At 59.4% G+C, this 96,674-nt stretch carries 87 protein-coding genes, 2 tRNA genes, 1 pseudogene and 2 riboswitches; of the genes and pseudogenes, 61 read left to right on the top strand and 29 right to left on the bottom strand.

Going from position 1 to position 96,674, the window contains the following annotated elements; genetic code table 11:
• Together GPK94_RS04600 and GPK94_RS04595 are read left to right on the top strand one after the other, a co-directional pair.
• A partial coding sequence (locus tag GPK94_RS04600; RefSeq protein WP_215654755.1) for an electron transfer flavoprotein subunit alpha/FixB family protein occupies positions 1-402 on the top strand: 402 nt, incomplete at its 5' end.
• A 114-nt stretch (positions 403-516) separates the two neighbouring features.
• Positions 517-1,377 carry a DMT family transporter gene (locus GPK94_RS04595; RefSeq protein WP_346727988.1) on the top strand — a complete coding sequence of 287 codons (861 nt, stop codon included), beginning with the start codon at positions 517-519 and terminating at the stop codon, positions 1,375-1,377.
• A gap of 44 nt (positions 1,378-1,421) precedes the next feature.
• On the opposite strand, the gene GPK94_RS04590 is transcribed toward GPK94_RS04595, so the two are convergent.
• Both GPK94_RS04590 and ftsH read right to left on the bottom strand, forming a co-directional pair.
• Positions 1,422-1,748 carry a putative heavy metal-binding protein gene (locus GPK94_RS04590; RefSeq protein WP_101691012.1) on the bottom strand — a complete coding sequence of 109 codons (327 nt, stop codon included), beginning with the start codon at positions 1,746-1,748 and terminating at the stop codon, positions 1,422-1,424.
• A 115-nt stretch (positions 1,749-1,863) separates the two neighbouring features.
• On the bottom strand, positions 1,864-4,017 hold the full coding sequence (gene ftsH / locus GPK94_RS04585; protein ID WP_252192516.1) for an ATP-dependent zinc metalloprotease FtsH: 2,154 nt from the start codon (positions 4,015-4,017) through the stop codon (positions 1,864-1,866).
• Positions 4,018-4,266: 249 nt separating this feature from the next.
• Between ftsH and rlmB the strand changes: the two genes are divergently transcribed.
• From rlmB to GPK94_RS04535, 10 genes are all read left to right on the top strand, one after another.
• Positions 4,267-5,049 carry a 23S rRNA (guanosine(2251)-2'-O)-methyltransferase RlmB gene (gene rlmB, locus GPK94_RS04580; protein WP_101691013.1) on the top strand — a complete coding sequence of 261 codons (783 nt, stop codon included), beginning with the start codon at positions 4,267-4,269 and terminating at the stop codon, positions 5,047-5,049.
• A 51-nt stretch (positions 5,050-5,100) separates the two neighbouring features.
• The gene (locus GPK94_RS04575; protein ID WP_215654753.1) at positions 5,101-7,482 is read left to right on the top strand and encodes a hypothetical protein; all 2,382 of its coding nucleotides are present in this window, start codon (positions 5,101-5,103) and stop codon (positions 7,480-7,482) included.
• Between the two features lie 36 nt (positions 7,483-7,518).
• Complete coding sequence (locus tag GPK94_RS04570) at positions 7,519-7,818, top strand: DUF6506 family protein (protein ID WP_101691015.1); 300 nt, start codon at positions 7,519-7,521, stop codon at positions 7,816-7,818.
• 142 nt (positions 7,819-7,960) lie between these two features.
• Complete coding sequence (gene htpG / locus GPK94_RS04565; protein ID WP_101691016.1) at positions 7,961-9,886, top strand: molecular chaperone HtpG; 1,926 nt, start codon at positions 7,961-7,963, stop codon at positions 9,884-9,886.
• Between the two features lie 146 nt (positions 9,887-10,032).
• Entirely contained in the window at positions 10,033-10,248 is a 216-nt protein-coding gene (locus GPK94_RS04560) for a hypothetical protein (protein ID WP_101691017.1), read from the top strand.
• A 275-nt stretch (positions 10,249-10,523) separates the two neighbouring features.
• Entirely contained in the window at positions 10,524-10,772 is a 249-nt protein-coding gene (locus tag GPK94_RS04555; protein ID WP_101691018.1) for a hypothetical protein, read from the top strand.
• A 572-nt stretch (positions 10,773-11,344) separates the two neighbouring features.
• On the top strand, positions 11,345-12,739 hold the full coding sequence (gene selA / locus GPK94_RS04550; protein WP_215654751.1) for an L-seryl-tRNA(Sec) selenium transferase: 1,395 nt from the start codon (positions 11,345-11,347) through the stop codon (positions 12,737-12,739).
• A 15-nt stretch (positions 12,740-12,754) separates the two neighbouring features.
• On the top strand, positions 12,755-14,659 hold the full coding sequence (gene selB, locus GPK94_RS04545) for a selenocysteine-specific translation elongation factor (RefSeq protein WP_215654749.1): 1,905 nt from the start codon (positions 12,755-12,757) through the stop codon (positions 14,657-14,659).
• Positions 14,660-14,765: 106 nt separating this feature from the next.
• Positions 14,766-14,861: transfer RNA gene (locus GPK94_RS04540), tRNA-Sec, on the top strand.
• A 283-nt stretch (positions 14,862-15,144) separates the two neighbouring features.
• Positions 15,145-15,585, top strand: a complete 441-nt coding sequence (locus tag GPK94_RS04535; protein ID WP_215654747.1) for an Hsp20/alpha crystallin family protein — start codon at positions 15,145-15,147, stop codon at positions 15,583-15,585.
• Positions 15,586-15,674: 89 nt separating this feature from the next.
• Here GPK94_RS04535 and GPK94_RS04530 read toward each other — a convergent pair whose 3' ends face one another.
• Both GPK94_RS04530 and GPK94_RS04525 read right to left on the bottom strand, forming a co-directional pair.
• Positions 15,675-16,355 carry a peptidoglycan recognition family protein gene (locus GPK94_RS04530; RefSeq protein WP_215654745.1) on the bottom strand — a complete coding sequence of 227 codons (681 nt, stop codon included), beginning with the start codon at positions 16,353-16,355 and terminating at the stop codon, positions 15,675-15,677.
• A 127-nt stretch (positions 16,356-16,482) separates the two neighbouring features.
• Positions 16,483-17,382, bottom strand: a complete 900-nt coding sequence (locus tag GPK94_RS04525; RefSeq protein WP_215654743.1) for a DegV family protein — start codon at positions 17,380-17,382, stop codon at positions 16,483-16,485.
• A 102-nt stretch (positions 17,383-17,484) separates the two neighbouring features.
• Between GPK94_RS04525 and GPK94_RS04520 the strand changes: the two genes are divergently transcribed.
• The 6 genes from GPK94_RS04520 to GPK94_RS04495 all read left to right on the top strand — a co-directional run bounded on the left by GPK94_RS04520 (position 17,485) and on the right by GPK94_RS04495 (position 22,650).
• Positions 17,485-18,096, top strand: a complete 612-nt coding sequence (locus GPK94_RS04520) for a TetR/AcrR family transcriptional regulator (RefSeq protein ID WP_101691024.1) — start codon at positions 17,485-17,487, stop codon at positions 18,094-18,096.
• A gap of 152 nt (positions 18,097-18,248) precedes the next feature.
• Positions 18,249-18,989 (top strand): nitroreductase family protein, encoded by a 741-nt coding sequence (locus GPK94_RS04515; RefSeq protein WP_215654741.1) that lies wholly within the window; start codon positions 18,249-18,251, stop codon positions 18,987-18,989.
• Positions 18,986-19,495: a cob(I)yrinic acid a,c-diamide adenosyltransferase gene (locus GPK94_RS04510; protein WP_101691026.1), complete on the top strand. Its 510-nt coding sequence runs from the start codon at positions 18,986-18,988 to the stop codon at positions 19,493-19,495. The genes GPK94_RS04515 and GPK94_RS04510 overlap by 4 nt, the downstream gene beginning before the upstream one ends.
• Before the next feature lie 237 nt (positions 19,496-19,732).
• On the top strand, positions 19,733-20,305 hold the full coding sequence (locus tag GPK94_RS04505) for an inorganic diphosphatase (protein ID WP_215654739.1): 573 nt from the start codon (positions 19,733-19,735) through the stop codon (positions 20,303-20,305).
• Between the two features lie 144 nt (positions 20,306-20,449).
• Positions 20,450-21,616, top strand: a complete 1,167-nt coding sequence (glf, locus tag GPK94_RS04500; protein WP_101691028.1) for a UDP-galactopyranose mutase — start codon at positions 20,450-20,452, stop codon at positions 21,614-21,616.
• Between the two features lie 5 nt (positions 21,617-21,621).
• The gene (locus GPK94_RS04495; protein ID WP_101691029.1) at positions 21,622-22,650 is read left to right on the top strand and encodes a glycosyltransferase family 2 protein; all 1,029 of its coding nucleotides are present in this window, start codon (positions 21,622-21,624) and stop codon (positions 22,648-22,650) included.
• Between the two features lie 67 nt (positions 22,651-22,717).
• Here the strand turns inward: GPK94_RS04495 and GPK94_RS04490 are convergent, their stop codons facing one another.
• From GPK94_RS04490 to GPK94_RS04470, 5 genes are all read right to left on the bottom strand, one after another.
• The gene (locus GPK94_RS04490; RefSeq protein WP_215654737.1) at positions 22,718-23,536 is read right to left on the bottom strand and encodes a metallophosphoesterase; all 819 of its coding nucleotides are present in this window, start codon (positions 23,534-23,536) and stop codon (positions 22,718-22,720) included.
• Positions 23,533-24,981 (bottom strand): nicotinate phosphoribosyltransferase, encoded by a 1,449-nt coding sequence (locus GPK94_RS04485; protein WP_193538794.1) that lies wholly within the window; start codon positions 24,979-24,981, stop codon positions 23,533-23,535. Before GPK94_RS04485 ends, GPK94_RS04490 begins: the two co-directional genes overlap by 4 nt.
• A 66-nt stretch (positions 24,982-25,047) precedes the next feature.
• Entirely contained in the window at positions 25,048-25,575 is a 528-nt protein-coding gene (locus GPK94_RS04480; protein ID WP_215654735.1) for an isochorismatase family cysteine hydrolase, read from the bottom strand.
• Between the two features lie 13 nt (positions 25,576-25,588).
• Entirely contained in the window at positions 25,589-26,092 is a 504-nt protein-coding gene (locus tag GPK94_RS04475) for a GNAT family N-acetyltransferase (protein WP_215654733.1), read from the bottom strand.
• 5 nt (positions 26,093-26,097) lie between these two features.
• The gene (locus GPK94_RS04470; RefSeq protein WP_101691033.1) at positions 26,098-26,886 is read right to left on the bottom strand and encodes a TIGR04255 family protein; all 789 of its coding nucleotides are present in this window, start codon (positions 26,884-26,886) and stop codon (positions 26,098-26,100) included.
• Between the two features lie 236 nt (positions 26,887-27,122).
• Between GPK94_RS04470 and GPK94_RS04465 the strand changes: the two genes are divergently transcribed.
• From GPK94_RS04465 to GPK94_RS04415, 11 genes are all read left to right on the top strand, one after another.
• A complete protein-coding gene (locus GPK94_RS04465) occupies positions 27,123-27,908 on the top strand; it encodes a dipicolinate synthase subunit DpsA (protein ID WP_215654731.1) in 786 nt (261 codons plus the stop codon).
• Between the two features lie 132 nt (positions 27,909-28,040).
• Positions 28,041-29,543, top strand: a complete 1,503-nt coding sequence (locus GPK94_RS04460) for a recombinase family protein (RefSeq protein ID WP_215654729.1) — start codon at positions 28,041-28,043, stop codon at positions 29,541-29,543.
• Between the two features lie 223 nt (positions 29,544-29,766).
• A riboswitch (cyclic di-GMP riboswitch) is annotated at positions 29,767-29,856 on the top strand.
• Between the two features lie 265 nt (positions 29,857-30,121).
• On the top strand, positions 30,122-30,691 hold the full coding sequence (locus tag GPK94_RS04455) for a signal peptidase I (protein WP_193538800.1): 570 nt from the start codon (positions 30,122-30,124) through the stop codon (positions 30,689-30,691).
• A gap of 68 nt (positions 30,692-30,759) precedes the next feature.
• Complete coding sequence (locus GPK94_RS04450) at positions 30,760-31,350, top strand: SipW-dependent-type signal peptide-containing protein (protein ID WP_215654727.1); 591 nt, start codon at positions 30,760-30,762, stop codon at positions 31,348-31,350.
• A 61-nt stretch (positions 31,351-31,411) separates the two neighbouring features.
• Entirely contained in the window at positions 31,412-32,017 is a 606-nt protein-coding gene (locus GPK94_RS04445) for a TasA family protein (RefSeq protein ID WP_215654725.1), read from the top strand.
• 190 nt (positions 32,018-32,207) lie between these two features.
• Positions 32,208-32,783 (top strand): TasA family protein, encoded by a 576-nt coding sequence (locus GPK94_RS04440; RefSeq protein WP_215654723.1) that lies wholly within the window; start codon positions 32,208-32,210, stop codon positions 32,781-32,783.
• A 20-nt stretch (positions 32,784-32,803) separates the two neighbouring features.
• The gene (locus tag GPK94_RS04435) at positions 32,804-36,415 is read left to right on the top strand and encodes an InlB B-repeat-containing protein (RefSeq protein ID WP_215654721.1); all 3,612 of its coding nucleotides are present in this window, start codon (positions 32,804-32,806) and stop codon (positions 36,413-36,415) included.
• Positions 36,408-37,010, top strand: a complete 603-nt coding sequence (locus GPK94_RS04430; RefSeq protein ID WP_215654719.1) for a hypothetical protein — start codon at positions 36,408-36,410, stop codon at positions 37,008-37,010. Before GPK94_RS04435 ends, GPK94_RS04430 begins: the two co-directional genes overlap by 8 nt.
• 14 nt (positions 37,011-37,024) lie before the next feature.
• Positions 37,025-38,464 carry an S-layer homology domain-containing protein gene (locus GPK94_RS04425; protein ID WP_215654717.1) on the top strand — a complete coding sequence of 480 codons (1,440 nt, stop codon included), beginning with the start codon at positions 37,025-37,027 and terminating at the stop codon, positions 38,462-38,464.
• Between the two features lie 180 nt (positions 38,465-38,644).
• Positions 38,645-38,818, top strand: coding sequence for a hypothetical protein (locus GPK94_RS04420; RefSeq protein WP_328821083.1), 174 nt, complete (start codon positions 38,645-38,647; stop codon positions 38,816-38,818).
• Between the two features lie 90 nt (positions 38,819-38,908).
• A complete protein-coding gene (locus tag GPK94_RS04415; RefSeq protein ID WP_215654715.1) occupies positions 38,909-41,197 on the top strand; it encodes an FctA domain-containing protein in 2,289 nt (762 codons plus the stop codon).
• Positions 41,198-41,278: 81 nt separating this feature from the next.
• Here GPK94_RS04415 and carB read toward each other — a convergent pair whose 3' ends face one another.
• Both carB and carA read right to left on the bottom strand, forming a co-directional pair.
• Positions 41,279-44,455, bottom strand: coding sequence for a carbamoyl-phosphate synthase large subunit (gene carB, locus GPK94_RS04410; protein WP_215654713.1), 3,177 nt, complete (start codon positions 44,453-44,455; stop codon positions 41,279-41,281).
• Entirely contained in the window at positions 44,448-45,542 is a 1,095-nt protein-coding gene (gene carA / locus GPK94_RS04405) for a glutamine-hydrolyzing carbamoyl-phosphate synthase small subunit (RefSeq protein ID WP_193538816.1), read from the bottom strand. Before carA ends, carB begins: the two co-directional genes overlap by 8 nt.
• A 366-nt stretch (positions 45,543-45,908) precedes the next feature.
• Between carA and GPK94_RS04400 the strand changes: the two genes are divergently transcribed.
• Positions 45,909-46,778: an aldose 1-epimerase family protein gene (locus GPK94_RS04400; protein ID WP_215654706.1), complete on the top strand. Its 870-nt coding sequence runs from the start codon at positions 45,909-45,911 to the stop codon at positions 46,776-46,778.
• Positions 46,779-46,834: 56 nt separating this feature from the next.
• Here GPK94_RS04400 and dapD read toward each other — a convergent pair whose 3' ends face one another.
• From dapD to dapA, 3 genes are read right to left on the bottom strand one after another with little or no spacing between them, the layout of a single operon-like run.
• Entirely contained in the window at positions 46,835-47,530 is a 696-nt protein-coding gene (gene dapD / locus GPK94_RS04395) for a 2,3,4,5-tetrahydropyridine-2,6-dicarboxylate N-acetyltransferase (protein ID WP_215654703.1), read from the bottom strand.
• Positions 47,531-47,552: 22 nt separating this feature from the next.
• On the bottom strand, positions 47,553-48,281 hold the full coding sequence (gene dapB, locus GPK94_RS04390; RefSeq protein ID WP_215654701.1) for a 4-hydroxy-tetrahydrodipicolinate reductase: 729 nt from the start codon (positions 48,279-48,281) through the stop codon (positions 47,553-47,555).
• On the bottom strand, positions 48,278-49,168 hold the full coding sequence (gene dapA / locus GPK94_RS04385) for a 4-hydroxy-tetrahydrodipicolinate synthase (RefSeq protein WP_193538824.1): 891 nt from the start codon (positions 49,166-49,168) through the stop codon (positions 48,278-48,280). The genes dapB and dapA overlap by 4 nt, the downstream gene beginning before the upstream one ends.
• A gap of 135 nt (positions 49,169-49,303) precedes the next feature.
• Positions 49,304-49,473, bottom strand: a riboswitch (Lysine riboswitch).
• A 132-nt stretch (positions 49,474-49,605) separates the two neighbouring features.
• On the opposite strand from dapA, the gene GPK94_RS04380 reads away from it, so the two are divergent.
• The 13 genes and pseudogenes from GPK94_RS04380 to GPK94_RS04325 all read left to right on the top strand — a co-directional run bounded on the left by GPK94_RS04380 (position 49,606) and on the right by GPK94_RS04325 (position 63,307).
• On the top strand, positions 49,606-50,706 hold the full coding sequence (locus GPK94_RS04380; RefSeq protein WP_215654699.1) for an amidohydrolase: 1,101 nt from the start codon (positions 49,606-49,608) through the stop codon (positions 50,704-50,706).
• A 449-nt stretch (positions 50,707-51,155) separates the two neighbouring features.
• A complete protein-coding gene (locus tag GPK94_RS04375) occupies positions 51,156-52,031 on the top strand; it encodes a YitT family protein (protein ID WP_101691052.1) in 876 nt (291 codons plus the stop codon).
• 33 nt (positions 52,032-52,064) lie between these two features.
• Positions 52,065-52,211, top strand: a pseudogene (locus GPK94_RS15950) (dipicolinate synthase); the annotation flags it as partial.
• A 2-nt stretch (positions 52,212-52,213) separates the two neighbouring features.
• Entirely contained in the window at positions 52,214-52,792 is a 579-nt protein-coding gene (locus tag GPK94_RS04370) for a dipicolinate synthase subunit B (protein ID WP_101691053.1), read from the top strand.
• A 194-nt stretch (positions 52,793-52,986) separates the two neighbouring features.
• Entirely contained in the window at positions 52,987-53,913 is a 927-nt protein-coding gene (locus GPK94_RS04365) for a phosphatidylglycerol lysyltransferase domain-containing protein (RefSeq protein WP_215654697.1), read from the top strand.
• 271 nt (positions 53,914-54,184) lie between these two features.
• A complete protein-coding gene (locus GPK94_RS04360; RefSeq protein WP_101691055.1) occupies positions 54,185-55,141 on the top strand; it encodes an ABC transporter permease in 957 nt (318 codons plus the stop codon).
• 3 nt (positions 55,142-55,144) lie between these two features.
• A complete protein-coding gene (locus tag GPK94_RS04355) occupies positions 55,145-56,467 on the top strand; it encodes an ABC transporter permease (RefSeq protein ID WP_101691056.1) in 1,323 nt (440 codons plus the stop codon).
• A gap of 16 nt (positions 56,468-56,483) precedes the next feature.
• A complete protein-coding gene (locus tag GPK94_RS04350; RefSeq protein WP_235964343.1) occupies positions 56,484-57,563 on the top strand; it encodes an ABC transporter ATP-binding protein in 1,080 nt (359 codons plus the stop codon).
• Positions 57,556-58,590 (top strand): oligopeptide/dipeptide ABC transporter ATP-binding protein, encoded by a 1,035-nt coding sequence (locus GPK94_RS04345; protein ID WP_101691057.1) that lies wholly within the window; start codon positions 57,556-57,558, stop codon positions 58,588-58,590. The genes GPK94_RS04350 and GPK94_RS04345 overlap by 8 nt, the downstream gene beginning before the upstream one ends.
• A gap of 361 nt (positions 58,591-58,951) precedes the next feature.
• A complete protein-coding gene (locus GPK94_RS04340) occupies positions 58,952-60,670 on the top strand; it encodes a peptide ABC transporter substrate-binding protein (RefSeq protein WP_215654695.1) in 1,719 nt (572 codons plus the stop codon).
• Between the two features lie 281 nt (positions 60,671-60,951).
• Positions 60,952-61,800 carry a transporter substrate-binding domain-containing protein gene (locus GPK94_RS04335; RefSeq protein WP_235964344.1) on the top strand — a complete coding sequence of 283 codons (849 nt, stop codon included), beginning with the start codon at positions 60,952-60,954 and terminating at the stop codon, positions 61,798-61,800.
• Between the two features lie 102 nt (positions 61,801-61,902).
• The gene (locus GPK94_RS04330; RefSeq protein WP_101691059.1) at positions 61,903-62,598 is read left to right on the top strand and encodes an amino acid ABC transporter permease; all 696 of its coding nucleotides are present in this window, start codon (positions 61,903-61,905) and stop codon (positions 62,596-62,598) included.
• Complete coding sequence (locus tag GPK94_RS04325; protein WP_193538831.1) at positions 62,585-63,307, top strand: amino acid ABC transporter ATP-binding protein; 723 nt, start codon at positions 62,585-62,587, stop codon at positions 63,305-63,307. Before GPK94_RS04330 ends, GPK94_RS04325 begins: the two co-directional genes overlap by 14 nt.
• 59 nt (positions 63,308-63,366) lie before the next feature.
• Here the strand turns inward: GPK94_RS04325 and GPK94_RS04320 are convergent, their stop codons facing one another.
• Both GPK94_RS04320 and GPK94_RS04315 read right to left on the bottom strand, forming a co-directional pair.
• Positions 63,367-65,052 carry a DAK2 domain-containing protein gene (locus GPK94_RS04320; RefSeq protein ID WP_195279647.1) on the bottom strand — a complete coding sequence of 562 codons (1,686 nt, stop codon included), beginning with the start codon at positions 65,050-65,052 and terminating at the stop codon, positions 63,367-63,369.
• A gap of 34 nt (positions 65,053-65,086) precedes the next feature.
• Positions 65,087-65,437: an Asp23/Gls24 family envelope stress response protein gene (locus tag GPK94_RS04315; RefSeq protein WP_101691062.1), complete on the bottom strand. Its 351-nt coding sequence runs from the start codon at positions 65,435-65,437 to the stop codon at positions 65,087-65,089.
• Positions 65,438-65,617: 180 nt separating this feature from the next.
• Here GPK94_RS04315 and GPK94_RS04310 point away from each other — a divergent pair, with 180 nt between their 5' ends.
• Together GPK94_RS04310 and greA are read left to right on the top strand one after the other, a co-directional pair.
• Positions 65,618-65,806 (top strand): hypothetical protein, encoded by a 189-nt coding sequence (locus tag GPK94_RS04310; RefSeq protein ID WP_101691063.1) that lies wholly within the window; start codon positions 65,618-65,620, stop codon positions 65,804-65,806.
• 67 nt (positions 65,807-65,873) lie between these two features.
• Positions 65,874-66,377, top strand: coding sequence for a transcription elongation factor GreA (gene greA / locus GPK94_RS04305; protein ID WP_101691064.1), 504 nt, complete (start codon positions 65,874-65,876; stop codon positions 66,375-66,377).
• Between the two features lie 65 nt (positions 66,378-66,442).
• Here the strand turns inward: greA and GPK94_RS04300 are convergent, their stop codons facing one another.
• The 8 genes from GPK94_RS04300 to GPK94_RS04265 form a co-directional block, all read right to left on the bottom strand.
• Positions 66,443-66,880: a helix-turn-helix transcriptional regulator gene (locus GPK94_RS04300; RefSeq protein ID WP_215654693.1), complete on the bottom strand. Its 438-nt coding sequence runs from the start codon at positions 66,878-66,880 to the stop codon at positions 66,443-66,445.
• 64 nt (positions 66,881-66,944) lie between these two features.
• Positions 66,945-67,020: transfer RNA gene (locus tag GPK94_RS04295), tRNA-Gly, on the bottom strand.
• A 68-nt stretch (positions 67,021-67,088) separates the two neighbouring features.
• A complete protein-coding gene (locus tag GPK94_RS04290) occupies positions 67,089-68,168 on the bottom strand; it encodes a hypothetical protein (protein WP_215654690.1) in 1,080 nt (359 codons plus the stop codon).
• Between the two features lie 34 nt (positions 68,169-68,202).
• A complete protein-coding gene (locus tag GPK94_RS04285) occupies positions 68,203-68,793 on the bottom strand; it encodes a lactate utilization protein (RefSeq protein ID WP_215654688.1) in 591 nt (196 codons plus the stop codon).
• Between the two features lie 34 nt (positions 68,794-68,827).
• Positions 68,828-69,697, bottom strand: coding sequence for a YitT family protein (locus tag GPK94_RS04280; protein ID WP_101691068.1), 870 nt, complete (start codon positions 69,695-69,697; stop codon positions 68,828-68,830).
• Between the two features lie 30 nt (positions 69,698-69,727).
• Positions 69,728-71,971 carry a DNA topoisomerase (ATP-hydrolyzing) subunit A gene (locus GPK94_RS04275; protein ID WP_193538837.1) on the bottom strand — a complete coding sequence of 748 codons (2,244 nt, stop codon included), beginning with the start codon at positions 71,969-71,971 and terminating at the stop codon, positions 69,728-69,730.
• Positions 71,972-71,975: 4 nt separating this feature from the next.
• Entirely contained in the window at positions 71,976-73,202 is a 1,227-nt protein-coding gene (locus tag GPK94_RS04270) for a type I restriction enzyme HsdR N-terminal domain-containing protein (protein WP_215654686.1), read from the bottom strand.
• 51 nt (positions 73,203-73,253) lie between these two features.
• Positions 73,254-75,242, bottom strand: a complete 1,989-nt coding sequence (locus tag GPK94_RS04265) for a toprim domain-containing protein (RefSeq protein WP_101691070.1) — start codon at positions 75,240-75,242, stop codon at positions 73,254-73,256.
• A 415-nt stretch (positions 75,243-75,657) separates the two neighbouring features.
• On the opposite strand from GPK94_RS04265, the gene GPK94_RS04260 reads away from it, so the two are divergent.
• Entirely contained in the window at positions 75,658-75,984 is a 327-nt protein-coding gene (locus GPK94_RS04260) for a YaaL family protein (protein WP_215654684.1), read from the top strand.
• Positions 75,985-76,039: 55 nt separating this feature from the next.
• Positions 76,040-76,300, top strand: a complete 261-nt coding sequence (locus GPK94_RS04255) for a pro-sigmaK processing inhibitor BofA family protein (RefSeq protein WP_215654757.1) — start codon at positions 76,040-76,042, stop codon at positions 76,298-76,300.
• A gap of 65 nt (positions 76,301-76,365) precedes the next feature.
• Here GPK94_RS04255 and GPK94_RS04250 read toward each other — a convergent pair whose 3' ends face one another.
• Positions 76,366-78,978: a cation-translocating P-type ATPase gene (locus GPK94_RS04250; RefSeq protein ID WP_215654682.1), complete on the bottom strand. Its 2,613-nt coding sequence runs from the start codon at positions 78,976-78,978 to the stop codon at positions 76,366-76,368.
• 493 nt (positions 78,979-79,471) lie between these two features.
• Here GPK94_RS04250 and GPK94_RS04245 point away from each other — a divergent pair, with 493 nt between their 5' ends.
• The 13 genes from GPK94_RS04245 (at position 79,472) to GPK94_RS04185 (ending at position 92,898) form a co-directional block, all read left to right on the top strand.
• Positions 79,472-80,104, top strand: a complete 633-nt coding sequence (locus tag GPK94_RS04245; RefSeq protein WP_101691074.1) for an S-layer homology domain-containing protein — start codon at positions 79,472-79,474, stop codon at positions 80,102-80,104.
• 120 nt (positions 80,105-80,224) lie between these two features.
• Positions 80,225-80,698 (top strand): MarR family transcriptional regulator, encoded by a 474-nt coding sequence (locus tag GPK94_RS04240; RefSeq protein WP_101691100.1) that lies wholly within the window; start codon positions 80,225-80,227, stop codon positions 80,696-80,698.
• Positions 80,699-80,725: 27 nt separating this feature from the next.
• Entirely contained in the window at positions 80,726-81,814 is a 1,089-nt protein-coding gene (locus GPK94_RS04235; RefSeq protein ID WP_215654680.1) for a putative glycoside hydrolase, read from the top strand.
• A gap of 370 nt (positions 81,815-82,184) precedes the next feature.
• Positions 82,185-82,532, top strand: a complete 348-nt coding sequence (locus GPK94_RS04230) for a hypothetical protein (protein WP_235964346.1) — start codon at positions 82,185-82,187, stop codon at positions 82,530-82,532.
• A complete protein-coding gene (locus GPK94_RS04225) occupies positions 82,532-84,466 on the top strand; it encodes a V-type ATP synthase subunit I (protein ID WP_101691076.1) in 1,935 nt (644 codons plus the stop codon). The genes GPK94_RS04230 and GPK94_RS04225 overlap by 1 nt, the downstream gene beginning before the upstream one ends.
• Before the next feature lie 30 nt (positions 84,467-84,496).
• On the top strand, positions 84,497-85,015 hold the full coding sequence (locus tag GPK94_RS04220; RefSeq protein ID WP_346727989.1) for a V-type ATP synthase subunit K: 519 nt from the start codon (positions 84,497-84,499) through the stop codon (positions 85,013-85,015).
• 38 nt (positions 85,016-85,053) lie between these two features.
• A complete protein-coding gene (locus GPK94_RS04215; RefSeq protein WP_215654677.1) occupies positions 85,054-85,653 on the top strand; it encodes a V-type ATP synthase subunit E in 600 nt (199 codons plus the stop codon).
• Positions 85,654-85,686: 33 nt separating this feature from the next.
• The gene (locus GPK94_RS04210; protein WP_235964348.1) at positions 85,687-86,688 is read left to right on the top strand and encodes a V-type ATPase subunit; all 1,002 of its coding nucleotides are present in this window, start codon (positions 85,687-85,689) and stop codon (positions 86,686-86,688) included.
• Complete coding sequence (locus GPK94_RS04205; RefSeq protein ID WP_186964293.1) at positions 86,675-86,989, top strand: V-type ATP synthase subunit F; 315 nt, start codon at positions 86,675-86,677, stop codon at positions 86,987-86,989. The genes GPK94_RS04210 and GPK94_RS04205 overlap by 14 nt, the downstream gene beginning before the upstream one ends.
• A 77-nt stretch (positions 86,990-87,066) precedes the next feature.
• Complete coding sequence (locus GPK94_RS04200; RefSeq protein WP_101691079.1) at positions 87,067-88,842, top strand: V-type ATP synthase subunit A; 1,776 nt, start codon at positions 87,067-87,069, stop codon at positions 88,840-88,842.
• On the top strand, positions 88,839-90,221 hold the full coding sequence (locus GPK94_RS04195; RefSeq protein ID WP_101691080.1) for a V-type ATP synthase subunit B: 1,383 nt from the start codon (positions 88,839-88,841) through the stop codon (positions 90,219-90,221). Before GPK94_RS04200 ends, GPK94_RS04195 begins: the two co-directional genes overlap by 4 nt.
• Positions 90,222-90,224: 3 nt before the next feature.
• Positions 90,225-90,938 carry a V-type ATP synthase subunit D gene (locus GPK94_RS04190; RefSeq protein ID WP_101691081.1) on the top strand — a complete coding sequence of 238 codons (714 nt, stop codon included), beginning with the start codon at positions 90,225-90,227 and terminating at the stop codon, positions 90,936-90,938.
• Positions 90,939-91,068: 130 nt separating this feature from the next.
• The gene (locus GPK94_RS04185; RefSeq protein WP_215654675.1) at positions 91,069-92,898 is read left to right on the top strand and encodes an LTA synthase family protein; all 1,830 of its coding nucleotides are present in this window, start codon (positions 91,069-91,071) and stop codon (positions 92,896-92,898) included.
• 64 nt (positions 92,899-92,962) lie between these two features.
• Here the strand turns inward: GPK94_RS04185 and GPK94_RS04180 are convergent, their stop codons facing one another.
• Complete coding sequence (locus GPK94_RS04180; protein ID WP_195279657.1) at positions 92,963-93,343, bottom strand: hypothetical protein; 381 nt, start codon at positions 93,341-93,343, stop codon at positions 92,963-92,965.
• Between the two features lie 228 nt (positions 93,344-93,571).
• On the opposite strand from GPK94_RS04180, the gene spoVAC reads away from it, so the two are divergent.
• Positions 93,572-94,015, top strand: coding sequence for a stage V sporulation protein AC (gene spoVAC, locus GPK94_RS04175; protein ID WP_101691084.1), 444 nt, complete (start codon positions 93,572-93,574; stop codon positions 94,013-94,015).
• Between the two features lie 33 nt (positions 94,016-94,048).
• Here the strand turns inward: spoVAC and GPK94_RS04170 are convergent, their stop codons facing one another.
• The 3 genes from GPK94_RS04170 to metA all read right to left on the bottom strand — a co-directional run bounded on the left by GPK94_RS04170 (position 94,049) and on the right by metA (position 96,323).
• Positions 94,049-94,459 (bottom strand): NifB/NifX family molybdenum-iron cluster-binding protein, encoded by a 411-nt coding sequence (locus GPK94_RS04170; RefSeq protein WP_195279658.1) that lies wholly within the window; start codon positions 94,457-94,459, stop codon positions 94,049-94,051.
• A 74-nt stretch (positions 94,460-94,533) separates the two neighbouring features.
• A complete protein-coding gene (locus GPK94_RS04165) occupies positions 94,534-94,878 on the bottom strand; it encodes a DUF134 domain-containing protein (protein WP_195279659.1) in 345 nt (114 codons plus the stop codon).
• A gap of 530 nt (positions 94,879-95,408) precedes the next feature.
• Complete coding sequence (metA, locus tag GPK94_RS04160) at positions 95,409-96,323, bottom strand: homoserine O-succinyltransferase (protein ID WP_101691087.1); 915 nt, start codon at positions 96,321-96,323, stop codon at positions 95,409-95,411.
• Between the last annotated feature and the right edge of the window lie 351 nt (positions 96,324-96,674).

Raw genomic sequence — 96,674 nt, 5'->3', positions numbered from 1 at the left:
AAGAAGCTGGTGGACCTGATCGGCGCCGACGTGGTGGTGTCCGTGGGCCGCGGCATCAGCAAGGACGTGGAGAAGGGCATTGCCCTGGCCGAGGAGCTGGCTGAGGTTCTGGGCGGCGTGGTTGGCGCCTCCCGTGCCGTGGTGGACGCGGGCTGGATTTCTGCCGACCACCAGGTGGGCCAGACCGGCAAGACCGTGCATCCCAAGATCTATGTGGCTCTGGGCATCTCCGGCGCCATCCAGCACAAGGCCGGCATGCAGGACTCCGAGTGCATCATCGCGGTGAACAAGAACGAGACCGCCCCCATCTTCGAGGTGGCCTCCTACGGCATCACCGGTGACCTCTTCAAGGTCACCCCCATGCTCATCGAGTCCATCAAGGCCCTGAAGGCCTCCAAGTAATGGAATAATAAACCCGCCTCCGGACAGGTCCGGAGGCGGGTTTTTGATTGGATGCTTGCCTTTTTCGGTCGGAGTTGGTAGGATAGAGCGGACTGCAAAAAGGAGGCGATGCCGGTGGGACGGAGCCGGGCAAAAGGAATTTTATTGTTGGGTGTGCTGGGGACGGCCGTTTCGGCCATTTTGGTGCGGTATTCACAGGCCCCCTCGCTGGTGACCGCCACCTACCGCCTAGGCTGGACGGTACTTCTGCTTCTGCCTGCCGCCCTGCTCCGGGGGGGAGCAGAGTGGAAACGGGTTACCCGGCGGGACGTGGGGCTGTGCGCCCTGAGCGGTGTGTGCCTGGCCCTTCACTTTGCACTCTGGTTTGAGTCCCTGAAATGGACCAGCGTGGCCAGTTCCACTGCACTGGTGAGCACAGAGGTTATTTTTGTGGCCCTGGGCTTTGCGCTGCTCTTTGGCGGACGGATTTCCCGGCTGGGGTGGGGTGCCATTGCCCTTGCAGTGGCAGGCAGTACGGTGCTGGCCTTTGCAGGGGGCGGTGCTGGAGGAACGGTAGGGGGGAACGGACTGGCCCTGGCGGGAGCTGCGGCGGTGGCGGCATACACCCTGATTGGCAGATATCAGCGGGAGCACCTCTCCACCACGGTCTATACCGCCCTCACCTATACGGCCTGTCTGATCACCCTCTTGGTGCTGGACGGGGTCACCGGGACGGCGGTCTGGGGCTGGCCGCCCCGGGAGTGGCTCATTGGCCTGGGCCTGGCGGTGTTCTGCACGCTGATGGGACACAGCCTGTTCAGCTGGTGCCTGCGGGAGCTCTCTCCCGCCTATGTGTCGGCGGCCAAGCTCTGTGAGCCGGTTTTTGCCGCTGTACTGGCGGGAATCCTGTTCGGAGAGATTCCGGACCCGGCCGAATGGATCAGCGGAGGGATGGTCCTGGCAGGGGTACTGCTCTATACCTATACGGAACGATAAAGAAGGGCCGCGGGAACACACTGTGTTCCCGCGGCCTTTTTCCTTTATACTGGCTCGATGGTCACTGCGGTGCCGGAGGCAGAGACCATCATCATGTTGTTCCCGGAGCCGAGGATCTCGTAGTCGATGTCCACACCAACTACCGCGTTGGCGCCCATCTGAGCGGCCCGCTGGCTCATCTCATGGAGCGCCTCTTCCCGGGCCCGCTGGAGCTCCTCTTCATAGCCCTCACTGCGTCCGCCGAAGAAATTGCGCAGTCCCGCGCCGAAATCCTTAATAAAATCCACGCCGGAGACCACCTCGCCAAAGACGATGCCGTGATAGGCGCAGATGCGGTGTCCCTCGATCTGAGGGGTCGTGGTAATGATCATAGAGCTCCCTCCTACTATTTTGTTTTTCGAAAAAACAGGGGCGGCAGGAACCTGCCGCCCCTGATGGGAGCATATCATACCACAGAACACGCGTCAAGAGACACGGAAAGCGGGATCAGGACTCCCCGGCGGGAGAATCGTCCTCCGAAGAGGGGGCGGGCGCCTCATCCTCCGGGGTGGTGTCCTGGGGCGGCTGAGGCGGAAGGACCGGCTCGCTGGTCATATGAATGTTGCGGGCGGGGGGCTCAATGGAGCGGTCCTGGGGCTCGGGACGGGCGCCGTAGTTGTCGGCGGTGGCGGGGTCCCGGCCCTCCAGAATGGCCATCATCTCCTCGCCGGTGATGGTCTCCTTCTTGAGAAGGTAATCCACCACTTTGTCCATATCCTCCCGGTTCTCCTGGATGATATTGACTGCCTTTTCGTAGGCGCTGTGGAGGATGGACATGACGTCCTTATCAATGTCGGCGGCGGTGTCCTGGGCGCAGTCGATGCCGTAGCCGCCGTCCAGATACTGGTTGCGGCGGGAGGCCAGAGCCATCATGCCAAACTTGTCGCTCATACCGTAGAGGGCCACCATGTTGCGGGCCAGGCTGGTGGCCTGCTGGATGTCCTGGGCGGCACCGTTGGTCATGGTGTGGAGGACCACTTCCTCCGCGGCACGGCCGCCCATGTAAGTGGCGATCTCCGCAAGCAGTTCGTCCCGGGTCTGGAGGTTCTTATCTTCCTCAGGGAGGTGCAGGGTGTAGCCCAGCGCGCCCTGGGTATGGGGAACGATGGTGATCTTCTGCACCGGGGTGGTGTTCTTCTGCTTGAAGGAGACCATGGCATGCCCCACCTCGTGGTAGGCCACCAGCTTCTTCTCAAACTCAGAGAGGACGGAGTTTTTCTTCTCCGCACCGGCGATGACCAGCTCAAAGGCGGCCAGCAGGTCGTTCTGGTTGACCGCCCGGCGGCCCAGACGGACCGCCCGGAGGGCAGCCTCGTTGACCAGGTTAGCCAGGTCCGCGCCTACCGCGCCGGCAGTGGCCAGGGCGATCTTGTTCAGATCCACGTCCTCCGCCAGACGGATGTTGCGGGTGTGGACCTGAAGAGTGGCCAGACGTCCGGCCAGGTTGGGCCGGTCCACGGTGATGCGCCGGTCAAAGCGGCCGGGACGCAGAAGGGCCTGGTCCAGCACCTCGGGCCGGTTGGTGGCGGCCAGCAGAATGACGCCCTTGGTGGGGTCGAAGCCGTCCATCTCAGCCAGCAGCTGGTTGAGGGTCTGCTCCCGCTCGTCATTGCCGCCCATGCGGTTGTCGCGGGACTTACCAATGGTGTCGATCTCGTCGATAAAGACGATGCAGGGGGCCATCTTGTTGGCTTCCTTGAAGAGGTCACGGACACGGGAGGCACCTACGCCCACGAACATCTCCACGAAGTCAGAGCCGCTGATGGAGAAGAAGGGGACGTTGGCCTCACCGGCCACGGCCTTGGCCAGCAGTGTCTTACCGGTACCGGGAGGGCCCACCAGCAGGGCGCCCTTGGGCAGCTTGGCGCCGATCTCGGTGTATTTCTGGGGATTGTGCAGGAAGTCGATGATCTCCACCAGGGACTCCTTGGCCTCATCCTGACCGGCCACATCTTTGAAGGTGACGCCGGTCTTTTTCTCCACATAGACCTTGGCATTGGCCTTGCCGACGCCGCCCAGACCGCCGCCCATCTTGCCCGCCATGCTGCGGAACAGGAAGGAGAAGAGGGCCACCATGATGACCATGGGCAGCAGCCAGGAGACCAGGAAGCTCACCACAGGGGAGAGCTCCGGCTGGTAGGGGGTGCCGAAGCGGACATTGTGCTCCCGCAAAAGGGTGAGCAGGCTGGAGTCGTTGAGGGGAGCACAGTAATAGCTGCGGGCCTTGGAGAGCTGCTGCTCCACACTGGGGGCGCTCTCCTCACCGGCCAGGATGCTGGAAAAGAGCTGGCTGTCGTTTTGGGATGCCGCAGAGGGGAGTGCGGGGGTGGCATTCGGGTCCAGACCAACGGCAGCCACATCTTCCTTGAGGTAGATGGTAAACTTGTTGCTGGTCATGGAGACGGCGTAGACCTTGTCCTCCTCCACCAGATTCAAAAACTCGCTGTATTGAATCAGGGTGGAATTGGCCTGATTGGACATGGACAGGAAGTAGTTCACCAGAATGGTGACCACCAGGGCCCATAACAGAATGGACGCAATGCCCATTAGATTGCGCTTGTTATTGTTTGAGCCGGTGTTTCGTTGTTTATCGGGCTTCAAATGAGTGCCCTCCTTACATGAAGAATAGACCTGAATCAGAGAAATCGGTCCTGTTTTCTTTAGACTTATCTATTTATAACACAAAAGATTCGTTAATACAAGGAAGGGGGGTGTCGAAAGGTGTAAACATTCTGTGAAAGAAGCCCTTGGAGGCGGAAAGGGCAGCGAAGAGTTTGCAACTTTCCCTTTTTCCGGAGGGGGGAATGTGGTATACTGCTCTATGAATCAAATGAATGAGGAGACACATCCATGAAGGAGAACAAGACCGGAAAACGCCGGGAAGATACCCTGGAAGCGGGAGCGGACGGCATTATTGAAGGCCGCAACGCAGTCATTGAGGCGCTGCGCTCCGGAACCGCCATTGACAAAATCTATATTGCCCGGGGCGAGACTGACGCAGCCCTGGGGCACATTGCCTCGACCGCCCGCGGTAAGGGCGTGGTGGTGGTAGAGGCCGACCGCCGGAAGCTGGACAACATGAGCCGCACCCACTCCCACCAGGGGGTGATTGCCCTGGCCGCCGTGCGGGAGTATGCCAGCGTGGAGGATATTTTGAACGCCGCCCGCGAGAAGGGGGAGCCTCCCCTGATCGTGGTGTGTGACGAACTCTCAGACCCCCACAATCTGGGTGCGGTCATCCGCACCGCCGAGTGTGCCGGCGCCCACGGCGTCATCATTCCCAAGCGCCGCTCGGCCGGTCTGACCGCCATCGTGGCCAAGACCTCCGCCGGGGCGGTGAGCCATGTGCCGGTAGCCCGGGTGCCCAATCTGCCCGCCCTGCTCAAGGAGCTCAAGGACGAGGGAATCTGGGTCTTTGGCACGGCAGCCGACGGGGACCGCCTGCTCTATGAGGCTGACCTGAAGGGACCGGCTGCCATCGTCATCGGCAGCGAGGGGGACGGCATGGGACGGCTGGTGGCCGAGACCTGTGATTTCAAGGTGCGCATCCCCATGAAGGGGAAGCTCAACTCCCTCAACGCCAGCGCTGCCGCTGCCATCCTGCTCTACGAGGCGGTGCGCCAGCGGATGTAAGACCTCCCGCGCGGGGCGCGGAAGCTATTTCAACATAATCAGGAGAAGATCATGTCGAAGGATAACGACGACAAGTTCCATACCGAAGAACCTGAGCTGGAATTTTCTCTGGAGGACATTCTGGCGGAGTACGGACAGGAGTCACAGAAGGAACCGGATGCGCGGACCCCGATCCCCCTGGACCAGTACCGGGACCGGGAAGAGCCGGAGCCGGCCGACCCCACTCCGCCCCGCGGAGGGCGCGGGGGAAAGCGGGCCCGGGGCCATCTGCTGACCTTCCCGGGCCATTCCACCGCAGAGGAGAAGAAGCAGGACGCTGTGGAGGAGCCGGCCCCACCGCAGGAGCAGACACCTGAGCCGGACCCTCCAGAACCCAAGTCTTCAGAACCTAAGTCTCCGGAATCCAAGGCACCGAAACCAAAAGCTCCCTCCGGCGGCCGCCGCCTTGCGCAGAAGCCTGCGCCGGCGCAGAACGCGGAGAAGGCCGGAGATCCCGAGTCCGAGCCCGAGCCGCCCACCCCGGGAGGGGAGGAGCCGGCTCCGGCCCAGCCCCAGAAGAAGGAGAAAGTCGTTCCCTTCCCGGGTGGGGAGGAGAAGGGGCTGTTGGGCCGGTTCCGAAAGCTGAAGAAGCAGGCGGATGCCTACGCGGACCACATGTTTGAGGAAGAGGGGAGCGAGGAAGCTCCCGAGGTCCGCCGGGCAGAGCGGTACATCCCGGGTGTGGATGTGGAGGAACCGGAGGAGGAGCGCCCGCCCCGACGGAAGCGCCGTCCCCCGCCGCCCATCCCGGACACGCCGCCCCAGGAGCTGTTCCGGCGCTATAACCGGGGGATGGGGGTCCTCAAGCTGCGCATCGTCCTGCTCTTTTTGCTGTGTGTGCCCCTGCTCTATTTGTCGGTGGGGCAGGCGGTGAACGCTCCCATGCCCGGGACCCTGGAGGGGAACCACAACCTTCAGCTCTACGCCCAGGCCGCGCTGCTGGGCGCGGCCATGCTGTTGGGGATCGATGCGCTGGGGCGTGGACTGTACCATCTGCTCATCCTGCACGTAGAGCTGGACAGCGTGATGGCCCTGGCCTGTGCCGCCGCCCTGGCGGATGCCCTGACCATGCCGCTGATGGAGGGGAACCCCCAGCGCCAGCCCTATTGTGCCATTGCGGCCCTGGCCCTCGGCTTCAATCTGTACGGATATTACTGTAAGCGCAAGGGACTGAGGGTGGCCTGCCGCACAGCGGCCTCCGCCTCGGAGCCTTATCTGGTCACTCTGGATGAGAATAAGTGGAATGGGCGGGACGCCTATGCGAAATGGTCGGGGGAGCCGGTGGGCTTTGGTCGCCAGATCCAGGCTACCGACGGGGCCCAGCGCATCTACCATATTATGGCCCCCCTCATTCTCCTAGCCTGTCTGCTCTTTTCGGTGCTGGCCTCCATTGGCAGGCGGCGGCCGGAGGATATCCTCTGGTGTCTTTCGGCCACCCTGAGCGCAGGAGCGTCGTTCTCTTCGACGCTTTGCTACGGCATCCCGTGGCGCTCCCTCTCCCTGCGTCTGGCGAAAAGCGGAGCCGCTCTGGCCGGCTGGGACGGGATCACCGGGACCAGCGGAAGCGCAGGGATTCTGCTGACCGATCAGGATCTCTTCCCGCCCGGGACGGTCTCCCTCAACGGGATCAAGATCTTTGGGGATTTCCCGGTAGAGAAAGTGGTGGGTGTGACCGCCACGCTCATCCGGGATACCGGCTGTGGACTGGATAAGATCTTCCACGATCTGCTCCGCAGTCAGGGGGCCATCTACCGCCGCAGCCAGGATTTCTGCTGCTACGAGGGGGGCGGCGTATCCGCCCTCATCCGGAACGAAGTGGTGCTGGTGGGCTCGGCCTCCTTCATGCATCTGATGGAGGTGCCCCTGCCCCAGGGACTGAACGTGAAAAACGCGGTATTCTGCGCCATTGACGGGGAATTGGCCGGGCTGTTTGCCCTGAAATACACCCTGCACGGCACAGTGGAGCCCGCCATCAGCGCCCTGATCAGCAACCGGATCTCCCCGGTGCTGGCCACCCGGGACTTTAATATCATCCCCGCCATGCTCCGCCAGCGCTTCAAGCTGCCGGCGGACAAGATGGAGTTCCCGGCGGTGGAGCGGCGGGTAGAGCTCTCCTCCCAGCGGCAGAGCCACAGTGAGCTGCTCACCGCCGTGCTCTGCCGGGAGGGGGTGGGACCCTTTACCGAGGCCGCCGTGGGCGGGAAACGTCTGCGCCTGGCGGTGCGGATCTCCACGGCGCTGGCCTGTCTGGGGTCCTGCGTGGGCGTGCTGCTCGCCTTTTACCTCACCTTTATGGCGGCGTATGACTCGCTGACTCCCTTTAATCTGCTGGTCTTTTTGGGCATGTGGCTGGTGCCCACCATTCTCATTTCCAATTGGGTAAACCGCTATTAGAGCGGGAGCGGAAGACAGAAAAAGGAGACGGACGGCATGAAAAAGAAATACGCGATGATGATCATGAACGAGCTTCATAACCCGGAGACCGACCATGCCCGGCTGGACACCTCCGCCACCGAGACCCATATCCTCACGGTGCGCAATCCGGAGGAGGCGGTGGCCAAGGCGGTGGAACTGGCCGACGCGGGGTTCGGCACCATTGAGGTGTGCGGCGCCTTTGGAGAAGAGCTGGCCCGGAAGATGTACGACGCGGCAGGGCACCGGCTCACCGTCTGCTATGTGGTCTGTCCCCCGGATCAGCTGGAGGCCACGCTGAAATTCTGGTCGGAGTGACCGCCAGGAGAAATTGTAAACATTCTGGAAACCCCCTTGCAAAGTGGGGCGGGAAGGACTATCATAGGGTTAGCACTCTATAGGAAAGAGTGCTAACCCTATTTTGTTTACGATTTATGTTTTATATGGAGGCGTATATACCATGGAAAAGAAAGCCTTTCAGGCCGAATCACAGCGGCTGTTGGATCTGATGATCAACTCCATTTATACCCACAAGGAGATCTTCCTGCGGGAGCTCATCTCCAACGCCAGCGATGCGGTGGACAAGCTGGCCTACAAGGCCCTCACCGACGACCAGGTGGGTCTGAACCGCTCCGACTTCAAGATCACCCTGACTCCGGATCAGATCAAGCGGACCCTCACCATCTCGGACAACGGCATCGGCATGACCAAGGAGGAGCTGGAGCAGAATCTGGGCACCATTGCCAAGAGCGGCTCCCTCCAGTTCAAGCAGGACATGGCCGCCAAGGACGAGGGCAAGGGCAAGAGTGATGTGGACATCATCGGTCAGTTCGGCGTGGGCTTCTACTCCGCCTTTATGGTGGCCGATGAGGTGACGGTGACCTCCCGTGCCTACGGCAGCGAGGAGGCCTGGCGCTGGACCTCCGACGGCAAGGACGGCTACACCATGGAGCCCTGCGAGAAGGATACGGTGGGCACCGACATCGTACTCCACATCAAAGCCAACACGGAGGACGACCACTACGACGAATATCTGGAGCAGTACCGCCTCAGCGACCTGGTGAAGAAGTATTCGGACTATATCCACTACCCCATCGTCATGCTCATGCACAAATCACGCCAGAAGCCCCGTCCGGAGGACGCCGGTGAGGACTATAAGCCCGAGTGGGAGGACTATGACGAGTGGCAGACCCTCAACTCCATGGTCCCCCTGTGGCAGCGGCCCAAGAGCGAGGTCAAGGAGGAGGAGTACAACCAGTTCTATAAGGAGAAGTACGGCGACTGGGAGGATCCCCTGCGGGTGGTCCATGTCTCCGCCGAGGGCGCGGTGGAATATAAGGCCATGCTCTATATCCCGGCCCATGCTCCCTTTGATTTCTACTCCCGGGATTATCAGAAGGGCCTGCAGCTCTACTCCTCGGGCGTGCTCATCATGGATCAGTGCGCCGACCTGCTGCCCGACCACTTCCGCTTTGTCAAGGGCGTGGTGGACTCTCAGGACTTCTCCCTGAACATCTCCCGCGAGATGCTCCAGCATACCCGGCAGCTCAAGGTGATCGCGGGCAATCTGGAGAAGAAGATCAAGGCTGAGCTCCTCAAGCTCCAGAAGGACGAGCGGGAGAAGTACGAGCAGTTCTGGAAGGCCTTCGGCATGCAGATCAAGTACGGCATCCTGGCCGACTACGGCGCCCATAAGGAGCTGCTGAAGGACCTGCTCCTCTTCTGGTCCTCCAAGGAGGGCAAGATGGTCACCCTGGCCGAGTACCAGTCCCGCATGGCGGAGGATCAGAAGTTTATCTACTTCGCCGCCGGCGAGAGCGTGGAGAAGATCGCCCAGCTGCCCCAGACCGAGCGCATCCGGGACAAGGGCTATGAGATCCTCTACCTCACCGACGAGCCCGACGAGTTCGTCATGAACCTGCTGGGCGAGCTGGACGGCAAGGCCTTCAAGTCGGTCAGCGACAGCGATGCCCTCCCGGAGAGCGAGGAGGAGAAGGCCCAGGCCGAGAAGAAGGCGGAGGAAAACAAGGACGTACTGGACTTCGTGAAGGAGACCCTGGGCGACAAGATCAAGGAGGCCCGCATCTCCAAGATCCTCAAGACCGGCGCGGTGTGCATGACGGCCGACGGTCCGGTCACGCTGGAGATGGAGAAGTACTTCCGCCGGGTGGACCCGGACCACGCCGACAACATGAAGGCTCAGCGGGTGCTGGAGCTCAATCCCGATTCGGGGGCCTTTGCCGCCCTTCGGGAGGCCATGGAGAGCGACCAGGAGAAGGCCAAGGTCTATGCAGAGCTCCTCTACCATCAGGCCCTGCTCATTGCCGGTCTCCCCATTGAGGATACCACCCGTTACACCGAGCTGGTCTGCTCCCTGATGAAGTAAGAGAGCCTCTGGCGTAAATGCACAAAATCATGCCGCTGTAAGGACAACAAAACCGTTGGATGAAGAGAGCTCGTCTCTTTTCAAAGTATGTACTATGTAGTATAATAAAAGAAGAGCAACGGTATTACTGACAGGGGGCATGACCGATGGTTATAACCATGACTTTCTCCTCCCGGGAGGAGATCCAGCGACTTCGTGAACTGGCGCTTTCCGTATCTGAGGCGGTCACCATCCGTTCTCTTGACGGAGAAATCGCCCTGAATGCAAAATCTCCCATGGGGATCTACGCGCTGGATTTTTCCCAGCCGGTGGAGATCGTCACAGACTCTCAGTGGCTTCAGGAGCAGCTGGAGCACTGGTGATCGGACCGAGTGCAGCACAAAAATGGCATGTGAACTCCGCGCCGCATTGCGGCGCGGAGTTTTTATATCCTGACTAATTTCATTGGGAGAAGGAAAGAGCCGTGACTCTGTGGATTGCAATGGGGGATTTATAAATTAACTAGCAGAGTATAGAGACTGTAATATGAAAAAATGCTTGTATATGGCCTATAAAAGGGCTTCGTTTTTATATAAGTATGCCATTGCGTGCAAAAATACGCCGTGATATACTCGTAGGCGAAAAGGAGGTATGACGTATGGTCATCGAAAAGAAATTTAACTCCATTTCTGAGATCTCTGCGCTTCAGCGCATTGCCAGCATGGCGGATAAAGAAGTCTATCTCTCCAATCAGGAGGAGACCATCAAGGTGGATGCCCGGTCCTTCATCGGACTGTTTGCCCTGGATTTTTCCCAGCCCCTCAAGGTCATCACCGACTCTCTCTATGTGATCCGCATGATCGAGATGGATCTCAGAAAGCAATCCTGCGCGGCGGCAGTTCGCTAAGCGCAGTCTCTTTTTAAATAGAAGCCGATGGGATGTTTTGTCCCATCGGCTTTCGTTTTACCGGATCTTTGCTTGTTTTTTACCTCTGATTGCTGGCTTCTCTGCCGGAGAAGAGGTATTTTATCTCAGAATCACGCATAGGAAAGAGGGAAGTCCATGGAGGCATGGAAGCTGAAAACCTGGGACCTTGTGTCTGCGCTGCTGTTCCTGGTAGGGGCCCTTTTGTTTGGGGTGGGCTGTTTTCGCCTGGGGATACTCTGGATGGCGGCTGGAGGTATCGTGGTGCTTTCCAGTATTGTGCTCGCACTGTGTAAGCTGCGTTGTCCCTTTTGCCGTCGTTTTCTGGGCCTTCTCTCCGCCGGGAACATGTCATTTTGCCCCCACTGTGGAGCTCCGCTGGAGGAGAAGAGCCGCGATATATGACATGCCGCTGCGCCTGCGCCCTTGGGGAGTGGGTGCGGCATCTTTTTATCCCTGGTTGTCCTTGTCTCTCTACCTGGAATCATGTATAATAATGCTACTGAATTTCCGGACGTCTGTCCGCACATCTGTGACTGGAGGTTTTCCCCTCGATGAATCGACAGCTGTTGCAGCAGCTCCCCAAAATGGACGTGCTTCTGGCCCATCCGGCCATTGCGTCCGCCCAGGAGGAGCTGCCTTACTATGCACTGAAAGAGGCGGCCAGAACCGCCCTGGAGGAGCTGCGCCGCGGGATCCTGGATGGAACGGTGGAGGTCCTGCCCGACCTGGACACCCTGGCTGCCCAGACTACGGCCCGGGCCCGGGCGTCCTGCCGTCCCCACCTGCGCGCCGTCATCAACGGTACCGGCGTGGTGCTGCATACAAACCTGGGCCGCGCCCCTCTGGGCGAGGAGGCGGCCCGGGCGGTCTATGAGGCGGCCCGGGGGTATTCCAACCTGGAATATGATATCGATTCCGGGCGCCGCGGCAGCCGCTTTTCCCACATTGAGCCGCTTATTTGCTCTCTGACCGGGTCGGAGGCCGCCCTGGCGGTCAACAACAACGCCGCGGCGGTATTCCTCATGCTCTCGGCCTTGGCGGCTGGGAAAAAAGTGGCGATCTCCCGGGGGGAGCTGGTGGAGATCGGCGGTTCCTTCCGGGTGCCGGAGATCATGGCCCGCAGCGGGGCACAGCTGGTGGAGGTGGGTACCACCAACAAGACCCATCTCTCCGATTACCGCCGCGCCATTGAAGAGCAGGGGGCTGAGATCCTCCTGAAGGTCCACACCAGCAACTTCAAGCTCATTGGCTTTACCGAGGAGGTCTCCATTGCCGATCTGGTCACCCTGGGCCGGGAGAAGGGCGTGCCCGTCTTCCACGATCTGGGCAGCGGCGCCCTCTATGACGACCCTGCTCTGGGCGTCCCCGAGGGCCCCACGGTGGAGGAGAGCGTGCGCGCCGGTGCCGATGTGATCTGCTTCTCCGGCGACAAGCTGCTGGGCGGACCCCAGGCGGGCATCGCCATTGGCCGGGCCCCCTATATCCAGGCCATGAAGAAGGATCAGTTTGCCCGGGTGGTGCGCATCGACAAGCTGACGCTGGCGGCACTAGAGGCCACCCTGCGCACCTACCGGGATCATGCGCTGGCCGGCCGGAGCATTCCCACACTGGCCATGCTGGGGGCGCGGCCGGAGACCCTGGAGCCCAAGGCACGCGCCCGGGTGGAGGAGCTCTCTGCCCGCTTTGCGGGAAAATGTGTCTTCTCCGCCGCGCCGGATAACGGCGAGGTGGGGGGCGGAAGCCTGCCCGGCGTGCCCCTGCCTACCTGGGTGGTGGAGCTCTCGCCGGTCTCCCTCACGGTCTCCGCGCTGGAGGAGGCCCTTCGGGCCTGGGAGACTCCCATTGTGGGACGGGTAAGCCGCAATCAGTATCTGCTGGATGTCCGCACCCTGACCGACGCCGACTGGGCGGAGATCATCCGGGCTCTGGACACGATCTTGAACTAAAGGAGCGCCACGGCTATGAAGCATATCATCATCGGCACCGCCGGCCATGTGGACCACGGCAAGACCTGTCTGACCCGGGCCCTGACCGGCGTGGACACCGACCGGCTGAAAGAGGAACAGAAGCGGGGTATCACCATTGAGATCGGCTTTGCCCAGCTCACGCTGCCCAACGGCCAGACCGCCAGCATCATCGACGTGCCCGGACATGAGAAGTTCATCCGCAACATGCTGGTGGGCGCCGCGGGCATGGATGTGGTCCTGATGGTCATTGCGGCCGACGAGGGCTTTATGCCCCAGACCCGCGAGCACCTGGGCATCCTCTCCCTGCTGGGGGTGCAGAACGGCATCATCGTGGTCACCAAGGCCGACATGGTGGATGAGGAGTGGCTGGAGGCCATCGAGGAGGAGGCCCGGGAGACCGTCCAGGGCACCTTCCTCCAGGACGCCCCCATCCTGGCGGTGTCCTCCTACACCGGCCAGGGCATTGAGGAGCTGAAAGAGCTCATTGTCAAGCTGGTGGAGGGAGCGGAACAGCGCAACCAGGACCGGCCCTTCCGCCTGCCCGTGGACCGGGTGTTCTCGGTGGACGGCTTCGGCACGGTGGTCACCGGTACCCTGCTGGAGGGCTCCATGCAGCTGGGGGAGGAGGTCTGCATCTACCCCAGTGAGAAAAAGGCCCGCATTCGCGGCCTTCAGAACCACGACAAGGCAGAGGACCGGGCCAGCGCCGGCATGCGCGTGGCGGTCAACCTCTCGGGCATCGACAAGGCGGATATCAAGCGGGGCGACACCGTGGCCAAGCCTGGCTCCATGGTCCTCTCCCGCCAGATGGACGTGCAGCTCACCATGCTCAAGGACGCGCCCTATGCCATCAAAAACGACTCCCAGCTCCACTTCCACCACGGCAGCCGGGAGCTGGTGTGTAAGTGTGTGGTGCTGGGAAAGGATACCCTGGAGCCCGGCGAGACCGGCTTTGCCCAGCTCCGCTTCCAGGAAGATGTGGCGGTGAAGAATGGCGACCACTATGTGGTGCGCTTCTTCTCTCCCATGGTGACGGTGGGCGGCGGCGTGATCCTGAACGCCGATCCCGGCCGGCACAAGCGCAACGATCCCGCCGTGCTGGAGGGACTGGCTGCCCGCGCCTCGGGTTCCTCCGAGAAGCAGGTGATGGAGGCCCTCCGTCAGGCCGGGTCCGCCATGCCCAAGAAGCACGACCTGGCCAAGGCGGCCGGTCTCACCGAGGCCGAACTGAGCGAGTCCCTGGCCCAACTCATGGAAGAGGGCCGTGTGGTGGAGCTGGGTGGCCGCTATGTGGACCACGATACCATCGAGGCCCTGTGGGAAAAGGCAGTCAAGCTCCTGAGCGCCTATCACAAGGCCCAGCCGCTCCAGCCCGGCATGAACCGAGGAGAGTTCCGCGGAAAGCTCCTGCCCACCGCCTCTCCCACCGCCATCGATGCGCTCATCGACTACTATGCCGAGCACCGCGGCCTGCGGATCGAGGGTCCCACCATTGCCCTGCCTGACTTCCAGGTGGTGTGGAATTCCTTCTACACCGGACTGCGGGACCAGATCCTGGACCTGTACGGCAAGGCCGCCCTGGCTCCGGAGAATCTGGACGATGTGCTTGCCTCCTTTGGAAAGAAGCAGGACGGCGCCCGCCAGGTGGTCCAGCGCCTCTTCTACGACGGGGAGCTGGTGGCCCTCAACGCACAGATCGTGCTGCGGAAGGATTTTTATGAGAAGGCCCTTCAGGGACTCTATGACCTCTTTGCCCAGAAGCCGGAGCTGCTCCTGGCCGAGTTCCGGGATGCCCTGGGCATCTCCCGTAAGTATGCGCTGGCGCTGCTGGAGTTCTGGGACAGCGAGGGCGTGACCCGGAAAAATGGCGATGTACGGGTACTTTTGAAAAAAGTATAGGATATTTTTCGGGAAAATACGCTCAAATAGTTGACGAAAGCATTCGATACTGTTATAATAAGAGTTACTGTATATCGGTTTTATCAATAAAGCCGTGCAGTAACATGGGGATAGAAGGGTATCTGGTGAGCCCCGCGGTCTTCAAAACCGTAGAGGGCGGCGTTCCCGCCTTGGTGAGTTCGATTCTTACCTGTCCCCGCCAGAAGACCGCCCGCGCTCGAAAGAGCGCGGGCGGTTTTTTATCTGGCTCTTGGATAGAAATTGATTCCATATTGTACTTCTTTTCTGATAATAGAGTACAAGACGGCATAGAATGAGCTGGAAATATGTCTTTTCTTGCTATATATCATGAACGCTTTGTAAACATTAGCACTCTCATATTGACAGTGCTAAAACTTGGGACTATGATAGACATGTACCAAGGAGGGAGAGAAAAGATCTCCCCGGCGGGCACAGATATGAGCTGTGAAATGGAGGAATGACATATGTTGCCCAGTCTGTTTGGTGAAAATCTGTTTGATGATTTCTTTGGTGATTCGATCCACAAGAATTTCTTTGGCGGACATGATCCGCTCTACGGCAAGCACGCCAAGAACCTGATGAAGACCGATGTCCGGGAGCTGGATCACAGCTATGAGGTGGATATCGATCTGCCCGGTTTCCAAAAGGATGAGGTCAATCTGGAGCTGCGGGACGGTTATCTGACCGTCAGCGCGTCCAAGGGCCTCAACAAGGAGCAGAAGGATGAGGAGGGACGCTATATCCGCCAGGAGCGTTACAGCGGCGCCTGCTCCCGGAGCTTCTATGTGGGTGACGTGAAGCCGGAAGAGGTCCACGCCAAGTACGAGGACGGTATTTTGAAGCTGTCCGTTCCCAAGGTGGAAGAGCAGACGGTGGATAACCCCAACCGCATTGCCATTGAGTGACCAAATCAAAAAAATATCCACCGGACCAGCTGGTCCGGTGGATATTTTTTATGGTCGTGGTCGAGTAACGCCCCATTTTCGCAGGGGACTCAGTCCTGCATCTGGTCCAGATCGGCCTTGAACTGTTCCCACTGCTCCGGGTGCTCCACATAGTAGCGGGGACATTCCTTGCCCGTCACGTCATAGTGACGGATAACCTGATCGGTGCTCAGGTGAAATTCTTCCTGAAGCCAGTGGACCAGCTTCAGGAGGGACTGATAGGTGGCCTCTGTAAAGGCGCCTTCCTCATCCGGGTGGCAGCACTCGATGGAGATGGTGTCCTTGTTGCGCTGGCTGGTGCAGTAAGACCACTCATCCAGGGGGATGCACTGGATGATCTCGCCGTCCAGCCCGATCAGAAAGTGACTACTGGCATAAGTATTGGAATCCGGTTCCCCTTCGGCTGCGGGCTCCTGCTGGGCAAGTCCCGCAAAAAAGCTCCGGTTCTGCTCGGCCGTCGTGCCGGGATTGCCCACATAGTGGACGACGATACCAGTGACCTCCTCCAGCTTGGTGCCGGGACGGGAAAAGGGATTGACCTCCAAAAGCTCCTGGGTGACCCAGTCGGGCGGGGTGGGAGCGGAGGACAGAAACTGGGGCAGAGCCAGCTTGATCCCGAGCAGCACCAGCACGATCACACCCAGGATGGAGGGCAGAACGAACGGATTTCCCCTCCGCACCCGCTGTTTTTCCCGGGAAGCCAACCGTTTTCCGCCCCGCTGCTGTGCCATATCCACTCTCTCCTTCGCCGTTTGATGGATACCATTATAACAGTTTTTTCGGCAAAGGTCTTTACAATTTCATAAAAAAGCAGCGTGTGGGCGGGATCTGCTTCAGACCCCGCCCACACGCTAGAACTTATTCTTCATCCAAAAACTGAATACAGGCCCCCAACACGCCGGAGCCAATATAGACGCTGAGTGTGGCGTCCATCTCCCCCTGCCAGAAGTGCAGATGTTCCGGCAGAGCAGCGGCAATGGTCTGCCGCAGCTGCGCCATCTCCTCCGGTGCGCCGCCATTGGCCACCGCCAGATTATAGCGCCGGCCCTGTCCCTGTTCGGCCACCCGGGCGGAGAGAAGCTCCAAGAGCTTTCCCTGGACGGCCTTGCGTCCCCGGACCTTGGCTACACTGGAGAGCTGGCCGTCCGCGGCAAATCCCACCAGAGGCTTGATGTTGAGCATGGTCCCGGCCAGAGCGGTGATCTTTCCGATGCGCCCACCCTTCTGGAGATACTCCAGGGTGTCCACGGAAAAATAGGGGTAGGTGTTCCGGATCAGAGCGGGCACACGCTGTTCCACCAGCTTGTCCCAGGGCATCCCGGCCTGGATGTCCTCCCATACCTGGAGCAGTGTAATCCCAATTCCCAGGCTGCCGCTGAGGGAATCAAAGACGGCCACCTCCAGATCCTCCCGGGCGAGACCCTGGAGGCGCACCATATTGTAGGTGCCCGAGAGACCGGAGGAGAGGTGGATGGCGATGACCTTCTCATAGCCCAGCGCGGCAATGTGGTCCAGGGTATCCTTGACCGAGCCCCCGTCGGGAAGGGAGGTCTGAGGCAGTTCACCGGCGGCCTGGCGTGCATAGATATCGGAGGCAAAGATGTCCACGCCGTCGGAAAATTCCCCGTCCCGGCAGCGGATCTTCAGGGGAAGGACAAAGATAGGGGTTCCTGCCCGCTGCTCCGCGCTCAGATCGGCGCAGGAGTCGGTAAGCAGGGCGATCTTCTGAGGATTGCGGTCGAAACAGACGTCGTTCATTGACAAGTTCATCATCCTACTCTATAATACTCACATAACGTTGTTATGTGAGTATTATACGGTGCTTGCGGGCCGGTGTCAAGAAAAAAGGAGGGACCATCTATGGATTATAGCCAGCGGCGCCGGGAACAGGCCAAGCGGACAGAGCAGGCCATCCTGCGCGCGGCGGTGGAACTCCTGCGCCGCAATCAGTTTGACAAGGTCTCGGTACGGGATATCTGCCGGGAGGCGGGGATCACCACGGGGGCTTTTTACCACCATTTCAAGTCCAAGGAAGAGATGCTGCTGCGGGGCTTTGCTCCGCTGGATACCTATATGGAGGAACTGCTGGAGGAACACCGGGAGGAGCCTCCTGGGCGGAGATTGTGGTTTATTCTCTCGGGGTATGCCGCCTTTATGGAGAATATGGGCTGGGAGCTGGTGGGACGCTACTATCAGCAGCGGCTGAACCGGCCGGACGGCCGCTCCATTGACTCCAGCCGCTTTACCTTCCGGGCCATGCGGGAGTGCCTGGTGGAGGCGAAGCAGTCGGGCGAGCTCCCGGGAGGACTTGCCGCAGAGTGGGTGGCCGACTTTTTGTTCCGCCACTTTCGCGGTGTGGTCATCGACTGGATCCTGCACCAGGGAAGCTATCCATTATACCCCAAACTGGAGCAGGACTATCTCTTTTTTCAGGGGGTTTTCCAGGGAGAAGAAGAGAAAGGGAACAATTGACCGCCGAGAGCCGCAGGGTTTCCTGGGGCTCTTTTTTGTTGCGGTGGACTATACAAGGGACAGAAAGTTGGATAGAATAGAGGAAACTGGGGCCGTATCGGAGCGCGCAGTGTCTGCGTACCAGGAAGGCCTGAGAACAGGAGGGACACCCGATGAACGAGATTTTGGAGAGCCTGCACCGGCGCAAGTCGGTCCGGGTCTTTACGGATCAGCCGGTGGGGGAAGCGGAGAAGCGGGCCATTTTGGAGGCGGCGGTCCAGGCCCCGACCGCCGGAAACCAGCAGCTCTATACCATTCTGGATATCACCGACCAGAGCATCAAGGATACCCTGGCCGAGACCTGCGACCATCAGCCTTTCATCGCCAAGGCACCGGTGGTCCTCGTGTTCTGTGCCGACTGCCGCAAGTGGTTTGACACCTATGTGGAGGCCGGGTGCAGCCCGCGCCGCCCGGGACCGGGCGATCTGATGCTGGCGGTGGAAGATGCGGCCATCGCCGCACAGAACGCGGTGACGGCGGCGGAGAGCCTTGGACTGGGATCCTGCTATATCGGAGATATTATGGAGCAGTATGAGGCCCATCGGGAGCTGCTCCATCTGCCGCCCTGGGTCTTTCCCGCTGTGATGTTGGTCCTGGGTTATCCCACCCAGCAGCAGAAGGACCGGCCCAAGCCGGAGCGGGCGGCCATGGAGCATGTGGTGCACAGCAACACCTACCGCCGGATGGACGGGGAGGAGCTGCGCCGGATTTTTGACGGGCGGACCGGAGGAGAGGAATTTTGCAGCTGGATGCAGGCCTTTCACCGGCGCAAGTACGACTCGGGCTTTGCCCGGGAAATGAATCGGTCCGTGCAGGCCTACCTGCGGGATCTGGAAGAGGAGGAGCCGGTATGATCCATATTTATTGCGGAGACGGGAAGGGGAAAACCACCGCTGCCATGGGCCTGACGGTGCGTGCAGTGGGGCATGGCCGCCGGGTGGCGGTGGCCCAGTTCCTGAAGAGCGGCAAGAGCGGGGAGCGGGAGATCCTGGCCAACCTGCCGGGCGTGGAGCTGCTCCCCATTCCGGAGGAGATGAAATTTACCTTTCTCATGACGCCGGAGGAAAAGGCCGCCGAGGCGGTGCGCCAGAAGGACATCGCGGCGCAGGCCTTTGCCCGCAGCAGCAAAGTGGATCTGTTGGTGCTGGACGAGCTGTGTGCCGCCCTTTCCACCGGAATGCTGGAGCTGCCCTGGGTGCTGGAGCAGCTGGACGCCTGCCCGGAAGCGCTGGAGGTGGTCATCACCGGGCGCAATCCCCCGCCGGAGCTGGAGGAGCGGGCAGCCTATATCACTGAGATGAAAAAGCACAAGCACCCCTTTGACGCCGGACTTCCCGCCCGGGAGGGCGTGGAGTGGTGATTTTTCCGCCAAAAAGTAAACTGGGGCGATTGGACACATTACACGAGCCCTTCCCGGCGATGGAGCGCTTCTTTTGAACATGCACACAAAAAAGAGGCATATCCTGTAAAAAGGCAAAAAGTAAGCGCGATTTTTATACATTTTCTTTATTTGCGTTCTTGTATTTCCCGATCGGGACCGATATAATGTTACAGAACGGGCGCCAGTCGCCCACGCAGGATTAAGGAGTGAAACCATATGTCGAATATCTGGCATGATATCAGCCCCAGCCGCATCCAGCCCGACGATTTTGTGGCGGTGATCGAGATTCCCAAGGGCAGCAAAAAGAAGTACGAACTGGACAAGGAGACCGGTCTCATCATTCTGGACCGAGTCCTTCATACCTCCACCCACTATCCCGCCAACTACGGTTTTATTCCGCGTACCTACGGCGACGACGGAGACCCGCTGGACGTACTGGTCCTCTGCTCCGAGGAGATGGACCCCTTGACGCTGGTGCGGTGCTATCCCATCGGCTATATCTCCATGCTGGACGGAGGCAAGAACGACGAGAAGATCGTGGCCATCCCCTTTGCCGATCCCACCTACAATACCTTCCATGATCTGATGGACCTGCCCGGTCACATCTTTGACGAGATGGCCCACTTCTTCACGGTCTACAAGGCCCTGGAGGGCAAGGAGACGGTGGCCGGTGACGTCAACGACCGGGCCGCTGCCATTGAGGTCATCCGGCGGGCCATGGACCACTACTCGGACAGCTTCCTGGGCGGTGCCGCGCCCCGGGGAAGCCAGAGCAGCTCCAACCGCTGAGTGGCCCTGCGCGGGAGTAGCCCGTGCAGTTAAAAAAAATCTTAATCCTTTTTTCGTTCCCTTTGCCCTCCGCGTGTGATAAACTGGTCTGGTAGCGAATTAGGAAGGAAAAACGATCGAGATCGAGATGTGAGGTGCACACCGATGCAGAATACATACGACTGCCTGGTTATTGGCGCCGGCTTTGCAGGCGCGGTGGCGGCGCGGGAACTGGCCGAGCGGGCCGGAAAGCGGGTGCTGGTGCTGGAGCGGCGCGGCCATATCGGCGGCAACGCCTATGACCTGCCCGATGAGCACGGAGTGCTCATCCACCAGTACGGCCCCCATATCTTCCATACAGCCAACAAGCGGGTCTTTGACTATCTCTCCCGCTTTACCCAGTGGAGGGACTACCAGCACCGGGTGGTGGCCAATGTTCACGGGACCGAGATGCCCGTTCCCTTCAACCTGACCAGCCTGGAACTGGCTTTTGGCCGGGAAAAGGCCGCCGCACTGGAGGAGAAGCTCATCGCCGCCTATGGCGCGGAGAAGAAGGTCACCATTCTGGAGTTGCGCCGCAATGCCGACCCCGATGTAGCGGCCCTGGCCGACTATGTCTACGAAAACGTCTTTCTCCACTATACCATGAAGCAGTGGGACCAGTCCCCTGAGGAGATCGATCCCAACACCACGGCCCGGGTGCCGGTCTTCCTCTCCCGGGACGACCGGTATTTCCAGGACCCCTGGCAGGGGATGCCTCTGGAGGGCTACACCCCCCTCTTCGAGCGCCTGCTGGATCACCCCGGCATCACCGTGGAGCTGGGGGTGGATGCCCGGGAGCGCCTCACCCTGGGCGAGGACGGCGTGACCCTGGACGGCGTGCCCTTTACCGGCCCGGTCATCTATACCGGCGCGGTGGATGAGCTCTTTGCCTGCCGGTTTGGGCGGCTTCCCTATCGGACGCTGGAGTTCCGCTTTGAGAACTACCCGGTGGAGTTCTGGCAGTCCCACGGAACGGTGAACTATACCGTCAGTGAGGAGTGGACCCGCATCACAGAGTTCAAGTACCTCACCGGGCAGGTCAAACCGGAGTGTACCACCATTGCCAAGGAGATCTCCCACGCCTACACAGGCGCGCCCGAGGAGACTCCCTACTATGCCATCATCAACCCGGAGAACAATGCCCTCTATGCCCGCTATCAGGCGCTGGCGGAGCGGTATGGAAACCTCTATCTGCTGGGACGGCTGGCAGAGTATAAATATTACAATATGGACGCCATCGTGGCCCGGGCTCTGGAGCTGTGCGACACGCTGGCAGAGAAGGGAGCCTGAGCCCCATGGACAAGCTCATTACCTTTGCGGTACCCTGCTACAATTCCGCGGCCTATATGGATCACTGCGTGGAGACCCTTCTGGCCGGAGGGGATGACATTGAGATCATCCTGGTGGACGACGGCTCCACCAAGGACGATACCCCGGCCATCTGCGACCGGTATGCCCAGCAGTATCCCGGTATTGTCAAGGCCATCCACCAGCCCAACGGCGGCCACGGCGAGGGCGTGAACCAGGGTCTGCGCAACGCCTCCGGACTCTACTACAAAGTGGTGGACTCGGACGACTGGCTGGATACCGACGCACTGAAAAAGGTGCTGGATAAGCTGCGGGAGTTTGCCCGTCAGCCCGACCCGGTGGACCTCATGGTGTGCAACTATGTGTATGAGCACGTGGAGGACAACACCCAGAAGGTCATGCGTTATACCAATGTGTTTCCGGAAAATCGGGTCTTTACCTGGGCGGACATCGGCCGGTTCCGTCCGTCCCAGTATCTGCTGATGCACTCGGTCATCTACCGCACCGAGCTGCTGCGCTCCTGCGGGCTGGAGTTGCCCAAGCACACTTTCTATGTGGACAATATTTTTGTCTATCAGCCCCTGCCCTTTGTCCGGAGCATTTACTACATGGATCTGGACCTCTACCGGTATTTCATCGGCCGGTCCGACCAGTCGGTCAACGAAAAGGTCATGGTGACCCGTGTAGACCAGCAGCTGCGGGTGACCCGCCTGATGATCGATGCCCACGATCTGAAGAAGATACAGTCTACCCTGCCCAAGCTGGGCCGGTATATGTTCAACTACCTGGCCATGATGATGACCATTTCTTCCATTTTCCTCATCATCGACGGTTCCCCCGAGGCACTGGGCAAGCGTACCCAGCTCTGGGAGTACCTGCGCGGGGTGGACGGACGGCTCTATCATAAGATGAAGTACCGCGCGGTATCGGCGGTATCCAATATCCCGGGCTATCAGGGACGCAAACTCTCGGTAAAGCTCTACCGGCTGGCCCGGCGTATTTACAAGTTCAATTAACGAACAAAGATAACAGCGTCCCCGAACTGCATGTGCAGTCCGGGGACGCTGTTTTTACATACGGAAATCAAGCGGGAGTAAGCTGGAGGATCACCAGCTCCGGGCGGTTCCAGATGCGGGGAATGCGGGTGGATTCCCGGGCCAATCCCCGGCTGACGACCTGTACTTCGCCCCCGTCCCGCTGGTACATACCGCCGGCATAGGCGGGAAAGAATCCCTGGTTTGGGGCCAGAAGCCCATTCAGAAGAAAGGGAATGCGCCACTGTCCTCCGTGAGCGTGGCCGTTTAGAATGAGATCGCAGTCCAAAGCGGCATAATCGGCATAGCGCTCCGGGCGGTGAGCGAGCAGGATGGCCGTGTGGGAGGTGCGGGGGCGGATTTTCAGCTCAGTGAGCTGTCTGGAATAGGCGCTGCCCACGGTTGGATCGTCCAGACCCAGAAGATCGACCGGCTGACCATTCAGTTCCAGAGTGATTTGGGTGCCCCGGAGCACGGGGATGCCCAGCTCCGCAATGCGGGCGCAGAATGCCTCGGCCTGACCGGAGCGGAATTCGTGGTTTCCCGTGACATAGACACAGGGCCAGCGCCGGACAGCCTCCTCCAGGAACTGAAAGGCGGGCTCGGTGGGGAGCTCATCGTCCACAATATCCCCGCCCAAAAGAAGAGCATCGGGTTCCTCTGCCACCAGCGCATCCAAGAGGACGCGCTGGTCCTCTCCATAGCGGCAGCTGTGCAGGTCGGTCACCAGTGCCAGACGCACGGGGGCCTCCAGCGAGGCCAGAGGGACATCATACCGGCGAATGGCAAGGCGTACATCCAGGGCGGAGCACAGAACAGCGGCGGTCACCAGTCCGAGGGCCAGACAACGGCGCTTCCGGCGGGTCATTCCCGTCCCTGCTCCTTCAGGAGAGCCTGCTTGATGTCCCAGAGCTTCTGGGAGAGATCCACATAGTAGTTGTGGGGATTTTCAAAGCGCTTGACCTCATCCCAGAGAAGGTCGATCTGGGCGGCGCAGTAGGCCCGCATCTCCGTAATGGTGGGAGACTGGTAGACCAGCTTTCCGTTCCGGAAAATGGGGACCAGGAGCTCCTTGGCCTCAAAGTCGGTGAAGGTCTTGCGCTTCCAGGTGGCGTCCGGGTCAAAGAGCTCCAGCGGGCGGCTGTCATCCACCGTCTCGTCATAGAGGGTGATGAGATCGGCTAGGGCCTTGCCCGAGTAGCGGGAGACCAGGCGGTAGACCTTTTTGAAGTGGGGGTTGGTGATCTTGGCCGGATTTTCGCTGATTTTGATCTTGGGGATAATGTGACCCTCTCCGTCCTCCACGGCGGCCAGCTTGTAGACGCCGCCAAAGACCGGCTCGGACTTGGAGGTAATAAGCCGCTCGCCCACGCCGAAGGAGTCGATCTTGGCGCCCTGAAGGAGGAGATCCCGGATGATATACTCGTCCAGAGAGTTGGAGGCCACGATCTTACACTCGGTCAGTCCGGCCTCGTCCAGCATCTGCCGGGCCTTGCAGGAGAGGTAGGTGAGGTCGCCCGAGTCCAGACGGATGGCGCAGTTGGTGATCCCCTTGGGGAGAAGTACCTCCTTAAAGGCACGGATGGCATTGGGCACGCCGGACTTGAGGACGTTATAGGTGTCCACCAACAGCGTGGCGGAGTGGGGATAGAGCTCGCAGTAGGTCTTAAAGGCAGTGTATTCGTCGGGGAACATCTGCACCCAGGAGTGGGCCATGGTCCCGCCGGCGGGAGAGCCATAGAGCTCGTCGGCCAGGGTACAGGCGGTGCCGGCGCATCCGGCGATATAGGAGGCACGGGCGCCCAGCAGCGCGCCGTCGGTGCCCTGGGCCCGGCGGGAGCCGAACTCCGACACAGGGCGGCCCTGGGCAGAGCGTACGATCCGGTTGGATTTCGTGGCAATGAGGGACTGGTGGTTCAGATTGAGCAGCAGGTAGGTCTCGATAAACTGTGCCTCAATGGCGGGGGCGCGGACGGTGAGGATGGGCTCCCGGGGGAAGATGGGCGTCCCCTCGGGCACAGCCCAGATGTCGCCGGTGAAGCGGAAGTTGCGCAGATATTCCAGAAACTCTTCGCAGAAGACGCCCTTTTTCCGGAGATAGGCGATATCCTCCTCATCAAAGCACAAGTTTTCGATATAGTCGATGATCTGCTCCAGACCGGCGGCAATGGCAAAACCGCCTCCGTCCGGGACATTGCGGAAAAAGACGTCGAAATAGCAGATCTGGTCGGCCATGCCGCTCTGGAAATAGCCGTTGCCCATGGTGAGTTCATAGAAATCACAGAGCATGGTGTAGTTCATATGGCTTTTCATGAAAAGACCCTCTTTATATGGGATGGCCGCCCCGGAACAATGGACCGGGGCGGCGGGAGTACGGGTTCAGCGGTTGGTCACGGTGACCTGGAGCCCCTCCAACACATCCAGCGCCTTTTCGTGGAGCGCGGGATCGAAGGAGGCGGTGAGCCGGGCATCCACCAGGATCTCGGCCTCGGGCAGGGCGGCCTTGACCATCACCGCGTTGGAGAGAACGCAGATGTGGGAGACCAGCCCGCACAGCTCTACCTGGGCATAGCTGCGGCCTTTGAGCCACTCAGCCAGCTCCAGGGAGGGGAAGGTGGGCTTGCGGAAGACGCAGTCCCCATCCCCACGGGCGGCGGCGGTGGAGCCGTAGAGCTCCCATCCTGCCTCTCCAAAGAGACAGTGGGGGACGGGCAGTTTGCGGCCCTCCTGGGTCTGGGCGTAGTTGGTGCCATGGGTATCCAGCGTAAAGACCACGTCGTTGCCTGCGGCACGATAGTCCGCAATGCGCTGGGCAATGGACGCGTCCAATGCCTCGGCGCCGGCAAAGCCCAGAGCGCCGTCCACGAAGTCCTTTTGATAATCCACTACGATCAGTAATTTTTTCATGTGTTATCACACTTTACAGGAGTTTTTCAAAGCAGGGATAGGGAAGAGGCCGTCCGTGCAGATGGATCTCGCCCCGCCGGACAAAGCCCTGCTTGGTAAAGAGGGCCTGCATCCGGTGATTGAGAGAGTAGGTGTCCACATGGAGGGCGGACACATGGTTCTGCCGGGCCAGGTCCTGCGCAAAGGAGAGCAGCGCGGTGGCCACACCCTGGCGTTGGGTGGCCGGGTCCACCGCCAGGCGGTGGACCGAATAGACCTCCCCCCGGTACTGCCAAGGAATGGAGGCATACTCCGGAGTCTCGCTGCGGTTGAGGCAGGCCACGCCCAGAATGGCGCCCGTCTCGGTACAGGCCACATAGAGCTCCCCACGGTCAATATCCCCCGCATAGAGGGCGCGAGTGGGATAGTCCGCGCCCCACTGGGGATTGCCAATGGCATTCATATGGGCCACGGCCCGCTCGACCAGGGCCCAGACGGCATCCAGATCGGCGGGAGCGGCACAGCGGATGATGGGCATGGAGCTTAGAGCGCCATGGGGCCCATGGCCTCGTGCAGTTCGTCGGTGATGGCGCCGTGGAAGAGGCCTCCGGCGAAGCCGTGGAGGGTCTCCAGACGCTCGGGGAGCTGCTCGGGGGTGAGCTTGCCCACCGTGGAGAGATCCTGGTCCAGAATGAAGCGGGGCTTGGGGTCCTGCTTCCCGCCGTTGAGCAGGCCGGGACCGGCGTGGAGCTTCAGGCGGCTGTCGGTGCCCAGACGGGTCTCAATGTCCAGAGAGCACTTGTTGACTTCCTTCTCGTCCACATCGGGCTCGCCCAGGATGCCGATATAGGGGCTCTGGAGCAGATCGTCCCACAGAAGATCGGTCAGGCCCAGGCGCTCCTTGGAGATGGCGTTGACGTAGCGCAGGCCCACCCGCTCAAAATAGTCGGCGTGGTAGATCTGCAGGAAGGCGGCCACGGCCTTGTCCAGCTTCAGGGCAAAATCCTCCCAGCGGGTGTAGCGCAGGGTGGACAGAGCGATAAAGTTGCTGGTCAGATTCAGCTTCCAGAATCCGTCCTGGGTGATGAAATTATAGTTGGTGATGGGGGGCTGCTGCTCCACCTTGGCGTCGGGGGTGCCCAGACCGGTGATCTTGGGGGCGGGACGCTCCTGCCGGGCCACAAACTGCGGGAATTCGTGCCGGATGGCCTCCTGGAACTCCGCGGGCTCCTGAGAGCCGATGGAGAGGATGGTGGGGAAGCGGAGCTGGCAGATCACCTCAATGAGGGGGCTGCGCTGGTAGAGGCAGCGCTCGTACTTGGCAAATAGCATAGGGTCGTGTTCCTCCTGTATTTTGTTCGGGTCTGTTCAGGGACAGGGGCCCGTTCATGGGTATATTCTCTACTATTATAATGCGTAACAGTAAAAGTAACAAGAGAGAATGGTGGATATTTCTGTTTTTTACACAATCCATACCGAAACGGTGACCGGGAAAAAGAGGGCGCGCACCCTTTTCCAGCGGCGGAATAGGATAAGACAGCAACGGAACATGGAGGAGGAGTTGTGCCATGAAACATGAGTGGAATATCTGGGTGGTGGGCGGAGACCAGCGGCAGGCGCAGCTGGCCGTCCAGCTGGCCAGAGACGGACATACGGTTCATACCTATGCCCTGGAGCGGGCGGGGGAACTGGGGGAGGGCGTGGAGCCGGAACGGGATCTGCGGGGGGCCGTGCGGGCGGACTGCGTGATCCTTCCCCTGCCTGTGATCGGAGAGGGGACGCTGCTCAACACCCCGCTGTCAGAGGGGAGCCTTCCCCTGGCCGAAGTGCTGGACCGCCTGCGCCCGGGCCAGATCGTCTGCGCCGGGCTGGTCACGCCGCCGGTAGCCGCGCTGGCCGATGCCCGGGGACTGACCCTGCACGACTATTTTGCCCGGGAAGAGCTTGCCATAGCCAACGCGGTGCCCACGGCCGAGGGGGCGATCCAGATCGCCATGGAGGAGCTGCCCATCACCCTCCACGGCGCCCGGGTGCTCGTAGTGGGTTACGGGCGGCTGGGAAGAGCGCTGGCCCCTCGGCTGGCGGCGCTGGGCGCCCGGGTGAGCGTGGCCGCCCGGAAGTGGTCCGATCTGGCCTGGATCGAGGCGGAGGGCTACGGGGTGGAACACAGCGGGCAGCTGCGGGGCTGGCTGTGCGGCTATGATCTGATCCTCAATACCGTGCCGGCCCGGCTCCTGGAGGAGGAGACCCTGCGGGATCTGAAACCGGGCTGCCTGGTACTGGACCTGGCCTCCAAGCCAGGGGGGGCGGGTGTGGCATTGGGAAGGCATAGGACGACCCTACCTTATATATAATGGAAGCATGACCGTAGAGGAGGGGTGGAACATGAAGCCGGAATGCCATGTGCGTGAGACCTATGCCCAAGAAGGACCCGACCTGATGCAATGTTTGGAGGAGCTGCTGCGCGCCGGGAAGGAGGAGCCGCCGTGTCCCTTCCAAAGGTAGGGCTGTACCTCCGCCTCTCCCGGGAGGACGAGGGGGAGAGCGACCAGTCCATGAGCATCGCCAACCAAAAGACCTTTTTGCTCCAGTATGTCCGGCAGCAGGGCTGGCCGGTGACGGAAATCTATGCGGATGACGGATACACCGGTACCAATTTTGACCGCCCCGCGTTCCAGCGCCTGCTGGAGGACATCCGGAAGAAGCGCATCGACCTGGTGGTCACCAAGGACCTGTCCCGGCTGGGGCGGGATCAGATCGGAACGGTCTACTACTATCAGTGCTTTTTCCCGGCCCATGGGGTGCGCTATGTGGCGGTGAGCGAGGGGTTCGATACCGCCGCCGGACATACCTCCATCGCGCTGCCCTTTCTGGCGGCGGCCAATGACTTCTATACCGCCGATATCTCCCGAAAGGTTCGTGCCGCTCTGGATGCACGGCGGCGGAGCGGGGCTTTTATCGGGGCATCCCCTCCTCTGGGGTACCGGAAGGACCCGGAACAGCGAGGAAAGCTCCTGGTGGATGGGGAGCGGCGCTGGATCGTGGAGGAGGTTTTTCGCCGCTATCTGGAGAGCGGCTCGGTCCGGGGAACCGCCCGGGCGCTGAGTGCCGCCCAGGTGCCCACCCCTGCCCAATGCCGGGGAGAGGGCTCCCGGGGCGTGTGGAGCGATACCATGGTGCGGCGCATCCTGACCAATCCCACCTATGCCGGGCACCTCACCCAGAACCGCAGCGAAAAGGCCAGTTACAAGATCACACGGCGGATCGCCCATCCGCCGGAGGCATGGACGGTGGTGCCCCACACCCATGAGGCCATCATTCCACAGACCCAGTTCGACCGGGTGCAGGAGCTGCTGCGCCGGCGTAGCTACCGTCCGCCTGTGGGGGAGGCCCATCTCCTCACCGGACTGGCCTTCTGCGCCGCCTGCGGCTCCCCCATGGGCTATGTGCGGGAGGGAGCGCGGAGTTACATGGTCTGTCAGGGCTACCGGCGGGGGAGCAAGCGGTGTACCTCCCACCGGGTGCGGGAGGACGCGGTGCTCTCCGCCCTGGGGGAGTTGCTGCGCACCCTGGTCCGGGCGATCGACCCGGGAGAATTGGCGGCGCGTACCCTGCCCCGGACGGGAGACGAAACGGTCCGCCGCCGCGGGGAGCTGGAGCGGGCCCTCCAGGCCTGCCGCCGCCGGACAGTCCATCTCTACCGGGATCAGGAGGAGGGGGTGATCACCCGGACGGAATTTCAGGAGCTCCTCCTGGAAAACCGGCGGCGGCGGGAGGAGCTGGAAGCCCGGTTGAGCGCGCTCCCCCCGGCTCCACGAAACGACCCGGCCTGGTGGACCGAGCGGGTGCGGGAGACCCTGACCTTTGCACCGCTGACCCGCCCGGCCGTGCTCTCCCTGGTGGATCGGGTGCTGGTGGAGGAGGGAAAACAGGTGGAGATTCGGTTCCGCTTTCGGATGCCGGCAGCAGAAACTGTGCAGAATGGATAAAGAGACGGTCGAAAAATAGGGGGATGGGAGGAATACTAAACAACCAGCATACTTGCATCTGCGATTTATTTGTGCTACAATGTTACCGTTACAGAAGTTCTTAATATATCTTTAAGGCTTTCGGGAAAAATTTTTAAAATGTAACCGATTTGTGACCGAAGGGTGCTATACTCTGTAACAGAAGCGATCTCCCGCCGGAGAGCATGCTCCGGCAAGCTTACAAGTTGGAAAAGAGCAAACCATGTGAAAGCATGGGACGCAAAGCTAGAAAGCTAACACGGCCATGTGCCGCTACGCTCGTTCGGCTGCCCAGACAAAGACGTTCGGTCTGCCGATGCGTTGAGCTCTTTTCCTGGAATGGATCCTGTTCGCGCCGCAGACAGTTCGTCTGCGGCGCTGTTTTTTCACCTCTAAAACAGCGGAAACAGAACGATTTAAAAGAAATAAAAAATGTACATCCAAACCTTGAAATGTAACCGTTCTGTGACCGCAGGGTGCTATACTCGGATTCAGAAAGTGAGCTTCCGGGCGGGAAGGTCCCCCGGTCTCCCAGTCTGAGAAAGCGAGGTGAGGGCGCAGTGCCCAAAGCAGTTAAAGTCCTCTGGAACACCCTGACCACCATCCTGGCGGTGATCGTGGTGGGCGTGGCCGTCCTTCTGGTGGGCGTACGTCTGGTGGGGTTGACCCCCTACGTAGTGCTCAGCGGAAGTATGGAGCCGACCTATCCCACCGGTTCCCTGATCTATGTGAAGGATGTGGAGCCACAGGATGTAAAGGTGGGCGACCCCATCACCTTTGTCTTGAATGAGGATCTGACCGTTGCCACCCACCGGGTGATTGAAGTCAATGAGACCGACGGTTGGTTCCGCACGCAGGGGGATGCCAATGACAGTCCCGACGGAAGCCCGGTTCTTTTCGAGAACCTGATCGGAGTACCCCAGTTCTGTATCCCAAAGCTGGGCTTCCTCACCGATTTCCTCACCCACGCCCCGGGCATGTATGTGGGATGGAGTGTGATCGCCGTGTTGCTGATCCTGCTCTTCACACCGGAGATTCTGAAATGGGCCGAGGATTCGGACAAGAAGGCCGCCGCCAAGAAAGCGGGTAAGGCCGATGACGCAGGGGGAACGCCGAAAGGCAGTAAATAGATTCGACCCGGTACTCGCAAAGATCCAGACCAACCAATGTTCTTTAAGAAGAGAAAGGAGCAAACACAATGAACGTGAAGAAAGTTGCTGCTACTACCGCAGCCCTGTCCCTGACCGCAGCTGTCGCCGTGGGCGGCACCCTGGCTTGGCTGACTGCCAAGACAGATACTATCGAGAATACCTTTACCATCGGCAACGTAGGCATCAAGCTGCAGGAAAAACAGGGTGAGGAGTGGAAGACTGCGGGTGAGGGCTTTACTGGTCAGCAGTATACCGTCACGCCCGGTATCAATATTACCAAAGAAGCCAAAGTAACGGTGAATGATGGAAGCGAAAAGAGCATTGTCTATCTGAAGGTAGTGAAGGGTAGCGACTTTGATACATACTTTGACGCTACTGTAGATACCAATAATTGGACTCCGCTGGCGGGACATGAGAACTACTATTGGAAGGTTGCAGAGGAGAATGCCGAACTGGGGATTCTTGCTAATAACACGGTAGACCCCGATGAGGATGCACTGGTAAATGGTGTTAAGCTCGACAAGGCGACTCTCTCCTTCCAGGCTGCCGCTATTCAGTATGACGGTCTGACCGGTGAGGGTGACGCTGCTAAGGCGGACGATGGCTTCAACAAGCTGCCTACTGAGTTTAAAAGCTAATTTATTAGAACAATTTTAGCTATTGCTACATGGTGACAAACTTAGAAAGGAAGCATGACGTATGAACATGAAGAAGAAACTGGTTGCCGGCGGCCTCGTGGCCTGCATGGGCGCGACTCTCATCGGCGGCGCCACCCTGGCTTACTTTACTGACAAAGATGAGGCCGACAACGTTTTTACTGTGGGTAATGTGGGCATCGACCTGACCGAGCCCAACTGGGATGCCACTGGCGCGAACGACGCAAAGGAGGCTTATCCTGGCGAGCCTCTGGCCAAGGATCCTACGGTCACCAACACGGGTGCCAACCCCTGCGTTGTGCGCATTAAGGTTGAGTGGGACGAGAAGATTGATCCGATGGAGTACCGCACGGACTATGTCACTGGTAAGCTGGGTGACAACTGGGTTGACGGCGGAGACGGCTACTTCTACTATACAAAAGCGCTGAATAAGGGCGATAAGACCGACGCTCTGTTTGACCAGATCGTGGTTCCCACAACGCTGACCAATGGTGATGCTGCGACAGAATACAACGTGAAGGTGACCGCTTATGCGGCACAGGCGCAGGGCATTTTCACCAGCTATAAAGACATGGAAGACGGTATCAGCGCGGAAGAGCTGCCCACCGTGCAGGCGTTCTTCAATACTGCTTTTGCTCCCGCGCCCTAACCTTTAGTACATCCGTACCGAATCGAATTGAATATGGGCGGCGGGGCATTTCCCCGCCCCGCCGCCCTAAGGACGTTCCCAGCACTGCCTGTTGGGATTCCCTACCAGAACGGGAGTGCCGCTTCCCCAGGCACTCCTATTCGTCCCTAAAGCGTATTTGAATTTGTGAAGAGGAAAGGCGGGAGATGACATGAAAAAACGACTCGCAGCGGGCGGCGTTGCGCTGTCCCTGCTGGCCATCCTGGGCATCGGAACCGCGGCGTATTTCGTGACCGATGGCAGGGCCGAAAACAAGATCACCATGGGCACGGTCGATCTGACCCTGACCGAAACCGTGAACGGTGTTGTGGTGGGCGAGAGCACCAGCCAGCTGGACGGCATTCTCCCCAGCCAGACCGTAGATCAGGTGGCAGAGATTAAGAATACCGGCAATCAGGACTACTGGCTCCGGGTGCGGGCGGATGTGAGCGTCACCGCAGCGGATCAGGCCGCCGATTTGGATAACCGCGTAATCTCCTTCAACTGGGACAAGGAGAAGTGGGTAGAACAGGACGGCTGGTACTACTACCCCACCGCCGTGGCGGTCAATGAGACGGTGACCCCCTTCACAGAGGTCACCTTCGCCGCTGAGGCCGGAAACGAGTATCAGGGTTGCATCATCGATATCGATGTGGAGGCCCAGGCCGTTCAGGTCAAGAACAATGAGATTCCCGAAAACGGCTCTGTCCTGGACGTCCAGGGCTGGCCTGAGACGGTCACTCCGTAAGGAAAGAGGTGTGATGCAGTATGTATAACTGGAAGAAACGCCTGTTGGCGGCTGTGCTGGCCGGTTGTATGACCGTCGGTCTGATGGCCCCCGCACTGGCGACCGTGGGTGGGGAGGATACCCTTACCACGGCGGGCGAGGTGGACCCCGGTTTCAGCGTGGACCCGGTGTACCCTGTGGAGCCCACCGATCCTGTGGAGCCCGTGGAGCCCACTCCTCCCGTGGAGACCGAGATCCCCGATGGGGAGATTCCTGGCGGAGTGTTGCCGCCGGAGGAAGTAGGGGCTTTGACAGCGTCGGAGACTTATGACGGAGTTACCGTAGATGTTTCTGCGCCTGCGGGTGCGTTCCCGGAAGGGACGACCGTCACCATCACTCCGATCAAGGAAGAGCTTGATTTTGGTGAAAAAGCCTGGAATTTCGTGGAGAAACTCTTTGGCTTTATGGAAGAGAACTACGACAACGAAGAGCTGGAGCCCATGGACGTGGTGCGCTACGTGATGGATGAGACAGTAGCCACCTTTGAAGAGGATGAACCTCTGGTTGCCTTTGATATCAGCTTCTATGATGTGGATGGTGTAAAGGTGCAGCCCGAGGGCGACACGGTCAGTGTTTCCTTCACGGTGGACCAGAGTTCCAGCCTGCTGGACGGCAGCGAGACCCAGCTTCAGGTTTATCACCTGGACGAGAGCGGTGAGGAGCCTGTGGCGGAGCCCGTGGGTGAAGCCGTTACCGTGGAGGCTGGTCAGGATGCCGAGCTCTCCGTAGAGGCTGATCAGTTCTCCATTTATGTGGTGGGCCCTTCTGCCCCTGCTACCACGACCTATACTTTCTATGTAAATAATCGGGAGTATGCCAAACAGATCGTCAAGACGGGAGAAACCCTTCTGGAGCCCGAAGCGCCCGTGTCGGAGGACGAGGGTAAGGTTTTTGCCGGTTGGTATACGCAAGATGGAAAAGAGTTTACTGGATTTGGTGAGGTAGGCACGATTGAGGAGTCCAGCACGGTAAACCTGTATGCTCGCTTTGATACAGCCTACTATGTATTCTATATGGACGGCACCGACGTCGATTCTCGAGTAATCTATACAGAAAAGGTGGCCGGTGATAGAGTACTGCAATTGAACCCGGACTTTCCTGCAATAGAGACGGAAGCTGGTACGGCCAACACTGGTTGGAGTAAAGAGCCGGACGGAGATGTGGTCAGTGAGTTGTACATTAACGATCAGGATCATACCCTGTATCCGGTGATCAAGTCCGGCTATTGGCTGCGCTTTGATTCTCAGGGCGGCACCAGTGTGGATTCTCAGTTTGTGATTTCTGGCGAAACTACTGCTGAGCCTATTGCTCCTACCCGCTATGGCTACCAGTTTGACGGCTGGTATACTGCGCCTGAGGACGGCGAAAAGTATACATTTGCTCAGCCTCTGACGGAGGACACTACCCTGTATGCCCACTGGATTTCGACCGAGGTCACATATACGGTCATCCACTGGTGGGAGAACGCCAACGACGACGAATACTCCTACCATGAATCCGAGACGTTGCGGGGCAAGGTGGGTGAGATGACCAACGCCCAAGCCAAGAACTACCAGATCCGGGATAAGAATCCGGCAGGAGGTACTGTCACGGGCTATCCCTTCACAGCACAGACAATCGAACAGCAGACGATTGCTGGAAACGGCTCTACTATCGTGAACGTATATTATGAGCGGGAAGAATATACGATTAAGTTCATGGAGTATAAAAGGAGCGGTTGGTGGGGAGGTAGTTGGGAGGAGATTGAGGACTTCCAAATCACCGCTAAATATGGTGCGAAGATCTCCGACCAGTGGCCCAGCCATGAGGGTGGCAGCCGTTGGGCTTTGACGAAAGGCGGCAATAAATATCAGAACAATATTGATGTCATGCCGCTTAACGGATACACTTATTATAAGCCTGATAGCTCCGGTAAACTGCGTGAGGTCGAGTACTATGTAGAGGCCTTGCCTGGTGAGACCGGCTATGATCCTGCGCCCCTGGGAGGCGGCAAATACAAGCTGCACCATGTTGACCGCAGCCTGGGAGACCTGGACAGTACGGTCGGTGAGGAAGACCGGTATCCGATCACTGGTTTTACCCTGAATACCCAGTACAGTACGGGTCTGAAACAAAATTACGCAAATTCCAGCTTCTACTATGATCGCAACAGTTACAAGGTCAACTACTACAACGGGAATGGTGTGGCGTACAGCCAGTCCTATCTGTATGAGGCGGATATCTCCAGTGCTGACGAATACATTCCAGACCGTCCTGCCGGGATCCCTGCCGACTATACGTTCGCGGGCTGGTTCAAGGACCCCGCAGGGACTGAGAAGTTCGTGTTCGACGGCAAGACCATGCCGGCGGAGGACATCATCGTCTATGCCAAGTGGGCATCGGTAACCTATACCGTGGACTTTGACCTCAACGGCGCCACCGGCAACATCGACAGCCAGACTCTCCAGCCTGGCGAAAAGGTGAAAAAGCCTGCCGATCCTATTCGGGATGGTTACCAGTTCGGCGGCTGGCTCACTCAGGATGGTGAACCCTACGACTTTGAGCAGGGTGTCACCCGTGACATGACCTTGGTTGCCCAGTGGATCAGTGAAGGATTCTATATGGTAACCTATACCAGCGGCGAGGGCGAAGGTACGCCGCCCAGCGACCCGACCAAGTATGCCGGTGGAGCCCACGCCCAAGTGGCGGCGCCCACAACACTGACTCCCCCAGAGAAAAAGGTGTTCTTGGGCTGGAAGGTTAAAGCTGGAGAGGAAGATACAGGTTTAATTGTACAGCCCGGCGATTGGATCGAAGTTACAGCCAATATGGTTTTGGTGGCCCAGTGGGGCGAGAAGCCTGTGAAGACCTCCGTGACCTATATACTCAATGGTGGCACGTATGACGACATAGAAATAGTAGATGACAAGATTGTGGTCCCTGTGGACAACAACGGTCAACATACTGTTCTAGAGACACCTAAAAAGCCTGGCTATGAGTTTACGGGATGGTTGATTCAGGGTACGAATACGATTGTGCAGCCTGGTGCGACCATCCAAGTTGATAACGAGAAGCCGGAGAATAACGTCCTGATTGCTCAGTGGGAAGCCAACAGCATCAACATTACCATTGAAAAAGTGGTGGACGAAACGCCGGTACAGAGCTTTATCTTCAAAATCACCGGTGCGAACAACTTTGAAATGGCTGTCGTGATGAATCCTGAGGACTTCGAGGGTGCGCTCAGCCATACGGTGACGATCTGTGATCTTCCCGCCGGTAATTATACCGTCACGGAGGACACCAAGTGGTCCTGGAAGTACACCGCAAATGTGACTTCTCAGGGCATAAGCGAAACAGGGACTGTCACCTTTACCAACACCCGCAACGACGAGAACTGGCTGGGCGGCAGCGACAGCGCGGAGAACCACTTTGATCCGGTTAGCAGCGGTTCTTCCGATCAGACCATCGGCACTTTGGACGCCCTGGTGCCTCCTCTGCCCACCGGCGAGAAGAAGCAGGGGGACGGGGACGACCAGAAGAAGAGCGAGCCTGAGTTTGACGGAGACCCGGAACTGGATGACGGAACACAGGAGGGAGGCGTGAACCATGTTTAATCGCAAGCACAACGAGGGGAAGCGCGCCTTCCGCAAATGGAAATGGCTGCCCGTAGCCTGTGCGCTGGCGCTGGCCCTCACCGTTACGGTGGGGGGCACGCTGGCCTGGCTGGTAGCTAACACTGACTCGGTGACCAATACCTTTAAAATGGGCCAGGTCACACCGGAAGTCACAGAGGATTTCGATGGAACGGTCAAGGAAAATGTCCGCGTTCAGAATAAGGGCGATGTGCCCGCCTACATCCGTGTGGCCCTGGTCGCCACTTGGGAAAAGAAAGCGGAAGATGGGACAACGGACGTGAAGCCCGCCAGTCTGAGTGATCTGAACATTACGTTGGGCGATATGGAGAATGATTGGCTGGAAGGCTCCGACGGATACTACTATCATCGTGCTCCTGTCAACGGAGGGGACTTCACCAGCTATTTGATCACAAAGGCCGAGGTAGATGGGACTAATGAACCTGCCGGTTACCATATGAATCTCCAGGTCATTGCCGACTCCATCCAGGCCGCGCCCGTTGAAGCAGTAAAGACCACGTGGGGTGTTACGCTGGACAACGCTGGAAACATTAACGGCCTGACGAATGCAGGTTAAGGAGGTGACCAACCATGAAAAAAAATAAACTCCGCGCTCTGTTGGCGGAAGGCGTGGCCGTGGCTATGCTGTGCGGCGTCATGGCGGTCACCGCCCTGGCCGACACTGGCGTACCTACCGTGACCTATAACCACGCAAACAAGCAGTTTGAGTTCCGCAATGTGAGCACAAACAACGAGACTGTGGAAGAGGGCTATCCTAACCTGTTCCAGGAGCTTACCAATCTGATGCCCGGCGATGAAAAGAGCCAGGAGATCAAGGTGAATGCCTCTGGGTTGGGTTCTGGCTCCGTGGTAATTTGGCTGAAAGCTGAGCCCAGCAAGGACCCCGAGGCTCAGGCTGACTATGCCAAGCTGCTGACGGCTATGGATGAGCAGGGTGTAACCCTGAGCATCACAGAAAAAGACGGCAAGCCCATCAATGACGTCAATGGCGATCCTGTGACCGAGCTGAGCGCAAAGCTGAGCGAGGGCGTGCGCCTGGGGCGCTTCTATGGGAGCGACGATGAGCGCAACCTGGTCGTTAAGCTGAGCATCCCGGTCACGGTGGGCAATGAGTTCCAGGGTCTGGCTGCTGGAATCGACTGGGTCTTTACTGCGCAGTATGAGCCCGGCGGTGATGGCGGCGACGGTGGCGGCGGCGGAACTGATATCCCCGAGCCCAGCACCCCGTTGGGAGACCTGCCTGAGCTGGAGAAGGGCGACCACTTCGCCTACATTGTGGGCCGCGACGACGGAAAGGTCCATCCCGAGGATGAGATCAACCGCGCTGAGGTGGCTACGATCTTCTTCCGCCTGCTGAAGGAGGACTCCCGCAACCAGTACTGGATGACTACCAACCCGTACAGCGATGTGCCGGCGGATGCCTGGTTCAACAAGGCGGTCTCCACGCTGACCAATGCCAAGATCATCTACGGCCGCTCCGGCGGGATCTTTGATCCCAACGCCCCCATTACCCGCGCTGAGTTCGCGGCGATGGCGGTCCGCTTCTTCGGCAGCGGCTATGATGGCCCGGATATGTTCAGCGATATCTCCGGCCACTGGGCTCAGGATGCCATCAACAAGGCGGCCAACGAGGGCATCATCAGCGGTTATACCGACGGTACCTTCCGTCCGGACAACAACATCACCCGCGCGGAGGCAATCTCCATCATCAACCGGGTGTTGGACCGCCGGCCCCATGCCGACCACCTGCTGGATGGTATGACCACCTGGCCCGACAACATGGATACTTCTGCCTGGTACTACACTGCCATCCAGGAGGCCACCAACTCCCACAACTATGATCCCTCGGAAGAGCGGGACGAGAACGACAACCAGTTTGAGATCTGGACCGAACTCCTCCCCGTCCGTGACTGGGCCACGCTGGAGCGCGCCTGGACTGATTCCAACGCCTCCGTCAACCCTGGCGACGTCATGTATGTCTCTTCCAGTGAGAGCTATGTGGTAAAGTAATTTCATCCAGAGCAAGGAAACAGGCCCCGCCGTAACCGGCGGGGCCTGTTTTTTGTGTGTGTTGAAAAATTTCAAAAATGTACTGCGCTATATCAAAATGTAACCGAGATGTAACCACGGTAGGATATACTCATAATCAAAGAGCGTAACCGCCTGAATGTCAGATGGGAGGCGACACACGTGAGAGAGACCTTCGTGGTCCAAGTGATCAGTGCTCAGAATGCCACTTGGCAGGGTGTCGTCACTTGGGCTGAGGGCAAACGGAAACAACCCTTTCGAAGCGCGCTGGAATTACTGAAACTCATTGACAGTTCTCTGGAAGAAGAAGCTGCTGATGAGGCTCAGGAGGAATGAGCGCAGATCCAAGACCAATCGTGAGAAAGGCGTTCTCACAAAGAGGGGAAGCAAGGTGCTCCCAATCATATGAAAAAGGAGAGAGCGATCATGTTGGCAAAGAGACAGAGTCTAAAGCGCATCTTAGCGTCTGTTCTGTCCGTCATTATGCTGCTGGGCCTGATGCCTACGGCGGCGCTGGCGGCCGGAGAAGGCACCGTTGATCTGGCTGGAGGTGCTGTGGAGAGCAAGTCCCCCTACGATTTGGGGAATACACCCGGGATCGATGGGCAGAAGGATGATATTTACGTAAAGGAATATCATCTCATGACCCGTGAGTCCTTCCAGAATTACTGCTGGGAGCAGGCGGGGAATGAGGTCCCTGCTGGGGATTGGGTTACCGCGCTGGTCCTGAATGGCATGCGAATTGTGGCTAAGGATGGTGCGGAGACTGCCAGACAGGCTGATATCACGGGCGGAGACGGCTATAATGTCTATGGCAATGTGGAGTGGAGCGGACTGACCCGCTACATCCAGCCGGACGAGGTTGCGGAGATCGTGCTCTATGGTACCTATGTCGATAACTACATGAAAGAGGGCTGGCTCTTCGACTATCCCTGGTTTGACATTAAGAGCTTTGAGTACCATATCCCGGCGGATCAGTTTGTGTTCGATGCGTACGATGACAACTGGAACTGCCAGGAGTTCTGTGAGGTGTGGTTTAAGGATGAGGCTCCCGAGCCTCCCGAGCAGAAGGTTTTCTCCGCGGAAGTAAGCTTTACCTATGGTTACGAGGGTGAAGAGGCCAAGGCTGTTCCCGCTGACAAGATGCCTGAAATTCCCCTGAACGACAAGGGCGTTTATTTGATTTCCCTCCTGGAGGATAAGCTGGAGGGTTGGACACAGGATGGCGAGAAGTATACCAAGGATTTTGGTGCGGCAATCCCTGATACAATCACCGTAGATGACGTCACCTACACCCTGACGACTCAGGACAAGACCATCGCCATCAGCGAGCAGGGCGAGCACAAGACCTTCCACTATACCAAGTCTGTTCCCACCCAGGCAAGCGTGGATCTGGAGATCCAGAAGGCAGTCAAGGCCAGCCAGCAGGGCAGCGGTGCCCCGGCGGAGACCTTCCGTTTCTTCCTGGTGGATACCACGAATGGTATCAATCGGCCTGTGGAGACAAAATCCATGGTGACCACCGGTGTGGGCAGCTATACCGAGCACATCAATCTGACCTATACGGCTGCCGGCGAGTATACCTATGAGCTGTGCGAGCTGCCTGACGGGGCCAAGGACTGGACCTATGATGTGAACGCGATCTATCGCTTCCAGGTCGTAGTGACGGAGCAGAACGGCAAGCTGACGGCTGAGCTGAAGGATCAGAGCGGCAATGCGATCGATGGTAAGTTTGCCTTTACCAATACCTACAACGGCTTCTATCAGCCCGCCGGAGAGCGGCTTGTGGTTCTTCAGGGCGGTGTCCGCCAGGCGGACGGCAGCCTGAAGCAGCTGTATCTGGAGAGCTATCACGTCTCGGTCAATGAGCCCTACGACATGACCGATGAGCTGGCTGCTCTGGAAAAGGAGCACTGCGCTGGATACACGCAGAAGGAAGTGTTTGGCAACCTGAAGGGTGAGGCCGGAAATTCCGATGTCAAGATCCTGGTGGAGTACACCAAGAACGAGACCCCGGAGACCGAGGGCACACTGACCATCCAGGTGGTGAACGAGAACGCCACACCGAATAGCTTCACTATCGTTGTGACCGGTCCCGATGATTTCCGCAAGGAGATCTCCAGCAGTGAGATGACCGGCCTGCAGACGATCCTTTCCAACCTGAAGCCCGGCACCTACACCGTGGTGGAGAGCGGCGCCGGTCTGAGCGAGTATGATCTCGTTGTCACCTATATGGTGGGGGATCAGAATGGCAACACCGTAGATGTGACTGCCGGCAGCAGCCAGACCATGGTGATCACGAATACATATGTCCGTGACGATGGCGGCGATGGTGGTGACGGTGGCGACGGCGGAAATACCGGCAATGGTGGTGACGGTGGCAACACGCCCACCCCCACTCCGACTCCCACTCCGGAGGAAGAGATCCCCGACGAGAACACGCCTCTGGGCCCCGGCCCTGAGGAGCCCGGCACCGGTACCGGTACCGAGTCTGGCACTGGCACCGAGCAGCCCGGCACCGGCGACGGCGAGGGCGAAGCGGTCGTGGATATCGACGACGGGGAGACTCCTCTCGGAAACCTGCCCCAGACCGGTATGGTCGCCACGCCTGTGAATCCGGCTGTGACGGCTGGCCTGGTGGCCCTGGCCTTCTCCATGGTAGGCGCTGGCCTGCATCTCTCCTTCTCCCGGAAGAAGGGTGAGGAAGAGGACTGAGCCTCTGAGTAAGACCACAACAAAATAAGATCCAAAGCCCCCGCGGACATCGTCCGCGGGGGCTTTCCAATTCCTATAGAATTAGGCGATGGGGGCTACGCCCAAGGTCATCTCTTCCAGTACTTCCAATACCATGCGCACCGTGTCCAGAGAGGTAAAGATGGTGGCGCCATTTTCCACCGCACAACGGCGGATGAGGGCGCCGTCCTGGTAATGCTCCCCGGAAAGGATTGCGCGGGTATTGACTACACAGTTGATCCGTCCGCTGCGCAGATCCTGGAGGATCTGGTCATCGCCCTCGCAGATCTTACCGTAGACTCGGGTGCGCAGACCGCGCTGCCGCAGGTATTGGGCGGTGGCCTGGGTGGCACAGAGACTGTACCCCAGACGATAGAAGCGCTCGGCCAGAGGGAATGCTTCGGCCTTGTCCTCGTCCGCCACGGTGAAGAGAATGGTGCCGTGGTCGGCTACCCGCACCCCTGAGGCCTGGAGCGCCTTGTACATGGCGCGGGTCAGACTGGGATCGTACCCAATGGCCTCACCAGTGGACTTCATCTCGGGGGAGAGATAGGCATCCAGTCCGCTGAGTTTGGAGAAGGAGAAGGCGGGGGCCTTCACATACCAGCAGGCGGGACGGACAGGGGGGCGGTCGGCATAGCCCTGTTCTTTGAGCGAGATGCCCAGCATGACCCGGGTGGCGATGTCGGCTAGCGGCAGGCCGGTAGCCTTGGAGAGGAAGGGGACCGTGCGGGAGGAGCGAGGGTTGACCTCGATGATGTAGACCCGGTCCTCTTTGTCCACAATAAACTGGATGTTGTAGAGGCCCTTGATGCCGATGCCGGGGCCCAGCTGGCGGGTATAGGCCTCGATCTGCTCCAGTGCCTTCTGAGAAACCGAGAAGGTGGGGAACACGCTGATCGAATCTCCCGAGTGAATACCCGTCCGCTCCACCAGTTCCATGACACCGGGGAGGAAGACGTCGGTGCCGTCGCAGATGGCGTCTACCTCCAGCTCCTTGCCGGTGATATACTGGTCTACCAGCACGGGCTGGTCCTCGTTGACGGCGACCGCGGTGCGCAGGTAAGTGCGCAGGTCCTCCGGTTTGGAGACAATCTGCATGGCCCGGCCGCCCAGCACATAGCTGGGACGCACCAGGACGGGATAACCGATCTCGGCGGCGGCCTGCTCCCCGGCCTCCACACTGGTGACTGCCACCCCCTTGGGCTGAGGAATGCCAAGGGAGGAGAGTACCCGCTCAAAGGCGTCCCGGTTTTCGGCCCGCTCGATGGCTTCACAGTCGGTGCCGATGAGGGGCACCCCGCGCCGGGCCAGAGGCTCGGCCAGGTTGACGGCAGTCTGTCCGCCCAGACAGGCCACGACGCCCAGAGGCTGTTCCAGCTCCACCACATTCATCACATCCTCTGGTGTGAGGGGCTCAAAGTAGAGCTTGTCGCTGGTGGTATAGTCGGTGGAGACTGTCTCCGGGTTGTTGTTCAGAAGAATGGCCTCATAGCCGTGGGCGCGGATGGTCTGGACTGCGTGGACAGTGGAGTAGTCAAACTCCACGCCCTGGCCGATCCGGATGGGACCGGAGCCCAGGACCAGGATCTTGGGCCGGTCACTGACCCGGGACTCGTTCTCCGCCTCATAGGTGGAGTAGAAGTAGGGAATGTAGCTGTCGAACTCGCTGGCACAGCTGTCGATCATCTTGTAGACCGGCAGGATGCCGTGCTCCTTCCGCAGGGCGCGGAGGGTGTCCTCTTCCATCCCCCAGGTCCGGGCGATCCAGGTATCGGAGAATCCGGCGCGCTTGGCCCGGAGGAGGACGTCGGGGTCGCGGGGAGCGGCAGAAAGCGCCTGCTCCAGGGCTACGATGTTCCCCAGCTTATCCAGGAAAAAGGGGTCGATCTGGGTCCGGGCTGCAATGAGCCCGGGGTCCATGCCCAGGCGCAGCAGCTGAGCCACGGCATAGATCCGGTCGTCGGTGCCCAGGGTGATATAGGAGAGAAGCTCCTCCCCGGTCATGGGGTCAAACTTGGGCAGGTGGAGGTGGCAGGCGCCGATCTCCAGAGAGCGTACCGCTTTGAGCAGGCTCTCCTCCACGGTGCGGCCCACGCTCATGACCTCGCCGGTGGCTTTCATCTGGGTGCCCAGGCGGTTGGAGGCGTCGGTAAACTTGTCAAAGGGGAAGCGGGGCATCTTGGTCACCACATAGTCCAGGGCGGGTTCAAAGCAGGCGGGCGTATTGGCCAGCTGGATCTCGTCCAGGTGCAGGCCCACGGCGATCTTGGCCGAGACCCGGGCGATGGGATAGCCGCTGGCCTTGGAGGCCAGGGCCGAGGAGCGGGAGACCCGGGGATTGACTTCAATGACATAGTAGCGGAAGGACTGGGGATCCAGGGCAAACTGGACATTGCATCCGCCCTCGATGCGCAGGGCGCGGATGAGCCGCAGGGCGCTGTCCCGCAGGAGATGATATTCCTTATTGGTCAGAGTTTGGCTGGGCGCCACCACGATGGAGTCGCCGGTGTGGATGCCCACGGGGTCCAGATTCTCCATGTTGCAGATGGTGATGGCGGTATCGTTGGCATCCCGGATGACCTCGTATTCGATCTCTTTATAGCCCTTGATGCTTTTTTCCACCAGAACCTGTCCCACGGGGGAGAGCGCCAGGGCGTTGACCAGCAGGTCAGCACACTGCTGGGGATCGTCAGCAAAACCGCCGCCGGTGCCGCCCAGGGTGAAGGCGGGGCGCAGGACCACCGGATAGCCAATGGAATCCGCCGCGGCAAGTCCCTCCTCCACACTGTGGACGGTCTCGGAGGGGAGGACGGGCTCTCCCAGAGACTGGCACAGGGCCTTGAATTCCTCCCGGTCCTCCGCCCGGCGGATGCTCTCCCGGCTGGTGCCCAGCAGCTCCACGCCGCACTCCTCCAGCACGCCCAGGTCGGACAGCTCCATGGCCAGGTTGAGGCCGGTCTGCCCGCCGATGCCGGGGACCAGGGCGTCGGGGCGCTCCCGCCGGAGGATCCGGGCCACATATTCCGCGGTGAGAGGCTCCATATAGACCTTATCGGCCATGGCCGGGTCCGTCATAATGGTGGCCGGGTTGGAGTTGACCAGCAGGACCTCATACCCCTCCTCCCGCAGGGCCAGGCAGGCCTGTGTGCCCGCATAGTCAAATTCGGCGGCCTGGCCGATGACGATGGGGCCGGAGCCGATGACCATGATCTTGTGAATGTCGGTACGCTTAGGCATGGGTCTTGTCCTCCTTCATGAGCTCGATAAACTGGTCAAACAGGTAGCCGCTGTCCTGGGGACCGGGGGCACTCTCCGGGTGGTACTGAACGCTGAAGATTCGTTCTTCGGGGCAGGCCACGCCCTCCACCGTGCCGTCCAACAGGTTGGTGTGGGTGGGGATGAGACCGGTGCCCGCCAGCGAGTCGGCATCCACCGCATAGCTGTGATTCTGGCTGGTGATCTCGATCTTGCCGTCGGAGAGTCGGAGGACGGGGTGATTACCGCCGCGGTGGCCAAATTTGAGCTTATAGGTACGTCCGCCGAAGGCCAGGGAGATGAGCTGATGTCCCAGACAAATGCCAAAAATGGGCCAGCGCCCCCGGATGGCGCGGATGAGCTCGATCACGGGCCCCACATCCTCCGGGTCACCCGGGCCGTTGGAGAAGAAGACCCCATCGGGCTGGTAGAGGGCAATCTCCTCCGCGGTGGTGTTCCAGGGCACTACGGTCACGTTGCAGCCCCGGCGGTTCAGGCTGCGGATGATATTGAGCTTGATGCCGCAGTCCACCGCCACCACATGAAAGCGGTGGTCGGCGGTGCGGGCATACCAGCGCTTTTTACAGCTCACTCGGGAGACGGCGTCCCGGGGCACCGGAGTGGCGCGCAGGCGGGCCAGGGCGGCCTCCCGGGGGACGTCGGCCCCGGTGAGAATGGCCCGTCGGCTGCCGTGGGCGCGGATGGAGCGGGTGAGCTGCCGGGTATCCACGCCCCAGAGCCCGGGAATGCCGTTCTCCTCCAAAATCTCCGAGAGGGTCTTGGTGTAGCGGAAATTGCTGGGGCGGTCGTTGTATTCCCGGACCACCAGTGCGCCGATGGTGGGAAAACGGGTCTCAAAATCCTCGTCGGTGATACCGTAATTTCCGATCAGGGGATAGGTCATCACCACCATCTGGTCGGTATAGGAGGGGTCGGATACGATCTCCTGATATCCCACCATGGAGGTGTTGAAGACCAGCTCGCACACCCGGTCGGCGGGATAGCCGAATCCGTGGCCGTAATACTCGCTGCCGTCCTCCAGGACCAGCTTTCGTTCCAGTGTTTGCATGGGTGTCATCCTTTCTCTCAGAGGCGTGGGCAAAAAAAGGACGGTGGGCAAATAAGCCACACCGTCCAATGCCTATAAGACATCATTTTCCAGGAGGAAGAAAGACTGGGGGAAGAACGCCTTGACCAGATTCATGGTGTTCTTGCTGCTGCCCATACTTTGCTCACCTCCGGGAATTTGCATTGTGCGATATTGTACGGAAAAGAAAGTATACTGTCAAGTATAAAGTTTATTCTTTATAGGAGTGAACAAGAAAAGGGCGGGAAACGCCCCGCAGGATGGTTGCGGCAGGGCAGCACAGAGGGTATAATAAAATGCAAAAAGGCCGCGCTGCTCGGCCTTCTGGAGCAAGGAGGACAGATTGTCATGGAATATGAACTGAGCCGCGACGGCATGACCATCCGGGTGGCGGAGATGGGGGCCGAGATCCAGTCGTTCACGGCCTGCGGCAGAGAGTGGATGTGGAGCGGGGACCCATCCGTGTGGGGTCGGCATGCCCCGACCTGTTTCCCCTGGTGCGGGCGGCTGAAGGACGGCTATTTTGAGCAGGACGGCGTGCGCTATGAGAACGGCCCTCACGGCTTTGCTCGGGAGTATCCCCATACCCTGGTCGGGCAGGATGGGGCGTCCCTTACCTTCCGGCTGGACTGGAATGAGGAGACCTGGAAGCGCTATCCCTGGAAATTCCGGCTGGAGACGGAGTACCGGCTGGGGGAGGGGGTCCTCTCCTCCACCTATCGGGTCTATAACCTGGATGAGCGGGAGATGCCCTTTCAGGCGGGGTTCCACTATGCCCTCGCCCTCCCGCTGACACCGGAAGGACAGACCGAGGACCACGAGCTGCGCTTTGCCGGCGCGGAGGAGCCCGAGGAGATCCTGACGCTGGAGGGAGGACTGGTCAGCGGACGCCGTCCCCGTTTTACCGGAATGGACCATGTGAAGCTGGACGACCACCTGTTTGATCAGGACTCCATCTGCCTGTCCGGGCTGCGCACCCCTTGGATCGAGCTGGCCAGCCGGACTGGGGAGACGGCCATTCGGCTGGGTATGGAGGGCTTCCCTTACGTGCTCTTCTGGTCCAAGCCCGGCCCGATGCGCTTTGTGTGCATTGAGCCCTGGCATGGTCTGCCGGACGATGCACAGGGGGATCACAATCTCTTCCACCGCCCCGGCATTCGGGTGCTGGGACCGGGGGAGTCCTTTACCTGTACACAGACCCTGACACCGCGGGGATAAAACAAAAGGCCGCCGGGATGGAATTCCATCCCGGCGGCCTTTTGTATCCAGTTGGCTTAGAGGGTGCGCAGAGCATCCTGCAGGGCGGTTTTTTGAGAGGTGCCCGCATCCTTGTGCTCCTTGATGATACGGGCGGGCACACCGGCCACCACGGCTCCGGCGGGAACGTCCTCGATGACCACGCTGCCCGCGGCCACGACAGCTCCCTGCCCCACGTGTACCCCCTCAATGAGGACGGCGTTGGCCCCGATGAGGACATCGTCCTCCACAATGACGGGTACTGCACTGGCGGGCTCCACCACGCCGGCCAGCACCGCGCCGGCTCCCACATGGCAGTTGCGGCCCACCGTGGCCCGGCCACCCAGCACCGCGCCCATGTCGATCATGGTGCCGGAGCCCACCACGGCGCCGATATTGAGGATGGCGCCCATCATGATGACCGCATTGTCGCCGATCTCCACCTGGTCCCGGATGATGGCACCCGGCTCAATGCGGGCATTGATGCCCTTCAGATCCAGCAGGGGAATGGCGGAATTGCGGCAGCTGTTCTCCACCACCAGATCGTCGATGCGATCGGCATTGGCGGCGAGGATGGTGCCCAGCTCCTTCCAGTCCCCGAAGATGACCTTGTCCCCGACGCCGAACACCTGGGCCGAGCCGTAGTCGATGGGGGCTTTTTCCCGGAGGGTGACCTTGACGGGGGTCTTCTTCTCCGCCTGTGCAATATAGCGAATAATTTCCTGTGCGTCCATGTATGATCCTTCTTTCTCAGGGTTAATGGGGAGTGGGGAAGAGCAGGTCCTCCAGAGCGTAGAAGCCGGGCTCTCTGCTGACAAGGAGCCGTGCGGCCCGGAGGGCCCCGGCGGCAAAAATAGAGCGGTTGTCGGCCCGATGGCTCAGATGGAGCTCCTCCTGGGGGCCGAAAAAGGAGACCGTATGGGCGCCCGCCACCGTGCCGCCCCGGAGGGCGTGGACCCCGATCTCCCGGGGAGAACGGCGGGCGGAGCGCCCCTCCCGGCCGTAGACTGGGGAGTAGGTATGGCCGGGATCCACCGCCTCCAGCAGAAGTTTGGCGGTGCCGCTGGGGGCGTCAGCCTTCTGATTGTGGTGGGTCTCCACGATTTCGATGTCAAAAGCGTCTCCCAGCACCTCCGCGGCCTGGGCGGCCAGGCGGCGAAGGACCGCGATGCCGATGGAGAAGTTGGCGCTGTGCAGTACGGGCGCGTAGTTGCCCAGCTGGCAGAGCAGGTCCATCTGCTGGGGAAGATAGCCGGTGGTGCCGCTGACCAGGGGCGTGCCGGTACGGCGGACATACCCGGCCACCGCACACAGACTGTCCGGCGCGGAAAAATCCACGATGACGTCGGCCGGGGGAGCCGTGCGCTCCAGATCACTCAGGTTGGTGCGGTGGAAGGCGGCCAGAATGGTGAGATCCTCCTCCTGTTCCACCAGGGTGCGGAGCATGGTACCCATCCGGCCGGTGCCGACCAGAAGGAGGTTCATGCCAGAACACCTGCCTTTTCCATGGCCTCCCGCAGAGCGGCGCGGGGACCCTCCGACATGGTGGTCAGAGGCAGCCGGTAGCCGCCCACCTCCATGCCCATGAGGTTGAGGGCCTCCTTCACCGGGACGGGATTGACCTCCAGGAACAGGCCGTTGATGACATCCAGATAGCGCAGCTGGGTCTCCAGGGCGGCAGCGCGGTCCCCGCGGAGGTAGTTCCACACCATATCGTGGATCTCCCGGGGCAGGATGTTGGCAGCCACCGAGATCACGCCGCTGGAACCCAGCGCCATCATGGGCAGGACGATGTCGTCGTTGCCGGAATACATGAGAAAATCATCCGAGAGATAGCGGGCGATCTTGGTGGCATAGCTCAGGCTGCCCGAGGCCTCCTTGATGCCCACGATGTTGGGGTGGACCGACAGGCGGCGCACCACGTTTTCCGAGATGGAACAGCCGGTCCGTCCGGGCACATTGTAGAGAATACAGGGGATGTGGACCGCGTCGGCCACCGTCTTGAAGTGGAGGTACATGCCCTCCTCGTTGGTCTTGTTGTAGTAGGGGGTGATGAGGAGCAGACCGTCCACCCCCAGGCGCTCAAAGCTCAGGCTCTTTTCCACCATGGTCTCGGTGCAGTTGGAGCCGCTGCCCGCGATGACCGGGACACGGCCGGCCACCCGCTCGACGGTGTAGGCGCAGACCGCGTCGTCCTCCTCGTGGGTCATGGTGGAGGACTCGCCAGTGGTGCCCAGAATGAGAATGGCATCGGTCTGGTTGGCCAGATGGAAGTCGATCAGCTCCCCCAGCTTTTCAAAATTGACCGATCCATCGGGGTGGAAGGGGGTGATCAGGGCAACGATGGAACCTTGGATGTGTCTGGCGTTCATGTGAAAGACTCCTTTCTCGAATGGCGGACAGATGCCGCGATGCGGACAGAGGAGCGGACACAAAACAAAAAACGCCAGTAGGGCTATGCCTTACTGACGGCCCAGGCTCTCCGGTGCATTTGGGGAGAAACCTGCAGTAAGGATAGCACTCCCGCGGGTCATCCCCGCAGACAGTGCCGCAGATCTTCTCCACGGCCCCACCCGGCCGCCGTGCCCGGCGTCCGAATTCGGCAGGTTCGCCTCCGCCCGGGATCGCTGTCTGCCGACTCCCCCGGGGTATTCTCACCTGCGCCTCTATCCTGAGTTTGGCCTATTTTAGCACGGCGCTGCTTTAGTGTCAAGAAGTTTTTTCTGCGAATTTCACTTGCACCCGGCGTCCTGGGACCGTATAATAGCGGACAAAGAAACCGCGTCTGCGGGGAAATGAGGGATGTAACATGCTCCAACTGCTCCAAACTGTCCGCCGGGATCTCCATCGCATTCCGGAGCTGGATGACCAGCTACCCCAGACCACGGCCTATCTGCGCCGCGCGCTGGAGGATCTGCCCTGCACGCTCTTTTCCCCGGACGGACGGGCTCTGTGCGCTTGGTTTGACGGGGGGAAGGAGCGGGCTGTGGCCTTCCGGGCGGACATGGACGCCCTGCCCATTTTGGAAAAGACAGGGGCGCCCTATGCCTCCTGTCACCCGGGGCAGATGCACGCCTGCGGCCATGACGGCCATATGGCCATGCTGATCGGCCTGGCCCACACGGTGGCGGAGCGCCTTTCCACACTGCCCCGCAATGTGCTCCTGATCTTCCAGCCCGCCGAGGAGACCACCGGCGGGGCCCGTTCCATCTGCGAGAGCGGCGTGCTGGAGCGCTATGGGGTGGAGCGGATCTACGGCTTCCACCTCTGGCCGAATCTGCCGGCGGGGACGCTGGGCAGCCGTCCGGGACCCCTGATGGCACGGGCCAGCGAGGTGACGGTACGGATGACCGGCCGCAGTGCCCACATTGCCCGCTGGCAGGAGGGGGCTGACGCCCTGATGGCGGGGGCCCGCTTCCTGTGTGAGGCGGAGGCGTGTACCGGGAAGCTGAACCGGGAGCAGGGCGTATGCCTCCTCAAATTCGGGCGGATGGAGAGCGGGAGCGTCCGCAATGCCATCAGCGCCGAGAGTACGCTGCTGGGCAGTCTCCGAGTGGACTCGGACGAGGTGTTTCAGAGCGCCAAGGAGGAATTGCGTGCGCTGACCCGGACGGTGGGGGAGCAGTACGGCGTGGAGGCGGAGATCCGGTTCTCCGAGGGATATCCCCCAGTGTGCAACGATCCGGAGCTCTATGCCGCCAGTGCGGCCGCCCTGCCGGAACTGCACCTTCTGGAGGAGCCCCTCCTGATCGCGGAAGATTTTTCCTTTTACCAGCGCTGTGTGCCGGGCGTCTTTTTCCTGTTGGGGACGGGAACCGGGATCCCGCTCCATGCCGATACCTTCGATTTTGATGAGCAGGTACTGGAGGCAGGGGTTCGGTTCCAGCAACGCCTGCTGGAGTTAGCCTAGGGAAAACTGTGAGCGGAGAAAGAACATGTCTTTTTAAGACGAACAATAGGGAAACCGGGCCATACCAGAGGATGCGGCACAGGAAGGCCATGTGTCCGAGCGAGGACCGCCCTACCGGGCGGGAGGAAAGAGAGCCTGTTATACCTTTATATAATAAGATATGCGGATTTTGAACAATAGAAGCAGAGAAACGGATGGAAGGATGAGAGAGGCACTGCACTGCCCGCCTGGGTTACCCCGGGCGGGCAGATGAGGGGAGCGACCTGCGCGAGGGACCTCGCTGTGTGCGTGAAACCCGGACTGCACGCGAGCAGAAAACAGACTTGCCAGAGGGGAAAAAGTGTGGTATAAAAGAAGAGTATTAGGCGAAAGCCTCGATCCACGTTTGTCAGGGAAAATCCGACAGACGTGGTTTTCTTTTTTTACAGGAAAAGAAAGGATGGGTCTCTATGAAGCGAAATCTGGGCCTGGATCTTTTGCTGGTGGTACTGGGAAATGCCCTGTACGCCTTCGGCGTGGCGGCCTTCCTGCTGCCCGGCGGACTGATCACCGGGGGGACCACCGGAATCGCGCTGTTTGTGCGGCACTGCTTTCCGATCTCGATCTCCGCGTTCGTGCTGGGCTTCAATGTGGTGATGCTGCTGCTGGGGCTGGCGGTGCTGGGGCGGAAGTTTGCAGCCACCACGGTGCTGAGCAGCCTGCTCTACCCCGTGCTTTTGGAGCTGTGGGAGCGCGTGCTGCCGGCACAGGCCATCACGCAGGACGTGATCCTGTGCACTGCCTTCGGTGGAATGTGCATCGGCGCGGGCCTGGGGATCGTCATTCGCACCGGAGCGTCCACGGGTGGTATGGACATCCCGCCCCTGGTGCTCAACCGACTCTTTCATCTTCCGGTGGCGCCCATGCTCTATGGATTTGATATGGTCATCCTGCTGCTCCAGGCGCTGTTCAGCGACTGGGAACAGATTTTGTACGGGATTTTGCTGGTCTTCATCTATACGGCGGTGCTGAACAAGGTGCTGGTCTTGGGCCAGCAGAAGGTGGAGGTCAAAGTGGTCAGCGAAAAGGTGGAGGAGATCCGCCGGGCTGTCCTCTCCCAGGTGGACCGGGGCGGGACCCTTCTCCAGAGCCGCACGGGCTATATGCTGCGGGAGACCGAGATGCTCCTCTCCGTAGTCTCCCCCATGGAGCTGGGGAAGGTGGAGCGTCTGATCCATGACATCGACCCGGAGGCATTCCTGATCGTCAGCCGGGTCAGTGAGGTGAGCGGCCGGGGCTTTACCCGGGCCAAACGCTATCTCGCTTCGGCCGAGACGGGCAAGTAACTAGAATAAAAAATACCCCTTCCCATTCACACACCCGCCGGGGTGGACTTTGAGGCGGCCCGCCGTCTGGGCGTCAAGGCAGTATGGGCCCTGTCCCTGCCGGGAAAAGTGGCGCCGGTGACGGCGGCCAGAGCCATCAAGAGTACCATCTATAATATCCTCAACGAATTGGGAGTGTGAATATGGAAGAGATCCATGTGGGATTTGCCTTTACCGGCTCTTTTTGTACTTACGCCAAGGCCATGGAGACCCTGGAGCGGGTGGCGGAGCGCTATGGCAGCGTGACGCCCATTGTCTCCGAACGGGGGGCGGGAACCGACTCCCGCTTTGGCAACGCCGCTGATTTTGTGGCCGAGATGGAGCGCATCTGCGGCAAACGGGTGGTGGACTCGGTGGTCAAGGCCGAGCCCATCGGGCCCAAAAAGCTGCTGGATGTGTTGGTGATCTGTCCCTGTACCGGGAATACACTGGCGAAACTGGCCGCCGGGATCACCGATTCCTCGGTCACTATGGCAGCCAAGGCCCACCTGCGCAACGGGCGGCCCCTGGTACTGGCGGTGGCTACCAATGACGGTCTGGCCGGGGCAGCCCGCAATATCGGTACGCTGCTGGACAAGAAGCACGTCTATTTTGTCCCCTTCGGCCAGGATGATCCGGAGCACAAGCCAACCTCTCTGGTGGCGGATTTTGACCGGGTACCTGAGACCATTGACGCCGCCCTCTGCGAGAGACAGATCCAGCCAATTTTGCTGCGGGAATGAATTCCGAAACCGGAAAAGGAGCGCTTCTCTGCCCGAATTTGGGGTGGAGCGGAGCGCTCCTTTTTCTTGCCATTTTCATAGAGGCGTGGTAGGATAAAAGAGCTCGCGGCCCCCCAATACTTTGCAGGGGGAGGAGAAGTACCCGCGATGGATGCGGGAATGGATATCAAGAGCAAAAGGAGTCGTTTTCATCTATGATCGCATTTCATACACCGGAACTGGCAGACAAGTCCTGGGTGGACAAGCTGCTGCTGGGGGCGGATTCCAGAGGATGTGAATACAGTTTTACCAATCTCTATACCTGGCGCCACGCGTTCCACTATGCCATCGCCCCGGTGGAGGGATTTCTGGCGGCCCGTCTGTGCGGAAGGCTGGGGTGCAGCTATCTCTACCCCGCAGGGGAGGGGGAGGTAGAGCGGGTGCTGCATGCACTGGCCCAAGACGCCGATGAGCGGGGGGAACCCTTCCGCCTGGTCTGCCTGTCCAAGGAACAGGCGGAAGGACTGGAGGCCCGTTTCCCCGGATGCTTTCAGATCGAAGCGGACCGGGACAGCTTTGATTACCTCTATGAGATCGATCGGCTGACGGAGCTCCCCGGCAAACAGCTGCATGCCAAACGAAACCACATCAATGCTTTTATCCGTGCCTTTCCGCACTGGACCTATGAGGAGATGACTCCGGCCGTCCTGCCGGAGTGCCTGGAGATGGACAAGGAGTGGTACCGGCGCAGCCGGGAGCGGGAAGGAGCAGCGGAGGCCGGGGATCTGGGCAATGAGGGGCTGGCCCTCCGGGATGCCATTGCCCACTTTGAAGAGCTGGGACTGGAAGGCGGCGTGATCCGGGTTTACGGAGAAGTGGTTGCCTTTACCATGGGGGACCGGCTGGGAAAGGACTGCTATGACGTCCACTTTGAGAAGGCCTATAACGAGCTGCGGGGCGGCTACACGCTGATCAACCGGGAATTTGCCCGCTGGGTCCGAAACCGCTATCCCGATGTGCGTTATCTCAACCGGGAGGATGACATGGGTGTCCCCGGGCTGCGGAAGGCCAAGGAGTCCTATTATCCTGACTGCATGGTGGAAAAATACAGCGCTACGTTGAAAAAAGATACAAAATTTTGATAAACTAGCGCGATAAAGCGGCGGGCTGTTACTACAAAAAAGTACGAGGGGCCTAACAAATGTCTCTTGACTGAGGACATAATTTAAGATAAAATATAAAAACTGCGTAAAAGTAGGGCGCAGAGGGCCTCAGAAGGGTTAGAATGGAACGAAAACTGAAATAATTTTTCAAGCATCCGGGCGCTTGAAAAGTGGTTTCAGATTCACTCATTCACCGGAAAGAAAGGCCCTCTGAAACAGAGTGGAGAAAGAAAGTTTAGGAAGTGAAGAAATGGCAAAGTACATATTGAAGCGAGTCGTTATGGCAATCATTACGGTCCTCATCGTGTCCTGTGTCACCTTCCTGCTGATGATGTCGGTGCCTGGCAGCCCGTTTGCCTCGGAAAAAGCGCTGACGCCGCAGCAGCAGGCCACACTGGATGCAAAGTACGGCTTTGACAAGCCGCTGCCCATTCAGATGGTGAATTACCTGAAAAATGCGCTGCACGGCGATCTGGGCGAGTCCCTGAAGATGCAGAAGGGACGCCCGGTAGCCGAGATCATTGCGGATATGTTCCCCATCTCCGCCAAGATCGGCGTGATCGCCCTGGCCTGGGCTGTGGTGGTCGGTATCCTGCTGGGCTGTTTGGCCGCCTATTACCGAGGGAAGTGGGTGGACAGCCTGCTGCGCGTGGTCTGTACCTTAGGTATCTCCATGCCGGGATTTGTCGTGGCCTCGTTCCTGCTGATCCTATTTTGTTCCCCGGTGGGACCGGAGCTGCTGAAGAGTTTTGAACTGACCGCCATCTTTAACCCGGATCTGGGCGCCAAGGCCTATTTCATGCCCTGCTTCGCACTGGGCCTCTATCCCATGTGCTACACCGCCCGGCTGACCCGGTCTTCCATGCTGGACGCCATCAATCAGGAGTATATCAAGACTGCCCGGGCCAAGGGCCTGAAGGGCGGCAAGATCATCTTCAAGCACGCCCTGCGCAACGCCCTCATCCCCGTCATCACCTACCTGGGCCCCCTGGTTGCCTTCACCCTGTGCGGCGGCTTCGTGGTGGAGAGCGTGTTCTCCATCCCCGGCCTGGGCCGCTATCTGGTGCAGTCCATCACCAACCGCGACTACTTTGTGATTATGGGCACGACCATCTTCCTGGCGACCTTTGTGGTCCTCATGAACCTGGTGGTGGATATCATCTACAAGCTGGTCGATCCCCGCATCGATCTGACGAAAGGAGAGTAACCAATGGCGAATCGAAAGAAAAAACCGGTCATCGGCTCTCTCCAGCCCGATGTGGACTCCATGCTGGATTGGAATACCCTGACCAACGATGATTTTGCGCCTGCCTCCAGTGAGGAGAAGGCCGACTTTATTCAGCAGCGCAAGAGCGTGTCCTACTGGTCGGACGCCTGGCGCCGCCTGCGCAAGAACGTGGTGGCCATGGTGGCTCTGGGCGTCATCGTGCTGCTGATCCTCTTTGCCTTTGTGGGCCCCATGCTGGTGCCCTATGGGTATGAGCAGCGCAACCTGGGCGCCGAGAACCTCTATCCTCACCACTACACCCTGGAGGAACAGGAGCAGTACCGCCAGGCTACCAGCACCCTGGACCCCCAGGAGGCGGTGGAGCAGGCCCGTGCCGAGGCTGAGGCCAAGGGCGAGAAGCTCACCAGCCGCGAGGAGGCTCTGATCCGCGCCAAGGCCAAGACCGGCGGAGAGTATGCCGGTATGTCCGAGGAGGAGGTCTATGCCGCCCTGGGCATTCACAGCCATCCCTTTGGATACTCCAATGAGGAGCTCGAGCGCATCGCCAACGGCGAGAAGGTGTTCCCCCATGTGTTCGGTACCGATAAGCTGGGCCGTGATATCATGGTGCGCACCATGTACGGCACCCGGGTGTCCATGACCATCGGTCTGGCCGCCGCCTTTATCGTGCTCATCATCGGCTCTCTGTACGGCTCCATCTCCGGCTACTTCGGCGGCAAGGTGGACGTGGTCATGCAGCGCATCGTCGACGTTATCTACTCCGTACCTGAGGTGCTGGTCATCCTGCTGATCTCCACCAGTATGAGCCCCCATATCACCCAGTTTATCTCGGACCATCAGGGCAACGCTCTGGCGGAGTTCATGCGCACCATCGGTCCCAACCTGATCGCCATGTTCATTGCCTTCGGTCTTCTGTACTGGGTCAGCCTGAGCCGCATCATCCGCGGTCAGATCCTCCAGCTCAAGCAGCAGGAGTATGTCACCGCGGCCCGGGCGCTGGGCGCCTCCGGCGGACGCATTATCCGGCGCCACCTGCTGCCCAACTGCATCGGCCAGATCGTGGTGACCACCTGCCTGCAGATCCCCTCCGCCATCTTCCTGGAGTCCTTCATGTCCTACCTGGGCGTGGGCGTGTCCGCCCCGCTGACCAGCCTGGGCTCCATGTGCCGGGACGCTCTGAGCGGCTTTACTACCTATACCTACCGCCTGATCATTCCGGCTGTCATCATCAGCGTGATGATCCTGGCCTTCAACCTGTTTGGCGACGGCCTGCGCGACGCGCTGGATCCGCGCCTGAAGAAGTAAGAGAGGAGGAGCGAGCATGGATCGGAACAAAGAGAACGAGGAGCGCCGGGACGGGCAGCTCCACACCGAAGCACCGGCCAGCGGCGAGAAGCTGCTGGAAGTGAAGGACCTGCGGGTCTCCTTCTTTACCCCCGCCGGCGAAGTCAAGGCCGTGGGCGGGATCAGCTATGAGCTCAACTACGGCGAGGTTATGGGCATCGTGGGCGAGTCTGGCTCCGGCAAGAGCCAGGAGGCCTACTCCATCATCGGCCTGCTCCAGTCCCCCGGCAAAGTGGTGGGCGGCTCCATCCATTTTGAGGGCCGGGACGTCCTTGCCTTCAACAAGGATCAGATGACCCAGTTCCGGGGCAGCGAAGTGGCGATGATCTTCCAGAACCCCATGACCTGCCTCAACCCGGTCTACACCGTGGGCAACCAGCTGGTGGAGGCCCTCAAGGCCCACGACAAGAAGATCTCCAAGGCCGACGCGGAAAAGCGCGCCATGGAGATGCTGGAGCTGGTGGGCATCAACAACGTGGAAAAGCGGATGAAGCAGTATCCCCATGAGTTTTCCGGCGGCATGCGCCAGCGCGTGATGATCGCCATGGGCCTGATCTGCCATCCCAAGCTGCTCATTGCCGATGAGCCCACCACCGCTCTGGACGTGACCATTCAGGCCCAGATCCTGGAGCTCATGAAGGACCTGCAGAAGAAGACCCAGATGGGTATTATCTTCATCACCCATAACCTGGGCGTGGTGGCGGAGATCTGCGACAAGGTCTCGGTCATGTACGCCGGAAAGATCGTGGAGCAGGGCAAGGTAGACGATATTTTCTACCGCACCGGTCACCCCTATACCATGGGACTGCTGCGCTCGATGCCCCGTGTGGACGCGGAGAGCCACGAGCGCCTGATCCCCATTGAGGGTACCCCTGTGGATATGCTCAACCCGCCCGAGGGCTGTCCCTTTGCGCCCCGCTGCGAGCACTGCATGAAGATCTGCCTGCAGAAGATGCCCCCCTATGTGGAACTGGGTGAGGGCCACCGCGCCGCCTGCTGGCTGCGGGTGCAGGATGAGCTGAAGAAGCAGAGAGAGGAGGGCGCGCAGAATGGCTGAGGATAAAATTCTGCTGGAAGTCCAGAACCTGAAGAAATACTTCCCCGTCAAGGGAACCAAGGGCCCCGGCGTGCAGGCGGTGGAAAATGTGTCCCTCTTCATCCGGAAGGGTGAGACCCTGGGCCTGGTGGGCGAGTCCGGCTGTGGTAAGACCACGCTGGGCCGCACCATTTTGCAGCTCCATGAGCCCACCTCCGGCAAGATCGTCTATGACGGAGAGACCATTTTTGAGGGCGCCGATCCCTGGCAGAAGGACGCCCAGGGCCACGCCACCCGGGTTAAGGTGGCCAAGCCCAAGATGGTGAATATGCTGCCCTACCGCCGGAAGATGCAGATCATCTTCCAGGATCCTTCTGCCTCTCTGGACCCCCGTATGACGGTGGGAGAGATCATCGGCGAGGCGCTGGATATCCATAAGCTCTACGCCAGCAAGGCCGAGCGCACTGATCGCATCAAGGAACTGCTGGGCATGGTCGGACTGAACACCGAACACGCCAACCGCTATCCCCATGAGTTCTCCGGCGGCCAGCAGCAGCGCGTGGGTATCGCCCGTGCCCTGGCAGTGAAGCCCGAGTTCATCGTCTGTGACGAGCCCATCTCCGCACTGGACGTGTCCATCCAGTCTCAGGTGGTCAACATGCTGGAGGATATGCAGAACGAGATGGGGCTGACCTATCTCTTCATTGCCCACGATCTCTCCGTGGTGCGCCACATCTCCAGCCGCATCGGCGTAATGTATCTGGGTTCCTTGGTGGAGCTGGCGGAGAGCTATGAGCTCAACAAGCACCCCCTCCACCCCTATACCAAGACCCTGCTCTCCGCTGTGCCGGTTCCCGACCCCGAGGTCAGCCGCCAGCGCCAGCGCATCGTCCTGGAGGGTGACATTCCCTCTCCCATGAATCCCCCGACGGGCTGCCGGTTCCATACCCGCTGCCCCTATGCTACCAAGGAGTGCAGCGAGGCCGCCCCGGTTTTCCGGGAGGTGGAGCCCGGTCACTGGGCCGCCTGCCATCTGCTGAACAAGTAATTTTCCTGTCCGCGTAGATTGGACGTATCTGCCGTGGGAAAACGGGGATAAGCACTGTTGGATATGTGACTATTTTGCAGAGAATTTTGTTGCATCCAATGGAGTGTCATTGTATTTAAATGCAGAATCCGCGCGGAAAGGCGAAGAAAACCCGAGTTTTCTTCGCCTTTCCTTCCTATTACGGGTTAACAATTTTGAAACATTTTACTTTACAAGAGTAATGCACCGTGGTATAATCAGCCTCGGATTCCACCGAAACGCTTTTGTGGAAGAACATCTGTCCGGCTGAACAGGACAGAAGATGACCGTGTATCACGCTGGAAAGGCGAGAGGATACAAAAAAACTTTGGAGGTTTTCGCAATGAAGAAGACGAAACTTCTGGCTCTGGGCCTGTCGGTCGCCATGACCGCCTCCCTGCTGGCCGGATGCGGCGGCACTGAGACGGCTCCCACCGGGACCACTGCTCCTGAGAACAGCGGCGCTCCCGCTGCCGAAGGCGTCAGCATGAGCGTCTGTGTGGCCAGTGAGCCCGAGACCATGGACCCTGCTCTGAACCGTACCGTGGACGGCGGCATCATGGCCCATCACCTGTTTGAGAACCTGTACAAGTGGGTGGACAGCGCCGAGGGCAACAACCCCGACGGCGGCGCCACCGCCGTTCTGGACCTGGGCATGGCCGCGGAGGAGCCCGAGGTGGTCGAGAATGCCGACGGCACCTACACCTGGACCTTCAAGCTGCGTGAGGACGCCAAGTGGTCCGACGGTCAGGCTGTGACCGCCAACGACTTCGTGTATGCCTGGCAGCGCCTGGTCAACCCCGAGCTGGCTGCTCCCTACAACTACATCATCGACATGGTGGTCAACGCTATGGAGATCCGCAACGGTGAGAAGGATCCCTCCGAGCTGGGCGTCTCTGCTCCCGACGAGCACACCTTCGTGGTCAACCTGACCTACAACTGCCCCTACTTCAAGGAGATCTGCGCCTTCCCCTGCACCATGCCTCTGCGTCAGGACGTGGTAGAGGGCAACGCCAACTGGACTCAGGATCCCGCTACCTACATCTCCAACGGCCCCATGAAGCTGGAGTCTTGGTCTCACAACGCTGAGATCGTCATGGTTCCCAACGAGAACTACTATGACGCTGCCAGCGTGACCGTGAGCAAGCTGACCTTCAAGCTGATGGACGACACCCGCGCCATGCTGACTGCCTTCAACAATGGCGAGCTGGACTTCGTCAACAACGTCCCCGTGGACGAGACCGCTACCCTGCTGGCCAACGGCTCCCTGATCGCCGGTGACTACCTGGGCACCTACTACATCGACTTCAACAACTCCAAGGCTCCCTTTGACGATCCCCGCGTGCGTCAGGCCTTCAACCTGGCCATTGACCGCAACTACATCGTGGAGAACGTGAGCCAGGTGGGCGAGATCCCCGCTGACGGCTGGGTGCCCTACGGCGTGTATGACGCTGCTGGCCCCGACGGCGATGACTTCCGCACCACCGGCGGCACCTACTGGAGCGTTGCCCCCGAGGACTACGAGGCCAACTGCGAGAAGGCCCGCCAGCTGCTGGCTGAGGCCGGCTATCCCGACGGCGCCGGCTTCCCCGCTGTCACCTACCTCTACAACACCGATGACAAGCACAGCGCTATCGCTGAGGCCCTCCAGTCCATGTGGAAGGATGTCCTCAACGTGGACGTGACCCTGAACAACCAGGACTGGAACGTGTTCCTGTCCACCCGCAGCGAGGGTAACTACAACATCTGCCGTGACGGCTGGATCAGCGACTACAACGATCCCGTGTCCTTCCTGGATATGTTCATGACCGGCAACGGCAACAACAACGCTCACTACTCCAACCCCGAGTATGACAAGATCATGACCACCGTGCTGAGCGACTCCGATGCCGAGGGCCGTATGGAGCTCATGCATCAGGCTGAGGATATGCTGATGGAGCAGGATTGCGCTATCGCTCCCCTGTACTTCTACACCCAGCCCTACATGATCAACAGCAATCTCAACGGCATGTACTACACCCCCCTGGGCTTCTTTATGTTCACCCATGTGACCTCCAAGTAAGACCTGAGGGCTGTATAAAACCTGCATAAGAATGAAAACGGCGAGGCCAGTGGCTTCGCCGTTTTCTGCTAGAAAATGTCATACATATCCAGAATACGGTCCGATTGTCGACACCATGCACAAGAGCAAGGGCGGGAAGACGGCAGACTTGGTCATATTCATAAATATGCAAAAAAGACTTGCATTTTCATGAATATGGTGTATAATCATAGCATATCAATCCAACACCGGCCGGCACGGGAAAGACTGGCCGCGAGTTGCTCATGAAGGAGAAGATGAATATGAAAAAGTTCTTTGCTCTTGGTATGGCCGCGGCGCTCTCTCTGAGCCTGCTGGCCGGTTGCGGCAGCACTTCCAGCGCCCCCAGCGCCGATCCTGGCGCCGCCAGCCCTGCGCCCACCGAGGAGACCGGAAACACCTGGACCTCTGTGGAGGATCTGAAGGGTAAGAAGATCGCCGTGCAGGAGGGCACCACCGGCAACGATATCGCCAAGGAGATCGAGGGTGCCGAGGTCAGTGCCTTCAAGGCTGCCACCGCCTGCGCGATGGAGCTCATCAACGGCCGGGTGGACTGCATTATCATCGACACCAATCCTGCTCAGTCTCTGGTGAACGCCAACCCCGACAAGCTGCAGCTGCTGGACTTCCCCGCCTCGGAGGAGAGCGAGACCTATGCCATCGCCACCCAGAAGAATGAGGAGGGTGCGGCTCTGGCTGAGGAGTTCAACGCCGCTATGGAGACTCTGAAGGAGAATGGTACCTTTGACGCCCTGGTGGCCAAGTACATCTCCAAGGAGGAGGACGCCACCCTGCCTGAGCTCGCCCCTGTGGAGAATCCCAAGGGCACTCTGGTGATGGGCACCAACTGTGAGTTTGAGCCCTTTGAGTACCTGACCAGCGACGGCCAGCCCACTGGCTTTGATGTGGATTATGTGAAGTACCTGTGCGCCGAGATGGGCTATGAGGTGACCGTGGAGAACATGGACTTTGATGCCCTGATCCCCGCTCTCCAGTCCGGTCGGATCGACTTCATCGCCGCCGGCCTCACCAAGAATCCCGAGCGTGAGGAAAACGCCAACTTCACCAACGGCTACTATGAGGCGGTCCAGTCCATCGTGGTGGCCAAGTAAGAACACAGTCTGAATCAGGGAAGCCTGCGCCGCTCGGATTGGCGCAGGCTCTCCTGCGCTTTTGAATCTTTCCAAAACAGAGAAAAAGGAGGCGGTATCCCCATGGATATCCTGAATTGGTTTGCGGATTTCGGGGACAAGCTCTACCAGGCATTCCTCTTTGAGGACCGCTGGAAGCTCTACCTGGACGGCATGGGCGTCACACTGGGCATCACACTGGGCGCGATTCTCATCAGTACGGTGCTGGGCATGGTGCTGTGTCTTATGAAGCTCTCCAAGCACGCGGTGCTGCGGGGGCCTGCCAAGGCCTACATCGACATCATCCGGGGGATCCCCGTGGTGGTGCAGCTGCTCATCATGTACAATGTCATCCTGCTGGATGTGACGGACAACAAGATGGTGGTGGCCATCATTGCCTTTGGTCTGAACTCCTCGGCCTATATGGCGGAGATCTACCGCTCGGGCATCAACGCCGTGGAGAAGGGACAGATGGAGGCCGGGCGCTCCCTGGGGCTGACCCAGGCGCAGACCATGTGGCACATCATCTTCCCCCAGGCCCTCAAGAACTGCCTGCCCACCTATACCAGCGAATTCATTGTCCTGGTGAAGGAGACCGCCGTGGTGGGCTATATCGCCCTGGTGGACCTGACCAAGGTGTACTCCTCGGTACAGAGCATGACCTATGACGCCTTCGGCCCGCTGTTTATCATTGCGGTGGCCTACTTCTGCATCACCAAGGTCCTTGCCGTCATTTTCGCTGCTATGGAAAGGAGGCTGTGCGCCAGTGATCGACGTTAAGAATCTGTCCAAGTCTTTTGGACACATCCACGTGCTCAAGAACATCAATGAGCACATCTATCCCGGCGAAAAGGTGGTCATTATCGGGCCCTCCGGCTCGGGTAAATCCACCTTCCTGCGCTGCCTCAACCTGCTGGAGACGCCCACTGAGGGCACCATCTCCTTTGAGGGGACGGTCATCAACGATCCCAAGACCGACATCAACGCCATCCGCCGGCAGATGGGCATGGTCTTCCAGCATTTTAATCTCTTCCCCAATATGACCATCCGGAAAAATATTACCCTGGCACCGGTCCAGACCAAGCGCATGGGGCAGGAAGAGGCCGATGAGACCGCCCTCAAGCTCCTGGAGCGGGTAGGACTGAAGGACAAGGCGGAAGCCTATCCCAACCAGCTCTCCGGCGGTCAGAAGCAGCGTATCGCCATCGTGCGGGCGCTGGCCATGAAACCCAAGGTGATGCTCTTTGACGAGCCCACCTCCGCCCTGGACCCCGAGATGGTGGGTGAGGTGCTGGACGTCATGAAGGAGCTGGCCAACGAGGGCATGACCATGGTGGTGGTCACCCATGAGATGGGCTTTGCCCGCGAGGTGGCCTCCCGGGTGCTCTTCATGGATGGCGGCAACATCCTGGAGCAGAACACGCCGCAGGAGTTCTTTGCCAACCCCAAGGAAGCCCGCACCATCGAATTTCTCTCTAAGGTACTGTAAGGAAAAGGCCCCGGACATCCTGATGGATGTCCGGGGCCTTTGTCATGTTCTGTATGGAGTTATTCCGCAGAGATCATATAGTAGTAGACGGGCTGACCGCCGGAGAGCAGGTTGACCTCGGCGTTGGGACAGGCCGACTGGAAGATGGAGAGCGCACGCTGGGCATCCTCCTCGGTCACATCAGAGCCATAGAAGATGCTGATGAATTCCGCGTTCTGCTGGGGCTCCGCCTGGGCCAGACGCTCCAGCAAGGCGTCCAGATCCCGGTCGGTGCCGAAGAGCTGATGCTCTGCCAGGGCCAGATAGTCGCCCTGCTTGATGGCAAAGCCGTCAAAATCCGAATCCCGGGCGGCATAGGTGATCTCGCTGGTAGCCACGCGGCCAAAGGCCTCGGTCATGGCGGCGATGTTCTCCTCTTCGCCGGCGTCCGGGTCCATGGAGAGCAGGGCAGAGATGCCCTGGGGCACTGTCTTAGTGGGGAGGACCACCACCTTTTTGTCCTCGGCCAGGGGGATACACTGCTGGGCAGCCATGATGATGTTGCCGTTGTTGGGCAGAACAAAGACGATCTCAGCAGGGGTCTTGTCGATCTCGCGCATGATGTCATCGGTGGAGGGGTTCATGGTCTGACCCCCCGAGATGATGCCGTCCGCGCCCAGATCGGCAAAGACGGCGGCCAGTCCCTCGCCGGCGCACACGGCCACCACGCCATACTTCTTCTCAGGGGCGGCTTTGGCGGGGGCGGAAGCGCAACCCTGCTCCAGCTCGGCCTCCACCGCGTCCAGATCGTCGGTGCTCTGGACATGCTTGCCGGCGGCCAGATCCTCGGCCTGGGTGCGCATGTTCTCAATCTTGGCCAGCTCCAGCACGCCGTATTTCTGGGCCTCGTTCAGGGCGTCGCCAGGGGTATTGGTATGGACATGGACCTTGAAGGCATCATCGTCCTCACCGATGACCAGACTGTCACCGATGCTGTTGAGGTAGGCCTGATAGGGGGTCAGATCCACATGGCGGTTGGTCTTACGGACGATAAAGACGGTATCAAAGGCAAAGGTGATCTCCTCTTCGCTGAGCGCGGCGAAATCGGCCTTCTCTTTGACGGTGCCCTCGTCCTCGGTCTCAGGCATGGGGAGGCCCCGCAGCTCATCCAGCATACCCTGGAGGATGACCAGGAAGCCCTTGCCGCCGGCATCCACGACGCCGGCCTTTTTCAGGACGGGGTTCTGGTTGATGGTGTCGTCCAGAGCCACATGACCTTCCCGAATGGCGGCCTCCAGCACCACCTCGGGGGTGGCATCCTCCCGGGCGGTAGCGGCCGCCTGGGCAGCGGAGAGACGGGATACCGTGAGGATGGTGCCCTCGGCGGGCTTCATGACCGCCTTATAGGCGGCGGCCACGCCGAAGTCCAGCGCAATGGCCAGATCCCGGCCGTCGATGGTCTCCTTTTCCTTGACAGCCTTGGCAAAGCCGCGGAAGAGCAGGGAGAGAATGACGCCTGAGTTGCCGCGGGCGCCCCGCAGCAGGGCGGAGGCGTTGGTGGAGGCCACCTCACCCACAGTGCCGGCCGGCTTCTTTTTCAGCTCGGTGGCCGCCGTGCCGATGGTCAGGCTCATATTGGTGCCGGTGTCTCCATCGGGCACCGGGAAGACGTTGAGTTCATTGATGTGCTGCTTCTGGCTGTTGATAGCGGCGGCAGCATGAATGAGCATACGGGCCAGCAGCGCCCCGTCGATGGTATCTCTCATGTCGGTGTTCCTTCCTTTCGATGCATAAGGCCGATCAGCCGATGACCATGGAGTCGATGCAGACATCCACGCTCTTGACTTCCACGCCGGTGGTGCGGCTGACGATATAGCGGACCTCACTCATGATGGAGCGGCTGACCGCCATGAGGTTGACCCCGTTGTCCACAATGATGTGCAGTTCAATGGAGACAGTGGAGTCGTCGTTGTATGTGACTTTTACGCCCTTGGACATGGACTCCCGGCGCAAAAGGTGCACCAGACCGTCGGTCTTGGAGCGGATGGCCATGCCCTTCACGCCGTAGCAATTGGTGGCGGCCGCACCGGTGATGTTGGTGAATACCTCACTGCTGATGCGGATCTCGCCCTTTTCGGTCTGCAGCTTCATAAAGGACCTTCCTTTCTATCCGAGCCTAAAACGCGTATGCGCCTGATTTCGGTTCATTGGTTTCTCTATTATATTCTATTTCCGACCAAACTACAAGGGAAAAAGTTTCAGATAATGATTGTAATTTGCCCGAAAAGCGTGTAAACTAGAGCTATCATTTGAGTAAGGAGGGGACGGGATATGAAAATCGCCCGTTTTGTGCTGAAAATTGTGGCTCTCTCTCTGACGGTCGCGGCCAGTGTCTGCTGCATCATTGCATATTGGGATAAGATCGCCGCCTTTTTTGCTGGAATCGGTGAGAAGCTGGAGGCAAAGAAGCCCTGCTGCTGCCACTCTGAGTTTGATGATTACGCCGACTGGGATGACTGAGATCATGCAGTCTGAGGCCGCCCGCAGGGGCGGCCTTTTTCCATAAAATGCGAACAGGAGATCGATCATGCACAACGAGCTGACGAAAAAGGACATACAGATGATGCGGGAAGAGCTGGATTATCGCCGCATCGAACTCCGCCCCAAGCTGTTGGAGGCGGTGAAGGAGGCCCGGGCCTTCGGCGACCTGAGTGAGAATTTTGAATATAAGGCGGCCAAACAGGAGAAAAACCGGAACGAGAGCCGCATCCGCTTTCTGGAGAATATGATCCGCACAGCGGTGGTCATCACAGATCGGGCGGGGGAGGACGCCGTGGGTCTCTACGACAAGGTAACCGTCTATGTGGAGGAGGATGATGAGACGGAATCCTACCAGATCGTTACCACCATGCGGCAGGATGCGCTTCACGGACTGATCAGCAAGGAGTCCCCGGTGGGCCGGGCCATCCTGGGCAAAAAGGTAGGGGAGCGGGTCCACATCCAGGTCAGTGACGACTATGGCTATGACGTCGTCATCCGCTCCATTGAAAAGGCGGGGGACGACGGCTCCATCCCGCTCAACGGGTTTTAAACAAGAGGGGCGTGTGCCGCAGAAGGGATTCTGCGGCACACGCCCTGTTTGATCTCGGGGACAGCTTATTTTTGCAGGGCCTTGCGGATGAGGTCCTGCCCCTCGGGGGAGCGAAGGGTATCCAATACGATCTTCCGCAGCAGCTCCTGCACCGGCTTGCTGGCCAGCACGGCATCCAGCATGGCGCCCTGGGGCTCCTCCTGCTTGGGACGCTTGGGCTTGGGGGGCGGGGTGGGGGTGAAGCCGGGCTCGTCATCGTTCAGGCTGACGCCGGACATCCAGTCCTCCTGGCGGGTGCGGTCACCGCTCTCCCCCCGGAGATAGAAGAGGGAGACGCCGAAATGGGCAGCCAGCTTCTCCTGCTGTTCTTTGGAGGGAGTCTGACGGCCGGTCTCAAACTTTTCAATGGAGCCCTTGGGGAAGCCCAGGGCGGCCGCCAGCGCGGGGCGGCTCAGATTGGCCTCGGTGCGGAGGGACTCGATGCGCTGTGCCATGGTTACCATCGTAAAAAACCTCCTTGATGGATGGGAGATAAAGAAAAATCCCTCTCCAGATGGAGAGGGATTTTGGAGCAGGTGACGAGGCTCGAACTCGCTACCTCCACCTTGGCAAGGTGGCGCTCTACCAGATGAGCTACACCTGCAAGCGACAAATGATATTATAGCCGCAGGGAGGGAAAAAGTCAAGCCTTTTTTTGCGTTTTTATGCCGATCAGAGACAGGGGGGAATTTCGTTCCGGTCCCAGGTATATCCCAGTGCCTCCAATGCGGCATCCGAGAGAAGCAGTACCTCCTCACCGGAGGCGTCCACATGGGCATACTGACCGGGAGAGAGCGTCAATACATTCCAGAAGTGTGGGGCGCCGTCCTTCACACCCTGTACCACCCGGCTCTCCAGTCCGGTCCGGTCGCACAGCAGCTGGAAGGCCAGGGCCATCCCCTCACTGTCAGCCTGGTGCTCCACAAGAGCGTCATAGGCAGTGGAGGCGGTGCCCGCCGGGGCATCCGTCACTTGCTGGCGAAGCAGAGCGTGGACGGCGCGGCCGCCCTGTGCGCCCGAGAGCTCTCCCAGCGTGTCAGCCAGCAGATCAGCCTGCCGGAGGAGGCTTTGGCTCTTCTGGCGCAGTTCCTCCACCGGGGCGGGATAGGTGAGGAGGATCTCCACAATGCGCTCTTGCCCACTCTCCTGCGGATAGAGGGTCACGGTATACTCGGGCATTCCAAAGGCCACCGCCGGGGCGTCATAGTAGGCCTGCTGGATCAGATGGGAGATATGGGCCTCATCCTCTGTAAAGTAGGCCACCTGGAGGACCACCTCGGGGGAGAAAAGAGAGAGCTGCTCCAAAAGGACCTGGCGGATGGCGCTGCTGCCCGTCACGTTTTTGATGCTCTGGATCTGCTCCAGTGTGCGGCGGTAAGTAATGTGGATGGTGGATTCATAGTACTTGACCACCCGCGTGCAGTCGTGCTCGATGTAGTCCACCGCATAGGCGCCCAGGGGCGCGTCCTTGGCCACCTCCAGGCAGGCGTTGTTGAGATCGGTCTCAACATCGCGGGGGTAGTTGGTCAGACGGATGACCCCGGTCTCCATGCCCTGATTGACAAAATAGAGCACGTCGTTGACCAGATCCTGATAGGTCTCGGCCTGGAGGACGTTGGAGTCGTCCGCGGTGACCGGATGTTCCGCATGGGGGGAGACCACCAGATAGCTGCGCTCCAACATGGAGGAACAGCCGCTCAGAGGGACCAGGCCCGCCAGAAGCAGGATAGAGAGGACAAGACGGTTTTTCACAGCGGGACTCCTTTCTCCCGGCCGGGGAAATGGATCAATAGCCCAGAGATTCGCCCACCAAAATCACTTCGGCGTAGGAAATGGCATTGGGCTTGCGCCAGAGCACGGTGAGGGCCTTACAGATACGCTGGGGGCTGTTGCAGTCATAGCAGCGGTCGCCCTTCGCGGCGCAGGGAGTCTGGACGCCCAGCCGCTGGGCATTCTTGGGGGAGGCGATATTCCGGGCCCGCCACAGGGCCTGTTCAAAGCTGCTCTCCACTTTATTGATGCCCACGATGAGATAGAGCTCTTTGTGGCCGTAGATGGTGGAGGCCACCCGGTTGCCGGTACCGTCGATGTTGATGAGTTCTCCGGTCTCGGCTACGCCGTTGACCGAGGAGAGATAGACCTCCGCTCCGGCGGCCTGCTCATGGGTGCTCCCCGTCCAGTGGGAGTAGAAGGTATTATGGGTGGGCAGACGGTCCACCAGGCCCATGTCCTTGATGGTCATGGAGCCGCCCATGCCGATGGTGCGGCCGTCCAGCTTGGCGTCCAGATAGTCGGCCGCCTCCTTGGCAGTGTCGAAATAGACGGCGTGGAAGCCGTTCTTCTCCAGGTTTTCACAGAGTTTCTTGATGTCAGCCATAGGTGAGCTCCTCCTTTGTCAGTCGATACGGATGTTACAGGGAATCGTGCTTGTACTCCCGGAAACCGTCTCCCAGCACCTCGTGGGCGTTGCAGACGATGAGGAAGGCGGACGGGTCGATCTCCTTGACCATGCGCCGGAGGGGAACGATCTGCTTTTGCTTGAAGGCGCACAGCAGAACTTTTTTGGGCTCCCCCGACCAGCCGCCCTCCGCATGGAGGAAGGTCACCCCTCGGTCCATCTCCCGGAAGATGGCCTTGGAGATCTCGTCGGGCTTGCTGGAGATGATATAGGCCACCTTGGCGCTGTCCAGACCGTAGAGCACCATATCCATCACAGCAGTGGAGATATAGAGGGAGACCACGCCGTACAGGGCGCTGGACAAGTTGCGGAAGGCCAGGGCCACCGCGGCGATGACCACCAGGTCCACCCCCATGAGGAGCTTACCCATGGGGAGCCAGGAGATCCGGAGCTTGAGCAGGCGGGCAAAGAGATCGGTACCCCCCGTTGTGGCACCCTGGAGCAGAATGATTGCCAGAGAGAGGCCGATCAGAATGCCGCCGAAGATGGTAGCCAGCATGGGGTCCATGGGGGAGAAGGGGACGGCCGCATTGAGCAGGTCCACAAAGATGGAAGAGATAAACATGGCGTAGAGAGAGGAGAGCAGCAGATGCCCGCCCAGCAGACGCCAGCCGAAAAAGAAGAGAGGGACGTTGAGCAGGATCACCAGTACGCCGATGGGCGCCCAGGGGAGGGCGGCGTTGATGATCTGGGCAAGGCCGGTGATGCCGCCGAAACCGATCTCGTTGGGGGCGTAGCACCAGTCAAAGCCCAGAGCATAGGCCGCCGAGGCCACAGTGATCCAGAGATAGGAGAAAAAAAGCTGACGGGCTTTCTGCTTCATGGGAATTACCTCGTTTCCGTGTCAGACATATCAGAGGATGGAGAGCTGTTCCTCCCCCCGGTCCTCCTCCTTGAGAAGGGCGCCGGCGGCAGGAAGGGCCCGGGGACGGTAGCGGCTCACCTGAACCACGGTGGTCTCCTCCAGCGGGAGGACCTTTTCTACCTTATATTTGGGCTTGAGGGTCATGACCGCCACACCCTGGGTGGAGCGGGTGGACTTGGGGGCCAGAACCGAGGTGTGGAAGATCAGGCAGCGGCCCTCACTGGAAAAGACGGCCAGCTCCCGGTCCTCGGAAAGCAGCAGCGCGGCGGCCAGGGGAGATTTGTCGGAGTAGGCTCCGGTCAGGCGCTTGCGGCGGGTCTGGGTCTTGTAGGAGGCGAGCTCTACCCGTGCCACCTTGCCGTTCTGGAAGAAGAAGAGCAGGTGTCCGGCGTAGTCGCTGGTGATGCAGGCCCACACCACGCTCTCCCCGGCGTCCATGCCCAGGCGGGTGGGCAGATACTCGCCCAGGACGCTGGCCTTGGTGTCTGCAAAGTCGGAGAGACGGGTCTTGTAGCACTGCTGCCGGTCGGTAAAGACCAACAGCTCGTCCCGATTGTTCCCCTCCCACTGGAGGAAGGGACCGTCTCCCTCCTTGTACTTCTGCTCCCCGCTCATGCGCAGGGACTGAGGGGTGATCTTCTTGAAGTATCCCTCCAGAGAGAGGAAGGCATGCACCGGATAGTCGGGGATCTCCTCCTCCGGGTCGGGGCGGGTCTCATTGGAGTAGTCGTAGAGGATCTCAGTGCGGCGGGGAAGGGCGTATTTCTTCTTCACCGCCTGGAGCTCCCCGATGATAACCTTTTTGATACGAGCGGGATTATCCACCAGATCCTTCAGGTCGGCGATCTCTTCGGCCAGAGAGCTGGTCTCCTGGGTGCGCTTGAGAATATACTCCTTGTTGATGTTGCGCAGCCGGATGTCGGCCACATACTCGGCCTGGACGGCGTCGATCCCGAAGCCGATCATCAGGTTGGGGATGACCTCGGAGTCCTCCTCGGTCTCCCGGATGATGCGGATGGCCCGGTCAATGTCCAGCAGGATCTTCTGGAGGCCCTCCAGCAGGTGGAGCTTTTCCTCCTTCTTTTTCATGACAAAGTAGGTCCGGCGGCGCACACCCTCCATCCGCCAGGCGGTCCACTCCTCCAGGATCTCGCCCACGCCCATGACCCGGGGCATTCCGCTGATGAGGATGTTAAAGTTGCAGGAATAGGCATCCTGCAGGGGGGTGGAGCGGAAGAGCCGGGCCATGAGCTTGTCCGGGTCAGCCCCGCGCTTGAGGTCGATGGTGAGCTTGAGGCCGTTCAGGTCGGTCTCGTCCCGCATGTCGGCGATCTCCTTGACCTTGCCCGACTTGATGAGCTCGGCCACCTTGTCCATGATGGCCTCCACCGTGGTGGAGTAGGGGATCTCAAAGATCTCGATGAGGTGCTCGGACTTGAGATAGCGCCACCGGGCCCGCACCTGGACCGAGCCGCGGCCGGTCTGGTAGATCTGGCGCAGGGTGTTCTCGTCATAGAGCAGCTCACCGCCGGTGGGGAAATCGGGAGCCTTGAGCAGGGGAAGCAGGTCGCAGCCAGGCTTTTTGAGCCAGGCGATGGTGGCGTCGCACACCTCCCCCAGGTTGAAGCCGCACAGGTTGGAGGCCATGCCCACGGCAATGCCCTGGTTGGCGCTCACCAGTACGTTGGGAAAGGTGGTGGGCAGCAGCGCGGGCTCCTGCATGGAGCCGTCGTAGTTGTCCACAAAGTCCACGGTGTCCTGGTCGATGTCCCGGAAGAGCTCGGCACAGATGGGGTCCAGGCGCACCTCGGTGTACCGGCTGGCCGCCCAGGCCATGTCCCGGGAGTAGACCTTGCCGAAGTTGCCCTTGGAGTCCACCAGAGGGTGGAGGAGGGCACCATAGCCCCGGGAGAGGCGCACCATGGTGTCATAGATGGCCGCATCGCCGTGGGGGTTGAGCTTCATGGTCTGGCCCACCACATTGGCGCTCTTAGTGCGGCTCCCACCCAGCAATTTCATCTGGTACATGGTGTAGAGGAGCTTCCGGTGAGAGGGCTTGAAGCCGTCGATCTCCGGGATGGCCCGGGAGACGATGACACTCATGGCGTAGGGCATGTAGTTGAGCTCCAGCGTCTCGGTGATGGGCTGCTCCAGCACCTCGGGCCGCAGGCCCATGACGTTGGGATTGTTGACTTTTTTGGCCCCGGTGTCCGGAGCTTTCTTTTTGGGCATGGTATCAGTCCTTAATTTTTTGCATCATATATTGCTGCTTTTTGATATACCGCAGTTCGTCTCTTAAAAGAGCATATTGTATCAAACGGCCAAGCAAATCCTGTATATCAGAATCTGACATAGTGAACAGATGATCATTCTTCAATGTCCCTAAGGCAACCTTGCCGTCTGCTCCTTTTAGGTAGGGAGCATGGGTAAATACGTAGTCAAGCACTTCTTGCTGCTTTACACTGCCGATATTTGAAACGGCCATTCGTCCACCGTGCCAAATGCGCACCTCATTTCGCTGCTGCAAAGCATAAGTATCAAGAGTGAGTTCCAAAGACATGTGGTGCTTTTCTTTGTCGTCAATGGAAACTACCAGACTGGAAGCGCCTTTACGAGTTCCCCAATGGGGATCATTAGTTGATTTTATTAAGCTAAAAATAGAAAAGCCAATTAATTTTGTGTTGCCATTGACATCAACCATCAACGTACGGTATGGGCCGCTAAAAGTGCCACCACCAGCATCTCCGAAAGCAGTATATCGGATACCCTGATCAGCAATCAATCGAAAATCAGCATTAGGAAATCCTGTACAGCGAGTAGATGGGTCCAAAAGACACTCAGCCAAATTGATAATAAAGGGTACCAGTGATCTGGGGGTATCCTGGCCTACATAATATTGGTTTTTTTGAGCATTATTATATGCTTGATCGCTACAAAGCTGATCAAATGGTGTGCGCTGATATTTTACAGGAAGATAGTCTTCAGACTTCAAGCCAATTTTTGTACACAGGGTATGATAAGAGGGTAATTGTGATACTTCTTGATATCGCTGTAGGGAATCATCCCAATAGTCCAGTTGAAAGACATGACCATTTGTTACAGCTGCAAAAGGAGCACCAAGTAATTCAGCATAATAATCAACCTGCTCATAAGTTTCAATGGTAATATGGATCTGCGGAGCTTTACATTCCACAACTAAAAGAGGGAGATTATCATAACCATTTACCAAGATATCAATACGCCCACGCTTTCCTGGAACAAAGTGGCAAACAGGAACTTCGACAGAAATGGCATCGGTAGGAATTTCCATTTTTTGAGTTAAAAAGTAAAGAATTTTTTGTCTGACGGTTTCTTCTGGTGTTTTTTTACGTAGACGCTTAGAGACTGGATCAAAATAACAAAGGACGCCATCATTTGACCAAGTTTTTGGGTCTTTAGTAACGTTTAAGTTAATTTGAAACATAGCAATCCCTCAATTTATCTATATATCTCGAAGATTCTGACTGTGGAATGATTACGAGATATCCGCCAGTTCCAGATACTTGTACCCGTTGTCCGCAATGTGGTCCTTCCGGCCCTGGAGGTTGTCCCCCAGCAGCAGGTCAAAGACGGCGGCGGTGCGCTCCACGTCCTCGGGCATGACCTTGATGAGGCGGCGGGTCTCCGGATTCATGGTGGTGAGCCACATCATGTCCGGCTCGTTCTCGCCCAGACCCTTGGAGCGCTGGATGGAGTATTTCTTGCCCGCCAGCACGCCGTTTACGATCTCATTCTTCTCCGCGTCGGAATAGGCAAACCAGGTCTTTTCCTTACAGGTGATCTCATAGAGGGGGGACTCGGCAATGTAGACATAGCCCCGCTGGATGAGGGTGGGCACCAGGCGGTAGAGCATGGTGAGGATGAGGGTGCGGATCTGGAAGCCGTCCACGTCGGCATCGGTACAGATGACTACCTTATTCCAGCGGAGGTTCATCAGGTCAAAGGCCGCCATGTCCTTGGCGTGCTTGTCCTGCACCTCGCAGCCGCAGCCCAGGACCTTGAGGAGATCCATGATGATCTCGCTCTTGAAGATCTTGGCGTAGTCGGCTTTCAGACAGTTGAGGATCTTGCCCCGGACCGGCATGATGCCCTGGAACTCGGCATCCCGGGAGAGCTTGACCGCGCCCAGAGCCGAGTCGCCCTCCACGATGTACAGCTCCCGCCGCTCCGTGTCCCTGGTACGGCAGTCCACAAATTTCTGCACCCGGTTGGCGATATCCACGCTGCCCGAGAGCTTTTTTTTGATGTTGAGCCGGGCCTTCTCCGCACTCTCCCGGGAGCGCTTGTTCACCAGCACTTGCTCGGCGATCTTCTCCGCGTCGAAGGGGTTCTCGATGAAATAGACCTCCAGCTGGGCCTTGAGGAACTCGGCCATGGCATCCTGCACGAACTTGTTGTTGATGGCCTTTTTCGTCTGGTTCTCGTAGGAGGTCTGGGTGGAGAAGTTGTTGGAGACCAGGACCAGGCAGTCCTCGATGTCCACCCAGGTGATCTTGCTCTCATTTTTCTGATACTTGTTCTGCTGGCGGAGATAGGCGTCCACGCCGGAGACAAAGGCGGATTTGACCGCCTTCTCCGGGGAGCCGCCGTGCTCCAGCCAGGAGGAGTTGTGGTAGTGCTCGATGACCTGCACCGTGTTGGAAAAACAGAAGGAGACCGAGAGCTTTACCTTATATTCCGGCTTGTCTGCCCGGTCCCGGCCCTTGCGCTCGGTCTGCCAGAAGACGGGCTGGGTCAGGGGAGAGGGACCCGAGAGCTCGTTGACATAGTCCACGATGCCGTTTTCATACTTGAATTCCGTGGTCTCAAACTTGGAGCCCACCTGATTGCGGAAGCGGAAGGTGACCCCGGCGTTGACCACCGCCTGCCGCTTCATCACGTCCAGATAGTACTCCACCGGAATATTGATGTCGGTAAAGACCTCCAGGTCAGGCTTCCAGTGGAAGCGGGAGCCGGTCTTTCGGCCGGAGTAGGGCTCCTTTTTCAGGCCGCCGATATTCTCGCCCTTTTCAAAGTGAAGGGAGTATTCAAAGCCGTCCCGGTGGATGACGGCGTCAAAGTATTCACTGGCATACTGGGTGGCGCAGGAGCCCAGACCATTGAGACCCAGGGAGTACTCGTAATTGTCCCCGTCCCCGTTGCCGTACTTGCCGCCGGCATACAGCTCACAGAACACCAGTTCCCAATTGAATTTTTGTTCCCGCTCATTCCAGTCCACCGGACAGCCCCGGCCAAAGTCCTCTACCTCAATGGACTGGTCGGCGTAGCGGGTGACCGTGATGACGGAACCGTGGCCCTCACGGGCCTCGTCGATGGCGTTGGACAGGATCTCAAAGACGGCATGCTCACAGCCGTCCAATCCGTCCGAGCCGAAAATAACACCGGGACGCTTGCGGACCCGGTCGGCACCCTTGAGGGCGGATATGGATTCATTGCCATATGTGTTCACACTGGTCTTTGCCATGGAGTTCTCCTTACCGTGTCAGAATTGGATGCGATACATTTTACATTCTATCTTACCCTATTTTCAGGGGAAGTGTCAAGAAAAGGGCAGGACGCAACGAGGGCCGCCGCACCGAATGCACTCGGCACGGCGGCCCTCCACGGCAGCCTCACCCCTCCGGAGCTGTTCCGGAAGCGGATGGAGCCGTTCGGCCGGACAGGCCGCCGCTCCTTTCGCCTTTCGCCAGAGGGTACGCGTACCCGGCACCGGCTTAAAAGGAGATGCGTCTGGAAGGCGTTGTCCCTTCTCCGCCTGTCCGAGTGTAGTATGACCGCGGACGCGGAGACCATGCGCGGGAAAAACTGGTATAGAACGGTCTCTTTCGGACAAACTGGACATACAGTGGACCAAGAAGTGCACATGGAAAGGAGCGCCTATGCAACGCAAGAGCAACCGGAAAAGACAGGGGCAGAGACAGGAAGAGCGGCAGGTCCTGCTGGATGCCCTGGAGCGGACCCGGGTCCTTCTGACCCAGGCCCATGGTGATTTTAATGCCGCGTCCGACCCGGATCTCACCGAGTCCTATATCTATGAGATCAAAGCCCTCCAGGCCAGATACGGCTATCTGCTGCGGCAGATCAAGGAGCTGAGCGGGGAGGAGCTGACGCAGCCCCTGGCCCGTCCGCCGGAGACGAAAAAACGCGACTCCTCCGGCGGGACCCTCCGCCAGGGACCCTGGCGGCCCATTTCAGCCTACCAATGAGAGAACGGCCAGGGCTCTGGCAGAGAACGAATGGGAGGAATGCGCGGTGGAATGGATGGTAGAAAATCTGCCTCTGGTCACGCTGGGGCTGATCTTATTTGTGGTGGCTCTCACGCTGCACAAGACCGTGGGGCGATGTGTGCGCCTGCTGGGGCGTACCGGCGTGGGGCTTGCCTTTCTGGCCCTGTGGAGCCAGGTGGGAGGGATACTGGGGCTCTCCCTGGGGGTGAATCTCTTCAATGCTCTGGTGTTGGGCCTCCTGGGAATCCCGGGCTTTGGGCTGCTTTTAATGATGAACTGGGCCCTGGGGGCGTAAAAGAGAACTGGGCGGTGGAGCTGTCAAAATGGCTCCACCGCCCAATATTTGTTTTATAGAACCGCTCAGCGGCCCCGGATCAGCTTGAAGATCTGGATGATCAGCGTGGGGAGGAAGGCAAGGCCCAGGATCTCCAGCAGATGGGTCATATCCAGCGCAGTGGCCTGGAAGAGGGTATTGAGGCCGGGGATAAAGAGCACGGCCAGCAGCAGCAGCACGCCGCCGCCGAAGGCGGCCAGGGAGAAGGGGTTGGAGCGGAAGCCCAGGCGGAAGATGGACTCCTCGCCCCGGCAGTTAAAGCCGTGGAACAGACGGGCCAGGGTCAGGGTAGCAAAGGCCATGGTGGAGGCAGCAGCCGGTCCGCCATAGGAGAGGCCCAGATAGAACGCGGCCATGACGGGGACAGCGATGAGCAGGCCCTGTCCGAAGATGCGCTGGAGCAGACCGCGGTCCAAAATGGGCTCCTTGGGGTCCCGGGGCTTATGCCGCAGCAGGCCCTTCCGGGCGGGCTCCATGCCGATGGCAATGGCGGGCAGGGAGTCGGTCAGCAGGTTGATGAAGAGCAGATGGACTGGCGCGAAGGGGACGGACAGGCCCATCACCGAGGCGTAGACCACGCAGAGGATGGCCGACATATTGCCCGAGAGCAGGAACTGAATGGCGTTTTTGATGTTGGCATAGACGCTGCGGCCGTTGACCACAGCCCGCACGATGGTGGCGAAGTTATCATCGGCCAGGATCATGGAGGCGGCGTCCTTGGAGACCTCGGTGCCCGTGATGCCCATGGCCACGCCGATGTCGGCCTTCTTGAGGGCGGGGGCGTCGTTGACGCCGTCGCCGGTCATGGAGACGATGCAGCCCCGGCGCTGCCAGGCGGAGACGATGCGGATCTTATGCTCCGGGGAGACCCGGGCGTAGACCGAGACATGGGGCAGGATCTGATCCAGCTCCTCGTCGCTCATGGCGTCCAGCTCCACACCGGAGAGGGCGGTGTCTCCCTCCTGGAAGATGCCGATCTGGCGGGCGATGGCCGAGGCGGTGACCTTGTGGTCGCCGGTGATCATGATGGTGCGGATGCCGCCGGTCTTGGCGTCGGCCACGGCCTGGATGGACTCCGGTCTGGGAGGATCGATCATGGAGACCAGACCCACAAAGGTGTAGTCATTCTCGTCCTCCAGGGTGAGGTCGCGGATGCCGTCCATCTGCTTCTGAGCGAAGGCCAGGACCCGCAGACCCTCATTGGACAGCTGCTCGTTGACCGCCATGATCTCGGCACGGCGCTCCTCGGTCATGGGAACTTCGCCTTCGCTGGTGAGGAGCTTGGTGGAGCGGCCCAGCAGCACGTCGATGGCGCCCTTGGTGAGTAGGGTGGGCACGCCGTCCAGCTGGTGCAGGGTACTCATGAGCTTGCGGTCGGAGTCAAAGGCCAGCTCCCGCAGACGGGGGTGGTACTGTCGGTAGAGCTCTTCCTCCACGTCAAAGGTGTCGGCCAGCTGAAGCAGGGCCACCTCGGTGGGGTCGCCGATGGAGGAGCCGTCGGCGGGATCGTAGGTGGCGTCGCTGGCCAGAAGGCCGATCTTGAGGAGCAGACGCTGGGGGGTGTTGGCAAGCTCCAGGTCCTTGCCCTCCAAGAGCTTACCGTCGGCATAGATCTTCTGCACGGTCATGCGGTTCTGGGTCAGGGTACCGGTCTTATCCGAGCAGATGACCGACACGGCGCCCAGGCTCTCCACCGCCTTGAGGTCCTTCATAATGGCGTTCTGCTTGGCCATCTTCTGGGTACCCATGGCCAGCACGATGGTGACGATGGAGGAGAGCGCCTCGGGGATGGCTGCCACCGCCAGGGCCACGGCGAACATCAGGGAGTCCAGCACCCCCATGTGGGAGCGGAAGATGGACAGGGCAAACACCACGGCACAGATGGCCATGATGACCACCGCCAGCTTGCCGGAAAAGTCGTCCAGGCTCTTCTGGAGAGGGGTCTTGCGCTGCTGGGTCTGGTTCATGAGAGCGGCGATCTTGCCCAGCTCCGTGTTCATGCCGGTGGCAGTGACCGCCACCGTGGCCCGGCCATAGGTGACCAGGGAACCGGAGAAGACCATGTTTTTCTGATCGCCCAGGGCCACCTGCTCCCGATCGATGGGGGCGGCGTCCTTCTCCACGCCCTCGCTCTCGCCGGTGAGGGAGCTCTCATTCACCTTCAGGGAGAAGTTTTCGATAATGCGCCCGTCAGCCACCACCAGATCGCCGGCCTCCAGCAGTACGATATCGCCGGGGACCACCTCGGCCGAGGGGACCTCCACCCGGACGCCGCCGCGGAGCACTTTGGCGGTGGGGGAGGACATGGCTTTCAGACTTTCCAGGGATTTTTCCGCCTTGAGATACTGCACGGTACCCAGTACGGCGTTGAGAATCAGGACGGCAAAGATGACGATGGTGCTCTCCACATTTTCCGTCAGGGCAGAGATGACGGCGGCAATGAGGAGGATGATGACCAGCAGGTCCTTGAACTGCTCCAGAAAGAGAACGGCCACGCTCTTGCGCTTGCCCTCCTGAAGCTTGTTGGGGCCATACTGCTCCATGCGCTGCTGGACCTCCTGGGCGGAGAGGCCAGCCGGTGTGCTGCGCAGCTCGGACAGAGTGTCCTCCGGCGAGCGGCTGAACCAGGGTTTGGACATAATGGTGCACTCCTTTTCAGTTCTTTCTCGTGCGTCCCCACCGGAATGCGCCGCATGACCGGGTGGGAGCTGGGGAAACGACAGCGGATGGGGGAGCAGGGCGGCGAATGGTATATGGGCAAAAGAAAAAGACTTTTTGACGGCTGCAAAACACGACAGCCGTCAAAAAGTCTTGTTACCAATCGGATCGGCGCATACCGCCAGGCATCCAAGAGACGCCGTGGTGTTGACGGTACGCCCGGACACCCAAGGCGTCCGGAACTACTCCCTTTTTCACGTGATGTCAATGTATCATAAGCAAGGGGGAAAGTCAAGCAAATCCGCCGGAAAAGACAGGAAATTTTACAGAGACGGCGGCTTGTTCACACATTTTTAAAAAAAGTATAGTAGGATGATTCTGTTACAATGATCCCTTTGACGAAAAATACCGGCAGGAAAATCAGATTTGGATGGATTCCTGCCGGACAGACTACGATAAAAGGAGTGCCCTGACATGCTTCATAAATCGGTTTATCGACTCCGGCGGAAAGCGGCGGCCTGCGCGGTATGTGCCGCTCTGCTCCTCACGCCCGCACTGGCGGCCAGCTTTACCGATGTGCCCCAGAACGCCTGGTATGCCGCTGCAGTCAACGAGGTGGTGGACGCCGGGCTCCTCTCCGGTACCAGCGCCACGACTTTTCAGCCCAGCGGGAAGGTGACCCGGGCCATGACCGTGACCGCACTGTGGCGTCTGGCGGGTTCACCCGCCCCGAAGAGCAGCCAGAGTTTCAGCGACGTTCCGTCCGATGCCTGGTATAGCCAGGCAGTGGCCTGGGCGGCCGAAACCGGAGTGGCCTCCGGCAATGGGAAGGGGGCTTTCCAGCCGGGGAACCTGGTCACCCGGGAGCAGCTGGCGGTTTTTCTCTACCAGTATGCCCAGAGCCAGGGGCTTGATACCGCACAGGGGAAGCTGAGTGCCTATACGGACGGCAATACCGTATCCAAATGGGCCGTGGATGGCATGGAGCATGCCGTGGGGGCTGGTCTGATCTCCGGCAGCAAGGGGAAGCTCTCCCCCAAGGCCAACGCCACCCGGGCAGAGCTGGCGGTGGTGCTGGAGCGCCTGATGACCCCGGCGGTCGGGTAAAAAACAGGACCGAAACAGGGAGCGGGGCACCCGCCGTCTCTCTGGCAGGAGCGATTGACAAATACAGGAGCAGAGGGTATGCTCTTGAAGAGCCCGATTCGGGGAAGGAGCGAACACCATATGGAAGAGAGGCCCAGTGTTTTGATGTCATATCTGCGTGTGACGCAGCATATGTCGCAGCAATTTCGTGCACATTTCGGCAAGCTGAACTTGACCTTCCCACAGGCACTGGTCCTCAATGTGCTGGGAGAGGAGGGGCCGCTCCCCATCAGCGTCCTGGCCGAGCGGACGGGCAGTGCCAACAGCACGGTGTCCGGGATCGTGGACCGGTTGGAACGGCTGGGGCTGGCCCGGCGGGAACGCTCCGAGCATGACCGGCGGGTGATCTATGTCTCTGCAACCGAGCAGTATCGGCTTCTGCACCAGAAAGCAGCCACCGATGTGAGCGGCTATTTTAATTCGCTCCTGGACACAATGACACCAGAGGACCGCGCCATGGTGGCAGAGGCACTCTATAAGTTGGATAACCTCCTCTCCACGGCGGAGAGAACTGTGCGCCTGGATGGCGACGGAGAAGCGCCCCAGAAGCGCTGAACAACAATTGACAGGTGGGAAACAGACATGGCAAGGCGAGGAAACCGGTATGGATACGGAGGCTATCACGGCCGCTCCCGGGGGCAGGGCGTACTGAAAGTCATCATTGCGGTGTTGGCAGTGGTGCTGCTGCTGGTGCTGGGACTCTTCTTTTTGCAGGAGAATCACCTGGCCTTTTCCAGCGATGGGGCCCACCTCTCCCTCCCGTTTTTTGGAGGGGATGAAGTCCTGCCCGAGCCGGAAGTGAGCGAGCCGGTGGTGGTGACCACTGCCCCTACCCCGACCCCCACGCCGACTCCCACGCCGGAGCCGCCCACACAGGCGGCCCTGCTGCCCCGCAGCGCGCTGAAGGACGGGACGGCACTGGCTCTGCTGGGGGAGGCGGGAGCCAATACTGCGGTATTTGATATGAAGGCCGATGATGGGACCCTTGGTTATGTCTCGAACCTGGAGCTGGCCAAGCAGGCGGGGGCATCCGCCTCGGACCCGGAGCTCAATCAGGCCATTGAGAACTGGAATGCCGGAAACGTCTACACGGTAGCCCGGGTATCCTGCTTCCGGGACAATAAGGTGCCCTATGCCGTGCCGGCTCTGGGGGTCAAGACAAACAGCGGCTACAACTGGCGGGACCAGGATGACCTGCGCTGGATGAGTCCCAGCAGCGAGGAGGCACGGGCCTATATCGTGGATGTGTGCGTGGAGCTTGCAGAGCTGGGATTTGATGAGATCCTGCTGGACAACAGCGCCTATCCCGTCCAGGGCCATTTGGAGTATATCAAGCGGGGAGAGAACTATGACCAGAGTAAGTTCCAGGAGACCATCACCGCTTTTTATACCCAGGTAGAGACGGCGCTGGCGGCCTATCCGGACGTAAAGCTCTCCATTCGCACCGAGGGCGAAGTGCTGGTATCCGGCCAGGATGCGGTCAGCGGTCAGAGCGCAGCAGCACTGGCGGAACATGCGGATCGTATCTGGGTAGACCTGGGAGAGGTGTCCCTGACCGCGGCGGCAGAGGCACTGGGCGGCACCGGCGCAGAGGAGAAGCTGGTCCCCATCCTGGGGACGGCGGGCGGAGCCGGCGAGGCCTGGGCGAATTTGAACACAACGGAACCGTAAATTGGTAAGACGGCGGCATGGAGATCCATGCCGCCGTCTTTTTTTGCGGGGAAACGTGTGTGGAAGGGGGAAAGAGCGGGAACACTGTGAGTGCTCCAGGGCAGGGACACTTTGGGAAAACAAACTGATGAGTATACAAAATGCACAAAAAAGATGCGGGAATTTCTATATGGCGAAAAGCCCGGGGGATAGAAAGGGTTTGATTGCACAAAAAACAGACCCAATAGTCAAAAATTTAACAAAAATAAGAAGTATACTGAATGGTTTAGTTGCAAAAAGAGACAGGTACTACAACGATTCGGTTGGAAAATTGAACTTGCATTTTATAGACAGTTCGAGTATGATTTCAATATAATCAGGATGGTTTATTATGGAATACGACCAAAAGAAAGGCGGTGAAGATATGTCTTTGGAGGGAATCAAGCAGGTGACAGAGGCCGAGACGCTGGCGCAGCAGCGCAAGAACGAGGCACTGGCGCAGGCGAAAAAGACCGTCGCGGACGCCCGCCGCGCCGGGGAGGAGCGTTTGAGCTCCGCCCGGATGCAGGCTGAGGCGCAGGTGAAGGGATTTTTGCAGGAGGCCGAAGAGCGTGCCTCCAAACACACGGAGCAGGTGCTGGCTGAGACCAGGCAGGCCTGCGACGCGCTCCGGCAGGAGGCTGAGGGCCGACTGGCGGATGCCGCGGCACTCATTGTCAGAAGGGTTGTGAATGTCTGATGTCCATCGTCAAAATGAAGCGGATTCGCCTCTTTGGCATGCGGTCAGACAGAGAAGAGATTCTCCGGGTACTCCAGCGGGCAGGCTGTGTGGAGATCGATGAGCCCTCCGATCTGGAGGGCGCGGCCTGGCAGGGCCTTTCCCGGCCGGATGACCGGGCGCTCAACGAGGCCAGAGAGGCCAGCGCGGCCGCTTTGGCAGCCCTGGGCATCCTCAAAAAATATGCTCCCGCAAAGGGCGGACTGCTCAAGGCGCGGCCCGTCATTTCCGAGCGGGAGCTGTTTGACGAGGAGGCATACCGGGCCGCACTGGATACAGCTCACAAGCTCGTGGAGGCAGAGCAGCATATCACGGGACTCAATGCCGAGATGAGCAAGGTGAAGAGCCAGAAGATGGCGCTCGCCCCCTGGCTCGGACTGGATCTGCCGTTGGAGACGGCCTCGACCCGTGAGGTGACCATCCGCCTGGGCACGGTGCCCGGAAAGGTGGTCATGGAGGAGCTTCTGAGCGCGCTGAAGGGCGTTACGGATCTGGTACAGCTCACCGAGATCAGTGCCGATCAAAATGCCCACTATCTCTTCTTTGCCTGCCACAAGGCGGCGGAGGAAGCGGCGGATCAGGTCCTCAAGGATTACGGCTTCTCCCTGGCCAGCCTGAAGGGCTGGACTGGCACCGCCCGGGAAAACGACCGAAAGCTGGATGAGACGCTGGCGGAACTGGAGCGCGAGCTGGAAGCAGCAAAAGCCGGTATTGCGGACCAGAAGGGGGCCAGAGAAGCGCTGGAGCGCTGTGCCGACCGGGCGGCCCAGGAGGTGCGCCGGGAGGAGGCCAAGAGCCGTCTGCGGGACACCGAGACCGCCTTCTTCCTGGAGGGCTGGGCCCCGGCCGAGTCGCTGGATGTCCTGCGGCAGAAACTGGAGCCCTTCGGATGTGCGTTTCAGGCGGAAGACCCCACAGAAGAGGACTATCCCAGCGTTCCGGTCAAGCTCAAGAACAATGCGCTGACCCGGCCGCTGAACATGGTTACGGAGATGTATTCGCTCCCGGCCTATAACGGGATCGATCCCAACCCGCTGATGGCGCCCTTCTTCATTCTCTTCTACGGCATCATGATGGCGGATATGGGCTACGGCCTGCTGATGATGCTGGCCTCGGTATTCGTACTCAAGAAGGCCAGACCAAAGGGCGGGATGCACAACTTCTTTGCCCTGCTGGGGCTGTGCGGCATTAGTACCTTTGTAATGGGCGCCCTGACCGGCGGCTTCTTCGGTGATTTTATCCCGCAGCTGCTCAAGGTCATCAACCCGGAAAGCCAGTTCGTCTGGTTCTGGAAGCCCCTGTTTACACCGCTGGACAACACCTTGCAGATCCTGGTGGGGTCCATGGTACTGGGCTTTGTACAGATCAATGCGGGTATGCTCATCAGCTTTGTGAAAAAGCTGAAGGAGGGCCAGTATATGGACGCGCTCTGGGAAGAGGCCACCTGGTGGGTGGTCTTTGTGGGAGCGGGCCTGGCCATCCTGGGCGTGACCCCTCTGGTCCTGGCGCTTGGCGGTATTCTGGTGGTAGCCGGTCCGGTGGTCACAAACAAGGGATTTGGAAAGATCACCGGGATCTTTGGCTCGCTCTATAACCATGTGACCGGATACTTTGGCGATATCCTCTCTTATTCCCGACTGATGGCCCTGATGCTGGCCGGTTCGGTCATTGCCCAGGTGTTCAATACACTGGGCGCCATCCCCGGAAATGTGGTGATCTTCGTGATCATTTCCATGGCGGGCAACGCACTCAACTTTGCGCTCAACCTGCTGGGATGCTACGTCCATGACCTGCGTCTGCAGTGCTTGGAGTACTTCGGAAAATTCTATCAGGACGGCGGCAAGCCGTTCCGACCGCTGGAGATCAACACGAAATTTGTGGATATTCAAGAGTAATCGTTTGAGGAGGAACTAACAATGACTGATATGAATGCATTGATGGAGCTGCAGCAGAGTCTGACTTTCCTGGGCAGCATCGGCGGCCTGGCCCTGGCCCTGCTGGGCGCCGGCCTGGCGGCAGTTTTGAGCGGCATCGGCTCGGCAAAGGGCACCGGCATCGCCGGTGAGGCCGGCACCGGCCTGCTGTGCGAGGACCCTTCCAAGTTTGGTAAGGTCATGATCCTTCAGGTTATCCCCGGCACCCAGGGCCTGTATGGTCTGGTGGTGTGGTTCTTCGCCATCTTCCGCATGGGCCTGCTCTCCGGCACCCTGCCTGAGCTGACCATTGCCCAGGGCATGCAGTACCTCTTTGCCTGCCTCCCCATGGCGCTGGGCGGCCTCTTCTCCGCCATCGCGCAGGGCCGCGTGGCTGCCGGTTCCATCAACATTCTGGCCAAGAAGCCGGACGACTGGGCCAAGGGCATGGTGCTGTGCATCACCGTTGAGTTCTATGCCATCCTGTCCCTGCTGGCCTCCATGCTGATGATCATCAACATCAGCGCCTGATCGGGACGCCCCACTGTGGAAAGGCGGTAGACGACATCATGGACGGAATCGATAAAATCACCAGCCGCATCAACGCCGACGTGGACCAGGAGATCGCAGAGATCCAGGCCCAGACGGCGGCGGAAGCGGCTCAGATCGCCGCGGAGTACGACCAGCGGTGCACCCAGGAGACGGAGGAGATCCTCTCCCGGGGCCGCAAGACGGCGGAAGAGCGGGAGGAGCGGCTGGCCAGTGTGGCACAGCTGGAGGCCCGCAAGCTGATCCTGGCGGCCAAGCAGGAGGTCCTGGAAGAGGCCTTCCGCAAGGCGCTGGAGGATCTTCTCAGCCTGCCGGAGCAGGAGTATGTGGAACTGCTGGCCAAACTGATTACCAAGGCCAGCCAGTCCGGGAGTGAGCAGGTCATCTTCTCGCAGAAGGACCGGCCCCGTTATGGAAAGGCGGCGGTCACCCGCGCAAACGAACTGCTGGGTGAGCGGGGACGCCTGACGTTGGCGGTGGAGACCCGCCCCATCGGCGGCGGCTTCATCCTCAGCGACGGAGATGTGGAAGTCAACGGCACCTTTGAGACTCTGGTCCGCATGCAGCGCCGTGAGATGGACGCTGCTGTGGCCAAGGTCCTCTTCCATGAAGGAGCTTGATTCCGCTCCCCAGACGGGAAAGGAGGAAGTGTCTTGTCCAAAAAGTTGAAAGACACGGATTATCTCAGCATTTCCACCCGGGTGCGGGCCATGGAGAACCGGCTGCTGACCCGGGAGCGCATGGAGCGGATGATCGATGCACGCACGGACGAAGAGGCCGCCAAGGTCCTGAGCGAGTGCGGCTATGGAGAGCTCTCCCGGCTCACTGCAACGGCGCTGGACGAGGTGCTGGCCAAAGCCCGGGACGCGGTCTATCAGGATCTGCGCACGGCTGTGCCAGACAAGCACCTCATCGATGTATTTCAGATGAAATACGACTATCACAACATCAAGACGCTCATCAAGGCGGAAGCCATGGGCGTAGATGCGGGACTTTACCTCTCCAGCGGAGGGCGGTACTCCCCGGTCAAGCTGACCGACGATTTCCGTCGGGAGGAGCTGCGGGATTACAGTGATATCTTCCGCACGGCGGCGGGCAAGGCCAAGGAGACGCTGGCCGCCACCCAGGACCCGCAGCTGGCCGACTTCATCCTGGATAAGGCCTATTTTCAGGAGATGATCGGCGCGGCCAAGGCGGTGGGAAGTCCCTTCCTGACCGGCTATGTGCGCCTGCTGGCCGATGCGGCCAACCTGCGCTCGGTGGTGCGCGCGGCCCGAATGGGGAAGGGAAGCGATTTTCTCGCCCTGGCCCTGGTCCCCGGCGGCAGCATTGAGGAGAGCACTCTGTGCCAGACCAAGAGCAGCGAGCTGACCGCCCTCTTTCAGGGCGGGGCGCTAGCGGAGGCTGCCGCCCTGGGTGCCGGTCTGATGGCCGGTCAGGGGCACTCCTTCACCGCGTTTGAGCGGGCCTGTGACAATGCGGTCAACGCCTATCTGTGTACGGCCCGGCGGGTGCCCTTCGGAGAGCATCCGATCATTGGCTACCTCTATGCCCGGGAGGCGGAGATCACCGCCATCCGCACCATCCTTTCCGGACGTATGGCCGGTCTGAGCGCGGATATTATCCGGGAAAGGCTGCGTGATGCCTATGTATAAGATTGCAGTACTGGGAGACAAGGACAGCGTTCTGGGCTTCAAGGCCCTGGGGCTGGACGTGTTTCCGGTGGAGAGCGTGGAGGAGGCCCGCCGGGTGCTCCACGCCCTGGCCAGAGAAAATTACGCGGTGATCTATCTCACCGAGCAGGCAGCTGCTCAGATGGAGGCCGACGTAAACCGCTACAAGGATGAGCTCACACCCGCGATCATCCTCATTCCCGGGAAGGAAGGTTCCCTGGGAATCGGTATGGCCAATGTGAAAAGCGCGGTGGAACGGGCCGTTGGCGCGGATATCCTGTAAAAAGCCGCGGCGGAAAAGTCCTCTCCGGCGGAGAGGCAATGAGTTTGAAATCTGCCTTGAAAGAAGGTTGAAACCGAATGGGCAAAGTTGTTAAGGTTTCCGGTCCTCTGGTGGTAGCTACCGGGATGGAAAACGCCAACATGGCCGACGTGGTCCGCGTGGGCGAACAGCGTCTGATCGGCGAGATCCTGAATATGAACGGGGATTCCGCCTCCATCCAGGTCTACGAGGAGACCTCCGGTCTGGGGCCTGGCGCCGAGGTGATTACCACCGGCTCCCCCCTGGCGGTGGAGCTGGGGCCCGGCCTCATTGAAAATATCTACGACGGCATCCAGCGTCCGCTGGAGGAGATCATGCACAAGGCGGGCGCCAACATCACCCGCGGAATCGAGGTCCCGGCTCTGAGCCGGGAGAAGAAGTGGGCCTTCACCCCCGTGGCCAAGGTGGGCGACAAGGTCCAGGGCGGCGACGTGATCGGAACGGTCCAGGAGACCAGCGTGGTGCTCCACAAGATCATGATTCCCCCAAAAATGAGCGGTACGCTGGAGATGGTGGCTGCGGCCGGCGACTACACCGTGGAGGAGACCGTGGCGGTCCTCAAGACCGACAAGGGTGAGAGCGTCTCCCTCACCATGGTGCAGAAGTGGCCCGTCCGTGTGGGCCGCCCCTATAAGCACAAGTATCCCCCCAAAGCGCCCCTGTGCTCCGGCCAGCGCATCATCGACACCATGTTCCCCATCGCCAAGGGCGGTACCGCCGCCGTGCCCGGCCCCTTCGGCTCGGGCAAGACCGTGGTGCAGCACCAGCTGGCCAAGTGGGCGGATGTGGACATCGTGGTCTACATCGGCTGCGGCGAGCGCGGCAATGAGATGACCGACGTGCTGCGGGAGTTCCCTGAGCTGAAGGACCCCCGTACCGGCGAGTCCCTGATGAAGCGCACGGTGCTTATCGCCAATACCTCCGATATGCCCGTGGCCGCCCGTGAGGCCTCCATCTACACCGGTATCACCATCGCCGAGTACTTCCGTGACATGGGCTATGACGTGGCCGTCATCGCCGACTCCACCTCCCGCTGGGCCGAGGCCCTGCGTGAGATGTCGGGCCGTCTGGAAGAGATGCCCGGCGAAGAAGGCTACCCCGCCTACCTATCCTCCCGTCTGGCGCAGTTCTACGAGCGCGCCGGTATGGTGGAGTGCATCGGCTCTGATGAGGACCGCAGAGGTTCTCTGACCGCCGTAGGCGCAGTCTCGCCTCCCGGCGGCGACCTGTCCGAGCCCGTCTCCCAGGCCACCATGCGCATCGTCAAGGTGTTCTGGGCCCTGGACTCCTCCCTGGCGTACAAGCGCCACTTCCCGGCCATCAACTGGCTCAACTCCTACTCCCTGTATCTGGACTCCCTCAAGCCCTGGTTTGACGAGAAGCTGGGTAAGGAGTTCCTGGTGGACCGTGAGAAGGCCATGTCCATCCTTCAGGAGGAGGCCAGCCTGAACGAGATCGTGCAGCTGGTGGGCAAGGATTCCCTCTCGCCCAGTGACCAGCTGACCCTGGAGACGGCCAAGATGGTGCGGGAGGACTTCCTCCAGCAGAACGCCTTTGTGGACATCGACAGCTACTCCAGCTATGACCGGCAGGAGAAGCTGCTCTCCCTGATTCTGAGCTATGACCGCCTGTGCCGCGCCGCCATCGAGAAGGGCGCCCAGACGGTGGATCTCTTTGCCATTCCTGCCCGGGAGCGGATCGGCCGCGCCAAGAGCGCCGAGGCGGACCAGTATGTGGAGGTCTACGCCGATATCGCCCGCAGCATGGCCAGTGAGATCGACGCATGTGCCGAGAAAGGAGGACTGGACGTATGATCCGGGAATATAAAACGATCCAGGAGGTCAACGGTCCTCTGATGGTGGTCAAGAAAGTGCAGGGCGTCGCCTACGACGAACTGGGCGAGATTGAGCTGCCCGACGGCACCGTCCGCCGCTGCCAGGTGCTGGAGGTCAACGGCGACAACGCGGTGGTCCAGCTCTTTGAGGCCAGCGCCGGCATCAACCTGAAGGACTCCAAGATCCGCTTCCTGGGCCATCCCCTGGAGCTGGGCGTGTCCGGCGATATGCTGGGACGCGTGTTCAACGGCATGGGCCGTCCCATCGACGGCGGCCCCGAGATCCTGGCGGAGGAGCACCGGGACATCAACGGCCTGGCCATGAACCCCGCCGCCCGTGACTACCCCAACGAGTTTATCCAGACCGGTATCTCCACCATCGACGGCCTGAATACCCTGGTCCGCGGGCAGAAGCTGCCCATCTTCTCCGGCTCCGGTCTGCCCCACGCGGCTCTGGCTGCCCAGATCGCCCGTCAGGCCAAGGTGCTAGGTGACGACGCGGGCAACTTCGCCGTGGTGTTTGCCGCCATCGGCATCACCTTTGAGGAGTCCGACTTCTTCGTGCAGGAGTTTAAGCGCACCGGCGCCATCGACCGTACCGTCCTCTTCACCAACCTGGCCAATGACCCCGCCGTCGAGCGTATCGCCACCCCGCGTATGGCGCTGACGGCCGCCGAGTACTTGGCCTTTGAGAAGGGCATGCACGTACTGGTCATCCTGACCGATATCACCAACTACGCCGAGGCGCTGCGTGAGGTTTCGGCCGCCAAGAAGGAGGTCCCGGGCCGCCGCGGCTATCCCGGCTACCTCTACACTAACCTGGCGACCATCTACGAGCGCGCCGGCCGTCAGCTGGGCAAGCCCGGCTCCATCACCCTGATCCCCATTCTGACCATGCCGGAGGACGACAAGACCCACCCCATCCCCGACCTGACCGGCTATATCACCGAGGGACAGATCATCCTGAGCCGTGAGCTCTTCCGCAAGGGCATCAACCCGCCTGTGGATGTGCTGCCCTCCCTGTCCCGTCTGAAGGACAAGGGCATCGGCGTGGGCAAGACCCGTGAGGACCACTCTGGTACCATGAACCAGCTCTTTGCCGCGTACTCCACCGGTAAGGAGAACAAGGAGCTGATGTCCATTCTGGGCGAGGCGGCTCTGAGTCCCACCGATCTGCTGTACGCCAAGTTTGCAGATGAGTTCGAGAAGCGCTATGTCTCTCAGGGCAATGAGACCAACCGGACCATCCAGGAGACCCTGGATCTGGGCTGGGAGCTGCTCTCCATTCTGCCCCCCGCCGAGCTCAAGCGCATCAAGCCGGAGTTTATCGAAAAGTACCTCCCGAAAAAGGAGGGATAACGCATGCCGGCCATCAACGTGAACCCCACCCGCATGGAACTGACCCGGCTGAAGGGCCGGCTCAAGACAGCTGTCCGGGGCCATAAACTGCTCAAAGACAAGCGCGACGAGCTGATGAAGCAGTTTCTGGATGTGGTGCGGGAAAACCGGGCCCTGCGCAAAAAGGTGGAAGACGCCCTTATGCAGGCCTATGGCTCCTTTACGGTGGCCTCGGCCCTCATGTCCGGCGAGATGCTGGAGCAGTCCCTGCTCTACCCCAAGCAGAGTGTGGAGCTGGATATGAGCTTCCAGAACATCATGTCGGTCAATGTGCCCGTCTACCACTTCAAGACCAAGAGCGAGGACCCCGGAGAGGTCTATCCCTACGGCTTTGCCACCACTTCCGGCGAACTGGATGACGCCGTAGACAGCATGGCATCCGTCTTTCAGGATATGCTCAAGCTGGCTGAGATCGAAAAGACCAGTCAGCTCCTGGCAGAGGAGATCGAAAAGACCCGCCGCCGCGTCAACGCGCTGGAGTATGTCAAGATCCCTCAGATGCAGGAGGCCATCAAGTATATCTCCATGAAGCTGGATGAAAATGAACGCGCCACCACCATTCGTCTGATGAAGGTGAAGGATATGCTTCTGAAGGAAGCCATCGAGGAGCGGCAGGAAGAAACCCGCCGTGCCATCGAGGCATCCGGAGGACACCTCGGCCAGGCGGAGGAAATCTGATCCCAGGCACCGACACACCGGTATTTCAAACCGAAATGCCGGTGTGTTTTTTTGTCCCATTTTGACAGGAAGGGCAAATGGGTGTATAATGACGACTCCTGCCACGAAAAGAAACATGGGAGAATTTCGAATGCAAACAGTTCAGATATCGAATCAAACAAAGAAAATTGGAACTTATTTTGGGAAAGCTGCCCTGCTGCTCCTGCCGCCCCTGAGCGCCTTCTGGCTCATGCAGTTTATCCTGGGGGCCATGCCCTGGGAGATGGGGGTGGGGATCACGCTGGCCAATACGGCGTGCCTGGCCGGGCTCTACTGGCTCGCCTGCGCCATTTCCGGCTATCCGGCCATCTGCTGCATCGTGCTGCACGCCGCGGCAGGGCTGTGGGGAGCGGCCAACTACTTTGTGTCCGTGTTCCGTGGGACTCCCATTCTGCCCTGGGATTTCACCGCGCTGGGCACTGCGGCGGCAGTAGCGGGAAGCTATCGGTATACGCTGACCTGGCAGATGGCCGCGGCTATGGCAATCATGGCGCTGCTGATCTGGGGACTGCGCCATCAGATTCGAGGGGGCACCTTCCGTCCCAGCCGCCGCAGTCTGCCCCTTCGGCTGGGCGGTCTGCTGTTGGGCGGGCTGTGCCTGTTCCCGGTGCTTCAGCCCCAGTGCCTGGCGGCCTTCGGCGTGGAGACCGACGTATGGGACCAGACCGGGGCGTACCGCAATGGCGGAGCGGTGGCTGTATTTCTGCGTAATACCGAATTTATGCAGGTGACGCCCCCGGAGGATACCACGGCGGAGCGAGTCTCGGCCATTGTGGAGGGGGCGGACGAGGTGTCCTCTGCGGCAGTAAACGTGGAACACCCCAATATCATCGCCATCATGAATGAGTCCTGGGCGGATTTTGAATCCTTTGGAAACCTCTCCCTCAGCGAGAGCGTGACCGACTACATTGATTCTCTGGACAATACGATCCGGGGAAAGGCATATGCCTCGGTCTTCGGTGCCGGTACCAGCGCCAGTGAATTTGAGTTTTTGACCGGCAACTCCATGGCCTTCCTGCCCTCGGGCAGCATCCCCTATCAGCAGTATGTGCTGGGCCCTACCGACTCCATGGCTTCCCTCCTGCGGGAGAACGGCTATGAGACCCGGGCCTTTCATCCGGGGGCCAGAACGTCCTGGCAGAGAAATATCGCCTACCCCCGCCTGGGCTTCGACACCTTTAAATGCAGAGAGGATATGGATGTGCCCCAGACGGAGGAGCATGGATATGTGAGCGATGCCTCGGACTTTGCCCAGCTGATCTGGGAATTGGAACACAAGGAGGAGGGGAAACCCCTGTTCCTCTTCAACGTGACCATTCAAAACCACGGGAGCTACACGGTGGAGGACTATCCCGCCGAGGTGACCTTGACCGATGAGCCGGGGATTTATCCCATGGCAGAGCAGTATCTGACCCTGGCGAATAAGACGGATGAGGCCTTTGCCCAGCTCATCTCCTATCTGGAGCAGATGGAGGAGCCCACGCTGGTGGTCATGTTTGGAGACCACCAGCCGTCCGTGGAACAGGCCTTTCTGGATAAGGCCTATGGTGTGACACAGAGTGAGATGACCATGGAGCAGTACATGGGGAAATTCCAGGTGCCCTTTGTGATCTGGGCCAATTACCCCCTTCCTCAGGAGGGGCCTGAGATTACCAGCCTGAACTTTTTGGGGCAGCATGTGTTGCGGTATGCCGGAATCGAGAGCAGCCTGTATGGGAATTTCCTGTGGCAGATGCAGGAGAGCGTGCCTGCGCTGTCCTTCCCGGGATATTGGGATACCCAGGGAAAAGCGTACGGCCATTTGGAGAGCAACGGGTACACGGAATGGATCCAGGACTATGAACGGGTCCAGTATAACAATCTCTTTGGCGGAGAAGAGCGGCAGGACGCGCTCTTTGGAAGACGCCAGAGCGACGGATAAACGGATGGAGCGGCGCATTCCGATTCGGAATGCGCCGCTCCATGTCAAAGAGGGGGAAAGAGAGTTATGAGGCACGCTCCACGGAGACCAGATCGGCAGTGATCTTCTCCGAATCAGCATCCAATGTGCCGGTATATGTAACGACGACGCGGTCGCCGGGAGCTACATGGGAGACATCGACACCATTGAGGCTGAATTGAAAATAGCTATCACCGGAGGCAAGAACCATATAATCCAATTCGGTATCCACCAGATAGAATGTGCCGGTTACAGTTTCGGTTTCAAGCTCCGGGGTGCTGGAGGGAGCCGGGGTGTCTGCGGGGAGTGATGCGGAGGGAGAAGGAGAGGGAGTGCCCCCTCCCAGTGCAGGAATACTGCAGGAACTTAACGCCAGACTGAGGACAAGACAACCTGCAAGGAGAAAGGGAACCTTTCTTCTGAGCATAAGATCACTTCCTAATATTGAAATGACCGGTACAAGGACACCGGTGGGCACAAGATATCACATGGTATGCGCAATGACAAGGGCTTTCCAGCAACCTTTATCCTTCCGTAAGAAAGTATCATACTTTATCAAAGAATTAGAAAGAAACCTGACAAAAGGATGAAGATCAGCTGTATAAAAAATAAGAGTTGGCCCACACTAAAATCAAGAACAAAGGAGGATGCGCAAATGGATATGACCAACCGGGAATACGGGGCCTATGTCAAAGCAAAAGCGGGGCGGTCGCCCCTCTGGAAAGACCTGATATGGGCCTTTTTGGTGGGCGGGCTGATCTGTGCCGGAGGGCAGGGACTGCGGCAGTTTTATATGAGCCGGGGCATGGATGCGGATGCCGCCGGAGGCGCGGTATCCATTACCTTGATCTTTTTGGCGGCTCTTCTGACCGGACTGGGGACCTTTGATAAGCTGGCCAAGCGGGCTGGCGCCGGAACGCTGGTCCCAATTACGGGATTTGCAAATGCCATGGTCTCCCCGGCGCTGGAATTCAAAAGCGAAGGACTGGTGACCGGTGTGGCAGCCAAAATGTTTACCATTGCGGGGCCGGTGTTGGTATTCGGTATTAGCGCCAGCGTGGCATATGGCCTGCTGCTGGTCCTCTTTGGATTGAACTAAAAAAATCCGCCCTTTTGATAAGGGCGGATTTTTTTAATGCTCGTGATGAGAACAGTCGTGATGATGCTCGCCGCATCCGTGGTCGCCGCAGGTATGGCCCTCCTCGTGATGGTGGTGGGAGCAGACCGTGTTGGGATCGTAGCGGAGAGCGCCGGCCAGAAGGGCCGCCACATTTTCATCTGCGCTGCCGGAAGCGCCGGGGTAGAGCTGAATCCCGGCCTGGGCCAGCGCCGTGCGGGCGCCGCCGCCAATGCCGCCGCAGATGAGAACATTAACTCCGTGCTGCTGAAGGAAACCGGCCAGCGCGCCGTGGCCGCTGCCGTTGGCGTCAATGACCTTGGAGGAGAGAATCTGGGAGCCCTCTACCTCATAGACCTTAAACTGCTGGCAATGCCCGAAGTGCTGAAAAATCTGTCCGTTTTCATAGGTGACCGCGATGTTCATGCCAATGCCTCCTATTTTTTAGCTGATATACGTATTGTACACCTGTTTCTGACATAAGTCAATAAATAAAAGGCTCAGCGCTCCTCACTGGTCTGGCGGCGTGGGCAGGGCTTTCCACAGCAGCCATGGGCATGGGGACAGAGGTCATAGACGCCGCCGCGGATGGAAAGCCGTTTTCCGCAGACCAGAGCTTCCGCCAGTTTGTGCCGGGCGGATTCATAAATAGCCTGCACGGTAGTGCGGGCAACCTTCATCTGCTGGGCACACTCCTCCTGAGAAAGGCCCAGGTGGTCAATGAGGCGGATGGCCTCGTATTCATCGATCGTCATGTCAATCTGACCTGTACAGGATTGGAGCGGCACAAACTCCACCACTTTGGGCAGCTGACAGATCCGCCTACGTTTGATTGGGCGTGCCATGAGACAGACCTCCTTTGTGTTTGGGAAAATCGCTTTTATGGTCATTATAGAGAAGAGCACAGTGAAAAGTCAATGGGGGGACATGCGCACAAGATTTTAGATGATATTTCTAAAAAGGCATTGACAAAACGGGAAAACAATAGTACAATATAGCCAGAAAGAAAGGAGAGAGTCCAATGTACTAGGACAGAAAAATCCTTTCCGTGGATCGATCCGAAAGGGAAGATCCATAGCAGCGCAAGTGATCCAGGCAAGAGAAGATCCAGACGTCACAAGTTCCAAACTACCTCACGTGTGTGAGAAAAAAGCGCCAAAGCCCCGGAAGCGAAATATCGTTGAAGGAAGACTTAGCGTAGAAGAAGTTTTTGGGTAACTGCAAAGGCGAGGAACACTTCACCAGCAAGGATCTCAGCAAGCGCAAATCTGTAGAAAGCAAGAGGTTGAGACATGACGGAAATCCAGAATCAGAAGTAGCCCCCCAGCCACGATGGATGGCTGGGGGGTTGTGTTTTATATTTCGGATTTCCGAATCAGATCTCCCGAATATCATATGGCGTGGTCTGATATACGTAGTAATTCAGCCAGTTCGTGTAGAGCAGCTGTCCGGCAGAGCGCCAGCGTACAATGGGAGGACGACTGGGATCATTGTCGGGGAAGTAGTTGGCGGGGACATCAATATCCAAGCCCTTCTCTACATCCCGTCGATATTCCTTGGCCAGGGTATCCGGATCATATTCCGGATGTCCCATGATATAGAACCGGCGGCTGTCCTGGGTTTTGACGGCAAATACACCGGCCTGCTCTGACGTAGCGATGAGCTCCAGCTCGGGGCGGCTCAGGATATCATCTGCCCATACCTCGGTATAGCGGGAGTTAGGGGCAAAAAAGACATCGTCAAATCCGCGGAAGAGGGGAGAGCTGGGCTTGAGCACCTTGTGCTCATAGACACCAAAGAGCTTTTTGGGGAGACTGCGCTTTTGAATTCCGTGATGGAAATACAGTCCTGCCTGGGCTCCCCAGCAGATATGAAGTGTGGAATGCACGTGGGTCCGGCTCCACTCCATGATCTCACAGAGCTCCGGCCAGTAATCCACCTGGTCAAATTCCATATTCTCCACCGGAGCGCCAGTGATGATCATGCCGTCAAACTTCCGGTCCTTCACCTGGGAGAAGGTCGTATAGAAAGAAGAGAGGTGGGATTCATCGGTGTGGCGGGAGACATAGCTGCTGGTCTGAAGAAGCTCAACCTGGATCTGAAGCGGAGTGTTGGAGAGCTTTCGCAGGATTTGGGTCTCGGTCACGATTTTCGTGGGCATCAGGTTCAGGATCAGAACATTCAGCGGGCGGATATCCTGATGCATCGCCCGATATTCCGTCATGACAAAGATGTTTTCTCCCTCAAGGGTGGTGCGAGCGGGAAGAGAATCAGGAATACGAATTGGCATGGGCGACATCTACCTTTCTGTCCGGTTCGAGTTTGATAGGAATACTTATATAGAGTAGCACACTTCAAAAAGAGGCGCAATGTCCATTTCTCTTATATAGTAATTAAGGGGAGAGAAGGGGAAAACGAAAAAAGGAAAGAAAAAGTGAAAAAAGGTGTTGACAAAAGTGGCGCGGGGTGGTATTCTATCTGAGCGCCTCACGAGAGGGCACCGAAACAGGTCGAAAAGTGAGAAGAAACCGAGCGGAAGCTGGACGGACTTCGAGCGGGACTTGAAAAAAGTGCTTGACAAAGTGAGAAGCGTGTGGTAAACTAAATGAGTTCGCTCGGGAGAGCGGAAGTCGTTGAAAAA

The organism is Pseudoflavonifractor sp. MCC625, from assembly GCF_018784545.1.
GTDB classification, from domain to species: Bacteria; Bacillota; Clostridia; order Oscillospirales; family Oscillospiraceae; genus Pseudoflavonifractor_A; species Pseudoflavonifractor_A gallinarum.
Note: the sequence above shows the minus strand (reverse complement) of the source record. Positions and strands in the feature narration are given on the sequence as shown.

Bases quoted from the DNA above. Each gene is read 5' to 3' on its own strand.
- GPK94_RS04490 (WP_215654737.1), bottom strand. From the start codon at position 23,536: ATGACCCGCCGGAAGCGCCGTTGTCTGGCCCTCGGACTGGTGACCGCC.
- GPK94_RS04330 (WP_101691059.1), top strand. From the start codon at position 61,903: ATGGATATCCTGAATTGGTTTGCGGATTTCGGGGACAAGCTCTACCAG.
- GPK94_RS04200 (WP_101691079.1), top strand. From the start codon at position 87,067: ATGGGCAAAGTTGTTAAGGTTTCCGGTCCTCTGGTGGTAGCTACCGGG.
- GPK94_RS04350 (WP_235964343.1), top strand. From the start codon at position 56,484: ATGGATCGGAACAAAGAGAACGAGGAGCGCCGGGACGGGCAGCTCCAC.
- GPK94_RS04415 (WP_215654715.1), top strand. From the start codon at position 38,909: ATGTTGGCAAAGAGACAGAGTCTAAAGCGCATCTTAGCGTCTGTTCTG.
- GPK94_RS04255 (WP_215654757.1), top strand. From the start codon at position 76,040: ATGGTAGAAAATCTGCCTCTGGTCACGCTGGGGCTGATCTTATTTGTG.
- GPK94_RS04575 (WP_215654753.1), top strand. From the start codon at position 5,101: ATGTCGAAGGATAACGACGACAAGTTCCATACCGAAGAACCTGAGCTG.
- greA (WP_101691064.1), top strand. From the start codon at position 65,874: ATGCACAACGAGCTGACGAAAAAGGACATACAGATGATGCGGGAAGAG.
- GPK94_RS04345 (WP_101691057.1), top strand. From the start codon at position 57,556: ATGGCTGAGGATAAAATTCTGCTGGAAGTCCAGAACCTGAAGAAATAC.
- dapD (WP_215654703.1), bottom strand. From the start codon at position 47,530: ATGGACGCACAGGAAATTATTCGCTATATTGCACAGGCGGAGAAGAAG.
- GPK94_RS04220 (WP_346727989.1), top strand. From the start codon at position 84,497: ATGAATGCATTGATGGAGCTGCAGCAGAGTCTGACTTTCCTGGGCAGC.
- GPK94_RS04400 (WP_215654706.1), top strand. From the start codon at position 45,909: ATGGAATATGAACTGAGCCGCGACGGCATGACCATCCGGGTGGCGGAG.
- GPK94_RS04560 (WP_101691017.1), top strand. From the start codon at position 10,033: ATGGTTATAACCATGACTTTCTCCTCCCGGGAGGAGATCCAGCGACTT.
- GPK94_RS04260 (WP_215654684.1), top strand. From the start codon at position 75,658: ATGCAACGCAAGAGCAACCGGAAAAGACAGGGGCAGAGACAGGAAGAG.
- GPK94_RS04165 (WP_195279659.1), bottom strand. From the start codon at position 94,878: ATGGCACGCCCAATCAAACGTAGGCGGATCTGTCAGCTGCCCAAAGTG.
- GPK94_RS04475 (WP_215654733.1), bottom strand. From the start codon at position 26,092: ATGCCCATCATCCGCTGTGCCGCTCCCGCCGATCTGGATGCCGTCTGG.
- GPK94_RS04275 (WP_193538837.1), bottom strand. From the start codon at position 71,971: ATGCCCAAAAAGAAAGCTCCGGACACCGGGGCCAAAAAAGTCAACAAT.
- GPK94_RS04355 (WP_101691056.1), top strand. From the start codon at position 55,145: ATGGCGAATCGAAAGAAAAAACCGGTCATCGGCTCTCTCCAGCCCGAT.
- GPK94_RS04495 (WP_101691029.1), top strand. From the start codon at position 21,622: ATGGACAAGCTCATTACCTTTGCGGTACCCTGCTACAATTCCGCGGCC.
- GPK94_RS04235 (WP_215654680.1), top strand. From the start codon at position 80,726: ATGGCAAGGCGAGGAAACCGGTATGGATACGGAGGCTATCACGGCCGC.
- GPK94_RS04485 (WP_193538794.1), bottom strand. From the start codon at position 24,981: ATGAAAAGCCATATGAACTACACCATGCTCTGTGATTTCTATGAACTC.
- GPK94_RS04555 (WP_101691018.1), top strand. From the start codon at position 10,524: ATGGTCATCGAAAAGAAATTTAACTCCATTTCTGAGATCTCTGCGCTT.
- GPK94_RS04185 (WP_215654675.1), top strand. From the start codon at position 91,069: ATGCAAACAGTTCAGATATCGAATCAAACAAAGAAAATTGGAACTTAT.
- selB (WP_215654749.1), top strand. From the start codon at position 12,755: ATGAAGCATATCATCATCGGCACCGCCGGCCATGTGGACCACGGCAAG.
- GPK94_RS04240 (WP_101691100.1), top strand. From the start codon at position 80,225: ATGGAAGAGAGGCCCAGTGTTTTGATGTCATATCTGCGTGTGACGCAG.
- GPK94_RS04430 (WP_215654719.1), top strand. From the start codon at position 36,408: ATGTTTAATCGCAAGCACAACGAGGGGAAGCGCGCCTTCCGCAAATGG.
- GPK94_RS04280 (WP_101691068.1), bottom strand. From the start codon at position 69,697: ATGAAGCAGAAAGCCCGTCAGCTTTTTTTCTCCTATCTCTGGATCACT.
- dapA (WP_193538824.1), bottom strand. From the start codon at position 49,168: ATGAACGCCAGACACATCCAAGGTTCCATCGTTGCCCTGATCACCCCC.
- GPK94_RS04505 (WP_215654739.1), top strand. From the start codon at position 19,733: ATGTCGAATATCTGGCATGATATCAGCCCCAGCCGCATCCAGCCCGAC.
- GPK94_RS04310 (WP_101691063.1), top strand. From the start codon at position 65,618: ATGAAAATCGCCCGTTTTGTGCTGAAAATTGTGGCTCTCTCTCTGACG.
- GPK94_RS04450 (WP_215654727.1), top strand. From the start codon at position 30,760: ATGAACGTGAAGAAAGTTGCTGCTACTACCGCAGCCCTGTCCCTGACC.
- GPK94_RS04205 (WP_186964293.1), top strand. From the start codon at position 86,675: ATGCCTATGTATAAGATTGCAGTACTGGGAGACAAGGACAGCGTTCTG.
- dapB (WP_215654701.1), bottom strand. From the start codon at position 48,281: ATGAACCTCCTTCTGGTCGGCACCGGCCGGATGGGTACCATGCTCCGC.
- GPK94_RS04370 (WP_101691053.1), top strand. From the start codon at position 52,214: ATGGAAGAGATCCATGTGGGATTTGCCTTTACCGGCTCTTTTTGTACT.
- GPK94_RS04525 (WP_215654743.1), bottom strand. From the start codon at position 17,382: ATGAACGACGTCTGTTTCGACCGCAATCCTCAGAAGATCGCCCTGCTT.
- GPK94_RS04170 (WP_195279658.1), bottom strand. From the start codon at position 94,459: ATGAACATCGCGGTCACCTATGAAAACGGACAGATTTTTCAGCACTTC.
- GPK94_RS04465 (WP_215654731.1), top strand. From the start codon at position 27,123: ATGAAACATGAGTGGAATATCTGGGTGGTGGGCGGAGACCAGCGGCAG.
- GPK94_RS04180 (WP_195279657.1), bottom strand. From the start codon at position 93,343: ATGCTCAGAAGAAAGGTTCCCTTTCTCCTTGCAGGTTGTCTTGTCCTC.
- rlmB (WP_101691013.1), top strand. From the start codon at position 4,267: ATGAAGGAGAACAAGACCGGAAAACGCCGGGAAGATACCCTGGAAGCG.
- GPK94_RS04535 (WP_215654747.1), top strand. From the start codon at position 15,145: ATGTTGCCCAGTCTGTTTGGTGAAAATCTGTTTGATGATTTCTTTGGT.
- carB (WP_215654713.1), bottom strand. From the start codon at position 44,455: ATGCCTAAGCGTACCGACATTCACAAGATCATGGTCATCGGCTCCGGC.
- GPK94_RS04510 (WP_101691026.1), top strand. From the start codon at position 18,986: ATGATCCATATTTATTGCGGAGACGGGAAGGGGAAAACCACCGCTGCC.
- GPK94_RS04480 (WP_215654735.1), bottom strand. From the start codon at position 25,575: ATGAAAAAATTACTGATCGTAGTGGATTATCAAAAGGACTTCGTGGAC.
- GPK94_RS04225 (WP_101691076.1), top strand. From the start codon at position 82,532: ATGTCCATCGTCAAAATGAAGCGGATTCGCCTCTTTGGCATGCGGTCA.
- GPK94_RS04340 (WP_215654695.1), top strand. From the start codon at position 58,952: ATGAAGAAGACGAAACTTCTGGCTCTGGGCCTGTCGGTCGCCATGACC.
- GPK94_RS04195 (WP_101691080.1), top strand. From the start codon at position 88,839: ATGATCCGGGAATATAAAACGATCCAGGAGGTCAACGGTCCTCTGATG.
- GPK94_RS04285 (WP_215654688.1), bottom strand. From the start codon at position 68,793: ATGGCTGACATCAAGAAACTCTGTGAAAACCTGGAGAAGAACGGCTTC.
- glf (WP_101691028.1), top strand. From the start codon at position 20,450: ATGCAGAATACATACGACTGCCTGGTTATTGGCGCCGGCTTTGCAGGC.
- GPK94_RS04470 (WP_101691033.1), bottom strand. From the start codon at position 26,886: ATGCTATTTGCCAAGTACGAGCGCTGCCTCTACCAGCGCAGCCCCCTC.
- spoVAC (WP_101691084.1), top strand. From the start codon at position 93,572: ATGGATATGACCAACCGGGAATACGGGGCCTATGTCAAAGCAAAAGCG.
- GPK94_RS04230 (WP_235964346.1), top strand. From the start codon at position 82,185: ATGGAATACGACCAAAAGAAAGGCGGTGAAGATATGTCTTTGGAGGGA.
- GPK94_RS04570 (WP_101691015.1), top strand. From the start codon at position 7,519: ATGAAAAAGAAATACGCGATGATGATCATGAACGAGCTTCATAACCCG.
- GPK94_RS04375 (WP_101691052.1), top strand. From the start codon at position 51,156: ATGAAGCGAAATCTGGGCCTGGATCTTTTGCTGGTGGTACTGGGAAAT.
- GPK94_RS04380 (WP_215654699.1), top strand. From the start codon at position 49,606: ATGCTCCAACTGCTCCAAACTGTCCGCCGGGATCTCCATCGCATTCCG.
- GPK94_RS04435 (WP_215654721.1), top strand. From the start codon at position 32,804: ATGTATAACTGGAAGAAACGCCTGTTGGCGGCTGTGCTGGCCGGTTGT.
- GPK94_RS04590 (WP_101691012.1), bottom strand. From the start codon at position 1,748: ATGATCATTACCACGACCCCTCAGATCGAGGGACACCGCATCTGCGCC.
- GPK94_RS04265 (WP_101691070.1), bottom strand. From the start codon at position 75,242: ATGGCAAAGACCAGTGTGAACACATATGGCAATGAATCCATATCCGCC.
- GPK94_RS04215 (WP_215654677.1), top strand. From the start codon at position 85,054: ATGGACGGAATCGATAAAATCACCAGCCGCATCAACGCCGACGTGGAC.
- GPK94_RS04315 (WP_101691062.1), bottom strand. From the start codon at position 65,437: ATGAAGCTGCAGACCGAAAAGGGCGAGATCCGCATCAGCAGTGAGGTA.
- GPK94_RS04530 (WP_215654745.1), bottom strand. From the start codon at position 16,355: ATGGCACAGCAGCGGGGCGGAAAACGGTTGGCTTCCCGGGAAAAACAG.
- GPK94_RS04365 (WP_215654697.1), top strand. From the start codon at position 52,987: ATGATCGCATTTCATACACCGGAACTGGCAGACAAGTCCTGGGTGGAC.
- GPK94_RS04300 (WP_215654693.1), bottom strand. From the start codon at position 66,880: ATGGTAACCATGGCACAGCGCATCGAGTCCCTCCGCACCGAGGCCAAT.
- carA (WP_193538816.1), bottom strand. From the start codon at position 45,542: ATGCAAACACTGGAACGAAAGCTGGTCCTGGAGGACGGCAGCGAGTAT.
- GPK94_RS04520 (WP_101691024.1), top strand. From the start codon at position 17,485: ATGGATTATAGCCAGCGGCGCCGGGAACAGGCCAAGCGGACAGAGCAG.
- GPK94_RS04190 (WP_101691081.1), top strand. From the start codon at position 90,225: ATGCCGGCCATCAACGTGAACCCCACCCGCATGGAACTGACCCGGCTG.
- GPK94_RS04245 (WP_101691074.1), top strand. From the start codon at position 79,472: ATGCTTCATAAATCGGTTTATCGACTCCGGCGGAAAGCGGCGGCCTGC.
- GPK94_RS04250 (WP_215654682.1), bottom strand. From the start codon at position 78,978: ATGTCCAAACCCTGGTTCAGCCGCTCGCCGGAGGACACTCTGTCCGAG.
- GPK94_RS04445 (WP_215654725.1), top strand. From the start codon at position 31,412: ATGAACATGAAGAAGAAACTGGTTGCCGGCGGCCTCGTGGCCTGCATG.
- GPK94_RS04515 (WP_215654741.1), top strand. From the start codon at position 18,249: ATGAACGAGATTTTGGAGAGCCTGCACCGGCGCAAGTCGGTCCGGGTC.
- GPK94_RS04320 (WP_195279647.1), bottom strand. From the start codon at position 65,052: ATGAGAGATACCATCGACGGGGCGCTGCTGGCCCGTATGCTCATTCAT.
- selA (WP_215654751.1), top strand. From the start codon at position 11,345: ATGAATCGACAGCTGTTGCAGCAGCTCCCCAAAATGGACGTGCTTCTG.
- GPK94_RS04360 (WP_101691055.1), top strand. From the start codon at position 54,185: ATGGCAAAGTACATATTGAAGCGAGTCGTTATGGCAATCATTACGGTC.
- GPK94_RS04335 (WP_235964344.1), top strand. From the start codon at position 60,952: ATGAAAAAGTTCTTTGCTCTTGGTATGGCCGCGGCGCTCTCTCTGAGC.
- htpG (WP_101691016.1), top strand. From the start codon at position 7,961: ATGGAAAAGAAAGCCTTTCAGGCCGAATCACAGCGGCTGTTGGATCTG.
- GPK94_RS04440 (WP_215654723.1), top strand. From the start codon at position 32,208: ATGAAAAAACGACTCGCAGCGGGCGGCGTTGCGCTGTCCCTGCTGGCC.
- GPK94_RS04270 (WP_215654686.1), bottom strand. From the start codon at position 73,202: ATGTTTCAAATTAACTTAAACGTTACTAAAGACCCAAAAACTTGGTCA.
- GPK94_RS04425 (WP_215654717.1), top strand. From the start codon at position 37,025: ATGAAAAAAAATAAACTCCGCGCTCTGTTGGCGGAAGGCGTGGCCGTG.
- metA (WP_101691087.1), bottom strand. From the start codon at position 96,323: ATGCCAATTCGTATTCCTGATTCTCTTCCCGCTCGCACCACCCTTGAG.